Origin of the sequence: Rhodococcus sp. IEGM1339 (assembly GCF_050321925.1) — a bacterium.
GTDB classification, from domain to species: domain Bacteria; phylum Actinomycetota; class Actinomycetes; order Mycobacteriales; family Mycobacteriaceae; genus Rhodococcus; species Rhodococcus pyridinivorans.
In genome coordinates, this window is record NZ_JBNQFT010000005.1 from 57672 (window position 1) to 173014 (window position 115343).

General features: G+C 68.7%; 106 protein-coding genes, 3 tRNA genes and 2 pseudogenes (2 of these 111 cut by a window edge). 76 read left to right on the top strand and 35 right to left on the bottom strand.

Annotated elements, in window-relative coordinates:
* The 7 genes from ACQR3U_RS08300 to ligA form a co-directional block, all read left to right on the top strand.
* On the top strand, window positions 1-32 hold the 3' portion of the coding sequence (locus ACQR3U_RS08300) for an electron transfer flavoprotein subunit alpha/FixB family protein (protein WP_230810313.1). It extends 925 nt beyond the left edge of the window; only the last 32 of its 957 coding nucleotides appear in the window; the start codon falls outside the window, past its left edge; it ends in the stop codon at window positions 30-32.
* A gap of 148 nt (window positions 33-180) precedes the next feature.
* Window positions 181-1011 carry a GNAT family N-acetyltransferase gene (locus tag ACQR3U_RS08305; RefSeq protein ID WP_230810314.1) on the top strand — a complete coding sequence of 277 codons (831 nt, stop codon included), beginning with the start codon at window positions 181-183 and terminating at the stop codon, window positions 1009-1011.
* An 83-nt stretch (window positions 1012-1094) separates the two neighbouring features.
* Entirely contained in the window at window positions 1095-1898 is an 804-nt protein-coding gene (locus tag ACQR3U_RS08310) for a lysophospholipid acyltransferase family protein (RefSeq protein WP_006554561.1), read from the top strand.
* Between the two features lie 58 nt (window positions 1899-1956).
* Window positions 1957-3192 (top strand): cysteine desulfurase family protein, encoded by a 1236-nt coding sequence (locus ACQR3U_RS08315; RefSeq protein ID WP_230810315.1) that lies wholly within the window; start codon window positions 1957-1959, stop codon window positions 3190-3192.
* Window positions 3189-4268, top strand: coding sequence for a tRNA 2-thiouridine(34) synthase MnmA (gene mnmA, locus ACQR3U_RS08320; protein WP_033097734.1), 1080 nt, complete (start codon window positions 3189-3191; stop codon window positions 4266-4268). Before ACQR3U_RS08315 ends, mnmA begins: the two co-directional genes overlap by 4 nt.
* Window positions 4265-5290, top strand: a complete 1026-nt coding sequence (locus tag ACQR3U_RS08325) for a methionine synthase (RefSeq protein WP_230810316.1) — start codon at window positions 4265-4267, stop codon at window positions 5288-5290. Before mnmA ends, ACQR3U_RS08325 begins: the two co-directional genes overlap by 4 nt.
* A 37-nt stretch (window positions 5291-5327) precedes the next feature.
* The gene (ligA, locus tag ACQR3U_RS08330; protein WP_006554557.1) at window positions 5328-7436 is read left to right on the top strand and encodes an NAD-dependent DNA ligase LigA; all 2109 of its coding nucleotides are present in this window, start codon (window positions 5328-5330) and stop codon (window positions 7434-7436) included.
* A gap of 37 nt (window positions 7437-7473) precedes the next feature.
* Here the strand turns inward: ligA and ACQR3U_RS08335 are convergent, their stop codons facing one another.
* The gene (locus ACQR3U_RS08335; RefSeq protein ID WP_230810317.1) at window positions 7474-8127 is read right to left on the bottom strand and encodes a hypothetical protein; all 654 of its coding nucleotides are present in this window, start codon (window positions 8125-8127) and stop codon (window positions 7474-7476) included.
* 205 nt (window positions 8128-8332) lie between these two features.
* On the opposite strand from ACQR3U_RS08335, the gene ACQR3U_RS08340 reads away from it, so the two are divergent.
* The 5 genes from ACQR3U_RS08340 to ACQR3U_RS08360 all read left to right on the top strand — a co-directional run bounded on the left by ACQR3U_RS08340 (window position 8333) and on the right by ACQR3U_RS08360 (window position 16647).
* The gene (locus ACQR3U_RS08340) at window positions 8333-9568 is read left to right on the top strand and encodes an amidohydrolase family protein (RefSeq protein WP_428692119.1); all 1236 of its coding nucleotides are present in this window, start codon (window positions 8333-8335) and stop codon (window positions 9566-9568) included.
* A gap of 58 nt (window positions 9569-9626) precedes the next feature.
* Window positions 9627-10502 carry a hypothetical protein gene (locus ACQR3U_RS08345; protein ID WP_039586015.1) on the top strand — a complete coding sequence of 292 codons (876 nt, stop codon included), beginning with the start codon at window positions 9627-9629 and terminating at the stop codon, window positions 10500-10502.
* A 3-nt stretch (window positions 10503-10505) separates the two neighbouring features.
* On the top strand, window positions 10506-12491 hold the full coding sequence (locus tag ACQR3U_RS08350) for a YhgE/Pip domain-containing protein (RefSeq protein WP_230810319.1): 1986 nt from the start codon (window positions 10506-10508) through the stop codon (window positions 12489-12491).
* A 54-nt stretch (window positions 12492-12545) separates the two neighbouring features.
* Window positions 12546-13937: a glutamate decarboxylase gene (locus ACQR3U_RS08355; protein ID WP_372477560.1), complete on the top strand. Its 1392-nt coding sequence runs from the start codon at window positions 12546-12548 to the stop codon at window positions 13935-13937.
* Window positions 13938-14163: 226 nt separating this feature from the next.
* Complete coding sequence (locus ACQR3U_RS08360) at window positions 14164-16647, top strand: LuxR C-terminal-related transcriptional regulator (protein WP_230810321.1); 2484 nt, start codon at window positions 14164-14166, stop codon at window positions 16645-16647.
* 36 nt (window positions 16648-16683) lie between these two features.
* On the opposite strand, the gene ACQR3U_RS08365 is transcribed toward ACQR3U_RS08360, so the two are convergent.
* Entirely contained in the window at window positions 16684-17334 is a 651-nt protein-coding gene (locus ACQR3U_RS08365) for an amino acid-binding protein (RefSeq protein ID WP_230810322.1), read from the bottom strand.
* A gap of 367 nt (window positions 17335-17701) precedes the next feature.
* Between ACQR3U_RS08365 and gatC the strand changes: the two genes are divergently transcribed.
* A complete protein-coding gene (gene gatC, locus ACQR3U_RS08370; protein ID WP_006554549.1) occupies window positions 17702-18001 on the top strand; it encodes an Asp-tRNA(Asn)/Glu-tRNA(Gln) amidotransferase subunit GatC in 300 nt (99 codons plus the stop codon).
* Window positions 17998-19473 (top strand): Asp-tRNA(Asn)/Glu-tRNA(Gln) amidotransferase subunit GatA, encoded by a 1476-nt coding sequence (gene gatA, locus ACQR3U_RS08375; RefSeq protein ID WP_006554548.1) that lies wholly within the window; start codon window positions 17998-18000, stop codon window positions 19471-19473. Before gatC ends, gatA begins: the two co-directional genes overlap by 4 nt.
* A gap of 84 nt (window positions 19474-19557) precedes the next feature.
* Here gatA and ACQR3U_RS08380 read toward each other — a convergent pair whose 3' ends face one another.
* Window positions 19558-20838, bottom strand: a complete 1281-nt coding sequence (locus tag ACQR3U_RS08380) for an alpha/beta-hydrolase family protein (RefSeq protein ID WP_230810323.1) — start codon at window positions 20836-20838, stop codon at window positions 19558-19560.
* Complete coding sequence (locus tag ACQR3U_RS08385) at window positions 20835-21446, bottom strand: hypothetical protein (RefSeq protein WP_006554546.1); 612 nt, start codon at window positions 21444-21446, stop codon at window positions 20835-20837. Before ACQR3U_RS08385 ends, ACQR3U_RS08380 begins: the two co-directional genes overlap by 4 nt.
* Before the next feature lie 167 nt (window positions 21447-21613).
* On the opposite strand from ACQR3U_RS08385, the gene ACQR3U_RS08390 reads away from it, so the two are divergent.
* The 5 genes from ACQR3U_RS08390 (at window position 21614) to ACQR3U_RS08410 (ending at window position 27383) form a co-directional block, all read left to right on the top strand.
* A complete protein-coding gene (locus ACQR3U_RS08390) occupies window positions 21614-22780 on the top strand; it encodes a sensor histidine kinase (RefSeq protein WP_372477568.1) in 1167 nt (388 codons plus the stop codon).
* A gap of 11 nt (window positions 22781-22791) precedes the next feature.
* On the top strand, window positions 22792-23469 hold the full coding sequence (locus tag ACQR3U_RS08395; protein ID WP_230810325.1) for a response regulator: 678 nt from the start codon (window positions 22792-22794) through the stop codon (window positions 23467-23469).
* A 103-nt stretch (window positions 23470-23572) separates the two neighbouring features.
* Window positions 23573-24601: a 6-phosphofructokinase gene (locus ACQR3U_RS08400; RefSeq protein WP_024101390.1), complete on the top strand. Its 1029-nt coding sequence runs from the start codon at window positions 23573-23575 to the stop codon at window positions 24599-24601.
* A 42-nt stretch (window positions 24602-24643) separates the two neighbouring features.
* Window positions 24644-26152 (top strand): Asp-tRNA(Asn)/Glu-tRNA(Gln) amidotransferase subunit GatB, encoded by a 1509-nt coding sequence (gene gatB, locus ACQR3U_RS08405; protein ID WP_006554542.1) that lies wholly within the window; start codon window positions 24644-24646, stop codon window positions 26150-26152.
* 25 nt (window positions 26153-26177) lie between these two features.
* A complete protein-coding gene (locus ACQR3U_RS08410; RefSeq protein ID WP_230810326.1) occupies window positions 26178-27383 on the top strand; it encodes a cation:proton antiporter in 1206 nt (401 codons plus the stop codon).
* On the opposite strand, the gene ACQR3U_RS08415 is transcribed toward ACQR3U_RS08410, so the two are convergent.
* A complete protein-coding gene (locus tag ACQR3U_RS08415; RefSeq protein ID WP_059380771.1) occupies window positions 27384-28529 on the bottom strand; it encodes a PQQ-dependent sugar dehydrogenase in 1146 nt (381 codons plus the stop codon). It abuts the gene before it with no gap.
* Window positions 28530-28606: 77 nt separating this feature from the next.
* Here ACQR3U_RS08415 and ACQR3U_RS08420 point away from each other — a divergent pair, with 77 nt between their 5' ends.
* The gene (locus ACQR3U_RS08420) at window positions 28607-29365 is read left to right on the top strand and encodes a DoxX family protein (RefSeq protein WP_230810327.1); all 759 of its coding nucleotides are present in this window, start codon (window positions 28607-28609) and stop codon (window positions 29363-29365) included.
* 78 nt (window positions 29366-29443) lie between these two features.
* Here the strand turns inward: ACQR3U_RS08420 and ilvD are convergent, their stop codons facing one another.
* Window positions 29444-31285, bottom strand: a complete 1842-nt coding sequence (gene ilvD / locus ACQR3U_RS08425) for a dihydroxy-acid dehydratase (RefSeq protein ID WP_024101385.1) — start codon at window positions 31283-31285, stop codon at window positions 29444-29446.
* Window positions 31286-31424: 139 nt separating this feature from the next.
* Entirely contained in the window at window positions 31425-31946 is a 522-nt protein-coding gene (locus tag ACQR3U_RS08430) for a PH domain-containing protein (RefSeq protein ID WP_006554537.1), read from the bottom strand.
* A 266-nt stretch (window positions 31947-32212) separates the two neighbouring features.
* Here ACQR3U_RS08430 and ACQR3U_RS08435 point away from each other — a divergent pair, with 266 nt between their 5' ends.
* The 6 genes from ACQR3U_RS08435 to ACQR3U_RS08460 all read left to right on the top strand — a co-directional run bounded on the left by ACQR3U_RS08435 (window position 32213) and on the right by ACQR3U_RS08460 (window position 40408).
* Window positions 32213-34153, top strand: a complete 1941-nt coding sequence (locus tag ACQR3U_RS08435; protein WP_024101384.1) for an acetolactate synthase large subunit — start codon at window positions 32213-32215, stop codon at window positions 34151-34153.
* Window positions 34150-34653 (top strand): acetolactate synthase small subunit, encoded by a 504-nt coding sequence (gene ilvN / locus ACQR3U_RS08440; RefSeq protein WP_230810328.1) that lies wholly within the window; start codon window positions 34150-34152, stop codon window positions 34651-34653. The genes ACQR3U_RS08435 and ilvN overlap by 4 nt, the downstream gene beginning before the upstream one ends.
* 50 nt (window positions 34654-34703) lie before the next feature.
* Complete coding sequence (gene ilvC / locus ACQR3U_RS08445; RefSeq protein ID WP_170318577.1) at window positions 34704-35705, top strand: ketol-acid reductoisomerase; 1002 nt, start codon at window positions 34704-34706, stop codon at window positions 35703-35705.
* 118 nt (window positions 35706-35823) lie between these two features.
* A complete protein-coding gene (locus ACQR3U_RS08450; RefSeq protein ID WP_006554533.1) occupies window positions 35824-37596 on the top strand; it encodes a SulP family inorganic anion transporter in 1773 nt (590 codons plus the stop codon).
* 128 nt (window positions 37597-37724) lie between these two features.
* On the top strand, window positions 37725-39317 hold the full coding sequence (gene serA, locus ACQR3U_RS08455; RefSeq protein WP_006554532.1) for a phosphoglycerate dehydrogenase: 1593 nt from the start codon (window positions 37725-37727) through the stop codon (window positions 39315-39317).
* An 80-nt stretch (window positions 39318-39397) separates the two neighbouring features.
* Complete coding sequence (locus tag ACQR3U_RS08460; RefSeq protein ID WP_006554531.1) at window positions 39398-40408, top strand: 3-isopropylmalate dehydrogenase; 1011 nt, start codon at window positions 39398-39400, stop codon at window positions 40406-40408.
* A 99-nt stretch (window positions 40409-40507) separates the two neighbouring features.
* Here ACQR3U_RS08460 and ACQR3U_RS08465 read toward each other — a convergent pair whose 3' ends face one another.
* On the bottom strand, window positions 40508-41704 hold the full coding sequence (locus tag ACQR3U_RS08465) for an MFS transporter (RefSeq protein WP_006554530.1): 1197 nt from the start codon (window positions 41702-41704) through the stop codon (window positions 40508-40510).
* Between the two features lie 110 nt (window positions 41705-41814).
* Between ACQR3U_RS08465 and ACQR3U_RS08470 the strand changes: the two genes are divergently transcribed.
* The 5 genes from ACQR3U_RS08470 (at window position 41815) to ACQR3U_RS08490 (ending at window position 44732) form a co-directional block, all read left to right on the top strand.
* Window positions 41815-42591: a fumarylacetoacetate hydrolase family protein gene (locus tag ACQR3U_RS08470; RefSeq protein ID WP_006554529.1), complete on the top strand. Its 777-nt coding sequence runs from the start codon at window positions 41815-41817 to the stop codon at window positions 42589-42591.
* A gap of 66 nt (window positions 42592-42657) precedes the next feature.
* Window positions 42658-44130, top strand: a complete 1473-nt coding sequence (gene gltX, locus ACQR3U_RS08475) for a glutamate--tRNA ligase (RefSeq protein WP_121209065.1) — start codon at window positions 42658-42660, stop codon at window positions 44128-44130.
* Between the two features lie 215 nt (window positions 44131-44345).
* Window positions 44346-44417 (top strand) — tRNA-Gln (locus ACQR3U_RS08480).
* An 86-nt stretch (window positions 44418-44503) separates the two neighbouring features.
* Window positions 44504-44576 (top strand) — tRNA-Glu (locus ACQR3U_RS08485).
* 83 nt (window positions 44577-44659) lie between these two features.
* Window positions 44660-44732: transfer RNA gene (locus tag ACQR3U_RS08490), tRNA-Glu, on the top strand.
* Between the two features lie 53 nt (window positions 44733-44785).
* On the opposite strand, the gene ACQR3U_RS08495 is transcribed toward ACQR3U_RS08490, so the two are convergent.
* Both ACQR3U_RS08495 and ACQR3U_RS08500 read right to left on the bottom strand, forming a co-directional pair.
* Window positions 44786-45298, bottom strand: a complete 513-nt coding sequence (locus ACQR3U_RS08495) for a pyridoxamine 5'-phosphate oxidase family protein (RefSeq protein ID WP_006554527.1) — start codon at window positions 45296-45298, stop codon at window positions 44786-44788.
* Window positions 45299-45403: 105 nt separating this feature from the next.
* Complete coding sequence (locus ACQR3U_RS08500; protein ID WP_230810329.1) at window positions 45404-46105, bottom strand: IclR family transcriptional regulator; 702 nt, start codon at window positions 46103-46105, stop codon at window positions 45404-45406.
* A 116-nt stretch (window positions 46106-46221) separates the two neighbouring features.
* Here ACQR3U_RS08500 and leuC point away from each other — a divergent pair, with 116 nt between their 5' ends.
* The 3 genes from leuC (at window position 46222) to ACQR3U_RS08515 (ending at window position 49158) form a co-directional block, all read left to right on the top strand.
* A complete protein-coding gene (gene leuC, locus ACQR3U_RS08505) occupies window positions 46222-47649 on the top strand; it encodes a 3-isopropylmalate dehydratase large subunit (protein ID WP_019288377.1) in 1428 nt (475 codons plus the stop codon).
* A gap of 28 nt (window positions 47650-47677) precedes the next feature.
* Entirely contained in the window at window positions 47678-48274 is a 597-nt protein-coding gene (leuD, locus tag ACQR3U_RS08510) for a 3-isopropylmalate dehydratase small subunit (RefSeq protein ID WP_006554524.1), read from the top strand.
* 170 nt (window positions 48275-48444) lie between these two features.
* Window positions 48445-49158 (top strand): HU family DNA-binding protein, encoded by a 714-nt coding sequence (locus tag ACQR3U_RS08515; RefSeq protein WP_094980302.1) that lies wholly within the window; start codon window positions 48445-48447, stop codon window positions 49156-49158.
* Between the two features lie 95 nt (window positions 49159-49253).
* Here ACQR3U_RS08515 and ACQR3U_RS08520 read toward each other — a convergent pair whose 3' ends face one another.
* From ACQR3U_RS08520 to cofC, 3 genes are read right to left on the bottom strand one after another with little or no spacing between them, the layout of a single operon-like run.
* Entirely contained in the window at window positions 49254-50210 is a 957-nt protein-coding gene (locus ACQR3U_RS08520) for an NUDIX hydrolase (protein WP_019288374.1), read from the bottom strand.
* A gap of 13 nt (window positions 50211-50223) precedes the next feature.
* Complete coding sequence (locus tag ACQR3U_RS08525) at window positions 50224-52419, bottom strand: RNA degradosome polyphosphate kinase (RefSeq protein WP_230810331.1); 2196 nt, start codon at window positions 52417-52419, stop codon at window positions 50224-50226.
* Window positions 52416-53117, bottom strand: a complete 702-nt coding sequence (cofC, locus tag ACQR3U_RS08530) for a 2-phospho-L-lactate guanylyltransferase (RefSeq protein WP_230810332.1) — start codon at window positions 53115-53117, stop codon at window positions 52416-52418. Before cofC ends, ACQR3U_RS08525 begins: the two co-directional genes overlap by 4 nt.
* Window positions 53118-53356: 239 nt before the next feature.
* Here cofC and ACQR3U_RS08535 point away from each other — a divergent pair, with 239 nt between their 5' ends.
* The 14 genes from ACQR3U_RS08535 (at window position 53357) to holA (ending at window position 68130) form a co-directional block, all read left to right on the top strand.
* Entirely contained in the window at window positions 53357-54355 is a 999-nt protein-coding gene (locus ACQR3U_RS08535; protein WP_006554518.1) for an NAD(P)H-dependent glycerol-3-phosphate dehydrogenase, read from the top strand.
* A gap of 5 nt (window positions 54356-54360) precedes the next feature.
* Window positions 54361-55521, top strand: coding sequence for a cystathionine gamma-lyase (locus ACQR3U_RS08540; protein WP_006554517.1), 1161 nt, complete (start codon window positions 54361-54363; stop codon window positions 55519-55521).
* Window positions 55522-55592: 71 nt separating this feature from the next.
* A complete protein-coding gene (locus tag ACQR3U_RS08545; RefSeq protein WP_230810333.1) occupies window positions 55593-56699 on the top strand; it encodes a D-alanine--D-alanine ligase family protein in 1107 nt (368 codons plus the stop codon).
* 48 nt (window positions 56700-56747) lie between these two features.
* Window positions 56748-58031, top strand: a complete 1284-nt coding sequence (locus ACQR3U_RS08550) for a glutamate-5-semialdehyde dehydrogenase (RefSeq protein WP_019288368.1) — start codon at window positions 56748-56750, stop codon at window positions 58029-58031.
* Between the two features lie 29 nt (window positions 58032-58060).
* Window positions 58061-58957: an AAA family ATPase gene (locus ACQR3U_RS08555; protein WP_006554514.1), complete on the top strand. Its 897-nt coding sequence runs from the start codon at window positions 58061-58063 to the stop codon at window positions 58955-58957.
* Window position 58958: 1 nt separating this feature from the next.
* Window positions 58959-60404, top strand: a complete 1446-nt coding sequence (locus tag ACQR3U_RS08560) for a vWA domain-containing protein (RefSeq protein ID WP_024101370.1) — start codon at window positions 58959-58961, stop codon at window positions 60402-60404.
* 19 nt (window positions 60405-60423) lie between these two features.
* On the top strand, window positions 60424-61134 hold the full coding sequence (gene nadD, locus ACQR3U_RS08565) for a nicotinate-nucleotide adenylyltransferase (protein ID WP_269572341.1): 711 nt from the start codon (window positions 60424-60426) through the stop codon (window positions 61132-61134).
* Entirely contained in the window at window positions 61131-61538 is a 408-nt protein-coding gene (gene rsfS / locus ACQR3U_RS08570) for a ribosome silencing factor (protein ID WP_024101369.1), read from the top strand. The genes nadD and rsfS overlap by 4 nt, the downstream gene beginning before the upstream one ends.
* A gap of 89 nt (window positions 61539-61627) precedes the next feature.
* Window positions 61628-62206 (top strand): histidine phosphatase family protein, encoded by a 579-nt coding sequence (locus ACQR3U_RS08575; RefSeq protein WP_230810365.1) that lies wholly within the window; start codon window positions 61628-61630, stop codon window positions 62204-62206.
* Complete coding sequence (octT, locus tag ACQR3U_RS08580; protein ID WP_006554509.1) at window positions 62193-62975, top strand: diglucosylglycerate octanoyltransferase; 783 nt, start codon at window positions 62193-62195, stop codon at window positions 62973-62975. The genes ACQR3U_RS08575 and octT overlap by 14 nt, the downstream gene beginning before the upstream one ends.
* 5 nt (window positions 62976-62980) lie before the next feature.
* Window positions 62981-63820, top strand: a complete 840-nt coding sequence (locus ACQR3U_RS08585; protein WP_230810334.1) for a DegV family protein — start codon at window positions 62981-62983, stop codon at window positions 63818-63820.
* A gap of 145 nt (window positions 63821-63965) precedes the next feature.
* A complete protein-coding gene (locus ACQR3U_RS08590) occupies window positions 63966-64805 on the top strand; it encodes a ComEA family DNA-binding protein (protein WP_230810335.1) in 840 nt (279 codons plus the stop codon).
* Entirely contained in the window at window positions 64802-67162 is a 2361-nt protein-coding gene (locus tag ACQR3U_RS08595) for a DNA internalization-related competence protein ComEC/Rec2 (protein ID WP_230810336.1), read from the top strand. The genes ACQR3U_RS08590 and ACQR3U_RS08595 overlap by 4 nt, the downstream gene beginning before the upstream one ends.
* On the top strand, window positions 67159-68130 hold the full coding sequence (gene holA, locus ACQR3U_RS08600; protein WP_006554506.1) for a DNA polymerase III subunit delta: 972 nt from the start codon (window positions 67159-67161) through the stop codon (window positions 68128-68130). Before ACQR3U_RS08595 ends, holA begins: the two co-directional genes overlap by 4 nt.
* Window positions 68131-68277: 147 nt before the next feature.
* Here holA and rpsT read toward each other — a convergent pair whose 3' ends face one another.
* Window positions 68278-68538, bottom strand: coding sequence for a 30S ribosomal protein S20 (rpsT, locus tag ACQR3U_RS08605; RefSeq protein WP_006554505.1), 261 nt, complete (start codon window positions 68536-68538; stop codon window positions 68278-68280).
* A gap of 364 nt (window positions 68539-68902) precedes the next feature.
* Here rpsT and ACQR3U_RS08610 point away from each other — a divergent pair, with 364 nt between their 5' ends.
* Entirely contained in the window at window positions 68903-69724 is an 822-nt protein-coding gene (locus ACQR3U_RS08610) for an aquaporin (RefSeq protein ID WP_230810337.1), read from the top strand.
* 27 nt (window positions 69725-69751) lie between these two features.
* On the opposite strand, the gene ACQR3U_RS08615 is transcribed toward ACQR3U_RS08610, so the two are convergent.
* Window positions 69752-70420 carry a type II toxin-antitoxin system PemK/MazF family toxin gene (locus tag ACQR3U_RS08615; RefSeq protein WP_019288360.1) on the bottom strand — a complete coding sequence of 223 codons (669 nt, stop codon included), beginning with the start codon at window positions 70418-70420 and terminating at the stop codon, window positions 69752-69754.
* Window positions 70421-70483: 63 nt separating this feature from the next.
* Here ACQR3U_RS08615 and lepA point away from each other — a divergent pair, with 63 nt between their 5' ends.
* The 3 genes from lepA to ACQR3U_RS08630 all read left to right on the top strand — a co-directional run bounded on the left by lepA (window position 70484) and on the right by ACQR3U_RS08630 (window position 73988).
* On the top strand, window positions 70484-72379 hold the full coding sequence (gene lepA / locus ACQR3U_RS08620; RefSeq protein ID WP_269065545.1) for a translation elongation factor 4: 1896 nt from the start codon (window positions 70484-70486) through the stop codon (window positions 72377-72379).
* Between the two features lie 35 nt (window positions 72380-72414).
* A complete protein-coding gene (locus ACQR3U_RS08625) occupies window positions 72415-73347 on the top strand; it encodes an NAD(P)H-dependent flavin oxidoreductase (RefSeq protein WP_230810338.1) in 933 nt (310 codons plus the stop codon).
* A 68-nt stretch (window positions 73348-73415) separates the two neighbouring features.
* Window positions 73416-73988: an ABC transporter substrate-binding protein gene (locus ACQR3U_RS08630; protein WP_230810339.1), complete on the top strand. Its 573-nt coding sequence runs from the start codon at window positions 73416-73418 to the stop codon at window positions 73986-73988.
* Window positions 73989-73995: 7 nt separating this feature from the next.
* On the opposite strand, the gene ACQR3U_RS08635 is transcribed toward ACQR3U_RS08630, so the two are convergent.
* Window positions 73996-75942: a glycoside hydrolase family 15 protein gene (locus ACQR3U_RS08635; RefSeq protein ID WP_230810340.1), complete on the bottom strand. Its 1947-nt coding sequence runs from the start codon at window positions 75940-75942 to the stop codon at window positions 73996-73998.
* A gap of 66 nt (window positions 75943-76008) precedes the next feature.
* On the opposite strand from ACQR3U_RS08635, the gene ACQR3U_RS08640 reads away from it, so the two are divergent.
* The 6 genes from ACQR3U_RS08640 (at window position 76009) to ACQR3U_RS08665 (ending at window position 80367) form a co-directional block, all read left to right on the top strand.
* Window positions 76009-76215, top strand: coding sequence for a hypothetical protein (locus ACQR3U_RS08640; protein ID WP_019288357.1), 207 nt, complete (start codon window positions 76009-76011; stop codon window positions 76213-76215).
* A gap of 171 nt (window positions 76216-76386) precedes the next feature.
* On the top strand, window positions 76387-76479 hold the full coding sequence (locus ACQR3U_RS08645; protein WP_309568822.1) for an Ms4533A family Cys-rich leader peptide: 93 nt from the start codon (window positions 76387-76389) through the stop codon (window positions 76477-76479).
* A gap of 152 nt (window positions 76480-76631) precedes the next feature.
* Complete coding sequence (locus ACQR3U_RS08650; protein WP_019288356.1) at window positions 76632-77657, top strand: sulfate ABC transporter substrate-binding protein; 1026 nt, start codon at window positions 76632-76634, stop codon at window positions 77655-77657.
* A 114-nt stretch (window positions 77658-77771) separates the two neighbouring features.
* On the top strand, window positions 77772-78569 hold the full coding sequence (cysT, locus tag ACQR3U_RS08655; RefSeq protein ID WP_016694104.1) for a sulfate ABC transporter permease subunit CysT: 798 nt from the start codon (window positions 77772-77774) through the stop codon (window positions 78567-78569).
* The gene (gene cysW / locus ACQR3U_RS08660) at window positions 78566-79372 is read left to right on the top strand and encodes a sulfate ABC transporter permease subunit CysW (RefSeq protein WP_019288355.1); all 807 of its coding nucleotides are present in this window, start codon (window positions 78566-78568) and stop codon (window positions 79370-79372) included. Before cysT ends, cysW begins: the two co-directional genes overlap by 4 nt.
* The gene (locus ACQR3U_RS08665; protein WP_019288354.1) at window positions 79369-80367 is read left to right on the top strand and encodes a sulfate/molybdate ABC transporter ATP-binding protein; all 999 of its coding nucleotides are present in this window, start codon (window positions 79369-79371) and stop codon (window positions 80365-80367) included. The genes cysW and ACQR3U_RS08665 overlap by 4 nt, the downstream gene beginning before the upstream one ends.
* A 34-nt stretch (window positions 80368-80401) precedes the next feature.
* Here ACQR3U_RS08665 and ACQR3U_RS08670 read toward each other — a convergent pair.
* The 7 genes and pseudogenes from ACQR3U_RS08670 to ACQR3U_RS08700 all read right to left on the bottom strand — a co-directional run bounded on the left by ACQR3U_RS08670 (window position 80402) and on the right by ACQR3U_RS08700 (window position 87883).
* Window positions 80402-81279, bottom strand: a pseudogene (locus ACQR3U_RS08670) (universal stress protein).
* A 96-nt stretch (window positions 81280-81375) separates the two neighbouring features.
* Complete coding sequence (ppk2, locus tag ACQR3U_RS08675) at window positions 81376-82266, bottom strand: polyphosphate kinase 2 (RefSeq protein WP_006554492.1); 891 nt, start codon at window positions 82264-82266, stop codon at window positions 81376-81378.
* Between the two features lie 105 nt (window positions 82267-82371).
* The gene (locus ACQR3U_RS08680) at window positions 82372-83115 is read right to left on the bottom strand and encodes a sirohydrochlorin chelatase (protein WP_230810341.1); all 744 of its coding nucleotides are present in this window, start codon (window positions 83113-83115) and stop codon (window positions 82372-82374) included.
* Window positions 83112-84446 (bottom strand): sulfate adenylyltransferase subunit 1, encoded by a 1335-nt coding sequence (locus ACQR3U_RS08685; RefSeq protein ID WP_230810342.1) that lies wholly within the window; start codon window positions 84444-84446, stop codon window positions 83112-83114. Before ACQR3U_RS08685 ends, ACQR3U_RS08680 begins: the two co-directional genes overlap by 4 nt.
* 2 nt (window positions 84447-84448) lie before the next feature.
* Window positions 84449-85393, bottom strand: coding sequence for a sulfate adenylyltransferase subunit CysD (gene cysD / locus ACQR3U_RS08690; RefSeq protein ID WP_006554489.1), 945 nt, complete (start codon window positions 85391-85393; stop codon window positions 84449-84451).
* Window positions 85390-86118, bottom strand: a complete 729-nt coding sequence (locus ACQR3U_RS08695; RefSeq protein WP_230810343.1) for a phosphoadenylyl-sulfate reductase — start codon at window positions 86116-86118, stop codon at window positions 85390-85392. Before ACQR3U_RS08695 ends, cysD begins: the two co-directional genes overlap by 4 nt.
* A gap of 49 nt (window positions 86119-86167) precedes the next feature.
* Window positions 86168-87883 carry a nitrite/sulfite reductase gene (locus ACQR3U_RS08700; protein WP_019288351.1) on the bottom strand — a complete coding sequence of 572 codons (1716 nt, stop codon included), beginning with the start codon at window positions 87881-87883 and terminating at the stop codon, window positions 86168-86170.
* A 392-nt stretch (window positions 87884-88275) separates the two neighbouring features.
* Here ACQR3U_RS08700 and hemW point away from each other — a divergent pair, with 392 nt between their 5' ends.
* Entirely contained in the window at window positions 88276-89499 is a 1224-nt protein-coding gene (gene hemW, locus ACQR3U_RS08705) for a radical SAM family heme chaperone HemW (protein ID WP_174556243.1), read from the top strand.
* 40 nt (window positions 89500-89539) lie between these two features.
* Here the strand turns inward: hemW and ACQR3U_RS08710 are convergent, their stop codons facing one another.
* The gene (locus ACQR3U_RS08710) at window positions 89540-89689 is read right to left on the bottom strand and encodes a hypothetical protein (protein WP_155738851.1); all 150 of its coding nucleotides are present in this window, start codon (window positions 89687-89689) and stop codon (window positions 89540-89542) included.
* Between the two features lie 20 nt (window positions 89690-89709).
* A complete protein-coding gene (locus ACQR3U_RS08715) occupies window positions 89710-90063 on the bottom strand; it encodes a type II toxin-antitoxin system VapB family antitoxin (RefSeq protein WP_006554485.1) in 354 nt (117 codons plus the stop codon).
* Window positions 90064-90220: 157 nt separating this feature from the next.
* Here ACQR3U_RS08715 and hrcA point away from each other — a divergent pair, with 157 nt between their 5' ends.
* The 4 genes from hrcA to ACQR3U_RS08735 all read left to right on the top strand — a co-directional run bounded on the left by hrcA (window position 90221) and on the right by ACQR3U_RS08735 (window position 94127).
* Window positions 90221-91264, top strand: a complete 1044-nt coding sequence (gene hrcA, locus ACQR3U_RS08720; RefSeq protein ID WP_006554484.1) for a heat-inducible transcriptional repressor HrcA — start codon at window positions 90221-90223, stop codon at window positions 91262-91264.
* 49 nt (window positions 91265-91313) lie between these two features.
* A complete protein-coding gene (gene dnaJ / locus ACQR3U_RS08725; RefSeq protein WP_230810344.1) occupies window positions 91314-92465 on the top strand; it encodes a molecular chaperone DnaJ in 1152 nt (383 codons plus the stop codon).
* 9 nt (window positions 92466-92474) lie between these two features.
* Window positions 92475-93233 carry a 16S rRNA (uracil(1498)-N(3))-methyltransferase gene (locus tag ACQR3U_RS08730; RefSeq protein ID WP_230810345.1) on the top strand — a complete coding sequence of 253 codons (759 nt, stop codon included), beginning with the start codon at window positions 92475-92477 and terminating at the stop codon, window positions 93231-93233.
* Window positions 93234-93314: 81 nt separating this feature from the next.
* Complete coding sequence (locus ACQR3U_RS08735) at window positions 93315-94127, top strand: alpha/beta hydrolase family protein (RefSeq protein WP_138843672.1); 813 nt, start codon at window positions 93315-93317, stop codon at window positions 94125-94127.
* On the opposite strand, the gene ACQR3U_RS08740 is transcribed toward ACQR3U_RS08735, so the two are convergent.
* Window positions 94071-95684: an MFS transporter gene (locus tag ACQR3U_RS08740; protein ID WP_230810346.1), complete on the bottom strand. Its 1614-nt coding sequence runs from the start codon at window positions 95682-95684 to the stop codon at window positions 94071-94073. The genes ACQR3U_RS08735 and ACQR3U_RS08740 overlap by 57 nt on opposite strands.
* A 181-nt stretch (window positions 95685-95865) precedes the next feature.
* Between ACQR3U_RS08740 and ACQR3U_RS08745 the strand changes: the two genes are divergently transcribed.
* The 5 genes from ACQR3U_RS08745 (at window position 95866) to era (ending at window position 100510) form a co-directional block, all read left to right on the top strand.
* A complete protein-coding gene (locus ACQR3U_RS08745; RefSeq protein WP_170318574.1) occupies window positions 95866-96468 on the top strand; it encodes a TetR/AcrR family transcriptional regulator in 603 nt (200 codons plus the stop codon).
* Window positions 96469-96570: 102 nt separating this feature from the next.
* Complete coding sequence (locus ACQR3U_RS08750; protein ID WP_006554479.1) at window positions 96571-97629, top strand: PhoH family protein; 1059 nt, start codon at window positions 96571-96573, stop codon at window positions 97627-97629.
* Between the two features lie 49 nt (window positions 97630-97678).
* The gene (gene ybeY / locus ACQR3U_RS08755; protein WP_006554478.1) at window positions 97679-98221 is read left to right on the top strand and encodes an rRNA maturation RNase YbeY; all 543 of its coding nucleotides are present in this window, start codon (window positions 97679-97681) and stop codon (window positions 98219-98221) included.
* A gap of 58 nt (window positions 98222-98279) precedes the next feature.
* Complete coding sequence (locus tag ACQR3U_RS08760) at window positions 98280-99596, top strand: hemolysin family protein (RefSeq protein WP_230810347.1); 1317 nt, start codon at window positions 98280-98282, stop codon at window positions 99594-99596.
* Window positions 99593-100510, top strand: coding sequence for a GTPase Era (gene era, locus ACQR3U_RS08765; protein WP_024101353.1), 918 nt, complete (start codon window positions 99593-99595; stop codon window positions 100508-100510). The genes ACQR3U_RS08760 and era overlap by 4 nt, the downstream gene beginning before the upstream one ends.
* Window positions 100511-100519: 9 nt before the next feature.
* Here era and ACQR3U_RS08770 read toward each other — a convergent pair whose 3' ends face one another.
* From ACQR3U_RS08770 to ACQR3U_RS08785, 4 genes are all read right to left on the bottom strand, one after another.
* Window positions 100520-101167 (bottom strand): cysteine hydrolase family protein, encoded by a 648-nt coding sequence (locus ACQR3U_RS08770; protein WP_372477569.1) that lies wholly within the window; start codon window positions 101165-101167, stop codon window positions 100520-100522.
* A 41-nt stretch (window positions 101168-101208) separates the two neighbouring features.
* Window positions 101209-102750 (bottom strand): permease, encoded by a 1542-nt coding sequence (locus ACQR3U_RS08775; RefSeq protein WP_230810349.1) that lies wholly within the window; start codon window positions 102748-102750, stop codon window positions 101209-101211.
* A gap of 259 nt (window positions 102751-103009) precedes the next feature.
* A complete protein-coding gene (locus tag ACQR3U_RS08780; RefSeq protein ID WP_230810367.1) occupies window positions 103010-103585 on the bottom strand; it encodes a TetR/AcrR family transcriptional regulator in 576 nt (191 codons plus the stop codon).
* On the bottom strand, window positions 103576-104985 hold the full coding sequence (locus ACQR3U_RS08785; protein WP_230810350.1) for an amidase: 1410 nt from the start codon (window positions 104983-104985) through the stop codon (window positions 103576-103578). Before ACQR3U_RS08785 ends, ACQR3U_RS08780 begins: the two co-directional genes overlap by 10 nt.
* Before the next feature lie 103 nt (window positions 104986-105088).
* On the opposite strand from ACQR3U_RS08785, the gene recO reads away from it, so the two are divergent.
* From recO to ACQR3U_RS08805, 4 genes are read left to right on the top strand one after another with little or no spacing between them, the layout of a single operon-like run.
* Complete coding sequence (gene recO, locus ACQR3U_RS08790; RefSeq protein WP_121209080.1) at window positions 105089-105919, top strand: DNA repair protein RecO; 831 nt, start codon at window positions 105089-105091, stop codon at window positions 105917-105919.
* Window positions 105876-106682 (top strand): isoprenyl transferase, encoded by an 807-nt coding sequence (locus tag ACQR3U_RS08795; RefSeq protein ID WP_050993415.1) that lies wholly within the window; start codon window positions 105876-105878, stop codon window positions 106680-106682. Before recO ends, ACQR3U_RS08795 begins: the two co-directional genes overlap by 44 nt.
* On the top strand, window positions 106679-107104 hold the full coding sequence (locus tag ACQR3U_RS08800; protein WP_006554470.1) for a hypothetical protein: 426 nt from the start codon (window positions 106679-106681) through the stop codon (window positions 107102-107104). Before ACQR3U_RS08795 ends, ACQR3U_RS08800 begins: the two co-directional genes overlap by 4 nt.
* A complete protein-coding gene (locus ACQR3U_RS08805; RefSeq protein WP_033097768.1) occupies window positions 107101-107658 on the top strand; it encodes a T3SS (YopN, CesT) and YbjN peptide-binding chaperone 1 in 558 nt (185 codons plus the stop codon). The genes ACQR3U_RS08800 and ACQR3U_RS08805 overlap by 4 nt, the downstream gene beginning before the upstream one ends.
* Window positions 107659-107676: 18 nt before the next feature.
* Here ACQR3U_RS08805 and ACQR3U_RS08810 read toward each other — a convergent pair whose 3' ends face one another.
* Complete coding sequence (locus ACQR3U_RS08810; RefSeq protein WP_006554468.1) at window positions 107677-108093, bottom strand: Fur family transcriptional regulator; 417 nt, start codon at window positions 108091-108093, stop codon at window positions 107677-107679.
* Window positions 108090-108473, bottom strand: coding sequence for an ArsR/SmtB family transcription factor (locus ACQR3U_RS08815; protein WP_006554467.1), 384 nt, complete (start codon window positions 108471-108473; stop codon window positions 108090-108092). The genes ACQR3U_RS08810 and ACQR3U_RS08815 overlap by 4 nt, the downstream gene beginning before the upstream one ends.
* Window positions 108474-108649: 176 nt before the next feature.
* Here ACQR3U_RS08815 and ACQR3U_RS08820 point away from each other — a divergent pair, with 176 nt between their 5' ends.
* Window positions 108650-110041: a glycine--tRNA ligase gene (locus ACQR3U_RS08820; RefSeq protein ID WP_230810351.1), complete on the top strand. Its 1392-nt coding sequence runs from the start codon at window positions 108650-108652 to the stop codon at window positions 110039-110041.
* Between the two features lie 81 nt (window positions 110042-110122).
* Here ACQR3U_RS08820 and ACQR3U_RS08825 read toward each other — a convergent pair whose 3' ends face one another.
* The 3 genes and pseudogenes from ACQR3U_RS08825 to ACQR3U_RS08835 all read right to left on the bottom strand — a co-directional run bounded on the left by ACQR3U_RS08825 (window position 110123) and on the right by ACQR3U_RS08835 (window position 112809).
* Window positions 110123-110569 (bottom strand): DUF6670 family protein, encoded by a 447-nt coding sequence (locus ACQR3U_RS08825; protein ID WP_230810352.1) that lies wholly within the window; start codon window positions 110567-110569, stop codon window positions 110123-110125.
* Window positions 110569-110778 (bottom strand): annotated as a pseudogene (locus ACQR3U_RS08830) (DUF6670 family protein); the annotation flags it as partial. The pseudogene ACQR3U_RS08830 and the gene ACQR3U_RS08825, both read right to left, overlap by 1 nt.
* Window positions 110779-110793: 15 nt before the next feature.
* Window positions 110794-112809 carry a TPM domain-containing protein gene (locus ACQR3U_RS08835; protein ID WP_230810354.1) on the bottom strand — a complete coding sequence of 672 codons (2016 nt, stop codon included), beginning with the start codon at window positions 112807-112809 and terminating at the stop codon, window positions 110794-110796.
* 86 nt (window positions 112810-112895) lie between these two features.
* On the opposite strand from ACQR3U_RS08835, the gene ACQR3U_RS08840 reads away from it, so the two are divergent.
* From ACQR3U_RS08840 to dnaG, 3 genes are all read left to right on the top strand, one after another.
* Window positions 112896-113588: a YdcF family protein gene (locus tag ACQR3U_RS08840; protein ID WP_006554464.1), complete on the top strand. Its 693-nt coding sequence runs from the start codon at window positions 112896-112898 to the stop codon at window positions 113586-113588.
* Window positions 113589-113626: 38 nt separating this feature from the next.
* On the top strand, window positions 113627-114898 hold the full coding sequence (locus ACQR3U_RS08845) for a deoxyguanosinetriphosphate triphosphohydrolase (RefSeq protein ID WP_064852512.1): 1272 nt from the start codon (window positions 113627-113629) through the stop codon (window positions 114896-114898).
* 143 nt (window positions 114899-115041) lie between these two features.
* Window positions 115042-115343, top strand: the 5' end (the start) of a protein-coding gene (gene dnaG / locus ACQR3U_RS08850) for a DNA primase (RefSeq protein ID WP_230810355.1). It continues 1594 nt past the right edge of the window; only the first 302 of its 1896 coding nucleotides appear in the window; the start codon lies at window positions 115042-115044; its stop codon lies beyond the right edge, outside the window.

The window sequence follows — 115343 nt, forward strand, 5'->3', positions numbered from 1 at the left end:
TGACCGAGGAGGTCAAGAAGCACAAGGGCTGATCCGCTCCGGCAGATCGATCCCTGCGCGGCCCCGCTCCTTCGAAAGGAGCGGGGCCGCGTGCATTCTGCGGGAGTGTTCATCGGCGATGCATCGCCGCGACACCCCGTCGCCGCCGGCGCGCCTCCCACGGTCGTTACACCTTGGGGCATGACCACATCGCCGGTGCTGTACCGCCCGAGTGGGTTCACCGCTCCCGTCCTGTCCGGCCCCCGCTACTCCCTCGTCGTGTCGACGGAAGCGTCGGATCGCCTAGCTGCGCAACGCCTTCGGTACCGGGTTTTCTCCGGTGAACCCGGCTTCCGGATCCCCGACGCGGGGGGCGGATCCGACGCCGACCGGTTCGACGAGTTCTGCGACCACGTGCTGGTGCGCGATCGGGTCACCGACGACGTCGTCGGCTGTTACCGGATGCTGCCGCCCGAAGCCGCCCGCGAGGCCGGTGGGTACTACACCGCCACCGAATTCGATCTCTCCGCACTCGACCCACACGGGCGCGGCCTGGTGGAGATGGGCAGGGCCTGCGTCGATCCAGCCCACCGTTCCGGATCGGTCCTCACCCTGATGTGGGCCGGCATCCTGCACTATCTCGAGGCGACCGGACACAACGAGGTCGTCGGATGCGTCTCGGTGCCCATGCGCACGACGCCCGACGAACCCGAGGCGTCGAACGTTCGGGCCGTGCGCGACCTGCTGCTCGAACGACACGCCGTCGAACCCGCAGCGCGGGTCCGACCGCTGAATCCCGTGATGGTCGAAGGCCACCCGCTCGACGAGATCGCTCCGTTGCCGCGTCCCGAGGTCCCGCCGCTCCTGCGCGGATACCTGCGGCTCGGTGCCCGGATCTGTGGTGAACCGGCCCACGATCCGGACTTCGGGGTCGCCGACTTCGTCGCGATACTAGCCGTGGACCGGGCGGACACCCGCTATCTCGCCCGCCTGCGCGCGGCCGCCGAGCGTGCCGAGCGGGGGTCGCGGTGACTCGGGTCGGTACGACACGGGTGCACGCGTGGATGCCGTCGAGTCCGTGCGGGATCCGGTGCCTGCCGGACGGGACGGATCGTGTGGGTCTGCCGACGGTGTGGTTGCGCATCGCGACGGTCGCGGTCGTGCTGACGGTGGTGCCGCTCCTGCTGGCAGGACGGATGATTCCCGCGGCGCGTCGGGAGAGCACGGTGCGGCGCAGTGCGCGCCTGTTGTTGTGGTGCGTAGGCATCCGTCCGACGATCGACGATCGGCGTGACCGACGGGCGCGCGCAGGGGGCGTGCTCGTCGTTGCACCGCACATCTCGTGGACGGATGTCCTCGTCCTCACCGCAGTCGCTCCCGCGGAGTTCGTCGCACGAGCGGACCTGCTCGACTGGGGCCTGCTGGGCGCGCTCGCACGCCGGATGCGTGTCATCCCCATCGAACGGGAACGACTGCGACTGCTGCCCGCCGTGATCGAGCGAGTACGCACCCGCTTGCTGGAGGGCGGGTGCGTCGCCGTCTTCCCCGAGGGCACGACGCGATGCGGACGGTCCCACGGCGGTTTCCGCCCCGCCCTGCTGCAGGCGGCCGTGGACGCGCAGTGCCCCGTCCAGCCCGTCGGCCTGCGATACGGCGAGCGCGGGGGAGACCTCACCGCCGCGCCGGCCTTCGTCGGTGACGAGACGATCGGTTCCTCGATCCGGCGGATGATCCGGAACCGCGGTGTCGTCGTCGAAGTCGTGCTCGCTCCGCTCGAACATCCGGGTCGGGACCGGCACGATCTCGCAGCCCGATGCGCCCGCGCGGTCCGTGCCGAGCGCCCGGTCGAGGCCGTGACATTCCTGCCGGTCGGCGGCTCACCGGCCGGTGGAACGGCACGGACCGTGGACGCCGCCTGACGGGCGACCCCCCTGAGCGCGGCGGGCACCTGCGCCGACCCGCTATCCTGGATCGGTCATGACCTCGCCCGCCGCCGGTCCCTCCGGTACCTCCACGACCGTCTACCTCGATCACGCCGCGACGTCGCCGATGCTTCCTGCGGCCGTCGAGGCGATGACGTCGGTCCTCGCCACCGTCGGAAACGCGTCCTCCCTGCACGGATCGGGGCGCGCAGCGCGCCGGCGCGTCGAGGAGTCGCGGGAGTCGATTGCGGCCGCCCTCGGCGCCCGGCCCTCCGAGGTGATCTTCGTCTCCGGTGGCACCGAGGGCGACAATCTGGCCGTCAAGGGCATCTATTGGGGTCGCCGCGCCCAGGACCCCCGGCGTCGCCGGATCCTCGCGAGCGCGGTCGAACACCACGCCGTGCTCGACGCCGTCGAATGGCTCGTCGAGCACGAGGATGCCCAGGTCACGTGGCTGCCGGTGGACGGCTCCGGCCGCGTCGATCCCACCACGCTCCGCGAGGAACTCTCGCGCCACGCCGACGAGGTCGCCCTCGTGTCCGTGATGTGGGCGAACAACGAGGTCGGCACCGTCATGCCGATCACCGAACTCGCTGCGGTCGCCGCCGAGTTCGACGTCCCGATGCACAGCGACGCCGTGCAGGCGGTCGCGCATCTCCCAGTCGATTTCACCGCGAGCGGACTGTCGGCACTGACCCTGGCCGCTCACAAGTTCGGTGGTCCGCAGGGAGTGGGAGCGCTGCTGCTCGGCAGGCAGGTACCGTGCGTGCCGCTCGCCCACGGTGGGGGCCACGAACGCGACGTGCGGTCCGGGACGCAGGACACCGCGTCCATCGTGGCGATGGCCGCGGCGTTGCGCGAGGTCACCTCGGATCTGCCCGGCCGCACCGCCGAACTCGCGCACCTGCGCGATCTTCTTGTCGCGGGTGTCGAGGCGGCGATCCCCGACGCGATCCTCAACGGTCCTCGCGAGGTCGGACGACTGCCCAACAACGCGCACTTCACGTTCCCCGGATGCGAAGGCGACTCGCTGCTGATGTTGCTCGACGCGGCCGGTATCGAATGCTCGACCGGTTCGGCGTGCACCGCCGGGGTCGCGCGCGCGAGTCACGTACTCGTCGCGATGGGGGCGGACCCGATCACGGCACGCGGTTCGCTCCGATTCTCGTTGGGGCACAACACAACCCGCAGTGACATCGACAAACTGATCGAAACTCTCCCTTCCGTGGTGGACAGGGCTCGCGCCGCCGGACTGGCGAGCGCCGGTGGACGAGGAGGTGACCGGAGATGAGGATTCTTGCGGCAATGAGCGGCGGTGTGGACTCGGCGGTCGCCGCCGCCCGCATGGTCGAGGCCGGACACGACGTCGTGGGAGTGCATCTCGCGTTGTCGGCCGCGCCGGGCACACTGCGCACCGGCTCGCGCGGATGCTGCTCGAAGGAGGACGCCGGCGATGCTCGCCGCGCCGCCGACGTGCTCGGAATTCCCTTCTACGTCTGGGATTTCGCAGACCGCTTCAAGGAGGACGTGATCGACGACTTCGTCGCGTCCTATGCCGCCGGTGAGACCCCGAACCCGTGCCTGCGTTGCAACGAGAAGATCAAGTTCTCGGCGCTGGCCGACCGTGCCGTCGCGCTCGGCTTCGACGCCGTCGCCACCGGTCACTACGCGCAGTTGAACGACGGGGTGCTGCGCCGCGCCGTCGACGCCGACAAGGACCAGTCGTACGTACTCGCCGTGCTCACGGCGCAGCAGTTGTCGCGCGCGGTGTTCCCCGTCGGCGACACCCCCAAGAGCCGGATCCGCGAGGAGGCCGCCGAGCGCGGACTCGCTGTGGCGAACAAGCCCGACAGCCACGACATCTGCTTCATCCCGTCGGGCGACACCCGCGCCTTCCTCGGTGCCCGCATCGGTGTGCGTCCCGGCGCCGTCGTGGACGACCGTTCGGGTGAGGTGCTCGCGCAGCACGAGGGCGTGCACGGTTTCACCATCGGCCAGCGCAAGGGACTCGGTATCGCCGGGCCCGGACCGGACGGACGCCCCCGCTACGTCACCGCGATCGAACCGGAGAGCGGCACCGTCCGGGTCGGCAGCGCCGAACAGCTGAAGGTCGAGTCGATCCGCGCCGAGCGCGCCGTATGGACCTCCGGCACCGCTCCTGTCGGACCGATCGAGTGCGTCGTCCAGGTCCGCGCTCACGGCGGCCTGGCCCCGGCCGTCGCCGAAGCGGTGGGTCCGGGCATCGAGATCTCGCTGCGCGAACCGCTCACCGGTGTCGCCGCCGGTCAGGCCGCCGTGCTGTACCGGTCCGACGCTGCGGGCGACATCGTCCTCGGCAGTGGAACCATCGCGGCAGGGGACCGGTGACGGCACCTGCCACCGGCCGCGAGGTGTGGTCCGGTCTCGCGACAGGCATCGGTTCGTGGCCCGGGACGGACCCGCGCGAGGCCGCGGCGGTCGTCGTCGGCGAACTCACCGATCTGCCCCACCTCGTCGAACTGCCGGCACGCGGCCTCGGTGCCGACATGATCGGGCGGGTCAGCGCCCTGCTCGTCGACATGTACCTCGACACCTCGACCACTGGCTACCGCCTCGTGTCGCGACGCGGCGGTGTGGCCGCCCGGGCGCGCGACCTGCTCGCCCAGGACCTCGATGCGCTCGAGGAGGCCTGGGAACGCGCCGGGCTGGATGCCGGCCGCCCCGTGAAGGTGCAGGCTGCCGGGCCGCTCACCCTCGCCGCCCACGTCGAACTCGCCACGGGACGCCGGGTGCTCACCGACCGCGGCGCCGTTCGCGACCTGGCCGAATCGCTCGCGGAGGGCCTGGCCCGACACGCCGCCGAGATCACCCGCCGGCTCGGGGTTCAGGTGGTCGCGCAACTCGACGAACCGTCGCTGCCGGATGTGCTCGCCGGAACGCTGAAGGGCCGGACCGTCCTCGAGACCGTCCCTGCCGTGCCGGACCCGGAAGCGCTGGACGTGCTCGACACGACGATTCGGGGCACTGGGCTCTCCGTCGCGGTGCACTGCTGCGCGGGCACCTTCCCGGCCGACTTCCTGCGGCGCAGCGCTGCCGACGCTGTGGCCTTCGACGTCGGATGCGTGCGACACTCCGACCTCGACGGACTCGGGGAACTGTTCGACTCGGGCACGGTCCCGATACTCGGACTCGTGCCCGCCACCGCACCGGCCTCGACGGGCTGGCGCGAGTACGCGGCACCGGCGGTCGAGCTGATCGACCGGCTCGGGTTCCCCAGGAAGGTGCTGCAATCGGTGGCGGTGAGCCCGGTCTGCGGGCTGGCCTCGGCCTCCACGGAGGGGGCACGGGCCGCTCTGCGTTCGTTGCGCGACGTCGCGTCGGCCTTCGCTGAGGAAGCCGACACGCTCTGAGTATTCCGGTCGGTCCCCTCGACTAGGCTTGCAGGCTGTGAGTGAACCGACGGACGCACCCATCACCGCTCCTCCGGAGGCGCGTGAGCGCTGGCAGGATCTCGCCGAACAGGTGCGCGAGCATCAGTTCCGTTATTACGTGCGCGACGCCCCCATCATCTCCGACGGTCAGTTCGACGCGCTCCTCGGCGAACTGCAGGCACTCGAGGATCAGTACACCGAACTCCGCACGCCGGATTCGCCCACCCAGCTGGTCGGCGGCGGCTTCGCCACCGAATTCGGTGCCGTCGAGCATCTCGAACGGATGCTCAGCCTCGACAACGTCTTCGACGAGGACGAACTGCGCGCGTGGCTCTCGCGCGCCGAGGTCGAGACCGGCACTCACCCCGATTATCTGTGCGAGGTGAAGATCGACGGCGTGGCGCTCAGCCTCGTCTACGAGAACGGCAAACTCGTCCGCGCGGCCACCCGCGGCGACGGACGCACCGGGGAGGACGTCACCCTCAACGCCCGCACGATCGACGACGTTCCCGAAAAGCTCACCGGCACCGCCGAATACCCGATCCCGACGTTGCTCGAAGTGCGCGGCGAGGTGTTCTTCCGGCTCGAGGACTTCCAGACCCTCAACGCCGGGCTGGTGGCCGAAGGCAAGCCGCCCTTCGCGAATCCCCGCAATTCCGCCGCCGGTTCCCTGCGGCAGAAGAACCCGGCCGTCACCGCGCGCCGGCGTCTGCGCATGTACTGCCACGGCTACGGCCGCATGGAGGGCTTCGAACCCCGCTCGCAATCCGACGCCTACGCGGCCTTCGCGGCCTGGGGCCTGCCCGTCTCACCGCACACTGTTCGCGTGCAGGGCGCCGAGGCGGTCGTCGAGCGGATGCGCTACTGGGGCGAACACCGCCACGACATCGAACATGAGATCGACGGCCTGGTGGTCAAGATCGACGACATGGGGCTGCACCGACGCCTCGGTGCCACGTCCCGCGCCCCACGGTGGGCGATCGCCTACAAGTACCCGCCGGAGGAGGTCACCACCAAGCTCCTCGACATCCGCGTCAGTGTCGGGCGCACCGGACGCGTGACCCCCTTCGCCTACATGGAGCCGGTCACCGTCGCCGGGTCCACCGTCTCGCTGGCGACGCTGCACAACGCGTCCGAGGTGGAGCGCAAAGGCGTGCTCATCGGCGACACCGTGGTCATCCGCAAGGCCGGCGACGTGATCCCGGAGGTCCTCGGCCCGGTCGTCGACCTGCGCGACGGTTCCGAGTACGCCTTCGAGATGCCCACGCAGTGCCCCGAATGCGGTACCACCCTCGCCCCGGCGAAGGAGGGCGACGTCGACCTGCGCTGCCCCAACTCGCGGTCGTGCCCGGCGCAATTGCGCGAGCGGGTCTTCCACGTCTCGGGCAGGGGAGCGTTCGACATCGAAGCCCTCGGCTACGAGGCGGCCACGGCGCTGCTCGAGGGGAAGATCATCGCCGACGAGGGCGACCTGTTCTCGCTCACGAAGGAAGACCTCGAACGCATCCCGTTTTTCCGCACCACCAAGGGCGTGCTGTCGAAGAACGGCGAACGTCTGCTGCAGAACCTCGACAAGGCGAAGGAACAGCCGCTCTGGCGCGTGCTGGTCGCCCTGTCCATCCGGCACGTCGGACCGACCGCTGCGCGTGCGCTGGCCACCGAGTTCGGCAGCCTCGACCGGATCCGGGCCGCGTCCGTCGACGAGCTCGCGGCCGTCGAGGGCGTCGGACCGACGATCGCCGCGGCGGTGACCGACTGGTTCACCGTCGATTGGCACGTCGCGATCGTCGACAAGTGGGCGGCAGCGGGTGTGCGGATGGCCGACGAACGCGACGAATCGATCCCGCGAACCCTCGAAGGACTGTCGATCGTGGTTACGGGCACGCTCGCGGGATTCTCCCGCGACCAGGCCAAGGAGGCCGTCCTCGCGCGCGGAGGCAAGGCCGCCGGATCGGTGTCGAAGAAGACGGCTTTCGTCGTCATCGGCGACAACCCGGGTTCGAAGGCCGACAAGGCCGCCGATCTCGGAGTACCCGTGCTCGACGAGGACGGTTTCCGGATCCTGCTCGACGAGGGGCCCGACGCCGCTCGCGCCTATCTCGAAGGGCGCGAAGGGGAGAACTGAGACGCTCTCCGCCGGGAGGTGCCCTGCCCGCGGATTCTCAGGAGGCCGTTGCGGATTCCGGTTCCTCGGCGCTGCGCCTTCCGAGGAATACCGCCGCGGCGAGCAGGAAGCAGATCGCCCCGACGAACGTGCCGGTGTTGGCAAGGCTCGGGTCGAGAGTGTTTCCGTCGTCGAGGACGAACGAACCGACGGCGGAGACCCCGAAAGCGATCGACCCGAGCATGTTCAGCCACCCGCTGATCCAGTCCTTCGAGCGCGGCGCCCAATGCGAGCCCGCTCGCCAGAGGACTGCACACGCGATCGCGCTCGACACCAGAAAGCACAGGGAACCTTCGAGATTGGGGTTCCACACCAGGTGCTTCTCACCCTTGACGGTGTGGGCGTGCAGTGCGGCTCCCGTGCTGACGTTGAACAGCAGCGTACCGATGAACTGGATCAGCGACGCGAGCCAGTCGGCGCGGATCGCCGGGCTGCCCTTGTCCGTGACGGTGGCCGGCCCACTGAGCATCAATTGGACGAATGCTGCACCCGTGAAGAACCAGGAACCCACGAAGAACGAAGTATTTGCACCGGCGGTGCCGAGAAGCGTCGCAATTCCGGGCGCCGAACCCAATGCGAACAGGGCGGCGCCGATGACGAACCCCAGGACTGCATGCGCAATGTCGGGTGAATCAGCATTGGCGCAGTGCAAGTCGGAGATCGGAAGTTTGTGTGTTTTCAAAAGGAACTATCCGATCGAATAGGTGCAGTTCAGAACGAACTTTCGAAAAGGGTGAACGGTTGGGGTGAATTGGTTCGGGATCCTTTCTGTTGGTCGGAAGTCGTGTTCGATGCGCGTTAGCGTCCCAGCCATGACGGAAACCGGTAAGTCCACTCAGCGCCTTCTTTTTCGTAATGTGCGAGTTTTCGACGGAGTTTCCGGAGAGCTCGTCACCGGCGACGTACTGATCGACGGAGACCGCATCGTCGCCGTATCCGAATCGCCGATCGGCGACGAACCCGGCCGCGAGACCGACGTGATCGACGGCGGCGGGCGGGTCCTCATGCCCGGCATGTCCGACGCGCACGTCCACCTCGTCGGTAACGCGAACTCCTACATCGACATGGTGATGGGCAGCGAAGCGCACATCGCGCTCAACGGCCTCGCCGAGGCCCGCAACATGCTGCTGCGCGGCTTCACCGCCGTCCGCGACATGGCCGGTGACACCGGCAGCATCAAATCGGTGATCGACCGGGGATTGTTCGACGGTCCCCGCATCTACCCGTCCCAGGCCGCGATCTCGCAGACGTCCGGGCACGGCGACTTCGGCTTCGTCTACGAATGCCCTACAGCCCTCGGTGGGGATCAGGCCCGCGCCGAACAGATCGGCTTCATGCGGGTCGCAGATGGTGAGGACCGGGTCCTCGCAGCCGTGCGCGAGCAACTCAAGAAAGGTGCATCGCAGATCATGCTGATGGTCGGCGGCGGAGCGGCGTCCATGTACGACCCGCTGTACACCGTCCAGTTCATCGACAGAGAACTGCGTGCCGCCGTCCAGGCCGCATCCGACTACGGCACGTACGTGGCCACCCACGTCTACAACGTCACCGGGATCCGCCGCGCGGTCGCGGCCGGGGTGAAGTCGATCGAGCACGGCCACCTCGCCGACGAGGAGACCGTCGCACTGCTCGCGGAGAAGGAGGTGTGGTTGTCGATGCAGCCTTTCGCGCTCGGCGACCACCACTATCCCGACCCGGATCGCGCGGAGAAGGACAAGCAGATCTGCACCGGCACCGACCACGTCTACGAGTGGGCGCAGAAGCACGGCGTGAAGACGGCCTGGGGAACCGACCTGCTGCTCGAGCCGCAGATCGCGCCGCGCCAGAGCGAGATGGCCGCGCGGCTCGGCGACCACTACAGCAACCTCGACGCGCTGCGGATGCTCACCTTCGGAAACGCCGAACTGTTCCGGCTCGCAGGCGAACGCGATCCCTACCGTCAGGCCCGATGGGGTGTGATCGACAAGGGCGCCTGGGCGGACGTGCTCCTCGTCGACGGCAACCCGCTCGAGGATCTGAGTCTGATCGCCGATCCGGCAAAGAACCTGTCGGTCATCGTGAAGAACGGCCACGTCGTCAAGAACAGCCTGTGACCGTGGCAGCGCATCGGACACGGCACCACACCCCACTCGCTCGGCGCAAGGACAGTCGGTGACTCACTACGGGCAGCACAGCGACGCAGAGGCCTGGGACGAGTTGTCGGACGAGCAGCTCGAGGATCCCTTCGTCGTGGACGGAAACTACGGCGGCACGCCGGTGGGCACAGCCGAACCGGATGATGTCGGGACTCCGCCGTACGGCGCTCCGGTCGTGCAGCGGGCAACTGCCCGGCAGACGCCGGGCACACTCGTGTCGGCGCGCGGGATCGAACTCCACGGACCCTGGGGCCATGTCTTCGGCCCCCTCGACCTGGACCTCGACGCCGGGGGAGTGACGGTTCTGGCCGCGCAGGCCGGTGCTGCGCGTACCGCGTTGCTCATGGCTCTGTGCGGTCGCATGCGACTGACCCGGGGATCGCTGACGGTTCTCGGCGAGGACAGACCGCAGAAGATCATCGCGCGGTCGGCGATTGCGTGCATGAACGAGCTCGACGAGGTGCGCCCGTCGGTCACCGTGCGCGATCTCGTCACCGAGCAGAAGCGGTGGGATTCCCCGTGGTACAAGTTCGTTCCGCGGGTCCGTGAGGACGGTATCGCCGAGATGTGCGAGGAGATCTTCGGCGACGTACCGCTGCCACCGCTCGAGGCGTTCGTCGACGACCTCCCCGAACTCCAGCAACTGCTCCTGCGGATCTCGGTGGCGAACACCCGGCGTCCGCCACTGCTGGTGGTGGGCCGGATCGATCGGATCGCCGACGACGTCGAACGTGCCACCCTGCTCGGCCGGCTCGTCGCGCTCGGTGAGAACCAGGCGGTGATCATCGGCGACGTGAACCCCGTCGACCCCGATAGCGGGGTACGGGCCGTGGTGGACATGCACGATCTGCTCGGACCCGGTGACATCGGCGTCCTGACGAAGAGGAAGTGACGAGTGCTCGCAGGCGTCTCTCTCGGTAGCGACTCGAAGCGATACTTCCGCGGCACGATGCCGCGCATCGCGATCGCGACGATCATTCTCATGCCGTTGCTGTACGGGGCCATGTACCTGTGGGCCTTCTGGAATCCGTTCGGTGCGGTGAACAAGATTCCCGCGGCGATCGTCAACAACGACACCGGTCGTTCGTCGACGGGGGAACAGGTCGACGCCGGCGATCAGGTCGTGAAGTCTCTCATCGCATCCGGTCAGCTCGATCTGGCGGAGGTGTCGGAAGAGGACGCCGTCGCGGGTCTGGCCGACGGAAAGTACTACTACACCATCACGATTCCGGAGAATTTCACCGAAGCGGTCGAATCCCCCAACGGCGACAACCCGGAGAAGGCGAATCTGGTCTTCACTTTCAACGACGCGAACAACTATCTCGCGACGATCATCGGGCAGGACGCGTCCGAACAGGTGATCGGACAGGTGAACTCCACGATCGGTGCCCAAGGTGTCGGGACCGTGCTCACCGGTCTCGAGAGCGCCGGCTCGGGTCTGAAGCAGGCCGCCGATGGTGCCGGGCAACTCGCCGACGGCATCGACACGGCCAAGAGCGGCGCGGACCAGCTCGCTTCGGGATCGCAGGAGCTCGCGACGAACATGGTCACGGCGCGAGACGGGTCGGCGCAGCTCGCTACCGGCGCGAACGAACTCGCCACCGCGATCGACGGCGTGACGGGTCCGCTGCTCAGCGCGCTCGACAGCGGTGCCCTCTCGGGTGTCGCCGGGCAGGCAGCGGAGCTGCGGGCCTCGCTCGACGCCCTCGAATCGCGGGTACCGCAGACCACGCAGTCGACGGTGAACCAGGCCGTACAGCAGGTCGTCGACATCCTGAACCGGAGCTCCGATCCGGTCGTGCAGCAGGCGATCACCGCGTTGACACCGCTGACGGCGCAACAGGCGGCCTCCGATGCCGACGCCCTACGCGCTGAGATCATGCGTCTGCAGGCAGGCGCCGAACAACTCGAGTATCAACTCGGCAACCCGAACAGTCCGCTACAGGGAGCTCTGGCGACGTTGTCGAACGGGGGACTGGCGGCGGACGTGAACCGACTCCGCAGCGGTGTCGACGAACTGAGCTCCGGTGCCGCCACGCTGAACTCCGGTCTCGTCCAACTCACCGACGGCAGTGTCCAGTTGGCCGACGGAGCAGGAGAGCTGTCCTCGGGCATGGTCGAGTTGCAGTCGGGTTCGCAGGAACTCGCGCAGGCCCTGAGCCAGGGTGCCACCCAGGTGCCGAACTGGACGGACGAACAACGCACCGCCACCGCCGAGACGTTGTCGACTCCGGTTGCTCTGCAACAGAACTACACGTACGAGGCACCCACCTTCGGTACCGGTTTCGCCCCGTTCTTCCTGTCGCTCGCCCTGTTCGTCGGCGGCATCATCACCTGGATGCTGCTCACCCCGTTGCAGTCGCGGCCCACCGTCGCGGGACTCGGTGCCTACCGCACGGTCCTCGCGTCGTACTGGCCGGCTCTGCTGGTAGGCATCCTGCAGGTGGTCGTGATGTACACGGTGGTCCATTTCGGCGTCGGACTGGACGTGAAGCACGTCGTGGGGACGATCCTGTTCCTGATCTTGATCTCCGCAACGTATCTGGCCATGATCCAAGCGTTCAATGCGATCTTCGGCGTCGCCGTCGGTCGGGTGGTGACCTTGGCCTTCCTGATGCTGCAACTGGTCTCGGCCGGCGGTATCTACCCCGTGCCGACCACGGCGAAGCCGTTCCAGTACATCCACCCGTTCGACCCGATGACCTACACCGTCAACGGTCTGCGGCAGCTCACCGTCGCCGAGAACATCGATTCGCGATTGTGGATCGCAATCGCTGTCCTGGCCGGAATCCTGCTCGTATCGTTGACGCTGAGTGCCCTGTCGGTTCGGCGCAACCGCCGCTACACGATGGAGAGGCTGTACCCGCCGATCGAGGTGTGAGAGCCGCCCCGTATGTCCTGAAGTCACCGGATCGACGAGTGTTCGATGCGGGAAATGGAGGAAACCATGTCAGAGTCCAATGCTCCAGCCGAGACACTCGCACCTGCCTTCACCGGCAGACTCGGTACCGACCCGATTCCTGCTCTGCGACTTCCCAAGTCGGAGACCGATCCGGAGGCGACGTACCAGTTCATACACGACGAGCTGATGCTCGACGGCAGCTCGCGGCTCAACCTGGCGACCTTCGTCACCACGTGGATGGATCCGCAGGCGGGTCGTCTCATGGCCGAGACGTTCGACAAGAACATGATCGACAAGGACGAGTATCCGGCCACGGCGGAGATCGAGACCCGCTGCGTCAACATGGTCGCGGCCCTGTTCCACGCCGAGAACCTCGATCCGGCCGATCCGTCGTCGGCCACCGGCGTCTCGACGATCGGTTCGTCCGAGGCCGTCATGCTCGGCGGTCTCGCGCTCAAGTGGCGCTGGCGTGAGGCCCGTAGGGCCGCCGGCAAGGACGCGTCGAAGCCGAACCTGGTGCTCGGCAGCAACGTGCAGGTGGTGTGGGAGAAGTTCTGCCGCTACTTCGACGTCGAGCCGAAGTACCTGCCGATGGAGCCCGGCCGTTACGTCATCACCCCCGAGCAGGTCCGTGAAGCGGTCGACGAGAACACCATCGGCGTCGTCGCGATCCTCGGCACCACCTTCACCGGTGAACTCGAGCCGGTGGCGGAGATCGCCGCCGCGCTCGACGAGCTCGCGGCCTCCGGCGGTCCCGACGTCCCGTTGCACGTCGACGCCGCCTCCGGTGGCTTCGTGGTGCCCTTCCTCCATCCGGACCTCGAATGGGACTTCCGTGTGCCGCGGGTCGTGTCCATCAACGTCAGTGGTCACAAGTACGGCATGACCTATCCGGGTATCGGTTTCGTCGTCTGGCGCTCGAAGGAACATCTGCCCGAGGACCTGGTCTTCCGGGTCAACTACCTCGGTGGCGACATGCCGACGTTCACGCTCAACTTCTCGCGTCCTGGTAACCAGGTCATCGGCCAGTACTACAACTTCATCCGGCTCGGTGTCGCCGGGTACACGCAGATCATGGAGACCCTGCGCGACACCGCGCTCATGCTGTCGAAGCAGATCTCCGAGATCGAGAACATGGCGATCATCACGGACGGCTCCGCCATGCCGGTCATCTCCTTCGAGGTGACGGGCGACCCCGGCTTCACGGTGTTCGACATCTCCCACGAATTGCGGGCCCGCGGATTCCAGGTTCCGGCCTACACGATGCCGGCCGACGCGGAGGACGTCGCGGTCCTGCGAATCGTGCTTCGCGAGGGCTTCAGCCGGGACATCGCCCACAAGCTCGGTGAAGACATCGCCGATGTAGTCGGATATCTCCGCGAGGGTGTCGGTCGCGGCCACACCGACCAGGCATTCGCACACTGAACGAAGTCGCAGCGGGGGAGAAGCTCACCGAGTTTCTCCCCCGCCGACGTGAGATCCGTTCGTGGACCGTGTGAATGGAGGTGCGGGACTACTTCGATGTGATTCCTGACGCGCGATCGGAATCCCGGCGAAATCCGTCATTTCCCCCGCCGGCTGCTAATATTTGCACATACTTGTGAGTCCGTTTCGGGGGCGATGCTGCCCGGATGCGAAAGGGATAGTGGACGTGCCGAGAACACTGCCTTTGTCCCGTCGCCGATTGTTCTCCGTTCTGTCCGCGCATTCCGAACTCGCCGTGATCCTCGGTGGCCCCTTCTCCGGCAAGACGACCCTCGTCGACACGTGGCTGGCGACCGACCCGTGTCCCGAGTGGGCGCCGGTGGTGATTCCCGAACCCGCGCACGACGTCACACCCGAGACCTACTGGTCGACGGTGGCATCGTCGCTGTGCACCTCCCTCGGAGTCGACGAACCCGTTGCGGCGGAAGGCTCCTTCGACTCGTTGTGTTCGATACTGGTCCGGCACCCCCGGCCCGTGATGTTCGTGCTCGACGGTGTCCGGTCGGTCGAAGCGATCGAAGACCGGGTCGGGCAGTTGCTGCGGCTCGGGCCGCAGGTGCGGATGGTGGTCACCAGCAGGGCCGCAGGCTCGTGGGCCGAACTTGTCGACGGACACCCGCACAGGACGATCGTCGGCGACGACGACCTGGCGTTCACCGTGGACGAGACCGCTGCACTGTTCCGGCTCTTCGGACTTGCGCGGGACCAACGCACCATCGAGTGGATCACCCGCCGCACCGAAGGATTCGCCGCATTCGTCGCGGCGGTGTGTGCGACGCTGCGCGCCGAGAAGCCGGATCGGGTCTACGGTACCGACGCCCTCGACGTCCTGGTCGACTCGACCGTCGATCTCGTCGTCATGCATGTCGTGGCCGCGGATCCCTCACTGGCACTGTCCTCCCGCTCGGTCCTCGTCTCCGCCGCACCCAACACGGTGACGGAGTCGTCGATTTCGGCTCCACCGCACATCGACGACAGCGACGCCTTCCTCACCGCGCTGACCGAGTCGGGACTGATCGAGGCCTGCTCGACGGACGAGGACTCCACGGACGGCGAGACCGCCTGGCGCTATCCCGAGGTCGTCCACAGATCACTCCTGCGGGTGGGCAGCGCCGAATACCCGAAGGAGCTGTGGGATGCGCGGTCGGCTCTCATCGACTACTGGTTGCAGCGCTCGCGTCCGGACATCGCCCTCGAACATGCCGTGGAGCGGCGCGACTGGCGATGCGCGATCGACATCGTCGAGAAGAACTGGGTGGCGCTGTACGGAAGCGGATCGCTCCGCTCCCTGGGGATCGTGCTGCTCGAGCTGCTCCCCGACCACATGACGACCAACGATCGCACCGTCGCGTCGCTGCGGACGATCACCCGTGCCCGGAACAAGGCGGGAGAGCCGGAACAGTGGGCCTTCCCTCGATCCTTCGAAACGATCCTTCGCCTCGGAAGTCTCCGGATGCAGGGTGCCTACGACGAGGCGATGGAAGTGTGCGACGGCCTGGCCACCGAACCCGTGCCGAATTTCGAGACGCTGGACGACACGACCCGGCACGCCCACGGACTGAAATACCTCAACTTCGGCACCGTCTACCTCCTCGGCGGACGCACCACCGATGCCGGAACGATGCTGCGCCGTGCCCACACGGCGGGTCGCGGTGTGTTCGTCGAGCGAGAGGCCGCGGGCAAACTCGCGCTCCTCGAAGCCCTCCGGGGCCGGACCCACGAGGCGACCCGGTGGATCGAGGAGGAGCTCCGGCATCCGCCGATCATGGGAGAGGCCGAGGCCCTCATCCGTACGGCGGGCCTGGTCGCCACCGCGCTCGTGGCCCTCGACAGACTCGACACCGGCACGGCCTTCCGCGCGCTCTCCGAACTCGGCACTCCCCGCCACACGGAAGAGTTGTGGGCGGCCGTCATGTACGCGCGGGGGCGACTGGCGCTGCTGAGCGGTGTGCCCGACGACGGCCTGCTGTACATCGATTCGGAACTTCAGCACTTCTCCCATCGCCTCACCGGTATCTCCGCGGTGTTGGTCGATGCCGCGCGTGCCGACCTGCACCTCGCGCTCGGCGAGGCCCGCGCGGCGCGCGAGCTGGTCGACAGCTCGACGCACCCCCTCACGGCTCCGGCCCGTGCGCGATTGCGTCTGCTCGGCGGCGATCCCGGAGGCGCGGAGGTGATCGTGCATCGTGGGGATGCCGCCCGTGAGCACTGTCCGGCCGTCGGTGCGGAACTCGCCCTGATCGGATCGGTGGCGTCTCTGAGACTCGGTCGCCGCACCGATGCGCGACGGCATCTCCAGCGGGCCGTGGTGCTGGCGGAACATGCCGGGGTGACACGGCCGTTCGTCGGAGTCCCGCCCTCGGCCGTGCGCCACATCCTGTCGCTCGGGGTCGACCTGCCGATCGATCTCGACCCGGCGATGGCCGAGTACGGCATCTTCCGCGAGATCCGTGTCGTCGTACGGCTGACCCCACGCGAGCGCGCGGTCCTCGACGCATTGCTCGCCGGCGGCACGGCGAGCACGATCGCCAAGGAACAGTTCGTCACCCTCAACACCGTCAAGACCCAATTGCGTTCCCTCTACCGGAGACTGGGCGTGCATTCGCGTGAGGAAGCGATCGCGCAGGCGCACAGGCTCGTCGTCGGCTGAGACCCTTTCCCGAAGCTGCGACCGGAACCCGGGGGACTATCGGAGGACGGTGCCGACGATGCCCGCGAAGTAACCGATGCGTGCGATCTCGGACGGACGGAACTCCGGTCCGCCGGGGCGGCCGAGGACGAGGACACGTTCGGGCGAGCCGAGGGGAGCGGCCGCGAGCATCGTGTCCATGTCGCGCCAGAGCTGCGGCACCCACTCACCGTCGTGGTCGAGCAGGGTGGCCTCGGCGAGCGGCATCCAGGGGACGCCGTCGAGGTGGGTCTCCGGCGAACCCGGGCTCCCCGCGAGGCGGAAGATGCCGTTCGGGCCGACTCCGAGCACGGTCGCCCAACCCACGCGGAGCACCCGGGGAGCACCGTCGACGAGGATCTGGATGCGGTCGTCGCGGGCGGCGGCGACGTGATCGATCAGTTCGAGTGCGCGATGGGTGTCGAGGATTCCGGCGTAGGGACGGATCGAGTCGACCGTCACACCGGGCAGGGCCTCGGCCGCGGTGAGGAGCGTGTCGGGGAGCTTGCCCGGCTCGACGTCGACGACGAGATCGTCGATCGCGAAGTCCGTGCCGCGTTCGACGACGTCGAGCGACAGGATGTCGGCGCCGACCGAACCGAGCGCCAGGGCGAGCGAGCCGAGGCTACCGGGACGATCGGGGAGCCTGACACGCAAGAGGTACGACACGTGAGTCCTTTCCCCAGTCGGTTTCGTGCCGTCGACGAACGCCACATCGACGGCACATGGTGCGCCGGCATCCGAGTGCCGGCCCAGGGGCCCGTGTCGACCTCTGGCAGACCACATCCTTGCACCTCGGCGCCGGCGTCCGGGACGGCGCAGATCCGAAATTATGCCGACCCCATCGATAATCCCCGGTCGCGACGGTGCATGTCACACGAACGCAACACAGCGTTGCGAAGCTTGCAACATCGGCGGACGGGACGCGACGCCGACCGGGCGACGAGTGATGTCGCCGAACCGCGTGCGCCGTCGCTTCCAGGACGCATTACCCTGGACAGGACGTTCACTCTCCATCGGAAAGGGGCCATTCACGGTGCCTGCCATCTCCCGTGACGAGGTCGCGCATCTCGCCCGGTTGTCCCGGCTTGCGCTGACCGATGCCGAACTCGACGAGTTCGCCGGTCAGTTGGATTCGATCCTCAACCACGTCAAGGCGGTGTCGGAGGTGGCCGCGGACGATGTGGCTCCCATGGCGAACCCGAACGCCGTCACCAACGTGACGCGACCCGACGTCGTCGTCCCCGGTCTCACACCCGAGCAGGCGCTCTCCGGTGCGCCGGCCGTCGAGGAGGATCGCTTCTCGGTCCCGCAGATCCTGGGAGAGGGCGAATGAGCACGGATACGACACGCCTCGACGCCGCGACTCTGGCGTCGAAGATCCATGCCGGCGAACTGTCGTCGGTGGAGGTCACCCAGGCCCACCTCGATCGCATCGCCGAGGTCGACGGCGAGTACAACGCCTTCCTGCACGTCGCCTCCGAGCAGGCGCTCGCCGCCGCGGACGAGGTCGACCGTGCCGTCGCCGCGGGCGAGAAACCGGCCTCGGCGCTCGCCGGTGTGCCGCTCGCGCTCAAGGACGTGTTCACCACCACGGACATGCCCACCACGTGCGGTTCGAAGATCCTCGAGGGCTGGGTCTCGCCCTACGACGCGACGCTCACCACGAAGCTGCGCGAGGCCGGGATCCCCATCCTCGGCAAGACCAACATGGACGAGTTCGCGATGGGTTCGTCCACCGAGAACTCGGCCTACGGCCCCACCCGCAACCCGTGGGACACCAGCCGTATCCCGGGTGGCTCGGGTGGCGGTTCCGCTGCGGCGCTCGCGTCGTATCAAGCACCCCTCGCGATCGGCACCGACACCGGTGGCTCGATCCGCCAGCCCGCCGCTGTCACCGCCACCGTCGGCACCAAGCCCACCTACGGCACGGTCTCTCGGTACGGCCTCGTCGCCTGTGCGTCGTCGCTCGACCAGGGTGGTCCCTGCGGCCGCACCGTCCTCGACACGGCGCTGCTGCACGAGGTCATCGCCGGGCACGACCCGCGCGACTCGACGTCGGTGAACGCCCCCGTGCGTCCCGTCGTGGAGGCGGCGCGCCAGGGTGCGGCCGGCGACCTGAAGGGCCTGAAGGTCGGCGTGGTCAAGGAGTTGCACTCCGACAGCTACCAGCCCGGCGTGCTCTCGTCGTTCGATGCGGCGGTCGAGACGCTCACGAAGCTCGGTGCGGAGGTCGTCGAGGTCTCGTGCCCGCACTTCGAGTACGCGCTCGCCTCGTACTACCTGATCCTGCCGTCGGAGGTCTCCTCCAACCTGGCCCGCTTCGACGCGATGCGGTACGGCATGCGCGTCGACGACGGCACGATGAGTGCCGAGCAGGTCATGGCCGCGACCCGCGCCGCCGGTTTCGGCAAGGAGGTCAAGCGCCGCATCATGATCGGCACCTACGCGCTGTCCTCCGGCTACTACGAGGCCTACTACGGTCAGGCACTCAAAGTCCGGAGCCTCATCGCGCAGGACTTCGACAAGGCCTACGAGCAGGTCGACGTGCTGGTCTCGCCCACGAGCCCGTTCACGCCGTGGAAGCTCGGCGAGAAGGTCGACGATCCGCTGGCGATGTACCTGTCCGACCTGTGCACGCTCCCGACCAACCTCGCGGGGCACTGCGCGATGTCGGTGCCGTCCGGCCTCTCGGCGGACGACGGTCTCCCCGTCGGTCTGCAGATCATGGCCCCGGCCCTGGCCGACGAGCGCCTGTACCGCGTGGGTGCGGCCTTCGAGGCGGCACGAGGACCCATCGTCGCCTGATCCTTTCCCACACCACGACCCGTCGTGCCGTTCGTCGGCCGGCGGGTCGCGGTGTATCCGGACGCCGATCCGTGTGGGCGCGATCTACCCGTCGGCGGAGGTGCACCGCGCCTGATCGTCGCCGTAGCGATGACCGTGACCGGGTGCCGCCTCGAGCGAGGTGAGCAGGTCCACCGTCGTGTTCACGAACGACACCACCGGCAGCCACGGCGGGGTCGGGGCATCGGCGCGCGCATGCGACAGATCGGGCGGCGACCACAGCAGCGACGGCCGCCACCACACCACCGGGTCGGAGGTGTTCGCCCGGACACTCGCACCGGCGGTGCGGACTCCCGCGGGTGGCCCCGCGAGGAACAGTGCACACGGCTCCGGTTCGTCGTCGAAGACGGCGCTCGCGCCGGACGCTCCCAGAGACTGCCCGTAGACGTGCAGGGCGGGGCGTCGCTCGTCGGGCAGCGTGGACAGGTGCGCCCGCAAGGCGGTGACGAGCGCGCGGGCCTCCTCCTCCGCAGCACCGCGATCGAGGACGAAGGTCACCCAGCTCGGCGTGTCCGAGTACTGCTGGGCGACGATGGCGACATCGTCGCCCCACCGGTCCTCGAAGCCGCGAACCGCAGCGGCATCGACCCAGCCCGAGCCGGTCGGCACGGCCACCACGAGATGCGGTCGGTCGAAGGCTCTCGCCCGGCGGAGTTCGTCCACCGCGAACTCGGCGCGCGCAGACGGATCCGGCGCGGCTGACAACGGTATGTAGATCCGGATCGGTGACCCCTCGGAGGGCAGGGACACGAACTTCTGCCCCTCTCGACCCAACCGGTTCCACAACACCGCCGATCCCACGCCACCCGACAATCCCGCCGAGAGCGCGGTGGGGGAGGCGACCGTGTCGACCGCCCCTCCGGGTGAGAAGGCCGCCGTGGTGCCGATCCCAACCGTGGCGCCGATTCCCAGCGTCGCGGCGACGGCCACCGCCACCCCGCGTCGCGACAGGAGGTGCACGAGGCGCGGAAGGGCGAGCAGCGCCGCGACGACCACGATCGCGACTGCCAGTGCCTCCAGCCACCAGCGCACATCCAGCGCCGGGACCGCCATCGCCTCCCGCAGACCGTTCTGCCACCGATGCGCACCGGCGGCCGTGACCAGAACGACGGATCCGCCGACGAGGCCGACGGGCACACGCAGTTCCGGTCTCGCCGGCCGCGGAGCCCGACCGGTCCGCCGCCTCGCGGTCACGACGAGACGGAGAACGGCCAGCGCGACCAGGACGAACACCCCTGTGACGACGCCCTGCACGACCGACTGTCGCGGCAGCAGGGGAGGGGCGAGGGAGATCACCGTCGCGAGAACCACCGTGAGGATCGTCATCGCCGTACCTTTCGTGCCGTGAAGCCCAGAGCGACCGAGCCCGCAGCGACGGCCAGGGCCCACGGCGATTCCGCGACAGGTGTCCGGTGACCCTGTCGCCACGAGTTGAATTCCACTGCTGCAGAAGAAATCCCTGCGATCGGCGTGCAGGAGGGGATGCCGGGTTCGGAGCGGCAGACGGTGTCGAGATGCCGTGCGAACAGACCGTCGAGGTCGCGGCGGGCACCGGTGTCCAGCTCGCCACCGGTGGTGTGGGCGTACCGCAGGAGGTCGTACCCGAGATCGTGCACCCGGCATGCCGATTCGAACGCCGCCGGCAGCGGCACCGGGGCGGAGCAGTCACCTTCGGGGTCGGCGAGCACCGTCGTCCCGTCCGCCCACTGTTCGACGATCGGCGCATACCCCATCACGGCGGTGAAATCGGCCGGCAGGGACGACAGTGCTCCCTCCGCGTCGTCGGCGACGAGCGCCGTCACCGTCGCTGCGGCCGCGGCGTCCTCCGTCGGGGGCGCGGCGGAGTGGGCGAGCGCCCCCGGCACGGCGGCATATGCTGCGGTGGCGAGGAAGGCGACCGACGCGACTCGGACCGCTGCGGATCTCACTGTCATGCCGGTGACGCTAGGAACGCGCAGCCCTGCACCGGACCCCGCGACGGAGCGATCTCGAGGAGGCCGACACCACCCGCAGAGCTATGAGGATCTCACCCCCAGGTATGAGGACAGTCGAGACCCCGGCTCCTAGCGTGGGTGAGGTGAAAGAGCTTGCGAAGTCCGGCGTGAGAACCGCGGGACGCCTGGGCCGGGGACGGTGGAGCGTCATCACCGTGGTCACCGTGACGTTGGTCCTCTATGCGATCGCGTGGCCGACGCTGCCCCTGACCCACGACGTCTCCCCACCCCTGTTGCCGCTGATCTCGGGGATGGCGGTGTTCCCGTTCCTCCTCGTGCTCGTCCGGCCGGCGCTCGGGTGGGCGGTGGCCGCGGCGGCGGGACTCGTCATCCCGATAGCGTTCGACCTGGTCCCCGGCTACGACTATCCGTGGCAGGTCGTGCACATCATGGTGATGCTCGCGCTGGTGTTCGCCGTGGCGATCCGCGAGGAGATCCGGATCGTCCTCGTCGTCTGGGTCTCGACGGTTCTGCTCTTCGCGGCCTTCGTCCCCGGCAGCGACGGCTGGGGCTGGGGGATCGGGATCAGCGCGCTGGTGGTGTTCGGGCTGTTGGTGCGCTGGCTGATGATCTCCCGACGGCAACTCGCCCAGCAGGAGGAAGCCAGCGAGCTCGAACGTGCACGGCGCGCCATCCTCGAGGAGAAGGCCCACATCGCACGCGACCTCCACGACATCGTTGCCCATCACATGTCGATGATCGTCGTGCAGGCGCAGAGCGCGCCCTACCGGCTCCCGGACGTGAACAACGACGTGCGCGCCGAATTCGACGCCCTCGGTGCGACCGCACGGGAGGCGCTGAACGAGGTCCGCACCCTGCTCGGAGTACTCCGCAGCGACGGGCAGCTCCCCGAACACGAACCGCAGCCCGACATCGACCGCATCGGTGAGCTGTTCGAGTCCTCCCGCCGAGCCGGGATGGCGCTCGAGACGGAGACGGTCGGCGTCCCCGCACCCGTCTCCGACGGTGTCGGACTCACCGTCTACCGGATCCTGCAAGAGTCTCTGGCGAACGCGGCCCGGCACGCACCCGGCGCCCGCGTGTCCGCACGACTGCAGTGGGAGCCGGCGACCGTCACGGTGGAGGTGACCAACGGGCCGGCCTCGCCCGGTCAGGTCGACACCACCGTTCGGCAGTCGGACCGCAGCGGCGGCAACGGAATCCTCGGCATGGTCGAACGTGCGTCCGTCGTGGGCGGGCAACTCGTCGCCCATCCCCGCCCCGGCGGCGGTTTCGAGGTCCGAGCGGTTCTCCCGGTGCTGACCGGGGCCTAAGGTGGGTGCCGATGACCGAACCGCACCCTCCCATCACCGTGTTCATCGCCGACGACCAGGCAATGGTCCGGCAGGGCTTCGGAGCACTGCTCGGAGCCCAGCCCGACATCAGCGTCGTCGGCGATGCCCCCGACGGTCGAGCGACTGTCTCGGAGGTCGCGCGACTGCGGCCCGACGTCGTCCTCATGGACGTGCGCATGCCCGAGATGAACGGTCTCGACGCGGCGCGGCGCATCCTTGCCGACACCCGTGAGCCGCGGTCGAAGGTGCTCATGCTCACCACCTTCGACCTCGACGACTACGTCTACGAGTCGCTCGGGATGGGAGCAAGCGGGTTTCTGCTCAAGGACGCCCCCGCCGACGAACTCGTGCGGGCCGTGAGGGTGGTCGCCGATGGTCAGGCACTGCTCGCGCCGACCGTCACCCGTCGCCTCATCGCCGACGTCACCAGCCGGCGCGGGCCGGCGAGAGGGCGCGACCGCGTCCTCGATCCGCTGACCCCGCGCGAACTCGAGGTACTGGAACTGATCGCACACGGCCTGTCGAACACCGAGATCGCAGAACGATTGTTCGTCGCCGAGCAGACCGTGAAGACCCACGTCGGCAAGGTTCTCGCAAAACTGCACCTGCGCGACCGGGCACAGGCCGTGGTGCTCGCCTACGAGTCCGGTCTCGTCACACCCGGCTGAATCGGGCTGCCGTCGCGCCGGTGAACGGGCAGGATGGCAATGCAGCAGCGGTCCGGGCGGTATCGGTCCGTGCGGTACGGAACCATGCGACGGGAGGTAGTGCGTGACGAGGATCGGAATTCTCACCAGTGGCGGGGACTGCCCCGGGCTCAACGCGGTCATCCGCGGTGCGGTGCTCAAGGGCACCGAGGTCCACGGACAGGAGTTCGTCGGATTCCTCGACGGCTGGCGCGGTCTCGTCGAGGGCGATGTGATCCCGTTGGACCGCAGCCGTGTTCGCGGTCTCGCCCAGCAGGGTGGCACGATCCTCGGCACGAGCCGGTTCGGTCCGTACCAGGGACCCGACGGTGGGGCACAGAACATCCAGAAGACCCTCGGCCGCCTCGGGATCGACGCGGTGATCGCCATCGGGGGAGAGGGCACCGCTGCCGCCTCGAAGCGACTGTTCGGTGAAGGGATCCGCATCGTCGGTGTGCCGAAGACGATCGACAACGACCTCAGCCACACCGACTACACCTTCGGTTTCGACACGGCCGTCGAGATCGCGACGGTGGCGATCGACCGTCTCCGCACCACCGGCAACTCCCACAAGCGGTGCATGGTGCTCGAGGTCATGGGCCGGCACGCCGGATGGATCGCATTGCACGCGGGTACTGCCGGTGGTGCACACGCCATCCTCATCCCTGAACACCCCGAGAGCCTCGAACAGATCTGTGAGTGGGTGACCAGCGTCCGCGACCGCGGGCGTTCGCCGATGGTTGTCGTCGCTGAGGGCTTCACACTGCCCGAGATGGAGGAGGCGTACTCCACCAAGGGGCTCGACGGATTCGACCGGCCGCGTCTCGGCGGTATCGCGGAGGTGCTCGCGCCGCTCATCGAGAAGCACACCGGCGTCGAGGCCCGCGCGACGGTGCTCGGTCACATCCAACGGGGCGGTGTCCCCACGGCATTCGACCGGGTGCTCGCCACGCGACTCGGCATGGCGGTGACCGATCTCGTCGCCGAGGAGGATTGGGGGCGCATGGTCGCGCTGCACGGCACCGACATCGCTCGGGTCGATTTCGACGAGCTCGCCGAACCGAAGTACGTGCCCGACGAGCGCTATCAGGAGATGCGGATCCTGTTCGGGTGAGGCGGCGCGTCGGCACTGTCGGCGCCGTCTAAAATCGACACCATGACTGCCTCCGTGTCCGCTGACCTGCTCGCCTACGACGACGTGCTCGCGAAGTTCGAGCCCGTGATGGGCATGGAGGTGCACGTCGAGCTGCACACCGCCACCAAGATGTTCTGCGGCTGCCCGACCACCTTCGGCGCCGAGCCCAACACGCAGGTGTGTCCGGTCTGCCTCGGTCTGCCGGGGGCGCTGCCCGTCGTCAACCAGGCCGCGGTCGAGTCCGCGATCCGCATCGGCCTCGCGCTGAACTGCTCGATCACCCCGTGGGGTCGCTTCGCGCGTAAGAACTACTTCTACCCGGATCAGCCGAAGAACTACCAGATTTCGCAGTACGACGAGCCGATCGCCACCGACGGATATCTCGATGTCGTACTCGATGACGGCACCACCTGGCGGGTCGACATCGAGCGCGCGCACATGGAGGAGGACACCGGCAAGTCGCTGCACGTCGGTGGCGCCACCGGTCGCATCCACGGTGCGAGCCACTCGCTTCTCGACTACAACCGCGCCGGTGTGCCGCTCGTCGAGATCGTCACCAAGCCGATCGTCGGTGCCGGCGAGCGCGCCCCCGAGGTCGCCCGCGCCTACGTCACCGCCCTGCGCGACCTGCTCGAGGCACTCGACGTCTCCGACGTCCGCATGGACCAGGGTTCGATGCGGTGCGACGCGAACATCTCGCTGATGCCCATCGGCGCGAAGGAGTTCGGTACCCGCACCGAGACGAAGAACGTCAACTCTCTCAAGTCCGTCGAGGTGGCCGTGCGCTACGAGATGCGGCGCCAGGCGGCCGTACTGGTCTCCGGTGGTGAGGTGATCCAGGAGACCCGGCACTTCCAGGAGGCCGACGGCACCACCTCGCCCGGTCGCCGCAAGGAGACCGCCGAGGACTACCGCTACTTCCCGGAGCCCGACCTCGAGCCGATCGCGCCCGACGCCGCCTGGGTCGAAGAGCTGCGCGCGACGCTGCCCGAGCTGCCGTGGCTGCGCCGCGCCCGCATCCAGGCCGACTGGGGTGTCTCCGACGAGGAGATGCGCGACCTCGTCAACGCCGGAGCGCTCGACCTCGTCATCGCGACCACCGAGGCCGGCGCCCCCGCCTCGGAGGCCCGCTCGTGGTGGGTCGCCTACCTGGCCCAGCAGGCCAACACCCGCGGTGTCGAACTCGCCGAACTTCCTATCACACCCGAACAGGTCGCCCGCGTCATCGCGCTGGTGGCCGACGGCAAGCTGACGAACAAGCTCGCCCGTCAGGTCGTCGACGGTGTGCTCGCCGGTGAGGGCGAGCCCGACGAGGTGGTCGCCGCTCGCGGTCTCGAGGTCGTGCGCGACGATTCGGCGCTGCAGGCCGCGGTCGACGCTGCGCTGGCCGCCAACCCCGACATCGCCGACAAGATCCGCTCCGGCAAGGTCCAGGCGGCCGGCAAGATCGTCGGCGACGTCATGAAGGCCACTCGCGGACAGGCCGATCCGGCGCGCGTGAAGGAACTCGTCATCGCTGCGTGCAGTTGATCTTGCGCGGCTAGAGTAGCGGCGCATGGACGCTGCTGTCGCCACCTCGCTGTTCTGGATCGCCGTCGCGGCGGTGCTGGCACCGCTGATCGCCGGCGCCGTCCCGCGTCGGCTGGTGCCCGAGGTCGTGCTGCTGCTGGTGGCCGGTGTCCTCATCGGCCCCTACGCGTTCGACCTCGCGGAGGCGGGCAGCGAGATCGGCATCCTGCGCGAACTCGGCCTGGGGATGCTCTTCCTGCTCGCCGGATACGAGATCGACCCCGCCGAGTTGCGCGGGCGGGGTGGGCGCCGCGCGATGCTCACCTGGTGCGTGTGCATGCTGTTGGCGCTCGGTACCGTCGCCGCCCTGGGAGCGGTCGGCCAGGTGCACGCCGAGATTGCCGTGGCGATCGCCCTGACATCCACAGCGCTGGGGACGCTCCTGCCGATCCTCGCCGACCGCGGGCTCGTCGCGACCCCACTCGGACGGTCGGTGCTCAATCACGGTGCGTTCGGAGAGCTGCTGCCCGTTGTGGCCATGGCAACCCTGCTCGGTGCGCGCGGCGCACTCGGCTCGCTGATCGTCCTGCTGGCGTTCGCGGTCGTGGCCGTCGCCGTCGCCGTGCTGCCGACCTGGATCCTGGGGGAGGGCTCACGGTTCACCCAGTTCGTCCGGCTCGGCTCCGACACCACCGCCCAGATCCCGGTGCGCCTGACAATGTTGCTGCTCGTCGGACTCATCGCCGTCGCCGCCGTCTTCGATCTCGACATCATTCTCGGGGCCTTCGCGGCCGGCTTCATCCTGCGCCGCACGATCCCGGCGGGCGACGAGCGGCTCGAGAAGAAGCTCGACGGTCTCGGATACGGCTTCCTCATCCCGATCTTCTTCGTCACCTCGGGCATGGCGATCGACGTCGGTGCCGTTGCGAGTGCCCCGGGTATCCTGCTGGCATTCCTCGGACTGCTCGTCCTGGTGAGGGGTGTACCGGTGTTCGTCGCATCGCGCCTCGAACGCGACGAGACCGGCAACCGCATGTTCGGAACCGCCGAACAACTGCAGATCGCCCTGTACTCCACTACAGGTCTGCCACTGATCGTCGCGGTCACCGGCGTCGCGGTGAGTGCCGATCAGATGACGAACGCGAGCGCGTCGATCCTCGTGGCGGCGGGCGCCGTCACCGTCCTCGTCCTCCCGATGCTCGCGGGGCTGCTCCACCACCCCGCTGCGGCGGAGACACCGGGGCGGGCATGATCAGTCGAATCCGCCGCCACCGGCCGGGAACTGGATGCGGATGACGCGGTCGTCGTTCGGTCCCGGTTCGGCGCCGGACTTGTTGACCGTCGAGACCCACAGCAGGCCGTCGGGCGACGAAGAGGCGCCGCGCAGCATGCCGTAGCGGTCCTCCGCCGCGAGGACGGGGGACGCCGTGACCGCGCCGGTCCCCGGATCGGTAGCGACGACCGCGACGGCCTTCGCGTCGGTGAGCGAGATCGCGATCCCGTCGGGAGCCGCCGCGCACCCGGCGACACCGGGCCGCTCGGGCCACGTCCAGGCCGGGCCGGTGCCGGTCGAGCCGTCGACCCCGACCCGTTGGAGCCGGTCCTCGAGGGGAGTGCGGTCGGTGATCCACAGGTTGCCGTTCGGATCGCGGCACACATCGCCCGCGGTGCCGATCCCCGACAGCATCACCGAGGGAGTGGGTGCTGCGCCGGGTGCCGGGAGCGGCAGGTTCAGGAGCTTGCCGGACAGGACGTTCGGATCGTTTGCGGCCGCTGCGTTTCCGGCGTCGCCGGTCAGGACGGCGAGCTCGGTGGGCGAGACGAATTCGATGGCGCCGGAATTGCCCGTCGCGCCGCGCGGGATTCCCGTCAGCACGTCCTTGGGAGTGTCGCCCGCGGCGATGCGGACCACGCGGTTGTCCGAGGCCGTGGTGATGTAGGCGTAGAGCAGTCGGTCCTCGGCGAAGGTGGGGGAGAGTGCCACGTCCAGGAGCCCACCGTCCCCGGATCCGTCGACCGGGATCGTCGCGATCTCCACCGGCTCGGTCTCCGGCGCGACCTGCAGTATCCGACCCGTCCGGCGCTCGGTGACGAGCGCGGAGTTGCCGTCGGGCATCGTCACCAGGCCGCCGGTGACGTCGAGGCAGGTCGCGATCACGGACGGGTCGGGATCGACACACGGCCCCGGAGGCTTGGGGGAGGCGCTCGGCGTGGTCGTCTCGGTGGGGTCCTGGGGCCCGACGCCCGGTCCCGGATCGAAGGTGGGTTCGGGAGTGAACGGGCTCGATGCGGAGTCGTCGAAGCGGGCGCAGGACGGGACGGCGAGGACTCCCACGGCGAGCGCCGCCGCTGCCGCACGTACGCCCCACGAACCCGTCCACCGCGTACCCCGTGTCATGCCGCAAACGTTACCGGCACGACGCGCGCACCCGCGGATGCCGGGTGTGGGGGCAGTCACGGGCCTAGGCTGGGAGCGTGGCCGACAACAAGAACGATGGCATACCGGACGCGGGTTCGAGTTCCTACGGAAACCAGCCCGACGAGCACACACTCGAGATGCACCGACCACGCGAGTCGTATCTCGGATCGGACGACGACTTCGGGGCCGGGGGAACGCCCCTCGGCACCGACGCCTACGCCGCTCCCACCGAGCAGATGTACCGGCCGGAGCCGGTATTCGGTGCGGATGCGGGCGGCGCGGTGGCCGTCGGCGAGCAGACCCCGAAGGTGCGCCGCGGGACGCTCGACCTCGGATTGTTCGTCCTGCGCGCGGCGGTCGGGGCGATCCTCGTCGCACACGGACTGCAGAAGCTGGTGGGTCTGTGGAACGGCCCGGGTCTCGACGGTTTCGAGTCGTTGCTGCGCGACGCGGGGTACCAGCAGCCCGCCGTGCTCGCGATCGTCGGCGCGGTCGGTGAGATCGCGGCCGGAGGACTGCTCGTCCTGGGTCTGCTCACTCCGTTCGCCGCTGCTGCGATCGTGGCCATCATGGTCAACGCGGTGCTGTTCAAACACGAACTCGAGCCGGGCGTCCAGTTCTTCGCCGCCGAATCGTCGGGCTTCGAGTTCGAGGCCCTCCTCGTCGCCTGCGCGGTGACGATCACCCTCACCGGACCGGGACGCATCGCGATCGACGGACGACGCGGCTGGGCGACGCGTCCGTTCCTGGGCTCGTTCGTCGTGCTGCTGATGGGTGTGGCGGCCGGCGTGTGCCTGTGGATCTTCGGACGCTGACATACGAAGGACGGACACCAGGCGAGGGCCCCGCGATCGGGATGATCGCGGAGCCCTCGTTCCTGCTGTCGCGAAGTGTTACGGCACGCGCCGGACGGCACCCTTGTCGGCGGAGGTCGCCAGAGCGGCGTAGGCGCGCAGTGCCTTCGAGACCGTGCGCTCACGGTCGACGGGCTGCCACGGACGCTCGGAGGCCTCCATCTTCGCGCGACGATCCGCGAGCACCTCGTCCTCGACGAGCACCTCGAGGGTGCGGGTCGCGACGTCGATGCGGATCCGGTCGCCCTGCTCGATCAGGCCGATCACACCACCGGACGCGGCCTCGGGGGAGACGTGCCCGATGGACAGACCGGAGGTGCCGCCCGAGAAGCGACCGTCGGTGATCAGGGCACACACCTTGCCCAGACCGATGCCCTTGAGGAAGGAGGTCGGGTGCAGCATCTCCTGCATGCCGGGGCCGCCGGCCGGGCCCTCGTAGCGGACGACGACGACGTCGCCGGCCTTGATCTTCTTGCCGAGGATGACCGAGACGGCCTCCTCCTGCGACTCGACGACGTAGGCCGGGCCCTCGAAGTGGAACAGATCCTCGTCGATACCGGCGGTCTTGAGGATCGCGCCGTCCGGTGCGAGATTGCCGCGCAGCACGCACAAGCCGCCCTCGACGGTGTAGGCGTGCTCGATGTCGCGGATGCAACCGTTCGCGGCATCGGTGTCGAGCGACGACCAGCGGTTGTCCGTCGAGAACGGTTCGGTGGTGCGCACACCGCCCGGTGCGGCGTGGAACAGTTCGAGGGCCGTCTCGGACGCCTTGCCGGAACGGATGTCCCAGGTGTCGAGCCACTCGTCGAAGCTCTTCGTGTGGACCGTGGAGACGTCGGTCTCGAGCAGACCACCGCGGCGCAGCTCGCCGAGGATGGCGGGGATTCCGCCGGCGCGGTGCACGTCCTCCATGTGGTAGTCGGAGTTCGGGGAGACCTTCGCCAGGCAGGGCACCCGGCGGCTGATCTCGTCGATGGTGGTGAGATCGAAGTCGACCTCACCCTCCTGCGCGGCGGCGAGGGTGTGCAGCACGGTGTTGGTGGAACCACCCATGGCGACGTCGAGCGCCATTGCGTTGCGGAAGGCGGCCGGGGTGGCGATGTTGCGCGGAAGCACCGACTCGTCGTCGTCGCGGTAGTAGCGCAGGGCGGCCTCGACGATCGTCCGGCCGGCGGTCTCGAACAGTGCGCGTCGCGCCTCGTGGGTGGCGAGGGTCGAACCGTTGCCGGGCAGCGCGAGACCGAGAGCCTCGGTGAGGCAGTTCATCGAGTTTGCGGTGAACATGCCCGAGCACGAACCGCAGGTCGGGCACGCGCTGCGCTCGACCTCGTCGAGTCCCGCGTCGTCGACGGCCTCGCTGGCGGAGGCCGAGATGGCGGTGATGAGGTCGGTGGGGGCCTGCGCGACACCGTTGACGACGACCGCCTTGCCGGCCTCCATCGGACCACCGGAGACGAAGACCGTCGGGATGTTCAGGCGCATCGCGGCATTGAGCATGCCCGGGGTGATCTTGTCGCAGTTCGAGATACACACCAGTGCATCGGCGGTGTGCGCGTTGACCATGTATTCGACGGAGTCGGCGATGATCTCGCGGCTCGGCAGCGAGTAGAGCATGCCGCCGTGGCCCATGGCGATGCCGTCGTCGACTGCGATGGTGTGGAACTCGCGCGCCACGCCGCCCGCTTCGCGCACGGCCTTCGCGACGATCTCACCGACGTCCTTGAGGTGGACGTGACCGGGTACGAACTGCGTGTAGGAGTTCGCGATGGCGACGATCGGCTTGCCGAAGTCGGAATCGGTCAGGCCGGTGGCGCGCCACAGGGAGCGCGCTCCCGCGGCGTTTCGTCCGACGGTGGTGGTGCGTGACCTCAACGGGGGCATGGGCTGACTTCCTTGACGGTGGCTGGTGCGCAATCGGCCGGGCCGCGTCCGGGCGCCGGGCTGGGCGGATCCGGGCAACGGCACCGACGAATCTACTCGCGTGCTTCCGGATGCCTCTATTCGCACCCGGTCGCGAGGATCAGGAGGAGCGGTCCCCCTTCTTCTCGACGGTGACTGCGTCGTCGGTGGTTTCGGCATCCGGACCGGCTTCGGCGGCCGCCTTCTCGCGGTATGCCTTCTCCTCGGCGAGCTGTGCAGCCGCGTACGGATCGGTGATGCGGCCTCCGCTGGCCTCCGACAGCTGCGGCAGCCGGCCGAAGGTGACGACCGGCAGTGCGACCTCGCTGCCGTCGGTGAGCCGTGCGCGGGCCCAGCCCCGCTTCGGGAACCGGAGGCCGTCGAGTTCGTCCCACTTCAGGTTCGTCGTCTTGAAGGTCGCTCGCGCGACGATGCCCTCGGGGCCGACGACGGTGCGTACCCGCACGACCCAGGCGGCGACGAGGAACGGGATGATCAGCGTCCATGCGAAGGCCTCCGGCCACGCCAGCGCGGGGGAGGCGAGGGCGAGGAACAGCAGAGCGCACGCGAGGAAGGACAGTCGCGAGATCTGGATGACCTGCGTCGTCGAATCGGGCGTGTGGGATGATGGGGGCGGTGGCACGGGCTGCTGGGAAGATGACACCTCTACATCTTCGCACTGCAGCCGCGGCATCTCACATTCTGGGACAGTGGACCGCACCAAGTTGACTGTCTGGACACCATGCGCCTACCGTCGAGCGCGTGAATCAGAATGGGTTGCTCGTAATCGGCCGGCGCGTCGTCGCCTGAGCCGCATTTCGCAACTCGCCCACGACGCGCCACCCTCGTACAGCAGACTTGCTGACGAGGGTTTTTTGTTGCCCGGAGCCAGAATCAGAGGAATTCGCAGTGAGCGCACCAACCGCACGGCCTCAACCCTCGCCGCGAAAGCCGGGGTCCGCCACCCCGACTCCCGCAGCTGCCGCGACGCAGCCCGCCAATCGACGCCAGGTCGCCCCCGAGCGGGTCACCGGCGCCCAGTCGGTGGTCCGCGCACTCGAGGAACTCGAGGTCGACACGGTATTCGGCATTCCCGGCGGCGCGATCCTGCCCGTCTACGACCCGATCTTCGATTCGCGGCGCGTGCGCCACGTGCTCGTCCGTCACGAGCAGGGCGCCGGGCACGCTGCCACCGGTTACGCCCAGGCCACCGGCAAGGTCGGCGTGTGCATGGCCACTTCCGGTCCGGGCGCGACGAACCTCGTCACCCCGCTCGCCGACGCGCAGATGGACTCCGTGCCCCTCGTCGCGATCACCGGCCAGGTCGGTCGCCCGCTCATCGGCACCGACGCCTTCCAGGAAGCCGACATCTCCGGCATCACGATGCCGATCACGAAGCACAACTTCCTGGTCACCGACGGCGCCGACATCCCGCGCATCCTGGCCGAGGCGTTCTACCTCGCCTCCTCGGGCCGACCGGGCGCGGTCCTCGTCGACATCCCCAAGGACATCCTCCAGGCACAGACCACCTTCAGCTGGCCGCCGGAGATGCACCTGCCCGGCTACCGCCCGGTGACGAAGCCGCACGGCAAGCAGGTCCGCGAGGCCGCGCGACTGATCGCCGACGCGAAGAACCCGGTGCTGTACGTCGGCGGCGGTGTCATCAAGGCCGAGGCGTCGGCCGAGCTGCTCGAGCTCGCCGAGCTGACCGGCATCCCGGTCGTTACGACGCTCATGGCCCGCGGTGCGTTCCCCGACAGCCACAACCTGCACTGCGGCATGCCCGGCATGCACGGCAACGTCGCCGCGGTGGCCGCACTGCAGAAGAGTGACCTGCTCATCACCCTCGGTGCCCGCTTCGACGACCGCGTCACCGGTCAGCTGGACTCCTTCGCGCCCGACGCCAAGGTCATCCACGCCGACATCGACCCGGCGGAGATCGGCAAGAACCGGCACGCCGACGTGCCGATCGTCGGTGACTGCAAGGAGGTCATCGTCGAACTGCTCGAGGCGATCCGTGCCGACCTGGCGACCGGCACGAAGCTCGACTACACGGCATGGTGGGCCTACCTCGACGACATCCGTCGCACCTACCCGCTGAGCTACGACCGTCCCACCGACGACACCCTGTCGCCGCAGTACGTCATCCAGGCCGTCGGTAAGCTCGCCGGTCCCGACGCGATCTACTGCGCAGGCGTCGGTCAGCACCAGATGTGGGCGGCGCAGTTCGTCGACTACGAGAAGCCGCGCACCTGGCTCAACTCCGGTGGTCTCGGCACCATGGGCTACGCGGTGCCCGCCGCGATGGGCGCCAAGATGGGTTGCCCCGACACCGAGGTGTGGGCCATCGACGGCGACGGCTGCTTCCAGATGACCAACCAGGAACTCGCGACGTGCGCCGTCGAGGGTGTGCCGATCAAGGTCGCGCTCATCAACAACGGCAATCTCGGCATGGTCCGGCAGTGGCAGACCCTTTTCTACGAGGAGCGATACTCGAACACCGACCTGGCGACGCACTCGCTACGCATCCCCGACTTCGTCAAGCTCGCCGAGGCCCTCGGCTGCGTGGGCATCCGCGTCGAGCGCGAGGAAGACGTCGAGCCTGCGATCCGCCGGGCGCAGGAGGTCAACGATCGTCCCGTCGTGATCGACTTCATCGTCGGCAAGGACGCGCAGGTGTGGCCGATGGTCGCCGCCGGCACGAGCAACGACGAGATCATGGCGGCTCGCGACATCCGGCCGCTGTTCGACGACGACGCCGCTGCCGACGATCCCGCTGTCATCCACGAGACCATCGACGCGCTCGAAACCCGCAGCGAGAACGCTGCGGCCCAGGAGGAGACCAAGTGAGCACGAGTCACACCCTCAGTGTTCTCGTCGAGGACAAGCCGGGCGTGCTCGCCCGAGTCGCATCGCTGTTCTCGCGACGCGGCTTCAACATCGAATCCCTTGCCGTCGGTGGCACCGAGGTGCCCGACATCTCGCGGATGACGATCGTGGTGACCGTCGACGAGTTCCCGCTCGAGCAGGTCACCAAGCAGCTCAACAAGCTCGTCAACGTCATCAAGATCGTCGAGCAGGAGGACGAGGCGTCCGTCGCCCGCGAACTCGTGCTCATCAAGGTGCGCGCCGACGCGAGTGTACGCACCCAGGTCATCGAGACGGTGAATCTGTTCCGCGCCAAGGTGATCGACGTCTCGCCCGAGTCGCTGACCATCGAGGCGACCGGTACGCGGTCCAAGCTCGACGCGCTGTTGCGCGTGCTCGAACCGTACGGAATCCGCGAGATCGTCCAGTCCGGTGTCGTCGCCGTCGGACGCGGTCCGAAGTCCATCACGGCTACCCGTTAGCCTTAACACACCCATACTTGCTGAAAGAGGTAATCACTGTGGCAGTCGAGATGTTCTACGACGACGATGCCGACCTGTCGATCATCCAGGGTCGTAAGGTCGCCGTCATCGGCTACGGCAGTCAGGGACACGCGCACTCGCTGAGCCTGCGCGACTCGGGCGTCGACGTTCGCATCGGTCTGAAGGAGGGCTCGAAGTCGCGGGCCAAGGCCGAGGAAGCCGGTCTCACCGTCGGCACCCCCGCCGAGGTCTCCGAGTGGGCCGACGTCATCATGATCCTCGCGCCCGACACCGCCCAGGCGTCGATCTTCACCAACGACATCGAGCCCAACCTGAAGGACGGCGACGCGCTGTTCTTCGGCCACGGCCTCAACATCCACTTCGGTCTCATCACCGCTCCGGAGAACGTGACCGTCGCGATGGTCGCCCCCAAGGGTCCCGGCCACCTCGTGCGTCGTCAGTTCGTCGACGGCAAGGGTGTTCCCGCGCTCATCGCCGTCCATCAGGACCCCAAGGGTGAGGGCCAGGCGCTCGCGCTGTCCTACGCCAAGGGCATCGGCGGCACCCGGGCCGGCGTCATCAAGACCACCTTCAAGGAAGAGACCGAGACCGACCTCTTCGGCGAGCAGGCCGTGCTCTGCGGTGGCACCGAGGAGCTCGTCAAGACCGGCTTCGACGTCATGGTCGAGGCGGGCTACGCCCCCGAGATGGCCTACTTCGAGGTTCTCCACGAGCTCAAGCTCATCGTCGACCTCATGTACGAGGGTGGCATCGCCCGCATGAACTACTCGGTGTCCGACACCGCGGAGTTCGGCGGCTACCTCTCCGGCCCGCGCGTCATCGACGCCGGCACCAAGGAGCGCATGAAGGAGATCCTGAAGGACATCCAGGACGGCACCTTCGTCAAGCGTCTCGTCGCCAACGTCGAGGGCGGCAACAAGGAGCTCGAAGGTCTGCGCAAGCAGAACGCCGAGCACGGCATCGAGGTTGTCGGCAAGCAGCTGCGCGACCTGATGAGCTGGGTCGATCGCCCCATCACCGAGACGGCGTGACAGCCACCTGATCCGGTCACGGCGGCCCGGTACCCCTACGGGGGTGCCGGGCCGCCGTCGTCGGTGCGCGTGAGCGATGTCGCAGCCACGGGCCGAGGCCGCGGAGGATACTTGGCTGATGTGGCTCCTCGCCGCGTTCGGGCGGCTCCCGGGTGTCGCCACCGCACGGTCCTACCGGCGGGGGTGGCTGCGGGGCGACGTCACGGCGGGTCTCGCGCTCAGCGCCCTGCTCGTCCCCACCGGCATGGGATATGCCCAGGCGGCGGGACTGCCGCCCTACACCGGTCTCTACGCGACAGTGGTGCCGATGCTCGTGTACGCGGTGGTCGGTCCGTCCCGGATCCTCGTGCTCGGACCGGATTCCGCGCTCGCCCCGCTCATCGCGGCCGCGGTGATCCCGCTCGCCGCCGACGGTGACCCGCAGCGTGCGGTCGCCCTCGCCGGTGTGCTCGCCCTCCTCGTCGGGGCGATCCTCCTCGTCGGGGGGATACTCCGTTTCGGATTCCTGACCTATCTGCTCTCCACACCGATCCGGGTCGGTTTCCTCAACGCGATCGCGATCATCGTCATCGTCGGGCAGCTCCCGCTCCTGCTGGGCACCTCGGCCGACGAATCCGGTGTCGTCGCCGAGGTTCTCGACGTCGTCGACGACGTCTTCGAGGACGGTGTCGAACCGGTCGGACTTCTCCTCGGCGCCGGCACCCTCGCTGTGATCCTCGTGCTGCAGAAGGTCGTTCCCCGCATACCCGCGGTGCTCGTCGCGGTGGTCGCCGCCTCCGCGGCGGTCGAGGTGTTCGGGCTCACCGATCGGGTGGAGATGGTGGGGGCGCTGCCCTCCGGGATCCCCGCGCCCGTTCTGGGCGGTATCGAACGGGGAGACGTGATCGAACTGCTCGCACCCGCGGTCGCGGTCGCCGTCATCGCGTTCGCCGACACCGCGGTGCTGTCGCGCTCGTTCGCGCTCCGACGGGGCGAGGACGTGGACGGCAGTTCCGAGATGCGCGCCCTCGGTGTGGTGAACATCGCAGCCGGTGCGACGGGCGGATTCCCCATCTGCGGCAGCGGCAGTCGCACTCCCGTCCTCGAACAGGCCGGAGCGCGTACCCAGCTCGCGGGTGCCGTCGGAGCGGTGACGGTCGCGATCTTCCTGCTCGCCGCGCCGGGGGCGACGGCGTACCTGCCGCAGGCCGCGCTCGCTGCCGTCGTGATCGCCGCGGCGAGTGCGCTCGTCGATGCGAAGGGGCTCGGTCGCCTGTGGCGGGTCAACAAGATCGAATTCTGTTTGTCCTTCGCCGCATTCGTGGCGGTCGGTCTCGCCGGTGTGTTGAGGGGTGTACTCGTCGCGATCGCATTGTCGTTGGCGGTCGTGATCGTGCGTGCCTGGCAACCCCACCGGACCGAACTCGTCGAACTCGAGAACATCGCCGGATATCACGACCGGGAGCGGCATCCCGAGGGCCACCGCATCCCGGGTCTCGTGCTCGTGCGATTCGACGCTCCGCTGTTCTTCGCGAACGGTGTGATCCTCACGAAGTTCGTCCGTGAACTCGTCCGCGAACGCGAGGACCGTATCGAGTGGGTGGTACTCGCGGCCGAACCGATCACGGATCTAGATATCAGCGCCGTCGAGGAGCTCGAACGTCTCGACGACTACCTCGCCCACAGGGGGATACGGCTCGCCTTCGCCGCGATGAAGGGGCCGGTCAAGGACAAGTTGCACCGGATGCAATCGGGGAATCGCTTCGGGGCCGGTCGATTCCATCCGACCGTCCGCACTGCCGTGGTGGCCTTCCGGCACCGGAACCAGCCCGGCATCGAGCGCAGTGTGCTCGACGCACCCCCTCAGGACATCGTCCCGCCCCCGCGGAAGGATCGGCCCGCACCACCGTGATCCCGGTCCCGGTGGCCCCGTGGGAGGGGCCGGGGCACTAAACTGTGGGCGGTCGCGGGTGCCCACGCATGCTGTCGGGCGCGAGCGCCGTCGACCACTCACACATTCACGACACAGGGAGTCCGCACGTGAGCCAGAATGGCCGTCCAGTAGTCCTGATCGCCGACAAGCTTGCGCAGTCGACCGTCGATGCGCTCGGTGACGGTGTCGAGGTGCGCTGGGTCGACGGCCCCGACCGCCCCGCCCTGCTCGCGGCCGTGCCCGAGGCCCAGGCGCTGCTGGTCCGCTCCGCGACCACCGTCGACGCCGAGGTGCTCGCTGCGGCGCCCAACCTCAAGATCGTCGGTCGCGCCGGTGTCGGCCTCGACAACGTCGACATCGCTGCTGCCACCGAGCGCGGTGTGATGGTCGTCAACGCGCCCACCTCCAACATCCACTCCGCCGCCGAGCACGCGGTCGCGCTCCTCATGTCCGCGGCGCGGCAGGTCCCCGCCGCCGACCGCACCCTGCGTGAGCGCACCTGGAAGCGGTCGAGCTTCAACGGCACCGAAATCCTCGGCAAGACGGTCGGCGTCGTCGGCCTCGGCCGCATCGGCCAGCTGTTCGCCCAGCGTCTCGCGGCGTTCGAAACCCACGTCATCGCGTACGACCCCTACTTGCCGGCCGCCCGCGCCGCACAGCTCGGCATCGAGCTCGTCGACATCGACGAGCTGGTCGCCCGCGCCGACTTCATCTCGGTGCACCTGCCCAAGACCAAGGAGACCGCCGGCCTGATCAACGCCGAGCGTCTGTCCAAGGCCAAGGACGGCGTCATCATCGTCAACGCCGCCCGCGGTGGCCTGATCGACGAGGACGCGCTGTACGACGCGCTCGTCGAAGGCAAGGTCCGCGCTGCCGGCCTCGACGTCTTCGAGACCGAGCCGTGCACCGATTCGAAGCTGTTCGACCTCGACAACGTCGTCGTCACCCCGCACCTCGGTGCATCCACCGCCGAGGCCCAGGACCGCGCCGGTACCGACGTTGCCAAGAGCGTGCTGCTCGCCCTCGCGGGCGAGTTCGTGCCCGATGCCGTCAACGTCTCCGGTGGCCCCGTGGGCGAGGAGGTCGCGCCGTGGCTCGAGCTCGTTCGCAAGCTCGGTCTGCTCGCCGGCACCCTCTCGCCCGAGGCCGTGCAGAACGTGCAGGTCGTCGTCAGCGGTGAGCTCTCGGCCGAGAACACCGACATTCTCGGCCTGGCCGCCCTCCGCGGCCTGTTCTCGGCGAGCAGCGACGAGCCCGTCACCTTCGTCAACGCCCCCAAGCTCGCGGAGCAGCGCGGCGTGACGGTCGAGGTCGAGAAGGTCAGCGAGGCCACCACGCACCGCAGCGCCGTCGAGGTCCGCGCCGTGGCGCCGGACGGACACGTCACGTCCGTCGCGGGTGCGCTCACCGGTCTGCAGCAGGTCGAGAAGATCGTCAACATCAACAGCCGCAGCTTCGACCTCCGCGCCGAGGGCCACAACCTGATCGTCCACTACCAGGACCGTCCGGGTGTCCTCGGAACGCTGGGCACCGTGCTCGGCAACGCGAGCATCGACATCCAGGCCGCGGCGCTGAGCCAGGACGCGGAGGGCCCCGGCGCCACCGTGATCCTCCGTGTCGACCGCGTCGTCGGCGACGCCGAGGTCGGACAGATCACCGAGGCGCTCGACGCGCGCGTCGCCCAGGTCGACCTGTCCTGATCCTTCGGTTCTCCATCATCCGGTGGCCGCGACCGTCTGCACGGTCGCGGCCACCGTCGCACAGGAAGTGAGTAGTGCTCATGAAACTTGCGGTCATCCCCGGTGACGGCATCGGTGTCGAGGTCACGGCGGAAGCTCTCAAGGTGCTCCGCGCCCTCGTCCCGGATCTCGAGACGACCGAGTACGACCTCGGTGCCCGCCGGTACAACGCGACCGGCGAACTCCTGCCCGATGCCGATCTCGCCGCGATCCGCGAGCACGACGCGATCCTCCTCGGTGCCATCGGCGATCCGTCGGTCACGCCGGGCATCCTCGAACGCGGTCTCCTCCTGAACATGCGGTTCGCACTCGACCACCACGTCAACCTGCGGCCGTCGCGCCTGTACCCGGGTTCGAAGTCGCCGCTCGCCGCCGACCACGAGATCGACTTCGTCGTCGTCCGAGAGGGCACCGAGGGCCCGTACACCGGCAACGGGGGAGCGATCCGCGTCGGCACCCCGCACGAGATCGCCACCGAGGTCTCGGTGAACACCTGGTTCGGAGCCGAGCGCGTGGTCCGCTACGCCTTCGAGCTCGCGCAGACCCGCCGCAAGCACGTCACGCTCATCCACAAGACGAACGTGCTGTCGAACGCCGGCGCCATCTGGACCCGCGCCGTCGAGACCGTCGGCAAGGAGTTCCCTGAGGTCACCACGGCCTACTGTCACATCGACGCCGCGACCATCTACATGGTCGACGACCCGTCGCGCTTCGACGTCATCGTCACCGACAACCTGTTCGGCGACATCATCACCGACCTCGCCGGCGCCGTAACCGGCGGTATCGGCCTTGCCGCGAGCGGCAACATCGACGCCTCGGGCACCAACCCGTCGATGTTCGAACCGGTCCACGGCTCGGCACCGGACATCGCCGGCAAGGGCATCGCCGATCCCACCGCGGCGATCCTGTCCACCGCCTTGCTGCTGCGCCATCTCGGGCGCGAGGAGGATGCTGCACGCGTCGAGCGGGCCGTCGAGGCCGACCTCGCGAATCGTGGCACCGGTCCGATCGTGACCACCGAGATCGGCGATCGGATCGCTGCTTCTCTTTGATCTCTGAGCGCGGATTCTCTCCGGGCACCGAGTTCTTCGGCACAAACGCGCGTGGCGCCGGCGGGTACGTCCCGTCCGGCGCCACGCGCGTTTCGCGTATCAGTCCTTCGGTATCACCGGGACCGCCGCTGCGGGAGCGATGGCGGCCAGGGCGAAGGCCGCGGGGAATCCGACCGCGGCGATGAGCCCACCGAAGACCGGTCCGACGGCCGCGGCGAACACGAACTGCCCGGTGTTCTGGATCCCGAGTGCGCGGCCGCCCCAGAACGGGCCGGCGATCTCCGCGACGGCAGTGAATGCCAACCCGTTCGGCGCCGAGGTCAGGATCGACGCGACGAGCAGGACGCCCACCGCGATCGCCGAATCCGTCCACGCCGTGACGGAGAGCGCGACCATCGACACGACGACCGATGCGGCGACGAGGCGCATCGGTCCCAGCCTGCTGCCCACCCGATCGGACCAGGCCCCGGTGACGACACGTCCGAGGGCGCCGAGGATCTGGGCGGCGGTGATGACGAGACCGGCGCCGACCTCGTCCCAGCCGCGGTCGGCGATGAGCCAGACCAGGGCGTAGGTCCACACGACGTACTGCGGAACGACGAGCAGGATCGACGCGAGATGGATCCGCGTGAGGGACATGGAACTCCGGTAGGGATTGCCGAGCACGCCTGCGCGCTCGGCCTCCACCCGTCCGGGTCGGGGCGGATCCACCACGCCGACCGCGCAGACGACGGCTGCGAGCCCGCACGCGAGCATGGGAAACGAGAGCGCCCAGGCGATCCCGTGGTCGCCCGCGAGAGTGGGGATGACGAGTGCGCCCGCGGCGACACCCAGCGGCACCGACATCTGCCGGATGCCCATCGCGAGGCCGCGCTGGTGCGGCGGGAACCATCCGACCACCACGCGACCGCTCGCCGAATTGGCGCTCACGGCGCCGGCTCCCGCACACATCAGCAATAGGCCGAGCAGTGCTGCGGAGGTGGTGCGGGACAGGTCCAGTGAGGTGGTCGCGCTCGCGAGTCCCATCGAGACGGCCGCGATCCCGAGTCCGGCGGCCAGCGCGAGACGTTCGCCGAACCGGTCGGCGATCGCGCCCCACACGACGAGCGTGAACACGCCGCCGAGGATCGGTGCGCCGGCGAGGGTTCCGGCCTGGGCGAGGGTGAAGCCACCCTCCTGGTTCAGGATTGGGATGAGGAAGGCGACGCCGTTGATGACGGTGGCCTGGGAGGCCTGGGCGAGGACGCCGAGGGCCAGGATCAGCCATCGGCGCCGACCGATGTCCGGAGTGTCCATGAGTCCCACTATCCGAGAAAGTCGTACCGTTATATGAAATCTTGGTCGGACTCTATACCCGCGGCACCCGGGCGTCGATCGCAGTGTGCGCGCACCGTTAGACTCCGGACATGCGCCTTGGTCGAATTGCCAGCCCGGATGGTGTCGCGTTCGTGAGCATCGAAGGGGAGGGGAAGTCCGCGACGGCGAAGGAGATCGCCGAGCATCCTTTCGGGAACCCCACCTTCACGGGCCGGAGCTGGCCCCTCGCCGACGTGCGGATTCTCGCCCCGATCCTCGCCACCAAGGTGATCGCGGTCGGTCGCAACTACGCCGCCCACGCCGCCGAGTCGGGCAACGAGGTCCCCGACGAGCCGATGATCTTCCTCAAGCCCAACACGTCGATCGTGGGCCCGGGCGCGCCCATCGTGATTCCGCCCACCACCTCGCTCGTCCATCACGAGGCCGAACTCGCCGTGGTCATCGGGCGTCCCTGCAAGGACGTCCCCGCCGCGAAGGCCCGGGAGGCGATCCTCGGCTACACGATCGCCAACGACGTTTCCGCGCGCGACCATCAGCGCAAGGACGGCCAGTGGGGCCGAGCCAAGGGCCACGACACCTTCTGCCCGCTCGGTCCGTGGATCGAAACCGACATCGACCCTTCCGATCTCGAGATCTCGGCGGAGGTCGACGGGCAGATCCGCCAACGCAGCCGCACCTCGAAGATGGTGCACGACATCCCGAAGCTCATCGAATGGATCTCCGGTGTCATGACCCTGCTGCCGGGCGACGTCATCCTCACCGGCACTCCCGAAGGTGTCGGACCGATCGAGCCGGGCAACACAGTCTCGATCACCGTCGAGGGCATCGGAACGCTCACGAATCCGGTCGTCGCCAAGGGATCCTGACCGGAGCTCGCTGCGGGGCGGATAGCCTGGGAAGGTCTCCCGTCGATCCTCAACCCTGAGCGAGTCATGACCACCAGCGAAGTACGCGTACGTTTCTGCCCGTCACCGACCGGAACCCCGCATGTGGGTCTGGTGCGCACCGCCCTGTTCAATTGGGCTTTCGCGCGTCATCACGGCGGCACCTTCGTGTTCCGCATCGAAGACACCGACGCCGCACGCGACACCGAGGAGTCGTACCAGGCGATCCTCGACGCCCTCCGGTGGCTTGGTCTCGAATGGGACGAGGGTCCGGAGGTCGGCGGACCGTACGAGCCGTACCGGCAGTCGCAGCGACGCGACCTTCACCTCGAGATCGTGCAGAAGCTCGTCGACTCCGGTGAGGCCTACGAGTCGTTCTCGACGCCGGAAGAGGTCGAGGAGCGGCACAAGGCCGCCGGCCGCGACCCGAAGCTCGGCTACGACAACTTCGACCGCGACCTCACCCCGGAGCAGCGGCAGGCATTCCTCGACGAGGGGCGCAAGCCGGTCGTGCGACTGCGCATGCCCGAAGAGGACCTCACGTGGAACGACCTGGTCCGCGGCGAGACCACTTTCAAGGCGGGCTCGGTGCCCGACTTCGCGCTGACCCGCGGCAACGGCATCCCGCTCTACACGCTCGTCAATCCCGTCGACGACGCGCTGATGAAGATCACACACGTCCTGCGCGGCGAGGACCTGCTGTCGTCCACCCCGCGTCAGCTTGCGCTGTACGCGGCGCTGCAGCGCATCGGCGTCACCGATTTCACGCCCGAGTTCGGCCACCTGCCGTTCGTGATGGGGCAGGGCAACAAGAAGCTCTCCAAGCGCGACCCGGAGTCCAACCTCTTCCTGCACCGCGATCGCGGGTTCATCCCCGAGGGCCTGCTCAACTACCTCGCTCTGCTCGGCTGGGGTCTCGCCGACGACCGCGACGTGTTCTCCCTCGACGAGATGGTCGCGGCCTTCGAGATCTCCAAGGTCAACTCGAACCCCGCCCGGTTCGACCAGAAGAAGGCCGACGCCATCAACGCCGAGCACATCCGCCTGCTCGAGCCGGAGGAGTTCGCGATCCGGCTGAAGGCGTACCTCGTCGAGCACGGCCGGATCGGGGCCGACGTCGACGACGCGCTCTTCCGGACGGCCGCCGACCTCGTACAGACCCGTATCGTCGTTCTCGGGGACGCGTGGGACCTGCTGAAGTTCCTGTTCGTCGACGACGCCGACTTCACGCTCGACGAGGTCTCCGCGGCGAAGAATCTCAAGGAGGATGCCGCGCCCGTGCTCGACGCCTCCGTCGCCGCCCTCGAGGGCCTGACCGAGTGGACCACGCCGGCGATCGAGGAGGCGCTCAAGAGCGCACTGATCGAGGGGCTCGAACTGAAGCCGAGGAAGGCCTTCGCTCCCGTGCGGGTCGCGGTGACGGGCTCGCACGTCAGCCCGCCGCTCTACGAGTCGATGGAACTGCTCGGCCGTGAGCGCACCCTTGCACGACTGCGTGCCGGGCGGGCGCGCATCGCCTGACCCCTGCATGGTCGCTCTCGGCCCGTCGTCGGCACCCGCCGGCGACGGGCCGAACTCGTTCCGGGCTCGATTTCATGCCACCGAGTTCGTCCTGAGCTCGATTGCACTCCTCTGACCAGCCGATTTGTAGTTGGTGGCGGGGTTGGTGCTAATCTTCTTCTCGGTTCGGAACGGAGGCCACAACGCCCGCAGGGCAGGCCGAAGGAACAAACCATTGGGGTATGGTGTAATTGGCAACACAGCTGATTCTGGTTCAGCCATTCTAGGTTCGAGTCCTGGTACCCCAGCTGAGACGCGGCGGTTTGCCCGCAACGTCTCAGCCAGCTATGCTGGCTGAGCTTCCTTCGGGAAGCGAAGAGAAGAAGTTCCATAGGCCCCCGTCGTCTAGCGGCCTAGGACGCCGCCCTCTCACGGCGGTAGCGTGGGTTCGAATCCCATCGGGGGTACAACGGACTACCCACCGATCTCCGGGTCGGTGGGTGTTCTTCTCTCGGAGGCGTCGGCTCGTCGATTCCTCGGAAAGTTCCAGGCCCCCGTCGTCTAGCGGCCTAGGACGCCGCCCTCTCACGGCGGTAGCGTGGGTTCGAATCCCATCGGGGGTACAACCACGAAGGCTCTCCGATCATCGATCGGAGAGCCTTTCGCGTATGGGCGGTCAGTGCGCGGCGGACGGAAGATAGGCGGCCGTCGTGCCGCCGATCTCCATGGCAGGCATCCCGAGCTTGCAGTGATCCCACGAACGCACCCGCGCGGGCACCACACGGACGGCCACCCGTTTGTGCATCATCTGCTCCACCGCGGGGCGCGCCTCCTCCGTGTACGGGGCGGTGTACCGCTCCCATACGTCGCGGCAGACCTCGAACAGGCGGTCGTGGTCGTCCACGATCTCCGCCCGCCCCTCGATCGAGACGCCACGCAACTGGTCGTAGGTGTCGCCGGCCTCGACGAGGACGGTCACGCGATCGTCGCGCCGGAGGTTGACGACCTTCTGCGATTTCGCCTTCGTCTCGAACCAGATCTCCCCGTCGAGCACCGCGTACCACATGGCGACGAGGTGCGGGGTGCCCGTCGGTCCGAGGGTCGCCAGGTTCGCGACCCGGCTGCGGTGGAGGAACTCGTCGATCTCCGACTCCGTCATCGTGATGCCTGCGCGGCGGTTGGTTCCCATGCGAAGCACTCTGGCAGAGCGTGGGGCCGCACGGCTGTCTTCCTCCCGCCCCGCCCGTGTCCCTCCTGGGCTCCACCCGGGAGGGACACGGGCATGCGGTCGGCCTCAGAGACGCTTCTGGAGCGCTTCTGCGGCGGCGAGGAGGTCGGCGGCCCAGCGGGCGCCCGGTCGGCGGCCCATGCGGTCGATGGGGCCCGATACGGAGATCGCGGCGATCACGCCACCGCTGCTGTCGCGTACGGGTGCGGCGACCGACGCCACACCGGGTTCGCGTTCGGCGGCGCTCTGCGCCCAGCCGCGGCGGCGGACCTCGACGAGCACGCGTTCACCGAAGGCCGCGTCGGGGAGGATGGCGCGCTGGGTCGCCGTATCGGCCCAGGCGAGCAGAACTTTCGCGCCGGAGCCGGCCGTCATCGGAAGGCGTGCGCCGACGAGGACCGAGTCGCGCAGACCGGTCGGCGGTTCGAGAGCGGCGACGCAGACCCGCTGGGTGCCCTCGCGGCGGTACAACTGCACGCTCTCGCCGGTGATCTCGCGCAGACGGGGGAGGACGAGCGAGGCGGCCTCGACGAGCGTGTCGCCTGCGCCCGCGGACAATTCGGCCAGTCCGGGGCCGGGACGCCACTGTCCGTCGCTGTCGCGCATGAGGAGGCGGTGGACCTCGAGACCCACGGCGAGACGGTGCGCCGTGGCACGGGGCAGGCCGGTCCGCGCGCACAACTCGTTGAGGTTGCACGGCTGTTCGGCAACTGCATGGAGGACTGTCATCGCTTTGTCCAGCACTCCGATCCCGCTATGCTGTCTCATAGGTCGATACCTCCGTCTCGCATAATGGGAAGCATATCGCATGCCGAGAACGGTGGGGACGACGCCATACGCGGCCGGACAGCCCCCGGGATCCCGCGTTCGTCACGTACGACAAGGTGGAGAAGATGGCTGGAAAGACTCTGGCGGAAAAGGTGTGGGACCAGCACGTGGTCGTGCGCGGTGAAGGAGAGGGATCGGCGCGACAGCCGGACCTGATCTACATCGACCTGCATCTCGTACACGAGGTGACCAGCCCGCAGGCCTTCGACGGTCTGCGGCTGGCAGGACGCCCGCTGCGGCGTCCCGACCTCACGATCGCCACCGAGGACCACAACGTCCCCACGGTGGACATCGACAAGCCGATCGCCGACCCGGTCTCGCGCACACAGGTCGAGACCCTGCGCCGCAACTGCGAGGAGTTCGGTGTCCGTCTGCACCCCATGGGCGACCTCGATCAGGGCATCGTCCACGTGGTCGGCCCGCAGCTCGGTCTCACGCAGCCCGGCATGACGGTGGTGTGCGGCGACAGCCACACCTCCACCCACGGCGCCTTCGGCGCACTGGCGATGGGCATCGGCACCAGTGAGGTCGAACACGTCATGGCGACACAGACGTTGTCGCTGCGGCCGTTCAAGACGATGGCCATCAACGTCGGCGGCACCCTCGCGCCGGGAGTGACGAGCAAGGACCTCATCCTCGCGATCATCGCGAAGATCGGCACCGGCGGCGGACAGGGCTACGTCCTCGAGTACCGCGGCGAGGCGATCCGCGCACTGTCGATGGAAGCGCGGATGACCATCTGCAACATGTCGATCGAGGCGGGCGCCCGCGCCGGCATGATCGCCCCCGACGAGACCACCTACGAGTTCATCAAGGGCCGCCCGCACGCCCCGAAGGGCGCCGACTGGGATGCTGCCGTGGAGGCGTGGGAGCAGCTGAAGACCGACGACGACGCGGTTTTCGACGCCGAGGTCCACATCGACGGCAGCGCTCTGACCCCCTTCGTCACGTGGGGCACCAACCCGGGCCAGGGCGCTGCGCTCGGGTCCAGCGTTCCGGTACCCGAGGAGATCGCCGACGAAACCGAGCGGTCTGCAGCGGAAAAGGCGTTGCGCTACATGGATCTCGAACCGGGCATGCCGCTGCGCGACGTGAAGATCGACACCGTCTTCGTCGGCTCGTGCACCAACGGCCGCATCGAGGATCTGCGTGCCGTGGCGGATGTCCTGCAGGGCCGCAAGGTCGCCGACGGCGTCCGGATGCTCGTCGTGCCGGGTTCGATGCGGGTGCGCGCGCAGGCGGAGGAGGAGGGTCTCGGCGAGATCTTCACCGCCGCAGGGGCCGAGTGGCGTCAGGCCGGGTGCTCGATGTGCCTGGGCATGAACCCCGACCAGTTGGCGCCGGGCGAGCGTTCCGCGTCGACCTCGAACCGGAATTTCGAAGGACGGCAGGGCAAGGGCGGACGGACGCATCTCGTCTCGCCGGCCGTGGCCGCCGCAACCGCGGTGCGGGGAACGCTTTCCGCGCCGGCGGATCTGGACTAGACCACAGGACCGACGAGGAGAATTTTCCATGGAAGCCTTCACCACCCACAGGGGCATCGGCGTCCCGCTGCGCCGCTCCAATGTCGACACGGATCAGATCATCCCGGCCGTGTACCTGAAGCGCGTCACCCGTACGGGATTCGAGGACGGTCTGTTCGCCGCATGGCGCAACGACCCGTCCTTCGTCCTCAACACCCCGCCCTTCGACCGCGGCAGCGTTCTCGTCGCCGGACCGGATTTCGGCACCGGCTCCTCGCGTGAGCATGCCGTGTGGGCGTTGTCGGATTACGGATTCCGGGTCGTGATCTCGTCCCGCTTCGCCGACATCTTCCGGGGCAACGCCGGAAAGGCCGGTCTGCTCGCCGCTCAGGTCTCGCAGGACGACGTCGAACTGCTGTGGAAGCTCATCGAGCAGCAGCCCGGACTCGAACTGGAAGTGGATCTCGAGAACCGGACGGTGACCGCCGGAACCACCGTGGTGCCGTTCACCATTGACGACTACACGCGGTGGCGTCTGCTGGAGGGTCTCGACGACATCGGATTGACATTGCGCCAGGTAGACGCGATTTCCGAGTACGAAAAGTCAAGGCCGTCATGGAAACCGAGTACCCTTCCGGCGCCCTGAAAACACCCCCGAACGCGCCTTCTCCGGGTCCGGTCCGACGCTCCCGTCGGGCCGGGCCCGGAGGTTATTTGCATGAGAATCCGCGTGGCACATAGACTCTTGCCCGTTTGCGGGTCTACCGTGGACTGGAGTCGGTCTGACGGTGGACCGTGTATGTGCGGAGGAAATCAATGAACAAGGCAGAACTGATCGACGTTCTGACCGAGAAACTCGGTTCGGACAGGCGCACCGCCACCGCGGCCGTCGAGCACATCGTGGACGCGATCGTTCGCGCCGTGCACGACGGTAAGAGCGTCACCATCACCGGATTCGGTGTCTTCGAGAAGCGTCGTCGGGCCGCGCGTGTCGCGCGGAACCCGCGCACGGGTGAGACGGTCAAGGTCAAGCCGACCTCGGTGCCGGCCTTCCGTCCCGGCCAGTCCTTCAAGAACATCATCGCGGGCACCCAGAAGCTCCCGGCTTCGGGTCCGGCCGTGAAGCGCGGTGCAGCTGCAGCGGCCAAGAAGACCGCGGCAGCGAAGAAGGCGGCGAAGAAGACCACGGCGGCGAAGAAGACCACGGCGACCAAGTCGACCGCGGCGAAGAAGACCACCGCAGCGAAGAAGACCACGGCGGCGAAGAAGACCACCGCCACCAAGTCGACTCCGGCGAAGAAGACCACCGCGGCGAAGAAGACCACGGCGGCCAAGTCGACTCCGGCGAAGAAGACCACCGCCACCAAGTCGACCGCGGCGAAGAAGACCACCGCGGCGAAGAAGACCACGGCGGCCAAGTCGACTCCGGCGAAGAAGACCACCGCCACCAAGTCGACCGCGGCCAAGAAGACCGCGGCCAAGAAGAGCCCGGCCAAGAAGACCACGGCCCGCAAGAGCACCAAGAAGTAACACCCACCCGCGATGCGGCTCGCACACGTGCGAGCCGCACAGGTGAGACGACGGCGGCCACCAGACATCCGGTGGCCGCCGTCGTGTGTACTCGGTCAGATGCTCTCGTCGTCCGCCGGTGGACGGCCCGTGGGAAGAGGGCTGTCGAGGTGGTCGGCTGCGACGAGACGATCGCCGCGCAGCGACAACACCCACATGCTCGCCTTCCGGTTCCGCGCCGGAGGCAGCGCGAGACCGTCGCGCTCGGCCCACCACTCCAGCAGCGGCGGGATCACCTTGCCCTGACTGCAGATCACGGGAGTGCCGGGACCGGACGCGATCTCCAGCGCCCGCTTGCGGCCGCGGTCCGGATCGGCGCGGTACTCCTCCTCCGACAGGGACGGCTCGATCGCGATCTCGAGTCCGTGCCGGGAGGCGAAGGGTTCGACCGTGGCGATGCACCGGGTGCGGTCGGCGGACACCACGCTGTCGCCGCCGAATGCCGTCAACTGCGGAACGAGAGCCTCGGCCTGCGCCCGTCCGGACGCATCGAGGGGCCGGTAACGGTCGTCGCCCTTGTACTTCTTCCGACTTCCGGCCTTGGCGTGCCGCACGATCAGCGCCGTGGTCGTGTCCAACGGCACCCGGCGGAACCGGCGCAGGACGCTGCGGTCCATCGGATAGGACAACAGGTCGAATGCCTCTTCGGGGGACACCCAACGCAATTCGTCAACCTCGTCATTGGGCGCGAACTGCCCGTCGAGGCACCGCGCAGCCCAGTAGTCCACCCGCTTGAGCTTGCGGTGACCCGGAACGGGGTAGACGACCTTCCCGAGACTACTGCCGAGCGCGGAGCGGAATCCGGTCTCCTCCTCGATCTCCCGCACCGCGGCAACCACGGCCGTCTCTCCCGCGTCGAGCTTGCCCTTCGGAAAGGACCAGTCGTTGTAGCGCGGGCGATGCACGAGCGCGACCTGCACATCGTCCGGAGCGTTCTCGTCGACAGGACGCCACAGGACCGCGCCCGCCGCGAAGATGTTGGCCTTCACGGGCTTGTCGCGTGATTCGGTCAACGTTCCCTCCACCTCAGGACGCACGACTACGCATGAGTTCGACCTGGTGGTCGCGGGCAGCGGTTCCCGGCTCGGGGGACGCCGTCCAGGTGCCGTCGCCCTCGAGAATCCAGCAGCGGGTGGCCGGGTCGAGCGCGGAATCGAAGATGCCGTCCAGCTGCGCTGCGAGCCGGGTGTTCTTCACCTGCACCATCACCTCGACGCGACGGTCGAGGTTCCGGTGCATCATGTCGGCGCTACCGATCCAGTACTCGTCGCTGCCCCGGAAATGGAACAACCGCGAATGTTCGAGGAACCGCCCCAGAATCGAGCGCACCGTGATGTTCTCGCTCAGGCCGGGCACGCCCGGCTTGAGGGCACAGATCCCGCGCACGACCACCTCGGTCCGCACCCCCGCCCGCGACGCGCGGTAGAGCGCGTCGATCACCTGCTCGTCGACGAGGGCGTTGGCCTTGAGCCGGATCCCGCTGGGGCGACCGGCCGCGTGGTGCTCGATCTCACGCTCGACGCGTTCGATGATGCCCTTGCGGACTCCGTGCGGTGCGACGAGCAGATTGCGGTACTGCGCCTTCCGGGAGTACCCGGTGAGGGTGTTGAACAGGTCGGTGAGGTCGGCGCCGATCTCGGGTGACGACGTGAGCAGGCCGACGTCCTCGTAGAGACGAGCGGTCTTCGGGTTGTAGTTGCCGGTGCCGATGTGGCAGTAGCGGCGGATCGTCGAACCCTCGCGCCGCACGACCAGACAGGTCTTGCAGTGTGTCTTCAGACCTACGAGTCCGTATACGACGTGGACACCGGCCTGTTCGAGCTTGCGCGCCCACTTGATGTTGGCCTGCTCGTCGAAGCGTGCCTTGATCTCCACGAGCGCGACGACCTGCTTGCCCGCTTCGGCAGCGGCGATCAGGGCGTTGACGATGGGGGAGTCGCCCGACGTCCGGTACAGCGTCTGCTTGATCGCGAGGACCTGGCTGTCGGCGGCGGCCTGCTCGATGAACCGTTGCACGCTCGTGGAGAACGAGTCGTACGGGTGGTGGACGAGGATGTCGCCCTCGCGCAGGGTGGAGAACACGCTCTTCGGTGTCTCTCGCTCGCCGAAGGCGGGATGGGTCGCCGGCACGAAGGGGGCGTCCTTCAGATCCGGTCGGTCGACGGCGTGCACCTGCCACAGCGACGACAGATCGAGCAGCCCGGGCAACTGGACGACGTCCACCCGATCGACGTCGAGTTCGCGCAACAGGAGGTCGAGCATGTGCTCGGTCATGTCGTCCGACACCTCGAGCCGCACGGGAGATCCGAAGCGCCGCCGGGCGAGTTCGCGTTCGAGGGCTTGAAGGAGATCCTCGTCGCGGTCCTCCTCGACCTCGAAGTCGGCGTTGCGGGTGACGCGGAATGCGTGGTGCTCGACGATCTCCATGCCCGGGAACAACACGTCGAGATGGGCGGCGATCAGCTCCTCGAGCGGGAGGAAGGCCGGCAGTCCGTGCGACGAACCCGCGCGATCGACCCGGACGAACCGATCGACGTTGTCGGGCACCTTCACGCGCGCGAAGTGTTCACCGGACGACTGCGAATCCTTGACCGTGACAGCGAGGTTCAGGGACAGGCCGCTGATGTACGGGAAGGGGTGTGCGGGATCGACCGCGAGCGGCGTCAGGACCGGGAAGACCTGGTCGGCGAAATACTGTGTCAGTCGTCGGCGTTCGTCCTCCGTCAGATCCGCCCATCGGATGATCGAGATGCCTTCGGCCGCCAGGGCGGGCATGACCGAGTCGAGGAAGACCTGCGCCTGGCGACCGGCGAGTTCGCGCGTGCTCGACGCGATGAGCGCGAGCTGGGCGCGCGGGGTCAGTCCGTCCGCGGACCGGACCGACAACCCCGTCTCGGCGCGACGTTTCAGCCCGGCGACCCGCACCATGTAGAACTCGTCGAGATTCGACGCGAAGATCGCGAGGAACTTGGCGCGTTCGAGCAACGGCTGCGAGGTGTCCTCCGCGAGCGCGAGAACGCGGGCGTTGAAATCGAGCCAGCTCTGTTCGCGGTTGAGATAGCGGTCGACGGGAAGCGTGTTGTCGTGATCGGTCCTCGACTGCAGTCCCGTCGCGGCCGGAGGGGCGCTGGTGGCGGTCGCTACGCGACCGGCGGGTCGTGCGGCACCGGATGGTGCCGCGTGCTCGGAACTCGTGGGATCGGGGGAATCGCCGTTGGTCACGAGTCCATTGTTGCAGAGCGACGGCTCCCTGCAGCGCTGTCGCACGGGTGGCACAGGGGGAACTCGACCGTGTCGAGCACGGCCGCGGTGGCCGGTCCGACGCCGAGTTGCAGTGCGGCGGCAAGATCGTCCGGTGTGTCCACATCGAGTCGCAGTCCGGGGAGGGCGTCCGGTACCGGGTACGCACCGGCATCGATGTGGCGACCGGCCGATCCCGGACCGAACGACAGTGGCGGCAGGGTGCCGCTCACGCAGTGCAGCAATGCCGTCGTACCGCTCGCCGTGTGGTCGACGACCACGGCCGTTCCGGTCCGCCGCGCAGTCTCGCGTGCGAGCACGAAATCCTCGGGCCGCAGGGACGGAAGGTCGGCCTGCAACGCCACGAGTTCGGCGCCGGGTGCGTGCTCCCGCGCCCGGCGGGCCGCTGCGAGCAGTGCGGAGTTCAGTGGGTCGGGGGAGTCGGGACGCACCGGATCGGGGAGGACGTCCGCGCCGCAGTCCAGCGCCGCGGCCGCGACCCGCTCGTCGGCGGTGACGACGGTGACCGTCACGTCTCCGGCGGACAGCGCCGCCGTCACGGTGTCCTGCAGCATCGCAAGCACCAGTGATTCCCGTGCTGCCGGGTCGAGGACGTGCGAGAGCCGCGACTTCGCCAGGCCGAGGGCCTTGACGGGAACGAGCACGTGCGTCGCGGGCATTGCCCGATTGTGCCATCAGTATCGAATCGCACGGTCGCGCCAGGTGACGAACCGCACGACCGCCCGGTGCGACCGGGTCGTGTGCGGTCCGTCCTCCGACCCGGCGCGGTGTCGGTGGAGCCTGCGCGATACTGGGTGCGACCGTGGGTGGTGACCGCCCGGACCGAACCGGTCGCGACCGCCCGCTCCAGGCCGATCGCGAGCGTGAGTGCCGGGCATCGGATGAGAGTGAGGATGGCGTGACCACAGCAGCAGTTCTGGGCGCGGGTTCGTGGGGGACGGCGTACGCCAAGGTGCTGGCCGACGCCGGAACGGACGTGACGATCTGGGCGCGGCGCGAGGAGGTGGCGCGTGGCATCGCCGAGCGGCACGAGAACTCCGACTATCTACCCGGTGTGAAACTGCCGCACTCGCTGAAGGCGACGGCCGATCATCGGGTGGCCCTCGAGGGCGCCGATTTCGTGGTCCTCGCCGTCCCGAGTCAGACCCTGCGTACCAATCTCGAGGAGTGGAAGGCAGATATCGGACCGGACGCGACACTTCTCAGTCTCGCCAAGGGAATCGAGAGCGGCACCCTGATGCGCATGAGTCAGCTGATCGGTCAGGTCACCGGCGCCGAGCAGAATCGCATCGCCGTGCTGTCCGGCCCCAACCTCGCCCGTGAGATCGCCGAGGGGCAACCGGCCGCGACCGTCATCGCGTGCCCCGATTCCACCCGCGCCATGGAGATCCAGAAATCCTGCGCAACAAAATATTTCCGTCCGTACACGAACTCCGACGTCATCGGCTGCGAGGTCGGCGGCGCCTGCAAGAACGTCATTGCCCTCGCGTGCGGCATGGCCGCCGGGGTCGGGCTCGGTGAGAACACCGTCGCGAGCATCATCACCCGCGGTCTCGCCGAGATCACCCGGCTCGGAACCGCCCTCGGGGCCAAGCCGGCCACGCTCGCCGGTCTCGCCGGTGTCGGCGATCTTGTCGCCACATGTACGTCCCCGTTGTCCCGCAACCGTTCGTTCGGCGAACGACTCGGCCGCGGTGAGTCCCTCGAGAGCGCGCAGGAGGCCACCCACGGTCAGGTGGCCGAAGGGGTCAAGTCGTGCACCTCGGTCCGCGCCCTCGCAGCGAGTTACGACGTCGAGATGCCGCTCACCGACGCCGTGCACCGCGTGTGCCACGAAGGCATGTCGGTGCAGGACGCGATCGGGCAGCTGCTCGGACGCCGGATCAAGCCGGAATGAGTGGCATGACGGGCGATTCGACTCGCTGTGTGAAGGCAGTTGCACACGAGGGTGTTCCGGGCTCCCCGCTGCAGGCGGGACCGGTCTTCGCGGCGCCGTATCTCCTCGGGGAGGACGAGCGCGACGACGTCGACACCTATGCGCGGGCCTCGAATCCCGGCTGGCGCGCACTCGAATCGGCGCTCGCCGACCTCGAGCACGCCTCGGCCGCCCGCGTCGTCGGCTCGGGAATGTCGGCGATCACGGTCGCCCTGCGATCCCTCGTGGCCCCGGGCGGCACGGTCGTCGTCCCCTCCGACGGTTACTACCAGGTGCGCGCGTACGCGCAGGAATTCCTGGCGCCGCACGGAGTGAAGGTCGTCGAGATGTCGGTCGCGGAGTTCGGTGACGGCACCCTGACCGACGTTCTGGTGACCGCTCCCGACAATTCCGTCGTACTGGTCGAGACCCCGTCGAATCCAGGCCTCGACACTGTCGACCTGCGCGCGATCGCGACCGCGTGCCACGTCTCCGACGCGCTCCTGCTCGTCGACAACACCACCGCCACACCCCTGGGCCAGCTGCCCCTCGACCTCGGCGCCGACGTCGTGGTGGCCAGCGGGACGAAATCGCTCAGCGGACACAGTGACCTGCTGTTCGGATACATCGCCGTCGCCGATCCCGAACTGCTGCCCGCGATCGACCGGGAACGACTGTTGTCGGGAACCGTGCTGGGACCCTTCGAGACCTGGCTCGCGCACCGCAGCCTCGGCACCGCCGGACTGCGCTTCGAACGGCAGTGCGCCAACGCGCTCGCCGTCGCCGGGATGCTGCTCGAGCACGCCGCTGTCACGGACGTCCGCTATCCCGGACTCGCCGGCGACCCCGCCCACGCCGTGGCGGCCGGCCAGATGAGCCGCTTCGGCCCCCTCGTCACCTTCCGGCTACCCGGCCGCGACGAGGTGCACCGCTTCGTCCGCGCGGCCACGCTCGTCGCACCCGCCACCAGCTTCGGCGGTATCCACACGACAGCGGATCGTCGCGCACGATGGGGCGATGCGGTGCCGGAGGGATTCGTCCGGTTGTCGTGCGGAATCGAGGACACCGCGGATCTGCTCGCCGATCTCGACGCGGCGCTGAAGGAGACGACCCTCCACCGAGGGAGACCGGAGCCCGCGGAGACATAGCAGGGTGTCCGGCCCCACCCGCGTAGGACTCGCTCGACACGCGGAGATCGCCACCCGGTACGGTTCGACACGTGAGTATGCCCCGAACCCGGGTGGCCGTCGTCTTCGGTGGTCGCAGCAACGAACATTCCGTCTCCTGCATCTCGGCAGGGAGCATCCTGCGCAACCTGGATCCGGAGAAGTACGAGGTCGTGCCCATCGGCATCACTCCCGAGGGCGCATGGGTCCTCGGCGACGCGGACCCGGCCGGCCTCGCCGCGGCCGGTCGCGAACTGCCCGTCGTCGCAGGCGACGGCTCCGATCTCGTCCTCACCGCGGATCCGACCCGCGGTGGCGACATCGTCGCCCTCGACGAGGGCTCCTACGGCCGGGTGCTCGCCTCGGTCGACGTGGTGTTCCCCGTCCTGCACGGCGCCTACGGCGAGGACGGCACCATCCAGGGTCTGCTCGAACTCGCGGACATCCCGTACGTCGGTCCCGGGGTTCTTGCCAGCGCCGCCGGGATGGACAAGGAGTTCACCAAGAAACTGCTCGCGGCCGAAGGCCTGCCCGTCGGCTTCCAGATCGTCCTGCGTCCCGGCACCGCGACCCTCACCGAGGAGCAGAAGACCCGCCTCGGCCTGCCCGTCTTCGTCAAGCCCGCCCGCGGCGGATCGTCCATCGGCATCAGTCGCGTGGCCGACTGGGCCGCCTTCGACGACGCCGTCGCGAAGGCCCGGCAGCACGACCCCAAGGTCATCGTCGAGTCCGCGATCATCGGCCGCGAGGTGGAGTGCGGCGTGCTCGAGTTCCCGGACGGCGACGTCCGCGCGAGTGTCGTCGCCGAGATCCGCATGCCCGACACCTCCGGCGACCACGAGGCGTTCTACGACTTCGACACGAAGTACCTCGACGACGTCTGCGAGTTCGACGTCCCGGCCAAGCTCGACGAAGAGACCTCCGACCGGATCCGCGAACTCGCGGTCCGGGCGTTCCGCGCCCTCGACTGCCACGGCCTGTCCCGCGTCGACTTCTTCGTCACCGAGGACGGACCGGTGATCAACGAGATCAACACGATGCCCGGATTCACCTCCATCTCGATGTACCCGCGGATGTGGGACGCCACCGGAGTGGAGTATGCCGAGCTGCTGTCGATCCTGGTGGAGACGGCGCTGGCGCGGGGCACCGGCCTGCGCTGACGGCACACGGCCTGTCGGCTTCCGCGAGGATCCGACTAGGCTGGATACATGACTGCCGTGACCCCCGACTCAGCTGCGACCGACGCCGGCACGGACACCCGTGAGGCCGTCCACGAAGCCGCGCGTCGCGCCCGCGTGGCCTCCCGTCGTCTCGCGTTGCTCACCACCATCGAGAAGGACGCGGCTCTGCACGCCGCGGCCGACGCTCTGCTCGCCGCCGCCGACACCGTCCTCGCCGCGAACGCGGAGGACATCGAGGCCGCCCGCGCCGGTGGCACCGAAGAGGCCATCCTCGACCGGCTGCGCCTGACCTCTGCCCGGATCGACGGGATCGCCGCCGGCCTGCGCCAGGTGGCCGGACTGCCCGACCCGATCGGCGGCGTCGTCCGCGGCTCGACGCTGCCGAACGGTCTCGAGCTGCGCCAGGTGCGCGTCCCGCTCGGCGTGGTCGGCATGGTCTACGAAGCACGGCCCAACGTCACGGTCGACGCATTCGGTCTCGCCCTGAAGTCCGGCAACGCCGCGCTGCTGCGCGGCTCGTCGTCCGCGGCCCGCTCCAACGCCGCGCTCGTCGAGGTGCTGCGCGCCTCGCTCGAGAGCCGGGGCATCCCCGCCGATGCCGTGCAGCTGCTGCCGAGCGCCGACCGCTCGTCGGTCACGCATCTGATCCAGGCCCGAGGCCTGGTCGACGTCGTGATCCCGCGCGGTGGCGCCGGTCTGATCGCCGCGGTGGTGCGCGACGCGACCGTCCCCACGATCGAGACGGGCACCGGCAACTGCCACGTCTACGTCCACTCCGCGGCCGATCTGGAGATGGCGGAGAAGATCGTGATCAACGCGAAGACCCGCCGGCCCAGCGTGTGCAACACCGCCGAGACGATCCTCGTCGACGAGGCGATCGCCGACACCGCCGTCCCGAAGCTCCTGCAGGCATTCCAGCAACACAGCGTGACGGTCCACGGCGACCTGCCCGGCCTCGTGCCCGCGACCGACCAGGACTGGTCCGACGAGTACCTCTCGCTCGACGTCGCCCTCGCGGTGGTCGACGACCTCGACGCGGCCGTCGATCACATCGACCGTTACGGCACCGGCCACACCGAGGCGATCGTCACCTCGGACCTCGCCGCGGCTCGGGAGTTCACGACGCGCGTGGACGCCGCAGCCGTTATGGTCAACGCTTCGACGGCGTTCACGGACGGCGAGCAGTTCGGATTCGGCGCGGAGATCGGCATCTCCACCCAGAAGCTGCACGCTCGCGGCCCGATGGGTCTGCCCGAACTGACGTCGACGAAGTGGGTGGTGTGGGGCGACGGCCACACCCGTCCCGCCTGATCGAGACCGGCCCGACGAAAGGAACCAGTGTGGATCGTGCGCTGCCCACCACCCCGCCGATCTTCGCGGACGTCCAGGACGTCGTCGATCGTCTGGCCGGTACCGGTTATCTCGCCGACAAGTCCACCGCGACCGCGGTGTTCCTCGCCGATCGCCTCGGCAAGCCGTTGCTGATCGAGGGACCCGCGGGCGTGGGCAAGACCGAACTTGCCCGCGCCGTCGCCGAGACCTCCGAGGCCGAACTCGTGCGCTTGCAGTGCTACGAGGGCGTCGACGAGTCCCGCGCACTGTACGAGTGGAACCACGCCAAGCAGATCCTGCGCATCCAGTCGGCAGGGGCGACCGCCGCGGCGGGCGAGTCGTGGGACCGCACCAAGGAAGACGTCTTCTCCGAGGAGTTCCTGCTGTCGCGGCCGCTGCTCACCGCGATCCGCCGCGAGGATCCGACCGTGCTGCTCGTCGACGAGGTCGACAAGGCCGACGTGGAGATCGAAGGCCTGCTGCTCGAGGTGCTCAGTGACTTCGCGGTCACGGTGCCCGAACTCGGCACCATCCGGGCCACCCGCAAGCCGTTCGCGGTGCTCACCTCGAACGCCACCCGCGAGTTGTCCGAAGCGCTCAAGCGCCGGTGCCTGTTCCTGCACCTGGACTTCCCCGACGCCGACCTCGAACGACGCATCCTCGCCAGCCGGGTCCCCGATCTGCCCGACGCGCTCGCCGACCAACTCGTACGCACGGTCCGCGTGCTCCGCGGCATGCAGCTCAAGAAGGTGCCGTCGGTGGCCGAGACGATCGACTGGGGTCGCACCCTGCTCGCACTAGGACTCGACACCCTCGACGACACCGCGCTGCGCAGCACGCTCGGCGTGATCCTCAAGCACCAGTCCGACCAGATCCGCGCTGCCGCCGAGCTCCGGTTGAACTGACATGGCCGCCGCGCACCTTCCCGGATCCGAGGCGCCCCCGGCACCCCACGGACTGCCCGGGCACCTGGTCGGATTCGTCGAGGCGCTGCGCCGTCGCGGCATCGCGGTCGGGCCGTCCGAGACGGTCGACGCCGGACGGGTCATGACGGTGCTCGATCTCCTCGATCGGGAGGCCCTCCGCGAAGGCCTCGCGTGCACCCTGCTCCGCCGGTCCACACACCGGCCGACCTTCGACGCCCTGTTCGATCTGTGGTTCCCGCCCGCGATCGGACGCCGCGAGGCCACCGACCCTCAGGCGAGCATCCCACGCACCCCCACGGGGGAGGTCGACTTCGAGGCCCTACGCGATCTCATCGCCGAGCTGCTGTCCGACGAGTCGCCGGAGGCACTCGAGGCCTCCGAGATGCTCGTCTCCGCGATCGTCGAGGAACTCGGCCAGTATGCGTCGTCGAACGGCCCGTCCTTCTCGGCCTATCAGGCGCTTCGCGACGTCTCCCCGGACACCCTGCTCACGAAGATCCTCGAGGGACTGCTCGGCAACAGCACCCGCGAGGAACGCGACGACGCCGCCTACGAGAGCGAGGTCGCGCGGCGCACCGCCGCCCAGCGCATCGCCGATTTCCGGGCGATGGTCGAACGGGAGACCCGGCGACGCACCGCCGAGCAGCTCGGCCGCGAACGCGTCGAGAAGTACGGGGTGCCCAAGCTTGCCGAGGAGGTCGACTTCCTGCGCGCGTCCGACGCGGAACTCGTCGCCCTGCGCCGCAGCGTCATGCCGCTCGCGCGTCTGCTTGCGAGCCGTCTCGCGGCGCGCCGCCGGCGCGCTCGTGCCGGCGCCATCGACCTGCGGCGCACACTGCGCAAGTCCATGTCGACCGGTGGCGTGCCCATCGACCTGGTCAACCGCAAGCCCCGTCCGGCGCGTCCCGAGCTCGTCGTGCTCTGCGACGTCTCCGGCTCCGTCGCCGGCTTCTCGCACTTCACGTTGCTGCTCGTGCACGCCCTGCGCGAACAGTTCTCCCGCGTGCGCGTGTTCGCGTTCATCGACACCGCCGACGAGGTCACCCATCATTTCGCCGCAGGGTCCGATCTGGGCGAGTCCATGTCGCGGATGCTGAAGGAAGCGGAGCTGATCACCTACGACGGTCACTCCGACTACGGACACGCCCTCGGCGGCTTCGCCGAGAACCACGCCCACGCCCTCACCAGCCGCAGCTCGCTGCTGATCCTCGGCGACGGCCGCACGAACTACCGCAATCCGAACCTCGAAGTCCTCGAACATCTCGTGTCCGTCGCACGGCACGCGCACTGGCTCAATCCCGAGCCGAAGGGACAATGGGGTTCGGGGGATTCGGCCGCCAGGGTCTACAGCGAGGTCGTCACGATGCACGAGTGCCGGTCGGCGCAGCAGCTCGCAACGGTGGTGGCGAGTCTGCTCCCCGTGTGAACCCGTAAGCTGGACAACCGTGCATCAGCCAACGGATCGGCCCTCGGCCCCCAGGCGCCGCCTGGGCGTCATGGGTGGAACGTTCGACCCGATCCACCACGGACACCTCGTGGCGGCCAGCGAGGTCGCCGCGAGCTTCGACCTGGACGAAGTGATCTTCGTGCCCACCGGGCAACCCTGGCAGAAGACCGGACGCGACGTCAGCCCCGCCGAGGACCGTTACCTGATGACGGTGATCGCGACCGCATCCAACCCGCGGTTCTCCGTCAGCCGCGTCGACATCGATCGACGCAAACCCACCTACACCGTCGACACCCTGCGCGATCTCAGCGAGCAGTATCCCGACGCGGATCTGTACTTCATCACCGGCGCGGACGCACTGGGATCGATCCTGTCCTGGCAGGACTGGCAGACCCTGTTCGACCTCGCCCGCTTCGTCGGGGTGTCCCGGCCCGGATACGACCTTCACGCCGAACACCTGGCACCGCATCTGGACGAACTCCCGGCCGAGGCGGTGAGCCTGGTGGAGATCCCGGCACTGGCGATCTCCTCCACGGACTGCCGCAGGAGGGCCCGCGAGAACCGTCCCGTCTGGTATCTGGTCCCCGACGGAGTGGTGCAGTACATCAGCAAACGCCGGCTCTACCGCACGAATACGCACCACGGAGATCCCGTCCCGGTGTTCGACGGAAACACCCCCGGCACCATCGAGAGAAAGAGCACGCAGTGAGCGCAACGGCAGAAGCCACGGAGATGGCCCGAATCGCAGCCCTGGCCGCCGACGAGAAACTCGCCACCGACGTCGTGGTGCTCGACGTGTCCGAGCAACTGGTGATCACCGATTGCTTCGTCATCGCGTCCGCACCCAACGAGCGTCAGGTCAACGCCATCGTCGACAACGTCGAGGAGAAGCTGCGCGAGGCCGGCCACAAGCCCGTCCGCCGCGAGGGCACCCGCGAGGGACGGTGGACGTTGCTCGACTACGTCGACGTCGTGGTGCACATCCAGCACGAGGACGAGCGCAACTTCTATGCCCTCGACCGCCTGTGGAAGGACTGCCCGACCATCGAGGTCGACGGTGTGGGTGGCCCCCGTTCGGCGATCGACGCCGCCGACTCGCCGGAGGACGTGTGAGTCGTCCGGAGGAGGGTTCGCAGAGCCCGCGGGTGCGGCAGCTGGTGCTGCTGCGCCACGGCCAGACCGAGTACAACGCCACGCGGCGGATGCAGGGCCAACTCGACACCGACCTCTCCGAGCTCGGCCGGCAGCAGGCGCTCGCCGTCGCCGACGCGATCGCCCGGTTCGATCCGCTCGCCGTCGTCTCGTCCGATCTGCGCCGCGCCTACGACACGGCGACCGCGCTCGGCGATCGCATCGGGCTGCCGGTCGCGATCGACACGCGGCTGCGCGAGACGCATCTCGGCGAATGGCAGGGCCTGACCCACACCGAGGTCGACGCCGTGGCCCCGGGCGCGCGCAGCGCGTGGCGCGCCGACGCGACCTGGGCACCGCCGGGTGGCGAGAACCGGATCGACGTCGCGCGGCGCAGCATGGCCGTCGTCGGCGAACTGCTCGACAAGTACGAGGACTGGAGCGATCGGCCCATCGTGCTGGTCGCACACGGGGGTCTGATCGCCGCGCTCACCGCCGCCCTGCTCGACCTGCCCGTCGATCGGTGGTCCGTCCTCGGCGGTCTCGGGAACACCGGCTGGGTGCAGCTCAGCGGATACGGCGAGGTGCCGTCCTGGCGCCTCGACGTCTGGAACGCGTCGGCCACGGTGGCGCCCGATGACGTCCTCTGAACCCACGCCGATCGGAACCGACGCCGCCCCGCAGCGCCCGGTCCTGCTGGTGATCGGTGACTCCCTGAGCTACTACGGCCCGAAGGGCGGCCTGCCCGCCGACCATCCGCAGATCTGGCCCAACCTGGTCGCGGCCGAACTCGGATGGGACGTCGAACTCGTCGCCCGGATCGGGTGGACCACACGCGACGCGTGGTGGGCCATGACCCAGGACCCGCGGGTGTGGGCCGCGATCCCGCACGCCGGAGCCGTCGTCCTGGCCGTGGGCGGGATGGACACCCTCCCGTCCCCGCTGCCCACCGCACTGCGGGAGGGCCTGCGCTACATCCGCCCGCCGGCCCTGCGTCGCGCGGCGCGTAACGCCTACGGGTGGTTGCAGCCGCGACTGTCACCGCTCGGGCGACCGGTGGCGCTCCCACCCCGGGTCAGCGTCGAGTACCTCGAAACGATCAGGGACGCATTGGCATACATGCGCCCCGATCTGCCCGTCATCGGCACCATGCCGTCGGTGCACCGCAGCGAGCAGTACCGGTCGGTGCATGCCGGCCGGCTCCCCGCGGCACGCGCGATCACCCGCTGGGCGGCCGAGAAGTCGGTTCCCCTCGTCGATCTCGCCGAAGCGGTGCGGGAGAACGTCTTCTCCGACGACGCCAATCCCGACGGGATCCACTGGGGTTGGGAAGGACACCGCCGTGTCGCCGCCGCTGTCGGCGACGCGGTCCGGATCGTGCATCGGGATGCGGAAGTCCCGGTGGAGGGCCTACGGTAGGCGTCGTGTCCGTCGTCGTCGTCACAGATTCGTCGAGTTGTATCGACCCTGAACTGGTCCGTCGGTACGACATCCGTGTTGTGCCACTGCACATCATCGCGGGCGGACGCGACCTCCGCGAGGGCGTCGACGAGTTGCCGGAGGACCTGTCGAGCGTGACGACCTCCGGTCCGTCTCCCGCAGAACTGACCGACGCCTATACCGAGGCGCTCGAGGACAGTGGAGGAGACGGCGTCGTAGCCGTGCACCTCTCGCGGGTGCTGTCCGGGACATGGGACGCAGCTCGGCACGCCGCCGAATCGCTGGGCGACCGGATCCGGCTCGTCGATTCGCGGAACACCGCCATGGGTTCGGGTTTCGCCGTCCTCGAAGCGGTGCGCGCCGCACGGGCCGGAGAAGACCTGGCCCGGGTGTACGAGCGGGCCGTGGAGGTCGCGGCGTCCGCCCGGACCCTGCTCGTCGTCGACCGGCTCGACCACCTCCGTCGCGGTGGCCGGATCGGCACGGCCACAGCGCTGTTGGGTACCGCGCTCGCGATGAAGCCCGTGCTGCACATCTCCGACGGCAAGCTCGTCCTGCGGGAGAAGACCCGCACGATGACCAAGGCGATGGCCAAGCTCGTCGACGGAGCCGCGACCGATGTGGGCGACGAACCGCTCGTCGCGGTGCACCACCGTGGGGCACCCGAGCGGGCGCGCAGCCTCGTCGATCAGCTCGCACAGCGCCTTCCGGAAGGCACCGAGATCGTCGTGTCCGAACTCGACGCGGTTCTCGGCGCGCACGTCGGGCCGGGTGCGGTCGGTGTGGTCGTCGCCTCCGCGGCGACCGGTGTCTCCGAGGACTGACCACCTACACCACCTCCCGGCCCGGATGATGCCGGTGGAGGCCCCATCCGGGCATTCATCCACAGGGGTGCGGGTCATCCACAACCCAGGCCGAATCGGCGCCGACACCGAATCCGGCGGTCGCGGCCGCGGTTAGCGTCGCGGCATGGCGAGCAGTGACCACCGTGATCTCGCGCGCACCCGCCTCGGCGCGATCACGCGTTCCTCGGCGATGCCCGCGGAACCGCCCTGGACCGACGACAGGTCGGCTAACGACCACCCCTGGGCGGATCCGGACGACGGCGACGAACCCCTCCACAGCGGTCCCGGCCGGGTACGATTCGTCGATCGGCTGACCGCAGCGCGATGGGACACCGGACGACGGGGAACCGCTGCACTCGCCGCGATCGGAGTACTCGCCGCCGCAGTGGCACTCGTCGTCGTGTGGCGCGACCGGCCGGTCCCCGAACCGGTACCGCCGCTGCCGAGAGTCGAAGTCGTGGACACGGCAGAGCCGTCCGCCGCGAGGGAGACGGACACGGCACAACCGGATTCCGCCGATTTCGTCGTCAGCGTCGTGGGTGCGGTGATACGCCCCGGGCTCGTGCGGCTGCCGGCGGGATCCCGTGTGGCCGACGCGCTCGACGCTGCCGGTGGTGCCGTCGACGGCGCCGACCTCATCGGCCTGAATCTGGCCCGGCGGGTCGCCGACGGTGATCAGATCGTCGTGGGAATCGCCCCGCCCCAACCTGTTCCGCAGGCCAGTGGAATCGTCGGGGCGCAGACACCGGGCGATGCTCCACCGGAGGCAAGCGGGCCGGTGGATCTCAACACCGCCGACGAGACCGCGCTCGACGCGCTGCCGGGCGTCGGTCCCGTCACGGCAGCGGCGATCGTCTCGTGGCGCGACACCAACGGACCGTTCACGGACGTCGAACAACTCGGTGAGGTCGACGGGATCGGACCGGCGCGACTCGCGAGGCTGCGTGAACTGGTGACGGTGTGACCGGACGGAACGACGGGTCCGACGCCGCAACGGTTCTCGATGCCCGGCTGGTGCCGTGCGCGCTGGCCGCGTGGGCCGTGACACTTCTCGGGTTGTACACGGGATGGCGGATCGTCACCGCCGTGGCGGTCGCGGCCGTCGTCGGGTGCGCCGTGACGGTCCGTCTCGTCGCGACCGGTCGCATCCCACGCGGAGGTGCGCGGATCCTCCTCGCCGCGCTGGCCGTCGTCGCGGGATTCGGGCCGGCCGCCGGTCTACGGATGTGGGCCGCCGACCAGCACCCGATCGCCTCCGCAGCGGAAAGGGGAGCGTGGGCCGGCGTCGTCCTCCTCCCCACCGACGACCCGCGGCACATCCGGGCTGCGGCCTTCGACGACACACCCCGGGTACGCATCCCGGCCCGGCTCGAGCACGTGATGGTCGGTGGGCGATCCATGGAGACCGGGGGATCGGTGGTGGTGTTCGCACCGGCCGACTCGTGGGGAGATCTCCTGCCCGGGCAGTCGGTCACCGCACGCGTGCGGGCGGCGCCGCACACCGGGCCGGGCACCACGGTGGCGGTGCTCCACGCGGAGAACGCACCCACGGTCGTCGGCCCGCCCCCGGTGTGGCAGCGATGGGCTGGCACGGTACGTGACCGGCTCGCGCAGGTGGGTTCCGCGGTGCTTCCCGCCGATCGGGCCGGCCTGCTGCCCGGTCTCGTGGTGGGCGACACCACGGCGCTGACCGACGAGGTGCGGGAGGACTTCCGGGTGGCCGGACTGACGCATTTGACGGCCGTGTCCGGAGCCAACGTCAGCATCGTCCTCGGAGCGGTACTGCTCCTCGTGCGCGCGGTAGGACTCGGACCGCGTTCCGGGACCATCCTCGCCGCGACGGCTCTCGTCGCCTTCGTCGTCGTGGTCCGTCCGTCGGCGAGTGTGGTGCGCGCGGCCGCGATGGGATCGATCGGGTTGCTGGCATTCGTGACGGGTCGTGAGCGACAGGCACTTCCCGCCCTGTGCACCGCGGTGGGCGTACTGCTCGTACTCCTGCCCGACCTCGCCGTCGACGTCGGGTTCGCGCTGTCGGTGTCCGCGACGGCGGCACTGATCGTCGCCGCGCCACCTGTCGTGACCCGGCTGGTGGATCGCGGGTGGCCGCGTCCCATCGCGGAGGTCGCGGCAATGTCGCTGGTCGCGTTCGTAGCGACCGCACCTCTCGTCGCGGCGGTGAGCGGGACCGTGAGTGTCGTGTCGGTCGCGGCCAATGTCCTCGTCGCCCCGGTACTTGCGCCGCTGACGGTCCTCGGTTCGCTGGTCGCGGTGGGCGCCTCCGTCGTCCCGTGGGTTGGGGAGGTGCTCGCGCGCGGCACCGGGCCGTTCCTGTGGTGGCTGATCACGGTGGCTGACCGGGCGGCATCGTTGCCGTCGGCCGAGCTCGAGGTGCCGGACGGGCCGGTGGGGGCAGTGGTCGCGGCGGTGCTGGTCGCGGTGGCGTGGTCGGTGGCTCGTCACCGGCGGGTGCGGATCACGGCTCTCGTGATTGCGGTGGCCGTCGCGGCGGTGTGGCTGCCGGTGCGGATGCTGCGACCGGGCTGGCCCGGAGCCGAATGGGTACTCGTCGCATGCGATGTCGGTCAGGGCGATGCGCTGGTGCTGGCGACGGGGGACGGGCGCGCGGTCGTCGTCGACACCGGACCCGAACCGGAACCCGTCGATCGGTGCCTGCGCCGGTTGAGGATTCGCCGTATCGCACTGCTCGTCGTGTCACACCTGCACGCCGACCACGCGGGTGGGATCCGCGGTGTCCTCACCGGGCGCTCGGTCGAGATGGTCGTGGTCGGGCCGGGTGCTGCCGGTGACGACGCGGCGGGTGTGCTCGACGCGGCGACCGGGGTCGGTGTCGTGGTGCGGGAAGCGGGTGCCGGTGCGACCCTGCGTGCGGGCGATCTCGACATCCGGGTGCTGGGCCCGGCCGGGCGACGGACAGGCGGTTCCGAGAACGACAACTCGCTCGTCCTGGCGGTCGACACCGTCGTGGGCCGGGTCCTGTTGCCGGGAGACGCGGAGGAGGCCGCGCTCGACGCACTCGTGCGGTCGGGCACCGACGTGCGTGCGGACGTGTTGAAGGTGCCGCACCACGGCTCGCGCACCACACCCGCACGCTTCCTCACCGCTGTGCGGCCGAGCGTCGCCCTCGTCAGCGCCGGGCGAGACAACCTGTTCGGGCATCCCCATCCCGAGATCGTCTCCACCCTGACCGGAATCGGGGCGCGGGTCCTGCGGACCGACCTGCACGGCGACGTTGCAGTGCTCCGTGCCGCCTCCGGGGCGCTCGCGGTGGTGTCGGACGTGCGTGGCACGATCGAACCGTGAGCGACGCGTCCCTGCATCTGATCCTCGGTGAGGAAGAACTGCTCGTCGACCGTGCCGTCGCGAAGATCGTGTCCGATGTCCGTACGCGCAGCGAAACTCCCGGCGATCTCCCCGTCTCCAGGCTCCGCGCCGGCGACGCGGGCGTACCCGAACTCGCCGAGCTGCTGAGTCCGTCGCTGTTCGCGGAAGAACGCATCGTGATCCTCGAATCCACCGCCGACGCCGGGAAGGACGCCGCGGCGCTGATCCTCGATGTCGCGGGCGATCCGCCTCCGGGCGTGACACTGGTGATCCTCCACAGCGGCGGGGGACGCACCAAGGCGATGGTGCCCGCGCTGCGCAAGCGCGGCGCCGAGGAGCACATGTGTGCCGCTCCTGCGAAGGCGGGGGAGAAGGCGGCGTGGGTGCGGACGTTCGTCCACAAGGAGTTCCAGGCTGCGGGGGTGCGAGTCTCGGGCGATGTCGAACAGCTCGTCATCGAGGCGGTGGGTTCCGACCTGCGCGAACTCGCTGCGGCGTGCAGCCAGCTCGTGGCCGACACCGGCGGCAAGATCGATGCTGCGGCCGTGCGACGCTACTACTCGGGCAAGGCCGAGGTGTCGGGATTCGACGTAGCCGAGAAGGCCGTGGCCGGCGATACGGCCGGTGCGCTCGAAGCGCTACGGTGGGCGATGCACCGCGGTGTCGCCCACGTGCTGCTCGCAGATGCTCTCGCCGACGCCGTGCACACGATCGCCCGGGTCGGCTCGGCCGGTCGCGGCGACCCGTTCTCCCTCGCGTCGTCGCTGGGTATGCCGCCGTGGAAGGTGAAGAAGGCGCAGGCGCAGGCGCGCACGTGGGCGCCGGCGTCGATCGGGACCGCACTCACGGTGGTCGCTGCGCTCAACGCCGACGTCAAGGGAGCCGCGGCCGATCCGGACTACGCCCTCGAGCACGCCGTGCGGGTCATCTCCGAGCTGGCGGCCTGAGGCTTCTCCGCCGTGCCCGTGCTCGTGCCCGCGGCCGATTCCGGGCGGGCGGCATCATTTCTGTCGTTCAACGCCACGAAGGCCGTCCCCGGCGGGGGACGGCCTTCGTGAAGCAGAGCCTGCGTCTACTACCTCGGAGCGATGAACTCAGAGCTTGTTGGCAAGCTTCGCGAGAGCAGACTTCTTGTTGGCAGCCTGGTTGGGGTGGATGACACCCTTGCTGGCAGCCTTGTCGAGCTGACGGCTCGTGGCGACGAGGAGCTCGTTGACCTTGTCCTTGTCGCCAGCGGCCGCAGCCTCGCGGAACGAACGGATCGCCGTACGAAGCGACGACTTCACCGACTGATTCCGGAGTCGGTTGCGCTCGTTGGTGCGAATCCGCTTCACCTGGGACTTGATGTTGGCCACGCGTAAAATCCTGTCGTCTTGCTGGTAGCTGGTAGGAAAGCTCTGGGTGCATCTGAGCACCGATGGACAAGGTTACCAAGAACGGATCGCAAAGCCCAAACCGGTGGTCGAATCACCCTTCTCACCGGCCTGATCGTTTCGGCCAGGACTACGCGCACCTGACTGTTGTTGTTGCGTGCCGCGGCGGGAGGGCATCTACATGGGCGGACACGCCACGGTGCACGATGTCGTTGTCGAGGTCACGGCGCATGCGTAATCTCCCTCACAGCGCGAACGACGAGTTCGCGGCTGCGGTGCATCGACTCGAAGTGTTCTACCACCAAGGTTCCGCCTGCGAGCGGGACCGCGAACATCGAGGTGACCCATGGAATCCCCACGCGATCCCGAGTCCCGAATCGACGAAGATCTCGCACGCCAGACCTCCCTGGAAATCAGCGACCCCGGTGAGTTCTCCGACCTGCGGAAGTACGTGGCGGAGGCGATCGGAACCTTCCTCCTGGTGTTCTCCGCGGTGGGTACCGCGGTGTTCGCCGGAACCTATGTCGGTCAGCTCGGCGTCGCACTGGCGTTCGGCCTGACCCTGCTGTTCCTCGTGTACACCATCGGCCCGATCTCCGGGTGTCACGTGAACCCGGCGGTGACGCTCGGGCAGCTCATCGTCGGTCACGTGACGCCGGTGCGCGCCGTGGGTTACTGGATCGCACAGTTCGTCGGCGGTCTGGTCGCCGGTCTGACGCTCTACGCGGTGGCGTCGTCGTTGCCGAGCTACGACCGTGCCGCCGACGGCCTCGGGGCGAACGGCTGGGGCGCGCACAGCCCCTCGGCGGTGCACGGTCCGCTCGGCGGCGTGCTCGAGAACGGCTACGGCATCGGCGCGATGATCGTCGTCGAGGTCCTGCTCACGGCCGTGCTCGTCTTCGTGGTGCTGGGTGCGACCGATCAGGTGGCCGACGCGCCGATCGCCGGCATCGCCATCGGCTTCACTCTCGCGGTGATCCACCTGATCTCGATCCCGATCGACAACACGTCGGTCAATCCCGCCCGCAGCCTCGCCGTCGCCTTCTACCAGGACGGTGCGCTCGGGCAGCTGTGGGCATTCATCGTGTTCCCGCTCATCGGCGGAGCGCTCGGAGCGCTCGTCTATACCTTCCTCTTCGGGCGGCGGTACGGGCTCCGGGCCTCCTGAGGGCCTGCGGTCAGGGCGCGGCCCGATTCAGCTCCAGCCGAAATCGGTACGGAGCCGGGTCGCGACCTGATCGAATCGTGCGCGGGGGAGGATCGCGCCTTCGCGGCGGATGCCGTCCTCGGGGACGTCGAGCACGCGATCGAGGCGCACCCAGCTCGGGCGGTTTTCCGCGTCCCACGGTCCGGAGCCGATTCCGAGCCAGTCGCGGTGACCGTCGCGGTCGGAGTTCGACGAGAGCATCAGCCCGAGCAGCGTCCTGTCGTCGCGGCCCACGACGAGCACCGGGCGGTCCTTCCCCTCCGTCGGATCTTCTTCATAGGCCACCCAGGTCCACACGATCTCGCCCGGATCGGCGCGACCGTCGAGGTCGGGGGAGTACTCGAGGCGGCGGGCACGCTGCGCCGTGGGCGTGGTGCGCGACGCCACCGGGCGACCGGGGGCCGGACGCTTCGTGCCGGACTGGGTCTTCGCGGCACCTGGCTTCGGCGCCGTGGTCCCGGACGCGCCGGGCTTCGGTGCCGCAGTGGTGCCGCTCCCCGAGGTTCCGCTCGCTGCGCCGGTCCGGCCGGCCGCGTTCAACGCGGCGCGCGCCTTGTCGAGCGCCCCGGACTGCTGCAACTGCTGGTAGATCTTCGGACCCTGGTCGACGGCGAGACGCCCCAGCTGCCTGCCCAACTTCTTCCATGTACCGGCCACGGGAACCGAGCTTAACCGGACCTGACCCGGGCGAAATCCCGGCCGTCGCCCGACTTGGATATTCTGCAGGGTGACCGCGGTCTGCTGGCCGCTGCCAGTCCGAGTCAGGAGCACGACATCAGCACCTTCGCCGACACCACGTTCACGGACCCCGCAAAGATCCGGAACTTCTGCATCATCGCGCACATCGACCACGGAAAGTCGACGCTCGCGGACCGGATGCTGCAGCTCACCGGGGTGGTCGAGGAGCGGCAGATGCGCGCCCAGTACCTCGACCGCATGGACATCGAGCGCGAGCGTGGCATCACGATCAAGGCGCAGAACGTACGTCTGCCGTGGAAGCTCGACGGCGAAGACTATGTGATGCACCTGATCGACACCCCGGGCCATGTCGACTTCACCTACGAGGTCTCCCGCGCGCTCGAGGCGTGCGAGGGCGCGGTCCTGCTCGTCGACGCCGCGCAGGGCATCGAGGCGCAGACCCTCGCCAATCTCTACCTTGCGCTCGACAAGGACCTGACGATCATCCCGGTCCTCAACAAGATCGACCTGCCCGCGGCCGATCCCGACCGCTATGCCGGTGAGATCGCGAACATCATCGGCTGTGAGCCGTCCGACGTGCTCCGGGTCTCCGGCAAGACCGGCGAGGGCGTCCCCGAACTCATCGACGCCGTGATCCGCCAGGTGCCGCCGCCGGTTGGTGACGCCGACGCGCCCGCCCGCGCCATGATCTTCGACTCCGTCTACGACACCTACCGCGGCGTCGTGACGTACGTGCGTGTGGTCGACGGCAAGATCGTGCCCCGCGAGAAGATCAAGATGATGTCGACGGGCACGACCCACGAACTGCTCGAGGTCGGCATCGTCTCGCCCGAACCCAAGGCCACCGCCGGTCTCGGCGTCGGCGAGGTGGGCTATCTCATCACCGGCGTGAAGGACGTGCGCCAGTCGAAGGTCGGCGACACCGTCACCACCGCCCGCCACGGTGCGGAGGAGCCGCTCACCGGCTACCGCGAACCGCGCCCGATGGTCTACTCCGGTCTGTACCCGGTCGACGGCTCCGACTACCCGGTGCTGCGCGACGCGCTCGACAAGCTCCAGCTCAACGACGCCGCGCTCACCTACGAGCCCGAGACGTCCGTCGCTCTCGGGTTCGGTTTCCGCTGCGGCTTCCTCGGTCTGCTGCACATGGAGATCACCCGCGAGCGCCTCGAGCGCGAGTTCGGCCTCGACCTGATCTCCACGGCTCCCAACGTCGTCTACCGCGTCGTGCTCGAAGGCGGCCAGGAAGTCGTCGTGACGAACCCGTCCGACTGGCCCGAGGGCAAGGCTCGCGAGATCTACGAACCGATCGTCAAGTGCACCATCATCGCGCCGAGCGAGTTCATCGGTTCGATCATGGAGCTGTGCCAGTCGCGGCGCGGTGAGCTCGGCGGTATGGACTACCTGTCCGAGACCCGCGTCGAGCTGCGGTACACGCTGCCGATGGCCGAAATCATCTTCGACTTCTTCGACTCGCTGAAGTCGCGCACCCGCGGCTACGCCTCGATGGACTACGAGGAGGCCGGAGAGCAGGAGGCCGCGCTGGTCAAGGTCGACATCCTGTTGCAGGGCGAGGCCGTCGACGCATTCGGCGCGATCGTCCACAAGGACGCCGCGGCCGCCTACGGCAACAAGATGACGACCAAGCTCAAGGAACTCATCCCGCGGCAGCAGTTCGAGGTGCCCGTCCAGGCCGCGATCGGCTCGAAGATCATCGCCCGCGAGAACATCCGGGCGATCCGCAAGGACGTTCTCGCCAAGTGCTACGGCGGCGACATCAGCCGTAAGCGCAAGCTGCTCGAGAAGCAGAAGGAAGGCAAGAAGCGGATGAAGACCATCGGCCGCGTCGACGTTCCGCAGGAGGCGTTCGTCGCCGCGTTGTCGTCCGAGGCCTCGTCCGACAAGCCGAAGAAGTAGTCGCTCCTGCTGCGACGCCCACCGGAAGGATTCGCGTGCTCGACACCTGGCTCACCCGTGAACTCGGAATCTCCGTTCCTCTGCTGGGTGCGCCCATGGGTGGCCGGGCCGGTGGGCGGCTCGCCGGCGAGGTGACGCGGGCCGGCGGACTCGGCCTGATCGGTGCCGCCCGGTACAACACCGCCGAGTGGATCGAGGGCGAGGTGCGCACCGCCCGCGAGATCGGTGGTGGGGCCGTGGGATTCGGTCTGATGACTTGGGCGCTTGCCGACGACGACAGCCTCCTCACCGCGGTGCTCGAGCACCGCCCGCAACTGGTCACGCTCTCGTTCGGCGATCCCGCTCCCTACATCGAGCGCGTCCACGAGGCCGGGGCCGTCGTCCTCTCGCAGATCAACACGGTCGACGATCTGCGCGTGGTCGAGGCAGCGGGTGTCGACGCGGTGATCGCGCAGGGCCATGAGGCCGGTGGGCACACGGGCAGGATCGGTACCCTCCCGTTGCTGCAGGAGGTGCTCGAGTCGACGTCGCTGCCCGTGCTCGCCGCAGGTGGCATCGCCACGGGTCGCGGTCTGGCAGCGGTGCTCGCATCCGGTGGGCAGGGCGCCCTGGTCGGGACGGCGCTGCTCGCCAGCCCGGAGACCGTCGGCCCCGACTACGCCCGTGGCCGGCTCGTGGAGGCCGGCAGCGCCGACACCGTCTACACCGACGTCTTCGACAAGGCCCGGCACCAGCCGTGGCCGGCGCGCTGGGGCGGACGCGCCCTGCGCAATGCGTTCACCGAGCAGTGGCACGGCCGGGGCGCCGACGAGGACACCCTCGCCGCGGCGTACACCGGTGACGATCCCGACATCGGGGTGGTCTACGCGGGGGAGGCCGCCGGTCTGGTGCGCTCCGAGCGACCCGCGGGCGAGGTGATCCGGGGTATCGCCGAACAGGCGGAGACCCTGCTGTCCCGCTTCCGTTGAGCACTGCGCCGGCACACGGACGTCCACATTCGAGCTGAGGTGAGCCTCACCTGAGGTGGAGGTCGCCCATGCGCCGAGTCGTTCTCTCCGCGGTAGCGCTCGTACTGTTCGTCGCCCCGACCCTCGTGGCGTGTTCGTCGGACACCGATGACACCGCGACCGCCGGCGGCGAGACCGTCACCGTCGAGCACTCCTACGGCACGACGACGATCGAGGGCACACCCGAGCGGATCGTCGCGACCTCCAGCCAATGGCTCGACGCTCTCGTCGAACTCGGGGTGCAGCCCATCGCGTACTACAGCGCCGGCTCGTACGGCGACGAGCGCGGCCTCTATCCGTGGCAGACCGACGTCTCCCCGGATGCGGTGGCGCTGAGTGCGGCGGCGGAGACGTCGGTGCCCGTCGAGGAGGTGGCCGCTCTCGAACCCGACCTGATCCTCGGCGCCTGGCAGATCGCCTCGCAGAACGACTACGACACGATCTCCGCGGTCGCGCCGACGATCGGGCCTCTCGGCGACACCGGCGTGGACCGCTGGGACGAACAGGTGCGCGTGCTCGGTGAGGTCCTCGGCCGCACCGACGACGCCGAGAGGATCATCGCCGACCGCAACGCCGAGATCGAGGCGGTCGCGAACGCCTGAGACCGGCTCACGGTCCGAGATGCGCGGGCCGGAAGTTGCCCGCTCCGATCTCCCGCTCTGCGCGGATGACATGGACGACGGCATTGATGAGCGCCAGGTGGGTGAACGCCTGCGGGAAGTTCCCCAGATGACGTCCGCTCTCGGTGTCGATCTCCTCGGCATAGAGCTTCAGGGGGCTCGCGTAGTCGAGCAGGCGCTGGCACAGTGCGGCGGCCCGCTCGACCTCGCCGATCTCGACGAGCGCCGAGACCAACCAGAACGAGCAGATGGTGAACGAGCCCTCCTTGCCCGCGAGCCCGTCGTCGGTGGTCTCCACCCGGTAGCGCAGCACCAGCCCGTCCTCGGTGAGTTCGTCGGCGATCGCCAGCACCGTGGCCCGCACCCGGGGGTCGTCTGCGGGCAGGAAGCGCAACAAGGGGATCAGCAGAGCCGACGCGTCGAGTGACGGGTGGCCGTACCGCTGGGTGAAGACGCCGCGTTCGTCGACGCCGTGTTCGAGGACGTCGGCCTTGATCTCGTCGGCCATCGCCGCCCACTTCCGGGCGTAGTCGGGACGACCCTGCAGTTCGGCGAGTTTCGCGCCGCGATCGAGTGCCACCCAGCACATGACCTTCGACGACACGAAGTGCTGGGGTTCGCCGCGCACCTCCCAGATGCCGCGATCGGGCTTGCGCCAGTTGGCCGCTGCCTCCTCGACCTGCCGGCGCAGGGTGTGCAACAGCGTCTGGGGGAAGTGCCCGCGGGACTTGACGTGCAGGTACACCGAGTCGAGCAGTGTGCCCCAGATGTCGTGTTGCTGTTGGTGATAGGCGTCGTTGCCGATGCGGACCGGGGTGGCGCCGTCGTAGCCGCTCAGATGATCGAGGGTCGACTCCGGCAACTCGCGCTCACCGCCCACCCCGTACATCACCTGGAGCGGATAGCGGACGCCGTCCGCGTCGCGTGAGACGTCGAGGATGAACGAGAAGAAGTCGTCGGCCTCCCGGTCGAACCCGAGGGTGTACAGACCCCACAGTGCGAAGGTCGAATCGCGTACCCACGCGTAACGGTAGTCCCAGTTACGTTCGCCGCCAGGTGTTTCGGGGAGTGAGGTCGTCGACGCTGCGAGCAGCGCCCCGGTCGGGCTGTAGGTCAGTCCCTTGAGCGTCAGAGCGCTGCTCTGCAGGTAGGTGCGCCACGGGTGATCCGGGAAGCGGCCCGTCGTGATCCACTCGCGCCAGTAGTCCTGGGTGGCGGTCATCTTGACGGCGGCCTCGTCGAAGGTGTGCGGCATCGGGCGGTCCGACCACGACAATGCGACGAAGGCCGTGTCGCCCTTGTGGAGTCGACGTCGCGCGCGGACCTCGCGGTCCTCGATTCCGAGGCGCAGATCCGTCGTCATGCGCAGCGTCGGATGTTCGTCCGGCGCGTTCCGGCACACCGCGGTGGCCTCCTCGTAGACCTTGCCGGTATAGCTCCATTCGGTGCGGCCGCGGTGGTAGTCGAAGGCGGGTTCGCAGCTGACGTACAGGTCGACCGTCCCGTTCACGCAGCGCACCGTGCGCAACAGCATGTGCTCGGCCTCCCAGTCGGACGGGGTCCGGCGACGCGTGGTGGAGCGTTCCTCGACGTCGTACCAGGGTGACATGACCAGCGCGTCCCGCACGATCATCCAACCCGTGTCGGTCTGCCAGGTCGTCTCGAGCACCAGACCGCCCGGCAGGTACCGGCGTGCCGCAGGAACGGTGCGGTCGTGCGGCGACAACCGGAAATGTCCCGCGCTGCGGTCCAGCAGCGACCCGAACACACTCGGGGAGTCCGGACGGGGCACGCACATCCACTCCACGGTGCCGTCACGTGCGATCAGGCAGGTGCTCTCGCAATCCGAGAGGAATGCGTAGTCGTCGATCGGCGGGAACGGACTCCGTCGGAAGGGTGCCCCCGACAGCGGTGAGGAGGAGTGGTAGTGGTCCATCCCTCCATGATCACCGCGGGCCGGGCGGATCGCAGCGCGGTTGCCGAACCTACTAGGGTGTAGGCAATGGATCGGGTGGCTTCGTGGTGGGACGGCTTCGAGCTGTGGCTCGCGGGCCTGTCCTTCGTCCCCCAGGTGGCCCTGGTGCTCGCAGTGCTGGTGCCGGCCTGCTCAGGGGTCGCATGGCTGCTCGATCGGGCGATGGCCGGTGTCTTCGGACTGCTCGGCCGCGGAGAGACGGACTCGCCCGCCACGACGACGGAGGATTGCTGACATGCCGCGTTCGCGCGTAACCCTGGCGCTGATCGCGCTGCTGATCATCGTCGTCGTCGCATGGCTCGTCTCCATGTGAGCACGCCGCTCGCGCATCCGGTTCGGTGCTCGACGTCCGGTGTCCGAATCGTCGATTTCGGTCGACCCTCGACCTCTGCTAATCTCTGCCGCGTGTCCGCGACCACTCTGCCCCGCCTCCGCCACGAGTTGGCGTTGATCGCTGTGGGCATGCCATCGGTCGCCGACATCGACTGTTGTCGCTGAATCCTCCTTCTCTCCGCGGTCCCCGTCTTCCGGATCCTCTCGTCCGTCGGTGCCGCATCCTCGCGAATCCCGGCCGGTCCGATTCCGGCAGCCCCTCGTCCGGTGCCGGTCGCGTTCATCCCCCCTCGAAACAGCCCCTCAGGAGGCTCGTCATGAAACGTTCCAGGTTCGTTGTCGCGGCGTTCGCCGCGGTCACCGCACTCTCCCTCACCGCCTGCTCCGGTGGTTCGAGCGACACCGTCGGAGCCGAGAGCGGCGGCGACGGATCCGGCGGCACGGTCAACCTCTACGCCTACGCCGTGCCCAAGGTCGGATTCGACTCGCTGATCCCCGCCTTCCAGGAGACCGAGGAAGGCGAGGGCGTCGTCTTCCAGCAGTCCTACGGCGCCTCCGGAGACCAGTCCCGCAAGGTGCGCGACGGCGCCGAGGCGAACTTCGTGAACTTCTCCGTCGAGCCCGACATTACCCGTCTCGTCGACGCGGGACTCGTCGACGAGAACTGGAACGACAACGCCTACAACGGGATACCGTTCGGATCGGTCGTGACCATCGTCGTCCGTGAGGGCAACCCGAAGAACATTCGGGACTGGGACGACCTGCTCCGGCCGGATGTCGAGGTCGTCACCCCCAACCCGTTCAGCTCGGGTTCGGCGAAGTGGAACCTGCTTGCGCCGTACGCCGCGAAGAGCAACGGCGGCGCCGACCCGCAGGCCGGCATCGACTACGTCACCGCACTGGTCACCGACCATGTGAAGGTACAGCCGAAGTCCGGTCGCGAGGCCACCGAGACCTTCCTGCAGGGCACCGGCGACGTGCTGCTGAGCTACGAGAACGAGGCACTGTTCATCGAGCGCAACGGCGACCCCGTCGAGCACGTCACCCCGCCCGTCACCTTCAAGATCGAGAACCCTGCGGCGGTACTGAAGAACGCGAAGGACGTCGAGGTCGCGCAGGCGTTCAACGACTTTCTGTACACCCCCGAGGCCCAGCGCCTGTGGGCCGAAGCCGGTTTCCGGCCCGTCGATCCGACCGTCGCCGAGGAATTCGCCGATGAGTTCCCGCAGCCGGAGAAGCTGTGGACCGTCGCCGATCTCGGCGGCTGGGAGACCGTGAACGAGGAGCTGTTCGCCGACAGCACCGGCACCATCGCGGTGATCTACGACAACGCAACGAAGTAGAGCACGCGCGTGACCGTTTCGGAACACACCGCCGGGTCGGGAGATTCGTCCCCCGCCCCGGCGGGTTCGCGTCGCCGGCCGTCCGCCACGGCCCCCGCCCGACCACGACGCCGGATGTTCACCGGCGCCGTCGGGCCCCTCGGTATCGGCATCGCCACACTGTGGTTGAGCCTGATCGTCCTGCTTCCCCTCGCGGCCCTGGCCTTCCACTCCGTCTCGGACGGTCTCGGGACGTTCGTCGATGCGATCACCGCTCCGGCCGCCCTGGCGACCCTACGGATCACCGTCGTCGTCTCGCTGGTCGTCGCGGCGATCAACGCGGTGATGGGCACGGTGATCGCCTGGGTGCTCGTCCGCGACGAGTTCCCGGGCAAGAAGTTCGTCAATGCCCTGATCGACCTGCCCTTCGCGCTACCGACGATCGTCGCGAGCATCGTGCTGCTCTCGCTGTACGGGCCGCAGAGCCCGATCGGTGTGCAGCTCAACGCGACCGAGCCGGGACTGGTGGTGGCGCTGGCGTTCGTCACGCTGCCGTTCGTGGTGCGCTCGGTGCAGCCGGTGCTCATCGAGGCCGACCGTGAGGTCGAGGAGGCCGCCGCCTCGCTCGGCGCCGGCAACTTCACGATCTTCCGCACGGTCGTGCTGCCGGTGCTCGCGCCGGCGGTCCTCGGCGGCACCGGCCTGGCATTCGCCCGCGCCATCGGCGAGTACGGCTCGATCGTGCTCATCGGCGGCAACATCCCGTACAAGACCCAGGTCGCGTCGCAGTACATCCAGCAGCAGATCGAGATCGACCGGCCGGTCAACGCCGCCGCGGTCTCCGTCGCGCTGCTGGTGATCGCCTTCGTCGTGCTGTTCGTCCTGCGCCTGGTCGCGAATCGGGGGTTGCGCCGAGAGGAGGACGACCGGTGAAACCGTCCCTCGCATCCCGACTGTCGCTGCGCTTCGTCGCGCTCGCCTACCTGTTCGTACTGTTGCTCGTCCCGATCGGGGTGATCCTCTACCGCACCTTCGAGAACGGCATCGTGGCGTTCGCCGAGTCGATCAGCACCCCGGCGGCGATCTCGGCTCTGAACCTGTCGCTGCTCATCGTCGCGATCGTCGTGCCCGTGAACGTGATCTTCGGCATCGTCGTCGCGCTGGCGCTCGTCCGCGGCAGATTCCCGGGGAGGGGACTGTTGCAGGCCGTCGTCGACCTGCCCTTCGCGGTCTCGCCGATCGTCGTGGGTGTCGCGCTGATCATGTTGTGGGGCGCCAACGGCTGGTTCGGCGCCGTCGAGGATCTCGGCTTCAAGGTGATCTTCGGCCTGCCGGGCATGGTGCTCGCGACGATCTTCGTGACGCTGCCGTTCGTCGTGCGCGAGGTCGAACCGGTGCTGCGCGAGATCGGTGAGGAGCAGGAGCAGGCCGCCGCGACCCTCGGCGCGAACACCTGGCAGACCTTCTGGCGGATCACGTTGCCGGCGATCCGCTGGGGCCTGACCTACGGCATCGTCCTCACCGTCGCGCGGGCCCTCGGCGAGTTCGGCGCCGTCATCATGGTCTCGTCCGGCTTCCCCGGCGTCTCCCAGACCCTGACGCTGCTCGTGCACGCCCGGTACATCGACGACCACAACACCTTCGGCGCCTACAGCGCCGCGACCCTGCTCATGGCCATCGCGGTGATCGTCCTGCTGCTGATGACCCTGCTCGACCGGAAGAGGACCACCGAATGATCACTGTTACCGGGGCGCGCAAGAACTACGGAGATTTCGCCGCACTCGCCGACGTCGACATCGACATCCCGTCCGGCTCGCTCACCGCCCTGCTCGGACCCTCGGGTTCGGGGAAGTCGACGCTGCTGCGTTCGATCGCCGGCCTCGAGACCCTCGACGCGGGCACCGTCCACATCGCCGGTAAGGACGTCACCGGCGTCACCCCGCAGAAGCGCGACATCGGTTTCGTCTTCCAGCACTACGCCGCGTTCAAGCACATGACCGTACGCGAGAACGTCGCCTTCGGACTCAAGATCCGCAAGCGGCCCAAGGCCGAGATCACGAAGCGGGTCGACGACCTGCTCGAGATCGTCGGGCTCGGCGGGTTCCAGCGACGCTATCCGGCGCAGTTGTCCGGTGGCCAGCGTCAGCGCATGGCGCTCGCCCGTGCTCTCGCCGTCGACCCGCAGGTGCTGCTGCTCGACGAGCCGTTCGGTGCCCTGGACGCGAAGGTGCGCGCCGACCTGCGGACCTGGCTGCGCCGCCTGCACGACGAGGTGCACGTGACCACCGTGCTCGTCACGCACGACCAGGAGGAGGCGCTCGACGTCGCCGACCGCATCGCGGTGATGAATGCCGGACGTATCGAACAGGTCGGAACGCCGGAGGAACTCTACGATCGCCCGGCGAACAGCTTCGTGATGTCGTTCCTCGGGACGGTGTCCAAGCTCAACGGCGTGCTGGTGCGGCCGCACGACATCCGGCTCGCCCGGCAACCTGCGCTCTCCGACACCTCCGGCGGCTCGGTCGGTGTCACGCGGGCGACCGTCGAGCGTGTGGTCCGGCTGGGCTTCGAGGTGCGCGTCGAACTGCGCAACGACGCGACGGGTGAGCAGTTCACGACGCAGATCACCCGCGGCGAAACCCACGACCTGGGGCTCGTCGCGGGCGACACCGTCTACGCGCACGCTCCGGCCGCGTCGGAGACCGCCCCGCTCGGTACCGCCGCACAGTAACCGAGCGGGGGACTCGAGGGTCACGCGGGTCGGCTCAGTGGGCCTCGGTTTCCGATCGGTGGTGGGCGCGGCAGATCATGACCGGACACAGCAACTGTGATGGATGAGTCCCTGACTGCTCGAGCCGACCACCGCAGCGGCCAGCGGGCTCCGGCCGTGGCTGCCGACTACCACGAGCTGGGCACTCTTGGATTCCTCGAGCAGGACGATGTCGGGCTTGCCCCGCTCGACCCGGTAGGAGACCGCGACGTCGGGGAACCGTTCGGTGTGCCCGGAGGTATGCGACTTCATCTCCTCCCTCCGGTGCTCGACGTAGGCCGTCCAGTCCGTGAACCGTGACCCCTCGCCGTAGGTGAGCGTGGACTGCTCCGTCCACGTGTGGATCGCGACGAGGGGTGCCTCGAGCGCCGCGGCGGTCGCGAACGCATGCTCGACGGCGGACTCGCTGACCTCGGTGCCGTCCACTCCGACGACGACCGGGCGCCCGTCGGGCGGTTGGAATCCGTCGCGGCTGCGCCACGTCACCACCGGGCATTCCGCGTGGTTGGCCACCGACACGACGTCGGAGCGCCGGATCATCGACTCCCACTCCGTGGTGGTCGTGTGGCCGAGGACGATCATCCGTGCCTCGCGCGACAGGTCGGTGAGCACTCGATCCGGCTTGCCCGACGGAGTGGACCGCCGGACCTCGACCCGGTCGACCGCGCCCCGAACTGCCGCTTCCGCGGCGGTCAGAACGGCTTCCTCCGACGGGTCGGTCCCGTCGCCGGAGGTGGGGGGATGAACGTGGACCAGGTCGATCGGTTCGCCGAGACGTCGGGCGACGCAGGCGGCCCACCGGGCCGCATCGAGTGCGCTGTCCGATGCGTCGATGCCGACGACGATTCCGTGACCGACATTGGCTGTGCCCATGCTGCCTCCTCGCGTCACCATCCAGTGTGGTACGGATCGCAGTCTGGGCGCCAGTCCTGCGCACCTCGGCACGCCCGGAGCACGACCTCCCGGCAGCTAGTCGCCGACGGCGTCCTTGCCGCGCTGCACGATCCTCGGGTCGGCCGGGAAGACGATCTGACGGTCCTTGTCGTCGTACTCGAACTGGTTGAGGAAGAACCGCATCGCGTTGACCCGGGCCCGCTTCTTGTCGTTGGACTTGATGGTCGTCCACGGCGCCCAGTCGGTGTCGGTGCGCCGGAACATCTCTTCCTTCGCGTCGGTGTACTGGTCCCACTTGTCGAGCGATTCGAGGTCCATCTCCGACAGCTTCCACCGCCGCACCGGATCGAGCTGGCGGATGGCGAAGCGCGTGCGCTGCTCCCTCCGGGTGACGGAGAACCAGAACTTCGTCAGGGTGATGCCGGCGTCCACGACGAGCTTCTCGAACAACGGGACGTGCTCCATGAAACGTTCGTACTCGTCGTCGCTGCAGAAACCCATGACCCGTTCGACGCCGGCTCGGTTGTACCAGGAGCGGTCGAACAGTACGAGCTCACCGGCGGTGGGGAAGTGCTGGATGTAGCGCTGCATATACCACTGGCCCTGCTCACGGTCGGACGGCTTGTTCAGCGCGACGGTCCGGGCGTGCCGGACGTTGATGTACTCCTGGAACCGCTTGATCGTGCCGCCCTTGCCGGCGGCGTCGCGACCTTCGAACACGATGATGTGCTTGGAGCCGTTGTCCTTGGCCCACGACTGGAACTTCAGCAGTTCGATCTGCAGGAGATACTTCTCGACCTCGTAGGTGGCGCGGTCCATCCGGGTGTCGTACGGATAGTTCTCCCGCCAGGTGTCGACGGCCCGGCCCTCGATGTCGATCAGATCGGGGTCCTCACCGTGGTCGTCGCGCACCGAATAGCCCTCCGTGCGGAGCCGATCGATGTAGCGCCGAAGTTCGTTCTGCACGTGAGGCCCTCCCGGATCACCGATGTCGTCGGACGACGACCGTGACTCCGTTGTAGCGGAGGAATGCAAATCGTGCGTGAACTCGGGTGGACATCCGGAAGTGACTCAGGCCACGCGCAGTCCGCGCCGCCGGTGCACGGCCTCGGTGTAGCGCTCGGTGATCACCCGCGGGACGGCATCGTGCCGGGTGAGGGTCTGCGCGACCCGCACGTGCCCGAGGCTGTCGGCCTCGGCGCAGGCACGGTCCCACAGCAGTCCGGGGGCGAGGATCCACGGTGTCAGCACGACGGTGCGGGCACCGCGGGAGGTGAGGTCGGCGAGGGTCGTCCCCACGGACGGACCGGTCGTGGCGAAGCACGCCGCGGCCTGCGTCCACGCCGTGCCGACGAGAATGCGGGGCACGACCAGCCGGGTCGCCCGGTTCGCTTCGGGGCGTCGCGATCCCACCGCGCACACTGCGATACCGACGGACGGATCGTCGGCCGACACCCCCGTGGCCGTGATGAGATCGCGAGCCGCGTCGACGAGGAGATCGTCGTCGCCGAGGATCGGCGAGCACAGCACCTCGAGCAGCGGATGACGTTGCTGCGCTTCGTGCAACAGGGCCGGCAGATCGACCCGCGCGTGGAAGGCGCTGCCGAGCAGCAGCGGCACCACCGCGACCTGCCGGTGCCCGTCCGCGGCGAGCGCGTCGAGAGCCTGACCGACCGACGGGGTGTTCAGGTCGAGGAACGCGAGTCGCACGTCCAGACCGGGGTTCTCGGCCCGGACGGTGTCGAGCGCGGCAGCCACGGCCTGCGCCGAACGCGGGTCGCGACTGCCGTGCGCGACGGCGACGAGCGGCATCATGCCGGGACGCGGTCCCCGAGCTCGATGTCGGCGAGTCCGTCGCCCACGAGACCCGCGGCGAGGGTGTTGCCCCCGGCCGGATCGATCAGCAGGAAGCTGCCGCTGCGGCGGTTGATGCGGTAGTCGTCCGCGGCGATCGGCTCGGCCACGCACACCGTGATGCGCGCGATCTCGTTGAGCTCGATGCTGTCCGGGCTCGGGACGGAGGAGAGATCCTGCTCGTCGAACCGCTCGTCGATCGTCCCGACGATGGCCTGCGTGATGCGGGTGCCGTGCTTGAGCAGCAACCGGGCGCCCGGGCGCAACGGCTTCTCGGCGAGCCAGCACACGGTGGCCTCGAACTCCGACAGCGGCTCGGGTGCCGCCTCCGGGGTGGCGATGATGTCGCCGCGGGAGACGTCGACGTCGTCGGCGAGCACGAGGGTCACCGACCGGCCGGCGTGCGCGACATCGAATGCGCCGTCGGCACTGTCGATGCGCTCGACGGTGGTGCGGACACCGGACGGCAGCACGACGACCTCGTCACCGGGGCGCACGGACCCTGCCGCGACCTGACCGGCGTAGCCGCGGTAGTCGGGGAACTCGGCGGTGCGGGGACGGATCACGTACTGCACCGGGAAGCGCAGACCGGTCTCGTGCCGGCCGTGCACATCGGCGTCGACGGGAACCGACTCGAGGTGCTCGATGAGCGTCGGGCCGTCGTAGTAGGGGGTGCTCTCGCTGCGCACGGCCACGTTGTCGCCGTGCAGCGCGGAGACCGGGATCTCCTGCACGTCCTCGGGTGCCCAGCCGAGCGAACTCGTCAGTTCCCCGAACTCGGCGGAGATCTGCGCGAACACCGAGGCCGGATCCTCGACGAGGTCGATCTTGTTGACCGCGAGGACGAGCTTCGGCACACCGAGCAGGGCCAGCACGGCGGCGTGCTTGCGGGTCTGCGAGACGACACCCTTGCGCGCGTCGACGAGCAGGACGACGAGCTGCGCGGTGGACGCACCCGACACCGTGTTGCGGGTGTACTGGACGTGACCCGGGGTGTCCGCGAGGACGAAGCTGCGCTTCGGCGTCGCGAAGTAGCGGTACGCCACGTCGATGGTGATGCCCTGCTCACGCTCGGCGCGAAGGCCGTCGACGAGCAGCGAGAGGTCGGGGGTGTCGAGGCCGCGGTCGACCGACGCGCGGGTGACGGCGTCGATCTGGTCGGCGAGTACGGACTTGGTGTCGTAGAGCAGTCGTCCCACCAGGGTGGACTTGCCGTCGTCGACCGAACCGGCGGTGGCGAGGCGCAGCAGCTGCGTGTCGCTCTGCACGCTCTGCTCGTGAAGGTCGCTCATGATCAGAAATAGCCCTCTCGCTTGCGGTCTTCCATCGCCGCTTCGGAAACCCGGTCGTCGCCGCGGGTGGCGCCGCGCTCGGTCAGTCGTGATGCCGCGACCTCGGCGAGGATCTCCTCGTTCGTGGAGGCCTCGGACAGGATCGCGCCGGTGGTCGATCCGTCGCCGACGGTGCGGTAGCGCACCGAACGCGTCTCGGGCTCTTCGCCCTCGGCCGGACCGCCCCAGACACCCGGGGTCATCCACATGCCGTCGCGGCGGTAGACGGGGCGCTCGTGCGCGTAGTAGATGCTCGCCAGTTCGACGTTCTCGCGGGCAATGTAGCGCCAGATGTCGAGCTCGGTGAAGTTGCTCAGCGGGAAGACACGCACGTGCTCCCCGGGTGCGTGCCGCCCGTTGTACAGATTCCACAACTCCGGACGCTGACGCTTCGGATCCCACTGGCCGAATGCGTTGCGCAGCGAGAAGATCCGCTCCTTGGCGCGCGAACGCTCCTCGTCGCGGCGGCCGCCACCGAAGACGGCGTCGAACCGGTTCTCCGAGATCGCGTCGAGCAGCGGCACGGTCTGCAGCGGGTTGCGGATGCCGTCGGGACGCTCGGTGAGCCGGCCGTCGGCGAGGTAGTCCTCGACACTCGCGACGTGCAGTCGGAGGTTGTACTTTTCGACGACGTGGTCGCGGAACTCGAGGACCTCGGGGAGGTTGTGGCCGGTGTCGACGTGCAGCAGCGCGAAGGGCAGCGGCGCGGGCCAGAACGCTTTGATGGCGAGGTGCAGCAGAACGGTGGAGTCCTTGCCTCCCGAGAACAGGATGACGGGGCGTTCGAACTCGCCCGCGACCTCGCGGAAGACGTGGATCGCTTCCGACTCGAGGGCATCGAGGGTGTCGAACCGGTTGCCGTCCAGCAGCGTCCGGGTCTCGGTGGGATTCGTATCGGTGAGTGTCATGAGGCGTGCAACCCGCATTCGGTCTTGGCTCGGCCGGCCCAGCGCCCGCTGCGCGGATCGGCTCCGGGAAGTGGTTTGGTGGTGCACGGGGCGCACCCGATGGACGGGTAGCCCTCGTCGACGAGCGGATTGACGAGGATCCCGTGTTCGTCGATGTAGTTCTGCATGTCCTCGTCGGACCATGCCGCGATCGGATTGATCTTCACCAGTCCGAACGCGTCGTCGAACGAGATGAGCGGTGAGTTCGCGCGGGTGGGCGCCTCGACACGGCGGATTCCGGTCACCCAGGCGCGGTAGCCCTTCAGGCTCTCCTTCAGCGGCACCACCTTACGCAGGCGGCAGCACTCGTTCGGGTCGCGGGCGAACAGATTCTTGCCGAGCAGGGCGTCCTGCTCCGCGACGGACTGCTGCGCCCGGGCGTTGACGATGTTCACGCCGTACACCTGCTCCACCGCATCGCGCGTGCCGAGCGTCTCGGCGAAGTGGTAGCCGGTGTCGAGGAACAGCACGTCCACGCCGGGGCGCTGCTGCGCGGCCAGATGGACCAGGACACCGTCCTGCATGTTGGACGCGACGATGTACCCGCTACGTCCACCGTCGGTGGTGGGGGTACCGAAGGTCTCGTCCGTCCACCGCAGGAGTTCCTGCGCCGACGCACCTTCGAGTTCTGCCGCCCCCTGCGCGGCAATACTCCGGAGCTCGTCGATGTTCGTATCGATCGTCATCGCGTCCCTTCCCGATCCGTCTTCGTGTCGACCGCTGCAGCAGTGCCCGTCATCGCAGGTCTGCCTCCTCGGCGCGGACGACCCATTCGCCGAAGCGCTCGCCGGGCGTGCGCTCCTTGACGAAGGTGCGCACCACCCGCTCGATGTAGTCGCCGAGCTCTGCGCTGGTGACCTTGTGCTGGCGCAGCTTGCGTCCGAACTTCGCGTCGAAGCCCAGCGCACCGCCGAGGTGCACCTGGAAACCTTCGACCTGGTTGCCCTCACCGTCGTCGACGAGTTGACCCTTGAAGCCGATGTCGGCGATCTGGGAGCGCGCACACGAGTTCGGGCAGCCGTTGATGTTGATCGTCACCGGGACGTCGAGCTGCGCGTTGATGTCGGCGAGACGCTCCTCGAGCTCGGGCACGAGGGCTTGCGAACGCTTGCGCGTCTCGACGAAGGACAGCTTGCAGAACTCGATTCCCGTGCACGCCATGAGATTCTTGCGCCACGGCGACGGCGAAGCCGGCAGACCCAGCGCCTCGAGCTCGGTGACGAGCTGCTCGACCTTGTCGTCGGCCACGTCGAGCACGATCAGCTTCTGGTACGGGGTGAACCGGATCCGGTCGGAACCCGCACGTTCGGCGGCGTCGGCGACCTTCGACAGGATCGTGCCCGAGACACGACCGGCGATCGGCGCGACACCCACGGCGTTGAGGCCGTTGCGAAGCTTCTGGATACCGACGTGATCGATGGGACGCTCCGGTGCGGCCGGGGCCGGGCCGTCGATGAGCGGACGCTTCAGGTACTCGGTCTCGAGCACCTCGCGGAACTTCTCGATGCCCCAGTCCTTGATGAGGAACTTCAGGCGTGCCTTGGACCGCAGCCGCCGGTAGCCGTAGTCGCGGAAGATCGCGACGACGCCTTCCCACACATCGGCGACCTCCTCGAGCGGCACCCAGGCGCCGACCCGCTGCGCGAGCATCGGGTTGGTGGACAGGCCGCCGCCGACCCACAGGTCGAAGCCGGGGCCGTGCTCGGGATGCTCGACGCCGATGAAGGCGACGTCGTTGATCTCGTGCACGACGTCCTGCTGGCCGGAGATCGCGGTCTTGAACTTGCGCGGCAGGTTCGAGTACTCGGGGTTGCCGATGTAGCGGCGCACGATCTCGTCGATCGCGGGGGTGCCGTCGATGATCTCGTCGAGGGACTCACCGGCGAGCGGCGAACCGAGCACGACGCGAGGGCAGTCGCCGCACGCCTCGGTGGTCTTCAGGCCGACCGATTCGAGACGACGCCAGATCTCGGGGACGTTCTCGACCTCGATCCAGTGGTACTGGACGTTCTCGCGGTCGGACAGGTCGGCGGTGTCGCGACCGAACTCGGTGGAGATACCGGCGATCGTCCGCAGCTGCGCGAGATTCAGGGCGCCGGCGTCGCAGCGCACCCGCATCATGAAGTACTTCGCCTCGAGCAGGTCGATGTTCTCGTCACCGGTGTAGGTGCCGTCGTAGCCCTGCTCGCGCTGGGTGTACAGACCCCACCAGCGGAAGCGGCCGCGCAGATCGCTCTTGTCGATTCCGTCGAAACCGGTTTGCGCATAGATGTTCTCGATACGCTTGCGGACGTTGAGCGGGTTGTCGTCCTTCTTCGTCTGCTCGTTGGCGTTGAGCGGCTCCCGGTAGCCGAGGGCCCACTGGCCTTCGGCGCGACGCTTGGCGGGACGCGCGCGGCGGGCGGGAGTGGCCGACTCGTCGGCGGGCGTGACGTCGGTGATCGACGACATACAGGGTCTCCTGATACTCGCTGGAACCGGATCGACGAGCGCAGGAGGGAGCTGACCTCGTGCACGCATGCTTCGACCCGGCGGGATCTGGGATGTGCCGGGGAGTGCCGACTAGAGACAGTCGGCGCAGAGACAAGCGGCGCAAGGCAGACAACAGGATGCGCAGACGCGCTTGAAGTCGACGTGGCGTCGCGCCACGAGTCGCACTCCGTGTCCTGTCATGCGGACCATTGTGCCATGTCACCGGGACGATTCCGAATTGCGGGCGGTATTTCCACCCGATTTTCGGGAAATGTCGAGGTAGGGGCGTCGCGCGCGGAGCCGCCCTTCGGGTCTCTGGAACACTGGAGGGCGTGAACAGCACTGAGATCGGTCGACGCACCGGCACGGAAATCGGTATCGCGGGTCGTCCGGCCGGTCTCGAACTTCCCGCTTCGGCACTCGCAGGAGTGGGGACGCGACCGTTCGGTGTGTACGTGCACGTGCCCTTCTGCGCGACCCGCTGCGGCTACTGCGACTTCAACACCTACACGGCCGGGGAACTCGGCAGCGCGGCGTCGCCGCAGTCCTGGCTGGAGGGTCTGCGCCGCGAACTCGACGCCGGTGCCCGGCTGCTGTCCGAATCCGGACGACGGACTCCCGCTGCCGAGACGGTCTTCGTCGGCGGCGGAACACCCTCGCTGCTCGGCGCGGACGGTCTCGCGCAGGTGCTCGACGCGATCCGCGACTCGTTCGGGCTCGCTCCCGGCGCCGAGGTGACCACCGAATCGAACCCGGAGTCGACCTCCACGGAGTTCTTCTCGTCGATCCGCGAGGCCGGATACACCCGCGTGTCGCTCGGCATGCAGTCCGCGGCGCCCCACGTGCTGGCGGTCCTCGACCGCACCCACACACCCGGGCGTCCCGTCGCGGCGGCGAAGGAAGCGCGCGCGGCCGGTTTCGGCCACATCAACCTCGATCTGATCTACGGCACTCCCGGCGAGCGCGACGCCGACCTCGACGCCTCCCTCGACGCCGTGCTCGAAGCGGGGGTCGACCACGTCTCGGCGTACGCGCTCATCGTCGAGGACGGCACCGCCCTCGCTCGCCGTGTCCGTCGCGGCGAGCTGCCGGCTCCGGACGACGACGTGCTCGCATCGCGGTACGAGCGGATCGACGCGCGACTCGCCGACGCCGGGATGACCTGGTACGAGGTGTCCAACTGGGCGAAGGCCGATGATCCGTCGGCGCGCTGCGCCCACAACCTCGGTTACTGGGACGGCGGCGACTGGTGGGGCGCCGGGCCGGGCGCGCACAGCCACGTCGGTGGCGTGCGCTGGTGGAACGTCAAGCATCCCGCCCGTTACGCGTCGACCCTCGCCGACGGAGTCCTGCCCGTCGGGGGCAGCGAACATCTCACGGCCGAGGACCGGCACACCGAACTCGTCATGCTCACCGTCCGGCTGCGCACGGGCCTGCCGTTGTCGGAGCTCGACGACGGTGAGCGCGAGGCAGCAGAGACGGTGGTCGCCGACGGGCTCGCCGTGGAGCGCGACGATCAGCTCGTGCTGACCGACCGGGGCCGGCTGCTCGCCGACGCGGTGGTCCGCACCATCCTGCTCGGCGCGGACGACTGACCGTCCGGTCGCGTCATACTGCTCCGACCGACCGGTCGCGTCATGCTGCCCCGATGCGCTCCGAGTCGTAGACCGACAGCCGCCCACGGTTCTCGACCACCGACACCCAGTGCTTCTCCGACTCGGTCCGGCCGTCGACGGTGACGAACGTGAGGGTGACGATCACACTCGACACATCGCGGGGCTCCACGGTATCCACCCCTGATCGGGCTATGCGGGCGACGGGCCCCGAACCTCGGCGCCCGGGTCGGGCACGCCACCGGGAATCAGCACGTCGTACTCGAAGACACGCACGTGCAGCACCGTCCGGTTCCGCAGCGCGGACTGCACGGCACGGTGGAGTCCGTCCTCGAGATACAGCACGCCCTGCCACTGGACGGCGTGTGGGAACAGATCGCCGTAGAACGTCGAGTCCTCCGACAACAGCCGGTCGAGTTCGAGCACCTTCGTCGTCGTGACGATCTCGTCGAGGCGCACCTGGCGGGGCGGAATCCTCGACCAGTCGCGCAGAGACAGTCCGTGATCGGGATACGGCTTGCCGTCCCGGACGCCCTTGAAGATCATGTGAACACATTACGGGGGACGCGCCGAAGGCGTCGCTTCCGGTTCGGGGTGGTATCGCACACGTGCCCGACACCTTCGAGGTCGTCGCGCGATTAGACTGGCAGGGTACGGCCCCGAGAGGTGCAGTCCTGCAGGCGGCGGAAACGGAGGTGGCGGGTTGTCGAGTACCGAGGAGCGGAGATTCACGGTCTTGCGCGCCATCGTGGCGGATTACGTGTCCACCAAGGAGCCGATCGGCTCCAAGACTCTCGTCGACCGGCACAATCTCGGAGTGTCCAGCGCCACGGTCCGCAACGACATGGCTGTGCTCGAAGCAGAGGGATACATCACACAGACCCACACGAGCTCGGGACGCGTGCCCACCGACAAGGGCTACCGCCAGTTCGTCGACAGGATCGCGGAGGTCAAACCGCTCTCGTCGGCCGAGCGCCGCGCAATCCTGCAGTTCCTCGAATCGGGCGTCGACCTCGACGACGTGCTGCGCCGCGCGGTGCGGTTGCTCGCGCAGCTCACCCGCCAGGTCGCGGTCGTGCAGTACCCGACGCTCTCCGCGTCGTCCGTGCGACATCTCGAGGTGGTCGGGCTGACACCGGCGCGGCTGCTGCTCGTGCTCATCACCGACTCGGGCCGCGTCGATCAGCGCATCGTCGAACTCGGCGACGTGATCGACGAGGACGGCCTGTCGCGGTTGCGTGAGCTGCTCGGCGGGGCATTGACCGGCAAGCGGCTCGCCGCGGCCTCCGTCGCAGTGACCGAGCTCGCCGACAACGCACCGGACGATCTGCGCGACGCGCTCATCCGGTGCACCACCGTGCTGGTGGAGACCCTCGTCGAGCACCCCGAGGAGCGTCTCGTGCTCGGCGGCACCGCCAATCTCACCCGCAACGCCGCCGACTTCGACGGCCACGGCATGCTGCCGGGCTCGTTGCGTACGGTCCTCGAAGCCCTCGAGGAGCAGGTCGTGGTGCTCAAACTGCTCGCGTCCAGCCAGGACGCAGGCCGGGTCACCGTCCGCATCGGTGAGGAGACCCAGTTCGAGGAGATGCGCACCACCTCGGTCGTGTCCACCGGCTACGGGGCCGCGGGTACGGTCTTCGGTGGTCTGGGAGTGCTCGGCCCCACCCGGATGGACTATCCGGGAACCATCGCATCGGTCGCCACCGTTGCGAGATATATCGGTGAGGTGCTCGGCGAACGCTGAGCACCGTCCATTTTTGCTCTGTAGAACGACGTAAGGACGAGAACCAAACGTGGCACGGGACTACTACGGGACGCTCGGCGTGTCCAAGAACGCGACCGACCAGGAGATCAAACGGGCGTACCGCAAGTTGGCGCGCGAGCACCACCCGGATGTGAACCCCGACGAGTCGGCGCAGAAGCGTTTCCAGGAGATCTCGGCCGCCTACGAGGTGCTGTCGGATCCCGAGAAGCGACGCATCGTCGACCTCGGCGGCGACCCGCTCGAACCCGGTGGCGGCGGTGCGGGCGGCTTCGGCGGCGCCGGCTTCGGTGGCGGCCTCGGTGATGTCTTCGAGGCGTTCTTCGGTGGTGGGGCCGGCGGTTCCCGCGGTCCGCGCGGCCGCGTCCAGCCCGGCGCCGACTCGCTGCTCCGCACCCGCCTGACCCTCGACGAATGCGCTCGCGGCGTCACCAAGACGGTCACGGTCGACACCGCGATCCTGTGCGACGCGTGCACCGGTTCCGGCACCCACGGCGATTCGAAGCCCGTGCGCTGCGAGACCTGCGGTGGCGCCGGTGAGGTCCAGTCCGTCCAGCGTTCCTTCCTCGGCCAGGTCATGACGTCCCGCCCGTGCCCCACCTGCCGCGGTGTCGGCGAGACGATCCCGGATCCCTGCCGCAAGTGCGGTGGTGACGGCCGCGTGCGCGCCCGCCGCGAGGTCACCGTCAAGGTGCCCGCCGGCGTCGGCAACGGGATGCGCATCCGCCTCGCGGCCCAGGGCGAGGTCGGCCCCGGCGGCGGTCCTGCCGGCGATCTCTACGTCGAGGTGCTCGAACAGCAGCACGAGGTCTTCGTGCGCGACGGCGACGACCTGCACTGCACCATCCGCGTGCCCATGGTCGACGCTGCGCTCGGCACCAAGGTGACGATCGAGACCATCCTCGACGGCCCCACCGAGATCACCATCGATCCCGGCACCCAGCCCGGTTCGGTCTCGGTGCTGCGCGGCCACGGCATGCCGAAGCTGCGCTCGGGTACGCGCGGCGACCTGCACGCGCATCTCGAGGTCGTGGTGCCGAGCAAGCTCGATCACAAGCAGACGAAGCTGCTCGAGGACCTGCGCCGGCACAGCGACCGGGAGCATGTCGAGGTCGTGACCACGGGTTCGCAGAACACCGGCGGCCTGTTCTCGCGCCTGCGCGACGCGTTCAGCGCCCGTTAGGTCGCTCGGGTGGCCGCGACACTGTTCTACCTCGACCCGCTGCCCGACGAGGGGCGGACGGCCGTGCTCGACGGCAAGGAGGGCCGGCACGCCGCGACGGTGCGCCGTATCGCGGTAGGCGAGCGGCTCGTGTTGTCCGACGGTGCCGGTGAGGTCGCCGACGTCGAGGTCACGGCGGTCGCGAAGGACCGGCTCGAAGCGCTCGTGCTCGGTCGTCGCGTTGTCGACCCGCCGCGTCCGAGCGTGACCGTCGTGCAGGCGCTGCCGAAGTCCGACCGGTCCGAACTCGCCGTCGAACTGGCCACCGAGGCCGGCGCCGACGAGTTCGTACCGTGGCAGTCGGCGCGCTGTGTCGCCCGGTGGGATGCCAAGGCGGACAAGGGTGTTGCCAAGTGGCAGGCGGTCGCGACGTCCGCGGCGAAGCAGTCGCGGCGCGCGCACGTGCCGACGGTGGCCGGGTTGCACCGCACACCCGAGGTCGTCGCACGGGTCCGCTCGGCCGTCGAGCGCGGCGACGTCGTCGCGGTGCTCCACGAATCCGCCACGATCCCCTTCGCCGATCTGCCCGTGCGCGACGTCGATTCGCTGACGCTGATCGTCGGTCCCGAAGGCGGACTCGACGACGCGGAGGTCGAGAACCTCGTCGACGCGGGCGCGGTGGCCGTCGGTCTCGGCCCCACGGTGCTGCGCACCTCGACCGCCGCGGCCGTCGCACTCGGCGCGATCGGTGTGTTGACCGACCGGTGGCGTACCAGGCCCCTGCACTAGGGATCGCTTGCGGGTCCCGATTCTCTGTGCTGCGGGATCGCTTGCGGGTCCCGACCATACGTATCGAAGGAATTTCCTCTCTTGGCTCGTACGAAGATCGCCTACGGCACCCACTCGCAGCAGTTCGGGCACGTCTTCCTACCCGACCCCGCGACGGTGACGGGGCCCGTTCCCGCCGTCATGGTCGTTCACGGCGGTTCGTGGCACGGCCGCTACCAGCTCACCCTCGGTACGGCGCTGTCCGTGGAACTCGCGCGTCGCGGTGTGGTGGCGTGGAACGTCGAGTACCGCCGTCTCGAGGCCGGTGGCGCGTGGGACGAGATGTCCGCCGATGTGGTCGCGGCGTACGAGACGATCTTCACCGAGGTCGTTCCGCACGCGCAGCGCGGCGGTGTCGAGGTCGATCTCGACCGTGTGCGGCTCGTCGGTCACTCTGCGGGAGGCCAGCTGGCGGTGTGGCTCGCGGGTGAGAGCACGTCGGTGCGACCGGAATTCGTGGTTTCGCAGGCGGGTGCGCTCGACCTCGTCACCGCCGGGGAGCGCGGTCGTCGCGTGGAGGCGTTCGAGGCGCTCTTCGGTGCGTCCTACGCGGAGGCACCCGAGTGTTATCGGTCGGCCTCGCCGACGCACCGGCCGCCGATCGGTGTGCCGGTCGCGGTGCTGCACGGCACCGCCGACGAGCAGGTGTCGGTGAGTGTCGCGCACCGTTACGTCGACGCGGCCGACGCGGCAGGAGATCCGGTGTCGCTGGAGCTGTTCGACGGTGAGGATCACGTCGCCTTCCTGAACCGGAGCACCCGGGCCTGGGCGCGATCGCTCGACCTGCTCACCGTCCGGTCAGTGGCCGATCTCGGCCTCGCTGCCGGTGCGGGTGTGGAGTCCGCGGGGGAGTAGCGCGGTGACCGCCGCGGCGCCGATGAGCAGGACGATGCCGGCGACGAGGCTCGCGGACGAGATCGCCTCGGCGAACGCTGCGGACGACGCGTCGAGCAGCGGTTGTGCGTACGACGCCGCGAATGGGTTCGCCGCGAGTTCCTCCGCGACGATCGCCGCACCGCCCACCGAATCGCCGGCCGCCTCGATCGCCATCGCGGCCTGATCGGCCATCGGACCTGTCAGGTCCGCCAACGGCGATCCGTCGAGGAACCCGGAGATCTCGCGGTGATAGGTGGTCGCGAGGATCGAGCCGAGCACGGCGATGCCCAGCGACCCGCCGAATTCCACTGCGGTGTCGTTCAACCCGCCCGCCGCTCCGAGGTCCGAGTCGGGGAAGCCGCCCATGATCAGGTCGGTGGACGGGGATGTGGCCAGGCCGATGCCCAATCCGAGCAGCAACAACGAGATCAGAAAGGGCGTGAAGCCGGAGGCGCCGTCCGTGACGGTCAAGGTGAGGATGCCTGCCGCAGCGGCGACCATGCCCGTGCCCACGAGGGCCCGCGCACCGAGTCGGGGCGCGAGCCGGCCGCTCAGCGCCGCGCCGAGCGAGACCGTCACCGCGAGGGGAAGCAGACGCAGACCGGTCTCGAGCGGGCCGTAACCGAGCACGAACTGGAACTGCTGCGCGACGAAGTAGATGGCGCCGAAGGCGACGAGGAAGAGCAGTAACACCGACACGCACGCACCGCCGACGGTCCGGTCCGCGACCCGACGCACGTCCAGCAACGGCCGGGGGTGGCGAAGTTCCCACACCACGAAGAGCACCGCGGCGATCACCGAGCCGATCGAGGTGGCGATCACCCCGGTGCCCCAACCGAAGTGGAACCCCTCGATGATCGCGTAGACGATTCCGCCGAGAGCAGCGACCGACAGGGCGCCGCCGACCCAGTCGGTGCGGGTGAGATCGTCCGCCTTCGAGGCCGGCACGAGGATCAGGGCCGCGATCGCGGCGAATGCCGCGATCGGCACGTTGATGAGGAAGGTCGAACCCCACGAGTTCGATTCGAGGAGCCATCCGGCGAGCAGGGGACCGAGCGCAATGGCGAGTCCGGACGTGGCGGCCCAGGCTGCGATCGCGCGGGCACGCTCGTGCACGGGGAACATCGCGACGAGCAGCGACAGTGTCACAGGCATGATCACGGCGGCGCCCACCCCCATGACGATGCGCGCGACGATCACGTCGCCGGCGCTGTCGGCGAACGATCCGTAGACCGCGCCGGCGGCAAAGACGACCAGGCCCGCCAGCAACGCGCGACGTCGTCCGTATCGATCGCCGAGCACGCCGAACAGCAGCATCAGCGCGGCATAGGGGACGGTGTAGCCGTCGATGATCCACTGCATGTCGGCGCTGGTGAGCTGCAGTTCGCGCAGCATGCCGGGTGCGGCGACGATGAGCGAGGTGTTGGCCATCACGACGATGAGCAGGCTCAGGCACAGCACCGCCAGTCCGGCCCAGCGCAGCCGGTAGGGTTCCTTCGCTGCGGTCCCTCCTGCGAGGGTCACGGCAGTGGGCATGGGCTCTCCTCGGGTGCGACACGGGCCGGGACCTGAGCCCCGATCTACACGGTGGTGTGCAAGTTACGCAACTGCACATCCGTGTGCAACTAAAATGAAAGACAGATCACAGTCAGCGGAAGAGGGCGAGAACGTGGAGAACTCGGTCACACGACCGCGAACCCGATTCAATGCGAACCGCATGCGCATACTCGACGCTGCGGTGATGTGCTTTGCGGCCGACTCCGACGCGAGCATGGACGATGTCGCCAAAGCCGCGGGTGTCGTCCGCCGCACCGTCTATGCGCACTTCCCCAACCGGGAAGCCCTCGTCGAGGGGATCGTCGACGACGCCTCGACCGCACTCGCCGAGGCTCTCGACCACCCCGAGCCGGACGATCCCGCGGTCGCGCTCGCGGTCGTGGCGTTGCGGACCTGGCCCATCGGCGACCGCTACCGCGTGCTGCTCTCCTTCGCCCGCAAGGAGATGGGAGAGCAGCGCATCGCCGAGCTGGTCTCCCCGGTGCGCTCACGTGTCCTCGGGCACGTCGAACGCGGCCTCGCGCAGAGCCAGCTCTCCGACTACCTCCCGGCGCCCGTGCTCGTAGGGATGATGGAGGGCCTGACGATGGCCACACTCGAGCAGGCCAATCTCGGGCTGGTGGACGACTCTGGCGACACGATCGTCCTGGGCAATCTCGTGCTCGGTGGGGTCTCACCCGACCGGGCACCCGGGATCCTCGCCGAGGCACGGCGGTGGCTCGCGGAGGCGGGTTCTGGTGAAGGCGGAATCCAACCCCGCTGAAACTCCCTGTTGCGGGAGGGTGCGCTTCGTCCGGCGCTAGACTGGCACGAACACGACGACCGTCGTGCAGGAGCCGAACCGAAAGCAGGACGTACCGTCCACGTGAGTGAACCAGACCGACCCCACGAGCCCCCCGAATTCGAGCCGACCACGGTCAAATCGAGCCTCGACCTCCCCTCGGAGGCCGCAGCGCCCCTGCTCGGAGCCGCGGACGAGAATCTGATCGCCCTCGAAGCCCTCCTGGCGGCGGACATCCACGTGCGGGGCAACACCGTCACGCTGACCGGAGCGCCCGCCGACGTCGCCCTCGCGGAACGTGCGCTCGCCGAACTCGTCACCATCGTCCGTCGCGGACAATCGCTCGCGCCCGACGCCGTGCGTCGCACCGTGGGCATGCTCACCCAGGGGCTCTCCGAGTCGCCGGCCGACGTGCTCAGCCTCGACATTCTGTCGCGGCGCGGGAAGACGATCCGGCCCAAGACCCTGAACCAGAAGCGGTACGTCGACGCGATCGATGCCCACACCATCGTTTTCGGTGTCGGACCGGCTGGTACGGGCAAGACCTATCTCGCCATGGCAAAGGCCGTGCAGGCGCTGCAGACCAAGCAGGTCAACCGCATCATCCTCACGCGTCCCGCCGTCGAGGCAGGGGAGCGGCTCGGCTTCCTGCCGGGCACCCTGCACGAGAAGATCGACCCGTATCTGCGTCCACTGCACGACGCGCTGCACGACATGATGGATCCCGAGGCGATCCCGAAGCTCATGCAGGCCGGGGTCATCGAGGTCGCACCCCTGGCGTACATGCGTGGCCGCACCCTGAACGATGCGTTCATCATCCTCGACGAGGCGCAGAACACCACCGCCGAACAGATGAAGATGTTCCTCACGCGTCTGGGCTTCAATTCCAAGATCGTCGTGACGGGCGACATCACGCAGATCGACCTGCCCGGCGGCGCCCGTTCGGGTCTCGCCGCCGCCACCGAGATCCTCGACGGCATCGACGACATCCACATCGCGCGACTCGACAGCAGCGACGTCGTGCGGCACCGGCTCGTCTCCGACATCGTCGACGCCTACAGCCGTTTCGAGGCCACCCGCGACGGCGACGGGATCCCCGGCAACCGTGCTCAACGTCGCGCGCAGCGGGTGCAGCGTCGATGAACACCCTTGTAGATCAACCGAATACCGTCGTGCAGAAGGAACTCCAGTCATGAGCATCGAGATCTCGAACGAATCGGGAATGGACGTCTCGGAGGAGGAACTCCTCGACGTCGCCCGTTTCGTGATCGCCCGGATGGATGTGCATCCGGCGGCGGAGTTGTCGATGGTGCTCGTGGACCTCGACACCATGGCCGATCTGCACGTGCGGTGGATGGACCTTCCCGGCCCCACCGACGTGATGTCGTTCCCCATGGACGAACTCGAGCCCGGGGGGCGTCCGGACGCTCCCGAACCGGGACCGTCGATGCTCGGCGACATCGTGCTGTGTCCGCAGTTCGCCGCCGACCAGGCGGCGAAGGCCGGCCACCCGGTGGCCCACGAACTCGCCCTGCTCACCGTGCACGGCATGCTCCACCTCCTCGGCTACGACCACGCCGAACCGGAGGAGGAGAAGGAGATGTTCGGCCTGCAGAACCAGCTCCTCGCCGAGTGGTACGAGGAGATCCGCCGCGCCGAGCACGAGGCGCGGCTCGCCGCCCGCGACCGGAAGTTGCTGGGCAAGGCCGGTTTCGTCGACACCCCCGAATCATGAGCGGCGACAGTGCGAGCCATCGTGATCGGACGGCACCGATCGAGGGAGTGACGATCGCGTGAGTACCGTGCCCCTCGTCGTCCTGGCGGTCGTCCTGGTGGTGCTCGGCGGCCTGTTCGCCGCCGTCGATTCCGCGCTCAACACCGTATCCGCGGCGCGCGCCGAGGAACTCGCGAAGGACGGCCGCCCCAGTGCGCGCCGCCTGCTCGGTCTGCTCGACGATCGGCCCCGCTACGTCAATCTGACGGTGCTGCTGCGCATCCTCTGCGAGATCACCGCCACCGTCGTGCTCGTCGGTGCGTTGCTCGCCGTGCTGGACCGCACATGGGCGCTCGTCGTGGGCGCTGCGGTGATGGTGATCGTCGACTACGTCGTGATCGGGGTCAGCCCGCGCACGCTCGGACGCCAGCACGCGTACCCGATCGCGCTCGCCGCCACCGGACCGCTGCGGGTCCTCGGTGTCCTGCTCGGTCCGATCAGCCGAATCCTCATCAGCGTCGGCAATGCGGTCACGCCCGGTCGCGGTTTCAGGAACGGCCCGTTCTCCAACGAGATCGAGCTGCGCGAACTGGTCGATCTCGCTCAGGAGAGCGGGGTCGTGGCCGACGAGGAACGCCGAATGATCCAGTCGGTGTTCGACTTCGGCGACACCACCGCTCGCGAGATCATGGTTCCACGCCCCGAGATGGTGTGGATCGAGGAGACCAAGACGGCCGGTCAGGCCACCTCGCTCGCCGTCCGCAGCGGGCACTCGCGGATCCCGGTGATCGGTGAGAACGTCGACGACATCCGCGGTGTCGTCTACCTCAAGGATCTCGTCCAGCAGACCTACTACCACCGCGACGGCGGACGCAGCGTCTCCGTCGCCGACGTCATGCGACCGGCGGTCTTCGTGCCGGATTCGAAGCGCCTCGACGATCTGCTCGCCGACATGCAGCGCGACCGCAACCACATGGCGATCCTCGTCGACGAATACGGCGGCATCGCCGGTCTCGTGACGATCGAGGACGTCATCGAGGAGATCGTCGGCGAGATCGCCGACGAGTACGACACCGGGGAGATCCCCGACGTCGAGGAACTCGGCGACGACACCTACCGCGTTTCCGCGCGACTTCCCGTCGAGGACCTCGGCGAACTGTTCGACATCGACATCGAGAACGACGAGGTCGACACCGTCGGCGGACTCCTCGGCTACGAACTCGGCCGAGTTCCTCTGCCGGGTGCGGAGGTACGGACCCACGGACTGCTGCTCCGCGGTGAGGGCGGACCGGACGTCCGCGGGCGGGTGCGTGTGAGCACCGTCTTCGTGCAGCGCGTCAGCCCCGAAGAAGAACCCACCGATACCGATACGGCCACCACCGAGGAGCATGCATGACCGACACCGACTTCCGTTCCGGCTTCATCTGTTTCGTCGGCCGGCCCAACACCGGGAAGTCGACGCTCACGAATGCGCTCGTCGGCAGCAAGATCGCGATCACCTCGTCGCGCCCGCAGACCACCCGCCACACCATCCGCGGCATCGTCCACCGCGACAACGCCCAGCTCATCCTCGTGGACACCCCGGGACTGCACCGCCCGCGCACCCTGCTCGGCCAGCGGCTCAACGACCTGGTGCAGGACACCTACTCCGAGGTCGACGCGATCGGCATGTGCTTCCCCGCCGACGAGAAGATCGGCCCCGGCGACCGCTGGATCCTCGAGCAGGTGCGCCACATGGCGCCGAAGACCCCGGTCATCGGCATTGTCACGAAGATCGACAAGGTGGGCAAACAGCAGGTCGCCGCGCAGTTGCTCGCCGTGTCGAAGCTCCTCGGCGAGAACTGCGAGGTCGTGCCGGTCTCCGCGGCCTCGGGTGAGCAGGTCGAGGTCCTCGTCGACGTCCTCGTCTCGCACATGGAACCCGGACCGGCCTTCTATCCCGACGGCGAGCTCACCGACGAGCCGGAAGAGACCCTGATGGCCGAGCTCATCCGCGAGGCCGCCCTCGAAGGTCTCGGCGACGAGCTGCCCCACTCGCTCGCCGTCGTGATCGAGGAGATCACCGAACGCGAGGGTCGCACCGAGAAGCAGGGCGAGATGCTCGACGTGCACGCCCTGCTCTACGTCGAACGGCCGAGCCAGAAGGGCATCGTCATCGGCAAGGGGGGCGCGCGGCTGCGCGAAGTGGGCACCGCCGCACGCACCCAGATCGAGAAGCTCCTCGGCGTGAAGATCTACCTCGACCTGCACGTGAAGGTCGCGAAGGACTGGCAGCGAGACCCCAAACAGCTGGGCCGTCTGGGATTCTGACGCCGAGCCCTACGGGGTGGACGCGGTGATCGGCCGGGCGACCCACGTAGACGCGAGGTCGTCCGCGGTCACCACGGTCCCGAAGTTCTGCGCGACCACCGCGACCGAGGCGGCGTGCGCCGCGGGACTGTAGGACGCGGCACAGTCTTCGACGAGCGAGACCCAGTACTCGTGGAACAGGCCGCTGCGCAGGCTCGATTCGACGCAGATCTCGGTGGCGACGCCGGTGAACAACAACGATTCGATGCCCCGTGACCGCAGGACGCTGTCGAGGTCGGTGCCGACGAACGCGCTGAAGCGGTGTTTGACGATCACCGGTTCTCCCGGCTCCGGGCGGACGCCGTAGAAGTCGGCTCCCGGAGTACCGGGCCGGCAGGTCAGGCCGGTTCGCGCCGTGCCGGGACCGGTGCCGACGCGGCCCAGCCACTGAGGCGTGTCCGTGGTCTCGTCGTGCTCCGTGCGGATCCACACGACGGGCACGTCCCTGCGGCGGGCGCGGTCGATCAGTTCCGCCAGCCGCGGTGTCATGGCGACGGCGGCGGAGACGTCGAAGCCGCAGCCGGCGAGAGCGCCGCCGGGGGAACAGAAGTCGTTCTGCATGTCGACGACGACCAGGGCGCAGCGTTGCGGGTCGTAGCGGAAACCGGATTCGTCCACGGGGGTCCTCTCCTCGAAGGTGTTCGGTGCGGATGCGGTGATCACCAGATCACCACCGCGGCGACGGCGGCGACGAGCAGTCCGCTCACCACCGGGATCGCGAGTCGTCGCACGAGATCTCCGACCGGAACGCGGCAGAAGCCCGCGACCACGATCAGCGACGACCAGATGACGAGGGTGCCGCCGCCGGTCCAGGTCGCGGCGTTCTGCGCGAGGGCGGCGAGCGTCGCGGTGTCCATGCCGGCCTGCGGGGCGAGCGCGGCGGCGATACCACCGGTGAGCGGCAGACCGGCCCAGCCGGAGCCGTCCAGGCCGATGAGCATGCCGATCAGGAGCATGCTGAACGCGGCGAAGAGACCGTTGTCGGGAATGTAGGTCTGGATGCTCTCGACGGTGTCGAACAGGAAGGCAGGTCCGGTGCCGTCGTCGAGTCCCAGGATCGAACCGGAGTAGTCGGGGATGCCGAGATACACGAATCCGGCCACCGGCAGGATGATTCCCATGGCCTTGAACGCGTAGACCAGGCCGTCGACGAATTGGGTGGCGCAGTGTTCGAGGGCGTCGGCCGGGCGCGTCGTCAGGGTCACGGCGGCCATGAGGACGAGCGCGGTGCCGCCGACGAGCGAGGCGCCTGCGCCGTCCGACCACGGCACGAGATCGGTGAAGCGCCCCAGCATCATGTAGACGAGCACCAGGCCGAAGGTCGCAGGAACCCCGATCGCCCAGGCGCGTGCGCGTGCGGGGCGGGTGAGGACCGGGGTGAGAGTTCCGGGCAGGTCGATGTCGGCCACGGTGCTCACCGATGCGGTGTGGTCGGCTTCGGTGTGGTCGGTCCCGGTGTGGTCGTTCCCGGGGGTCGGGAGGTCCCCGTTCGGGTGCGGTGCCGGACGTCCGGAACCGGAGCCGCCGGGGCCCGGATCGTCCGTCGCAGACACGAGATTCGCGGAGTGGCGCACGATCTCCTTGCGGATGGTGAGGAACCAGGCGAGTACGGCCGCGGTCAGACCCACGATGAGGGACAACACCAGCGCGCGGTCGGCGATGTCGTCGGCCGGCACACCTGCGCCGCTCGCCGAGATCGACGGTGCGAGACCGATGACGTAGTCGGAGGCGAGTGCCATGCCCTGTCCGGAGATCGCGAGGGCGAGCGCGGCGCCGAGCGGCGGCAGCCCGGTCTTGATCGCCGCCGGGAGCAGCACGGCACCGATGAGCGCGAGAGCGGGTGTGGGCCAGAAGAACAGCGACAGCAGATAGGTGACGACGAACAGCACGACGTAGGCGATGCGGCCGTTGATCATCCAGCGCCCGAAGGGACGCACCATGAGTTCGTCGGCGCCGATGGTGCGCATCGCCGCGAGCATCGATGTCACGGCGGCGATGACGACGAAGATCTCGAAGAGCGCTCCGCCGGCGGTGAGGGTGGCGCGGAAGACCGCCATGACGGCGGAGGCGACGTTGCCGTCGTAGGCGAGGGCGGTGGCGAAAGTGGCGACGACGGCCGGTATCAGGACGTTCTTGCGTAGTGCCATGGCGACGATCAGGCCGACCAGTCCGAGCAGGAAGACGATGTGCGCGACGGTCACGGGAGACTCCTCGACGTGTGAACATGCGGCGGGCGACGACCGTGGACGGATCGAAGGGCGCCGCGACATCGATGGGCGGCACCGCCGTCGTCGGCCGGAACATGTCGATCTTGAAGAGTCGGACAGGACTCGGCAATCGGCCGACAGACCACTCGCGACGGGAAAGAACTGTGCACACTGCACAATTCGTGACGGTGGTGTTTCGTCACGGACGCGGATGTGAACGCGTCGTCACGCCGGGGTGGTGACCGAAGGGAGCTCAGCGACGCGTGGCCGCCGCGCCGTGCAGCAGCAGCAGAACGGCCTCCGACAGATCCGGCTCCGTACCCGTCGACAGGCGGCGCAGTTGCAGCCCGGTGATGGTCGCGACGACCGTCGGGGCGATCGTCTCCGGATCCGGCACTCCCAGCGCGGAAAGGACGGAGACGGTCAACGCGTCGTAGGCACGCCAGCAGCGTTCGGCGACCCGCCGCAGTTCCTCGTCGCGCCCTGCCTGCACGTAGAGCTCGAAGGGGGCGATGCGTTCGGCCGTGAAGGTCAGGTCGCGGGCGACGCGTTCGGTGAGTTCGGCGGCCTCCGTCAGCGACAGGGCCCGGGATCGATACTGCTCGGCGAGTTCTCGCAGCCGCTCGGTCTCCTCGTCGACAAAGAACTCGAGCGCGGCGCGCAGCAGGTCGGCCTGGGCGGGGAAGTGGTAGGTGATCGAACCGAGCGAGACCTCGGCGCGCGCCGCGATGCGCCGGTTCGTCACCCCGGCGACCCCGTTGGTGCCGACGAGATACAGGGTGGCGTGGACGATCCGCGAGCGGGCGTCGTCGCGTGTGGTCACCACCAGTGCTCCGGGGTGTGTTCGTGCCAGCGGAGCACGGATTCGAGTTGGGAGGCGAGGGACACCAGCAGCGGTTCGGAGTTTGCCGGGCCGAGCAGTTGGGCACCCACCGGCAGTCGCTCCTCGGTGAAACCCGCGGGGACGTTGATCGCGGGCCAGCCCAGCACGTTCCACGGCCACGCGTAGGGGCATGCGCCGGTGATGACCTTGTCGGTCGCCCAGCCGCCGATGCCGTCGATCGCCGTCACCGGCAGCGGCGGTGTGGCGGTGGTGGGGGCGAGCACGACGTCGAACCGGTCGAAGATGCGGCCGACCCGACGGTGCAGTCGCGGTTCGATCGCGCGCGCCGCTCGCAACGGATAACCGTGCAGGAACCGGCCGGTGCGGGCGTTGGCGCGGGTGCGCACGTCGGCGAGGGACGGGTCGGGCAGGCGGTACAACCAATCCTCGATACCGGCCATGGATCGAGGGAGGAAGGTGAGACCGAACGTCATTCCGTAGTCGGGATCGGCGAGCGTCACCTCGTGGCCGAGATCGCGCAGTACCGCGGCGAGTGCGGCGATGCGGGTGCGGACGCGGGCGTCGAGGCTGGTGGGTGTCGCGGTGAACGGGATCTTCAGCGACAGAGCGATGTTCAGTCTGCCGGGATCTCGTCCCACGGCGTCGGAGACGGTCAGCGGCGCGCACGCGTGCCGGTCGCCGGGGTGGTTCCCGGACACGACGTCGAGGAGCAGGGCCGCGTCGGCGACCGTGCGGGCGAGTGGGCCGTGCGTGGTGAGTCCGTTGAAGGATTCGGCGTCGGGCCACATGGAGATCCGGCCGCGTTGGGGCTTGATGCCGACGAGATTGGACCACGAGGCGGGGATGCGGACCGATCCGGCGCCGTCGGATCCCAGGGCGGCCGGCACGAGTCCCGCCGCGACGGCCGCGGCGCTGCCACCCGACGAGCCGCCGGGGGTGTGGTCGCGCGACCACGCGCTGCGGGTGTGCCCGAAGGCGTCGCCGCCGGTGAGCGGCCACTGGCCGAGTTCGGGGGAGTGGGTCTTGCCGACGATCACCGCGCCGGCGGCCCGCAGGCGACGCACCACCTCGGCGTCGGTGTCCTTCGGGGCGAAGGTGCCGGCGCAGCCGAACATCGTCGTCTCGCCGACGATGTCGGTGTCGTCCTTGATCGCGATGGGGACACCCAGCAGGGGGAGGTGTTCGCCGTTCGCGCGGCGCCGGTCGGCCTCGCGGGCCTCGTCGAGTGCGGTGGTGCGGCGCACGACGCGGAAGGCGTTCAGGTGCGGTTGCGATTCGTCGATCCGGTCGAGGCTCGCACGGACGAGGTCCGTGGAGGTGGTCTCGCCGCGGTCGAGTGCCTCGACGGTCGCCTTCAGGTCGCGCAGGTCGGTTCGAGCGTCCATTCGTTCCCCCGTTCGTTCGAACGAACAATAACGCGTTCCCGTTCTGGGTGTCGAGTCCCTTCGTGGACCGTCCCGTGTCACCGCGACATGACAGACTCGGGGAGTGAGGCTTTATCGGGACAACGCGGTGGTGCTGCGCCAGCACAAGCTGGGCGAGGCCGACCGCATCGTCACCCTGCTGACGCGTCGGCACGGTCTCGTGCGGGCCGTCGCGAAGGGCGTGCGCCGGACACGCTCCAAGTTCGGCGCACGGCTCGAACCGTTCGCCCACATCGACGTCCAGCTCCACCCGGGCCGCAGTCTCGACGTCATCACCCAGGTGCAGACCCTCGACGCCTTCGCGGTGGGTATCGTCGACGACTACCCCCGCTACACCACCGCGTGCGCGATCCTCGAGACCGCCGAACGCCTCGCCGGTGAGGAACGCGCGCCCGTGCCGCGCCTGCACGCACTCACCGTCGGCGCCCTCCGCGCGGTGTGCGACCGCACCCGGCCACCCGAACTCGTACTCGACGCCTATCTGCTGCGGGCCATGGCCTACGCGGGATGGGCGCCGGCGATCACCCACTGCGCGCGCTGCGACCGTCCCGGCCCGCACACCGCCTTCCACGTCGCCGCCGGTGGTGCGGTGTGCGTGCACTGCCGTCCGCCGGGGGCGGCCACCCCGGCCCCGGGTGTGTTGGCGCTGCTCGACGCGCTCAACCACGGACGCTGGGCCGACACCGAGGCCGCCGACACGGCGGTGCGTCGCCAGGCCAGCGGGCTCGTCGCCGCGCACCTGCAGTGGCATCTCGAACGGCAACTGCGTTCGCTGCCCCTCGTCGAGCGCGGTCGCACCGACCCTGCGACGGGGAACCGGGTTGATGACGTCGCCCGGGGTGTCCGGCAGGATGGGGACCGTGATTCGACGACGTACCACGCCCCCATCGCCTGAGCGGGTGATCCGGCCGCCCGACCCGCATCCGTCGGGCGCGCGACCTCCCGTGCTGCAACCCGAGCTGATCCCCCAGCACGTGGCGCTCGTGATGGACGGCAACGGTCGCTGGGCGCAGGAGCGCGGTCTGCCGCGCACCGCCGGCCACGAACGCGGCGAGGCCGTGCTGATGGACACGGTGTGCGGATGTATCGAGATGGGCGTCGAGTGGCTCTCGGCCTACGCCTTCTCCACCGAGAACTGGAAGCGCAGCCCCGACGAGGTCCGCTTCCTCATGGGCTTCAACCGCGACGTGATCCGCCGCCGCCGCGACGAGATGCACGAGATGGGGGTGCGCGTCCGGTGGGCCGGTCGCCGTCCCCGCCTGTGGCGCAGCGTGATCAAGGAACTCGAGATCGCCGAGGAACTGACGAAGGACAACGACGTCATGACTCTCACGATGTGCGTCAACTACGGCGGTCGCGCCGAGATCGCCGACGCCGCACGGGAGATCGCCCGCCGGGTCGCGGCAGGGGAACTCGATCCCGAACGCATCACGGAGTCGACGATCGCGCGGTATCTCGACGAGCCCGACATGCCCGACGTCGACCTGTTCCTGCGGCCCTCGGGCGAGCAGCGCACCTCGAACTTCCTGCTGTGGCAGTCGGCCTACGCCGAACTCGTCTTCCAGGACACGATGTTCCCCGATTTCGACCGGCGCGATCTGTGGGCGGCGTGCGTCGAATACGCCTCCCGCGACCGGCGGTTCGGTGGTGTGAAGTGACCTCGCTGCGCGAGCGGATCGCGGGCGCGCTGACGCCCTTCGTCGACGTCCGCACCCCGTCGTCCGCCGCCGACGGCGACGGCTCGTTCGGATTCGACTACGGCGCCGTGCCCTTCGCGCTGCAGGTCGTCACGCTCACCGAAGGACTCGACGTGGTCTCCGTCACCGGAGTGCTCGCGTGGGATCTTCCGCTCGACGACGCCGTGCGCGGTCGGGTCGCGGCCGCCGCCGACGCCCTGCAGTTCGGCTCGGTCCACCTCATCGAACGCGAGACCGACGCCGACGTCGTGCTGCGGTACTCGTTCCCCGCGACCGGGCTCGACGACACGGCGCTGACCACCATGCTGTTGCTCGTGCTCGACGGTGCCGCCGACGCGCGTGGCGCCGTGGCCGGCACCCCCGATCCCAAGGAGAATTCGTGACCACCACCGACATCGACGCCGAGACCACCACCGAGGAGGTCGTCGCCGCCGACGGGACGCACGCCGTCGCGATCCCCACCGAGGACGACGACATGCTGCGCGCCGCTGTGGTGGAGACGCTGTCCGAGATTCTCGAGGAAGCGCCCGAGCCCGACGAGGACGGCGAGATCCCGATCTGGATCGACGACGTGCTCACCTACGCGACGGTCGACGCCGAGGGCGGCTTCGTGCTGCTCACCACCTACCTGGTCGAGGGCATCACGGGCCGCACCCGCGCCGCCGAGGTCCTCGGCGACCTGCAGGTCGAGTTCCCCGAAGTCAAGTTCGTCCTCGACAAGGACCGAGTCACCGTCGAACTGCGGGTCGCGGCGTCGCCGCTCGTCCCGATCCATCTCGTGCGGGCCGTCGCGTCGCTCGTGCCGGTCGTCGAGCAGGCACGCGCATTGGCGCAGCGTCTCGGCGGAGAAGCGTCGGTCTTCGACGGTGAGGCCGAGGACGGCGAGGAGAACCTGCTCGCCGACGGCTGCGGCTGTGATGACTGCGATTGCGGCTGACGGCCGCGGGCCGTCGGTTCAGCCCTGAGCGAGGGCGCACTCGCGGCAGTTGCCGAAGATCTCCACGGTGTGGCTGACGTCGACGAAGCCGTTCGACTCGGCCACCTCGTGCGACCAGCGTTCGACCTCCGGGCCGTCCACCTCGACCGTGAAGCCGCAGTGGCGGCACACGAGATGGTGGTGGTGCCCGGAGGAACACCGCCGGAACAGCGACTCGCCGCTGTCGGTGCGCAGCACGTCGACGCTGCCGACCTCGGCGAGCGACTGCAGGGTGCGGTAGACGGTCGTCAGGCCGATGCCCTCGCCGCGCTTGCGCAGCTCGTCGTGCAGGTCCTGGGCGGACCGGAACTCCTCGGTGTTGTCGAGAAGGTCGACGATGGCGCTGCGTTGACGGGTCGAGCGGACCCCCACGAGAGGTTTGCGGGCGGAGGTCACTGCGATCGTCCTTCCTGGGCGTGAGCGACGGCGTCGACGACGATGCGGGCGAGATGGTCGTCGGCCAGGTGGTAGAGCACTTCGCGTCCCGAGCGTTCGCCGCGCACGACGCCGGCGGTCTTGAGCACGCGGAGATGCTGGCTGATGAGCGGCTGGGTGACGCCGAGAGCGCCGACGAGCTCGTGCACGCAGCGGGCCGACTCGCGCAGTTCGAGCACGATCGAGATGCGGACGGGTGCCGACAGTGCGCGCAGCAGCTCACCGGCCGCGATCAGGGCGCCGGGGGAGACATCGACCGGGGACGGCAGGGCGTCGCTGCCGATCGGGCCGCGGGCGCGCTCGCCCGTGCTGCACTCGCGTGGATCGGCGTCGATGCTCACGGGGCTCCTCGGGGCAGGGGCGGCCGCCGGTCGGCGGGCCTTATTGCAAATCGATTCCATTTTGATATGCACGGTTGTGCATGTCAACCGGCGCGAATTCGAGCTGCGAACGAGGAGCGATAGGCTTACAGATCGACGCATGCTGCGAAAACCCGCATCGAAGATGGAGAAACCGAGTGGCACCCAAATCCAAGATCGATACCGTCGCCAACCTCGCCAAGCGCCGGGGCCTGGTCTATCCCTGCGGTGAGATCTACGGCGGCACCAGGTCCGCGTGGGATTACGGGCCGCTCGGCGTGGAGCTCAAGGACAACATCAAGAAGCAGTGGTGGCGCAACATGGTCACCAGCCGCGAGGACGTCGTCGGCCTCGACTCGTCCGTGATCCTGCCGCGTCAGGTCTGGGTCGCCTCCGGCCACGTCGGTGTCTTCAACGACCCGCTCGTCGAGTGCCTGAGCTGTCACAAGCGTCACCGGCAGGACCACCTGCAGGAGGCCTACGCCGAGAAGAACAAGCTCGACGACCCCGACGCCGTGCCGATGACCGAGATCGTCTGCCCGGACTGCGGCACCAAGGGCCAGTGGACCGAGCCCCGCGACTTCAACATGATGCTCAAGACCTTCCTCGGCCCGATCGAGAGCGAGGAAGGCCTGCACTACCTGCGCCCCGAGACGGCGCAGGGCATCTTCGTGAACTTCGCGAACGTGCTCACCACCTCGCGCAAGAAGCCGCCCTTCGGCATCGGCCAGATCGGCAAGAGCTTCCGCAACGAGATCACGCCCGGCAACTTCATCTTCCGCACCCGCGAGTTCGAGCAGATGGAGATGGAGTTCTTCGTCAAGCCCGGCGAAGACGAACAGTGGCACCAGTACTGGATCGACTACCGGATGAACTGGTACACCGATCTGGGCATCAACAAGGACAACCTGCGCCTCTACGAGCACCCGCTCGAGAAGCTGTCGCACTACTCGAAGCGCACCGTCGACATCGAGTACCGCTTCCACTTCCAGGGCAGCGAATGGGGTGAGCTCGAGGGCGTCGCGAACCGCACCGACTTCGACCTGTCGACGCACTCGAAGCACTCCGGCACCGACCTGAGCTTCTTCGATCAGGCCACCAATGAGCGCTACACGCCCTACGTGATCGAGCCGGCGGCCGGCCTGACCCGTTCGCTCATGGCCTTCCTCGTCGACGCCTACACCGAGGACGAGGCACCCAACTCCAAAGGTGGCGTCGACAAGCGCACCGTGCTGCGCCTCGACCGTCGTCTCGCGCCTGTCAAGGCCGCCGTGCTGCCGCTCAGCCGCAACGCCGACCTGAGCCCGAAGGCCAAGGACCTCGCCGCGAAGCTGCGCCAGAACTGGAACATCGAGTTCGACGACGCCGGCGCCATCGGCCGCCGCTACCGTCGCCAGGACGAGATCGGCACCCCGTTCTGCATCACAGTCGACTTCGACACCCTCGAGGACCAGGCCGTCACGATCCGTGAGCGCGACACCATGGCACAGGAGCGTGTGAGCCTCGACCAGGTCGAGGGCTACCTCGCGCAGCGCCTGATCGGCTGCTGACCGATCCGATCGACGCAGATGCCCTCCGGTCCCGACGGACCGGAGGGCATCTGTCGCTTCGTAGCCGGGTGCTCGTAGCGGTCACCTCGTCGAGCGCAGATCGATGTACTCGAAATATCTGCGGCCGGAGATCTCCTCACCCCGCCAGATCGCCGACCATGCGAAACCGGTGACCAATCCGGTGCTCAGCCCGTAGGTGAAGGGGGTGTCCATGATCCCTTCGAAATCCAGCCAGGGACGACCGCGGGTGTCCTTCACCAGGAACCGGGTCCGGCGCGGCACCTGCATCGGGATGCCGTAGGGAGTCGGCTCGGACTGGTCGCTCAGTTCAACCATCTCGAAATCCACGTCCCGGCAACGGGTTTCGTCACCGCTGCGGGTACACGGGGTCGCCGTCGTCATGAACGGTCGGTCACCGATCGCGTAGCGGCTCAACAGGATCTGCGTGTCGGCGTCGAGATCGACGATCTGGTAGACGAAATGGTCGAGCGGAGCCTTCGCCGCGGGCGGCAGAGGAGCGGACCGCATCAGATACGGGCTCGGTATCGCCCGTACTCGAACGAGCACAGACCGTCGGCCGTGACGCTGCGACCCTGGTGGGTGAAGGTGCCCTCGTATTCGGTGAGCAACCCGAAGTGCTTGTAGAGCGGGCTGCGGAAGAACCATGAGACCGTGTCCGTGTCGGTCGGTGTCAGCGCGACGTCGACCGTTCCGAGGCGTCCCACGAGTTCGTAGTGGGGGTAGCGTCCGGTCTAGAAGCGTCCTCCACTCGATCCGCCGAAGCCACCGCCCCCGAAACCGCCCCCACCGAAACCGCCACCGAAGCCACCGCCGCGGCCGCTGTTGAGCACGCTGTTGATGAGGATGCCGCCGAGCACGGCACCGGCGACGTTGCCGCCCGACGAACCACCGCGGGGCGGACGGTGCTGGTTGTTCCAGCGCTGCACGTCGTTCTGGGCGCTGCGCAGTGCCTGCGCGGCCAGCGACGCGGCGGACCGCGCGTACTGGATGGCGGCCGCCGGATCGGACTCGGCTGCCTGCTGCGCGGCCTGCAGGTGCCGCTGCGCCTCCGACAGGCGGGTGCGTGCCTGGGCGCCCACGACGCCGCGGCGCGTCCCGATGAAGTCGGCCGCGGCGGTGACCTGCGCTTGCGCTGCGCTCAGATCCTGTTCGAGGCGGCGCCGCATCTCCTCGGCTTGCTGCTTCGCCTGCCGCGTCCGGGCACGCAACTCGTCGAGACGCGCATCAGCCTCGACGACCCGCGTGAAACTGCCCAGCGGGTCGGTGTGCTGCTCGGCCCGGGCGTGGTCGAGGGCTTCCTGCACGGCCTTCAGGGCGTCGACGAGTTCCTGGCCGCCCGCGTCGAGGAGTTGCTTCGCGTCGACGACACCCTGTTCGGCGTCCTCCACCGCGGCGGGAAGCGTCGCGATCGCGCGCCGGATGTCCTCCGCCGCATGGTCGAGCGCGTCGAGCAGCGTCGCGGCATGCCCCAGTGCGCGTTCGGCCTCGCGGATCGCGCGCACGGCGTCGCCCTGCTCACCGACCGGTCGCGCCACCGCCGTGCGGCCCTGGTCGATCGCGTTCTCGGCGAACGAGATCTCCTCCCGCGCCAGCGAGACGTTGTCGACCACCGGAGTCAGGGCGCCCGCCGGGAACTCCGAGTGCAGCTGCCCCAGAATCCGCTCGGCCTCGGGGATGCGGGCCTGCAGCGCGATCGCGCGCTGCGTGAGGCCGTCCAGACGGGCCGGGGCATCGAGCAGCAGGTTGCGCATCTTGTCGAACGCCTCGACCTGCGCATCGAGTTCGCGGTTCGCCTGCCCGCACGAGGAGACGAGCTGCACGAGCATGTCGCGCTGCTGTTCGGGCGTCTCGGGGATGTCGTCGTCGAGGCGCTGACGGATCTCGAAGGCGTTCGCCAACGCGACCTGTGCCTGCCGGTGTGCGCGGTCGAAAGGAGCCACCGCGGAGTCCCCGAACTCACCCCGGGCGAGCTCGAGCGCTTCGGCGCTGGACCGCACCGCGTTGTCGGTGTCCACCAGGAGGGTCTGTGCATACTGGTCTAGACCCTCGACCGGCAGACCGCGCAGAGCGGTCGTGTCGGCCGGATCGACCTGCGCGGCCTGCGCGGCACCGGCGTCGGCGCGCTTCCTCTTCGACCGCCGGTTGTAGACGTAGAGCCCGGCACCACCGGCCGCGATGACACCGCCGCCGACGAGCAGCGTCGTCACCGGAGCAGCCGACGGCGTAAGGGCGTTGCTCAACCCGTCGGCCGCGCCCACGGCGGCGCCCGCCCAATCGCTGTTGCGCAGGGCCGGCACGACGCCGGACGAGCTGATCCGGTCGCGCTCGCTCTCGGAGATCTCCGAACCCGTCGGTGTCCACAGCGCGAACTCGCGGTCGTCGGTCGCCACCGCCAGCAGCGCGGTGTCGGGACCGAAATTGCTTGCCTGCGCGGTGGCCTGCGCCCAACTGTTGTAGTCGCGTCCGTCGAAGCTCGACACGTAGGTCACCCACAACTGCAGGCCGTGCTCGTCGTAGAGGGCGTTCGTCGCTTCCTGGATGCGTGCGACGTCGGCGTCGTCGAGCACGCCCGCGGTGTCGGTGATCGGCTGGGGGAGCCGCGAGGGTGGCTCCGCGGAGGCCGCCGCGGGAAGGAGCAGCCACGCGGTCACTGCCAGCAGGGCGGGGACGAATGCGAGCGCGGACCGTGCAGGTCGCCGGAGCGGTGCTGCAGGTCGCCGGAGCGGTGCGGCCGATACGTGTGCCATGGAATCGAATCTAGTGGTTGCGAGGTGAGGACGGGGTCGGCGCGTCGTCCGGTCGACGCGTTCTCGTTCGCTGGCAGAATCAGGGGGTGAGCACCGCATCCCGCCGCACCGGCACCACCGCGACGTACACCGGGGACGACCTCGGGGTCGGCGCGCGCATCGCGCGCTGGCTCCGGCGACTGATCATCGGGGTGCTGCTCGCCGCCGTCCTCGTCGTCGGCGGCACGGCGCTGCGGGTGTGGCAGGTCGCGCGGATCGACGACCGCACCCCCGCCGACGCCATCGTCGTGCTCGGGGCCGCGCAGTATTCGGGCACACCGTCGTCGGTTTTCGAGGCCCGCCTCGAGCAGGCCCTCAAGCTCTACGAAGCGGGAGTGTCGCCGCGGATCGTCACCGTCGGCGGCAAGCAGGAGGGCGACCTGTTCACCGAGGCCGCGGCGGGCAAGAACTATCTCGTCTCGCGCGGGGTGCCCGCCGAGTCGATCGTCGCCGTCGAAGAGGGCTCGGACACACTGCTCAGCGTCGAGGCCGTCAGCCGCGAGATGTCGGAGCTGGGCCTGTCGTCGGTCGTGCTCGTCAGCGACCCGTGGCATTCGTTGCGTACCCGGACCATGGCGCGCGACGCCGGTCTCGACGCCTGGACCGCTCCCACCCGCCAGGGTCCGGCGGTGTTCACCCGCGAGTCGCAGCTGCACGGCATCGCCCGCGAGACCGGCGCGTTGATCTGGTACCAGATCACCCACTTCTCCGCCGATTTCCCGTACACGGCGCAGCAGTGAGGCGGAACGTAGGGTCTTCGGTGACGGAAGGCAGTGTGATGCAGGGCTACAGCGAACACGATCTCGAACGGCGCGTCGCAGAGCCGCGCAAGACCTCGGCGCTCGCCGGGTCCGAGGGAGCGGCGTCCGAGCGGACCGCCTTCGCACGCGACCGTGCGCGCGTGCAGCACTGCGCGGCCCTGCGCCGCCTGGCCGACAAGACACAGGTCGTCGGCCCCCGTGACGGCGACACCCCGCGCACCCGTCTGACGCACTCGATGGAGGTCGCGCAGATCGGCCGCAGCATCGGCGAAGGGCTCGGCGCCGACCCCGATCTCGTCGACCTGGCCGGCCTCGCCCACGATATCGGGCACCCGCCCTACGGGCACAACGGCGAGCGGGCACTCGACGCGGTCGCGGAGTCCTGCGGCGGATTCGAAGGCAACGCGCAGAACCTGCGCATCCTCACCTGCCTCGAACCGAAGATCCTCTATCCGGACGGCTCGAGCGCCGGTCTCAACCTCACCCGCGCCTCGCTCGACGCGACGCTCAAGTACCCCTGGACGCGTCCGCGCCCGGGCGCGAAGTTCGGCTCGTACGACGACGACGCCGAGATCCTCCACTGGATCCGCGAAGGCGCACCCGAGCGCCGCAAGTGCCTCGAGGCGCAGATCATGGACTGGTCCGACGACGTCGCGTACTCGGTGCACGACCTCGAGGACGGTGTGATCGACGGTCGCATCGACCTGCGGATGCTCGACGATCCCGACGATGTCGCCGGACTCATCGAGGTGGGCATGCGCGAATTCTCGGGTCTCGACCCGGCCGAGCTCACCGAGGCGGCGAAGCGGTTGTCCTCCATGCCGGTGGTCCGCGCCGTCGGCACCTTCGACGGCACCCTCGCCTGCTCGGTCGCGCTCAAGAAGCTGACCAGCGAGCTGGTGGGCCGCTTCGCCAACGCAGCGATCCTCGGGACCCGGGAGGCGACGGAAGGCCGACGCGTCACCCGGTACGACGCCGACCTCGTGGTCCCGCCGATCGTGGTCTCGGAGGTCGCGTTGCTCAAGACGATGGCGCTGCAGTTCGTCATGTCCGACCGCGCCCACCGCACCCGCCAGGAATCGCAACGCGAACGCATCCACCGCGTCGCCGAGTGGCTACTGCGCACCGCGCCGGTCGGTCTCGACCCGTTCTTCGTCGCCGCCTGGGAGGCCGCGCCCGACGATGCTGCGAAGGTACGGGTCGTGGTCGATCAGATCGCGTCGTGCACCGAATCGCGCCTCGAACGGATCGACCGGGACAGCCTCGCCGCGCAGGCGAGCTGGGGCTGACACCGACGTTTGCGCACTTCGCGGACACAAGCACGAGTCCGGCGCCGTGCATCTGTCCGGAGGGACGCGCTTACGCGCTCGCGGGTGTGGGTTGCGTCGGACCGTCGTGCCGGGCAGTCTGCCCGGCGGCTTAGACTCGTCTCGTGGCCGGCCGTATTTCAGACAGAGACATCGCGGCCATTCGCGACCGCGTGCGCATCGAGGACATCGTCGGCGAGTACGTCGCACTCAAGCGCGGAGGCGCCGACTCGCTCAAGGGCCTGTGTCCCTTCCACGACGAGAAGTCCCCGTCTTTCCACGTGCGGCCCAATCACGGGCACTACCACTGCTTCGGCTGCGGTGAGGGCGGCGACGTCTACTCGTTCCTGCAGAAGATCGAACACGTCAGCTTCGTCGAAGCCGTCGAGCAGCTCGCCGAGCGTGTCGGCTACACGCTGAACTACGA

Bases quoted from the DNA above. Each gene is read 5' to 3' on its own strand.
- ACQR3U_RS08305 (WP_230810314.1), top strand. From the start codon at position 181: ATGACCACATCGCCGGTGCTGTACCGCCCGAGTGGGTTCACCGCTCCC.
- ACQR3U_RS08315 (WP_230810315.1), top strand. From the start codon at position 1,957: ATGACCTCGCCCGCCGCCGGTCCCTCCGGTACCTCCACGACCGTCTAC.
- mnmA (WP_033097734.1), top strand. From the start codon at position 3,189: ATGAGGATTCTTGCGGCAATGAGCGGCGGTGTGGACTCGGCGGTCGCC.
- ACQR3U_RS08355 (WP_372477560.1), top strand. From the start codon at position 12,546: ATGGAGGAAACCATGTCAGAGTCCAATGCTCCAGCCGAGACACTCGCA.
- gatA (WP_006554548.1), top strand. From the start codon at position 17,998: ATGAGCACGGATACGACACGCCTCGACGCCGCGACTCTGGCGTCGAAG.
- ACQR3U_RS08380 (WP_230810323.1), bottom strand. From the start codon at position 20,838: ATGACGATCCTCACGGTGGTTCTCGCGACGGTGATCTCCCTCGCCCCT.
- ACQR3U_RS08385 (WP_006554546.1), bottom strand. From the start codon at position 21,446: ATGACAGTGAGATCCGCAGCGGTCCGAGTCGCGTCGGTCGCCTTCCTC.
- ACQR3U_RS08395 (WP_230810325.1), top strand. From the start codon at position 22,792: ATGACCGAACCGCACCCTCCCATCACCGTGTTCATCGCCGACGACCAG.
- gatB (WP_006554542.1), top strand. From the start codon at position 24,644: ATGACTGCCTCCGTGTCCGCTGACCTGCTCGCCTACGACGACGTGCTC.
- ACQR3U_RS08410 (WP_230810326.1), top strand. From the start codon at position 26,178: ATGGACGCTGCTGTCGCCACCTCGCTGTTCTGGATCGCCGTCGCGGCG.
- ACQR3U_RS08415 (WP_059380771.1), bottom strand. From the start codon at position 28,529: ATGACACGGGGTACGCGGTGGACGGGTTCGTGGGGCGTACGTGCGGCA.
- ilvD (WP_024101385.1), bottom strand. From the start codon at position 31,285: ATGCCCCCGTTGAGGTCACGCACCACCACCGTCGGACGAAACGCCGCG.
- ilvC (WP_170318577.1), top strand. From the start codon at position 34,704: ATGTTCTACGACGACGATGCCGACCTGTCGATCATCCAGGGTCGTAAG.
- ACQR3U_RS08450 (WP_006554533.1), top strand. From the start codon at position 35,824: ATGTGGCTCCTCGCCGCGTTCGGGCGGCTCCCGGGTGTCGCCACCGCA.
- ACQR3U_RS08460 (WP_006554531.1), top strand. From the start codon at position 39,398: ATGAAACTTGCGGTCATCCCCGGTGACGGCATCGGTGTCGAGGTCACG.
- ACQR3U_RS08465 (WP_006554530.1), bottom strand. From the start codon at position 41,704: ATGGACACTCCGGACATCGGTCGGCGCCGATGGCTGATCCTGGCCCTC.
- ACQR3U_RS08470 (WP_006554529.1), top strand. From the start codon at position 41,815: ATGCGCCTTGGTCGAATTGCCAGCCCGGATGGTGTCGCGTTCGTGAGC.
- gltX (WP_121209065.1), top strand. From the start codon at position 42,658: ATGACCACCAGCGAAGTACGCGTACGTTTCTGCCCGTCACCGACCGGA.
- ACQR3U_RS08495 (WP_006554527.1), bottom strand. From the start codon at position 45,298: ATGGGAACCAACCGCCGCGCAGGCATCACGATGACGGAGTCGGAGATC.
- ACQR3U_RS08500 (WP_230810329.1), bottom strand. From the start codon at position 46,105: ATGAGACAGCATAGCGGGATCGGAGTGCTGGACAAAGCGATGACAGTC.
- leuD (WP_006554524.1), top strand. From the start codon at position 47,678: ATGGAAGCCTTCACCACCCACAGGGGCATCGGCGTCCCGCTGCGCCGC.
- ACQR3U_RS08515 (WP_094980302.1), top strand. From the start codon at position 48,445: ATGAACAAGGCAGAACTGATCGACGTTCTGACCGAGAAACTCGGTTCG.
- cofC (WP_230810332.1), bottom strand. From the start codon at position 53,117: ATGCCCGCGACGCACGTGCTCGTTCCCGTCAAGGCCCTCGGCCTGGCG.
- ACQR3U_RS08540 (WP_006554517.1), top strand. From the start codon at position 54,361: ATGACGGGCGATTCGACTCGCTGTGTGAAGGCAGTTGCACACGAGGGT.
- ACQR3U_RS08550 (WP_019288368.1), top strand. From the start codon at position 56,748: ATGACTGCCGTGACCCCCGACTCAGCTGCGACCGACGCCGGCACGGAC.
- ACQR3U_RS08560 (WP_024101370.1), top strand. From the start codon at position 58,959: ATGGCCGCCGCGCACCTTCCCGGATCCGAGGCGCCCCCGGCACCCCAC.
- ACQR3U_RS08575 (WP_230810365.1), top strand. From the start codon at position 61,628: ATGCAGGGCCAACTCGACACCGACCTCTCCGAGCTCGGCCGGCAGCAG.
- octT (WP_006554509.1), top strand. From the start codon at position 62,193: ATGACGTCCTCTGAACCCACGCCGATCGGAACCGACGCCGCCCCGCAG.
- ACQR3U_RS08590 (WP_230810335.1), top strand. From the start codon at position 63,966: ATGGCGAGCAGTGACCACCGTGATCTCGCGCGCACCCGCCTCGGCGCG.
- ACQR3U_RS08610 (WP_230810337.1), top strand. From the start codon at position 68,903: ATGGAATCCCCACGCGATCCCGAGTCCCGAATCGACGAAGATCTCGCA.
- ACQR3U_RS08630 (WP_230810339.1), top strand. From the start codon at position 73,416: ATGCGCCGAGTCGTTCTCTCCGCGGTAGCGCTCGTACTGTTCGTCGCC.
- ACQR3U_RS08635 (WP_230810340.1), bottom strand. From the start codon at position 75,942: ATGGACCACTACCACTCCTCCTCACCGCTGTCGGGGGCACCCTTCCGA.
- ACQR3U_RS08640 (WP_019288357.1), top strand. From the start codon at position 76,009: ATGGATCGGGTGGCTTCGTGGTGGGACGGCTTCGAGCTGTGGCTCGCG.
- ACQR3U_RS08650 (WP_019288356.1), top strand. From the start codon at position 76,632: ATGAAACGTTCCAGGTTCGTTGTCGCGGCGTTCGCCGCGGTCACCGCA.
- cysT (WP_016694104.1), top strand. From the start codon at position 77,772: ATGTTCACCGGCGCCGTCGGGCCCCTCGGTATCGGCATCGCCACACTG.
- ACQR3U_RS08665 (WP_019288354.1), top strand. From the start codon at position 79,369: ATGATCACTGTTACCGGGGCGCGCAAGAACTACGGAGATTTCGCCGCA.
- ACQR3U_RS08680 (WP_230810341.1), bottom strand. From the start codon at position 83,115: ATGATGCCGCTCGTCGCCGTCGCGCACGGCAGTCGCGACCCGCGTTCG.
- ACQR3U_RS08685 (WP_230810342.1), bottom strand. From the start codon at position 84,446: ATGAGCGACCTTCACGAGCAGAGCGTGCAGAGCGACACGCAGCTGCTG.
- cysD (WP_006554489.1), bottom strand. From the start codon at position 85,393: ATGACACTCACCGATACGAATCCCACCGAGACCCGGACGCTGCTGGAC.
- ACQR3U_RS08695 (WP_230810343.1), bottom strand. From the start codon at position 86,118: ATGACGATCGATACGAACATCGACGAGCTCCGGAGTATTGCCGCGCAG.
- ACQR3U_RS08700 (WP_019288351.1), bottom strand. From the start codon at position 87,883: ATGTCGTCGATCACCGACGTCACGCCCGCCGACGAGTCGGCCACTCCC.
- ACQR3U_RS08715 (WP_006554485.1), bottom strand. From the start codon at position 90,063: ATGATCTTCAAGGGCGTCCGGGACGGCAAGCCGTATCCCGATCACGGA.
- ACQR3U_RS08740 (WP_230810346.1), bottom strand. From the start codon at position 95,684: ATGCCCACTGCCGTGACCCTCGCAGGAGGGACCGCAGCGAAGGAACCC.
- ACQR3U_RS08745 (WP_170318574.1), top strand. From the start codon at position 95,866: ATGCGCATACTCGACGCTGCGGTGATGTGCTTTGCGGCCGACTCCGAC.
- ybeY (WP_006554478.1), top strand. From the start codon at position 97,679: ATGAGCATCGAGATCTCGAACGAATCGGGAATGGACGTCTCGGAGGAG.
- era (WP_024101353.1), top strand. From the start codon at position 99,593: ATGACCGACACCGACTTCCGTTCCGGCTTCATCTGTTTCGTCGGCCGG.
- ACQR3U_RS08785 (WP_230810350.1), bottom strand. From the start codon at position 104,985: ATGGACGCTCGAACCGACCTGCGCGACCTGAAGGCGACCGTCGAGGCA.
- ACQR3U_RS08795 (WP_050993415.1), top strand. From the start codon at position 105,876: ATGGGGACCGTGATTCGACGACGTACCACGCCCCCATCGCCTGAGCGG.
- ACQR3U_RS08825 (WP_230810352.1), bottom strand. From the start codon at position 110,569: ATGCGGTCCGCTCCTCTGCCGCCCGCGGCGAAGGCTCCGCTCGACCAT.
- ACQR3U_RS08835 (WP_230810354.1), bottom strand. From the start codon at position 112,809: ATGGCACACGTATCGGCCGCACCGCTCCGGCGACCTGCAGCACCGCTC.
- ACQR3U_RS08845 (WP_064852512.1), top strand. From the start codon at position 113,627: ATGCAGGGCTACAGCGAACACGATCTCGAACGGCGCGTCGCAGAGCCG.